98 protein-coding genes, 1 pseudogene and 1 riboswitch (2 of these 100 only partly in view) are annotated in these 112,452 nt (G+C 73.4%); of the genes and pseudogenes, 52 read left to right on the top strand and 47 right to left on the bottom strand.

Annotated features, from left to right (window positions below; genetic code table 11):
- Positions 1-692 carry the 5' portion of a hypothetical protein gene (locus tag ACFYXU_RS22200; protein WP_389459393.1) on the bottom strand. It extends 286 nt beyond the left edge of the window, so 692 of the gene's 978 nt are visible here — the first part of the coding sequence; the start codon lies at positions 690-692; its stop codon lies beyond the left edge, outside the window.
- 228 nt (positions 693-920) lie between these two features.
- Here ACFYXU_RS22200 and ACFYXU_RS22195 point away from each other — a divergent pair, with 228 nt between their 5' ends.
- The 9 genes from ACFYXU_RS22195 to ACFYXU_RS22155 all read left to right on the top strand — a co-directional run bounded on the left by ACFYXU_RS22195 (position 921) and on the right by ACFYXU_RS22155 (position 18,974).
- Positions 921-1,565, top strand: a complete 645-nt coding sequence (locus ACFYXU_RS22195) for a GAP family protein (RefSeq protein WP_389459390.1) — start codon at positions 921-923, stop codon at positions 1,563-1,565.
- A 468-nt stretch (positions 1,566-2,033) separates the two neighbouring features.
- Positions 2,034-2,939, top strand: a complete 906-nt coding sequence (locus tag ACFYXU_RS22190) for a sterol desaturase family protein (RefSeq protein WP_389459388.1) — start codon at positions 2,034-2,036, stop codon at positions 2,937-2,939.
- Positions 2,940-3,042: 103 nt separating this feature from the next.
- Positions 3,043-12,417 (top strand): amino acid adenylation domain-containing protein, encoded by a 9,375-nt coding sequence (locus ACFYXU_RS22185; RefSeq protein ID WP_389459385.1) that lies wholly within the window; start codon positions 3,043-3,045, stop codon positions 12,415-12,417.
- A complete protein-coding gene (locus ACFYXU_RS22180) occupies positions 12,404-14,089 on the top strand; it encodes a phytoene desaturase family protein (RefSeq protein WP_389406900.1) in 1,686 nt (561 codons plus the stop codon). The genes ACFYXU_RS22185 and ACFYXU_RS22180 overlap by 14 nt, the downstream gene beginning before the upstream one ends.
- Before the next feature lie 11 nt (positions 14,090-14,100).
- Positions 14,101-15,744, top strand: coding sequence for a phytoene desaturase family protein (locus tag ACFYXU_RS22175; protein WP_389459672.1), 1,644 nt, complete (start codon positions 14,101-14,103; stop codon positions 15,742-15,744).
- Entirely contained in the window at positions 15,741-16,796 is a 1,056-nt protein-coding gene (locus tag ACFYXU_RS22170) for an MDR family NADP-dependent oxidoreductase (protein ID WP_389459382.1), read from the top strand. Before ACFYXU_RS22175 ends, ACFYXU_RS22170 begins: the two co-directional genes overlap by 4 nt.
- A complete protein-coding gene (locus tag ACFYXU_RS22165; RefSeq protein WP_389459378.1) occupies positions 16,793-17,875 on the top strand; it encodes a Rieske 2Fe-2S domain-containing protein in 1,083 nt (360 codons plus the stop codon). The genes ACFYXU_RS22170 and ACFYXU_RS22165 overlap by 4 nt, the downstream gene beginning before the upstream one ends.
- Before the next feature lie 83 nt (positions 17,876-17,958).
- On the top strand, positions 17,959-18,405 hold the full coding sequence (locus ACFYXU_RS22160; RefSeq protein ID WP_376513402.1) for a TIGR03618 family F420-dependent PPOX class oxidoreductase: 447 nt from the start codon (positions 17,959-17,961) through the stop codon (positions 18,403-18,405).
- A gap of 92 nt (positions 18,406-18,497) precedes the next feature.
- Positions 18,498-18,974 carry a hypothetical protein gene (locus ACFYXU_RS22155; protein ID WP_389459375.1) on the top strand — a complete coding sequence of 159 codons (477 nt, stop codon included), beginning with the start codon at positions 18,498-18,500 and terminating at the stop codon, positions 18,972-18,974.
- Positions 18,975-19,037: 63 nt separating this feature from the next.
- Here the strand turns inward: ACFYXU_RS22155 and ACFYXU_RS22150 are convergent, their stop codons facing one another.
- Positions 19,038-19,649: a TetR/AcrR family transcriptional regulator gene (locus ACFYXU_RS22150; protein WP_389459373.1), complete on the bottom strand. Its 612-nt coding sequence runs from the start codon at positions 19,647-19,649 to the stop codon at positions 19,038-19,040.
- Between the two features lie 68 nt (positions 19,650-19,717).
- Here ACFYXU_RS22150 and ACFYXU_RS22145 point away from each other — a divergent pair, with 68 nt between their 5' ends.
- Positions 19,718-20,239, top strand: a complete 522-nt coding sequence (locus ACFYXU_RS22145; protein ID WP_384567227.1) for a GNAT family N-acetyltransferase — start codon at positions 19,718-19,720, stop codon at positions 20,237-20,239.
- Between the two features lie 36 nt (positions 20,240-20,275).
- Here the strand turns inward: ACFYXU_RS22145 and ACFYXU_RS22140 are convergent, their stop codons facing one another.
- The 4 genes from ACFYXU_RS22140 to ACFYXU_RS22125 all read right to left on the bottom strand — a co-directional run bounded on the left by ACFYXU_RS22140 (position 20,276) and on the right by ACFYXU_RS22125 (position 25,887).
- Complete coding sequence (locus ACFYXU_RS22140; RefSeq protein WP_389459370.1) at positions 20,276-21,454, bottom strand: GDSL-type esterase/lipase family protein; 1,179 nt, start codon at positions 21,452-21,454, stop codon at positions 20,276-20,278.
- Between the two features lie 86 nt (positions 21,455-21,540).
- A complete protein-coding gene (locus ACFYXU_RS22135) occupies positions 21,541-22,110 on the bottom strand; it encodes a TetR/AcrR family transcriptional regulator (protein WP_389459670.1) in 570 nt (189 codons plus the stop codon).
- Positions 22,111-22,244: 134 nt separating this feature from the next.
- Entirely contained in the window at positions 22,245-24,143 is a 1,899-nt protein-coding gene (locus tag ACFYXU_RS22130; RefSeq protein ID WP_389459368.1) for an N-acetylmuramoyl-L-alanine amidase, read from the bottom strand.
- Positions 24,144-24,453: 310 nt separating this feature from the next.
- Complete coding sequence (locus ACFYXU_RS22125) at positions 24,454-25,887, bottom strand: lamin tail domain-containing protein (protein ID WP_389459366.1); 1,434 nt, start codon at positions 25,885-25,887, stop codon at positions 24,454-24,456.
- 328 nt (positions 25,888-26,215) lie between these two features.
- Between ACFYXU_RS22125 and ACFYXU_RS22120 the strand changes: the two genes are divergently transcribed.
- From ACFYXU_RS22120 to ACFYXU_RS22110, 3 genes are all read left to right on the top strand, one after another.
- A complete protein-coding gene (locus tag ACFYXU_RS22120; RefSeq protein ID WP_389459364.1) occupies positions 26,216-26,878 on the top strand; it encodes a hypothetical protein in 663 nt (220 codons plus the stop codon).
- Positions 26,879-26,988: 110 nt separating this feature from the next.
- Positions 26,989-27,414, top strand: coding sequence for a hypothetical protein (locus tag ACFYXU_RS22115; protein ID WP_389459361.1), 426 nt, complete (start codon positions 26,989-26,991; stop codon positions 27,412-27,414).
- A gap of 169 nt (positions 27,415-27,583) precedes the next feature.
- Positions 27,584-28,807, top strand: coding sequence for a metallophosphoesterase (locus ACFYXU_RS22110; RefSeq protein ID WP_389459359.1), 1,224 nt, complete (start codon positions 27,584-27,586; stop codon positions 28,805-28,807).
- 190 nt (positions 28,808-28,997) lie between these two features.
- Here ACFYXU_RS22110 and ACFYXU_RS22105 read toward each other — a convergent pair whose 3' ends face one another.
- On the bottom strand, positions 28,998-31,073 hold the full coding sequence (locus ACFYXU_RS22105; protein WP_389459356.1) for an MMPL family transporter: 2,076 nt from the start codon (positions 31,071-31,073) through the stop codon (positions 28,998-29,000).
- Between the two features lie 331 nt (positions 31,074-31,404).
- Between ACFYXU_RS22105 and ACFYXU_RS22100 the strand changes: the two genes are divergently transcribed.
- Positions 31,405-32,916, top strand: a complete 1,512-nt coding sequence (locus ACFYXU_RS22100) for a cryptochrome/photolyase family protein (protein WP_389459354.1) — start codon at positions 31,405-31,407, stop codon at positions 32,914-32,916.
- Between the two features lie 88 nt (positions 32,917-33,004).
- On the opposite strand, the gene ACFYXU_RS22095 is transcribed toward ACFYXU_RS22100, so the two are convergent.
- Entirely contained in the window at positions 33,005-33,493 is a 489-nt protein-coding gene (locus ACFYXU_RS22095; RefSeq protein WP_389459352.1) for a MarR family winged helix-turn-helix transcriptional regulator, read from the bottom strand.
- 220 nt (positions 33,494-33,713) lie between these two features.
- Here ACFYXU_RS22095 and ACFYXU_RS22090 point away from each other — a divergent pair, with 220 nt between their 5' ends.
- Positions 33,714-34,376: an SDR family NAD(P)-dependent oxidoreductase gene (locus ACFYXU_RS22090; RefSeq protein ID WP_389459350.1), complete on the top strand. Its 663-nt coding sequence runs from the start codon at positions 33,714-33,716 to the stop codon at positions 34,374-34,376.
- Positions 34,377-34,429: 53 nt separating this feature from the next.
- On the opposite strand, the gene ACFYXU_RS22085 is transcribed toward ACFYXU_RS22090, so the two are convergent.
- From ACFYXU_RS22085 to ACFYXU_RS22060, 6 genes are all read right to left on the bottom strand, one after another.
- On the bottom strand, positions 34,430-35,335 hold the full coding sequence (locus ACFYXU_RS22085) for an arginase family protein (RefSeq protein ID WP_389459348.1): 906 nt from the start codon (positions 35,333-35,335) through the stop codon (positions 34,430-34,432).
- A 172-nt stretch (positions 35,336-35,507) separates the two neighbouring features.
- On the bottom strand, positions 35,508-35,780 hold the full coding sequence (locus ACFYXU_RS22080; protein WP_389459346.1) for a hypothetical protein: 273 nt from the start codon (positions 35,778-35,780) through the stop codon (positions 35,508-35,510).
- 208 nt (positions 35,781-35,988) lie between these two features.
- Entirely contained in the window at positions 35,989-37,230 is a 1,242-nt protein-coding gene (locus tag ACFYXU_RS22075) for an ABC transporter permease (protein ID WP_389459344.1), read from the bottom strand.
- Positions 37,230-38,054: an ABC transporter ATP-binding protein gene (locus ACFYXU_RS22070; RefSeq protein WP_389459342.1), complete on the bottom strand. Its 825-nt coding sequence runs from the start codon at positions 38,052-38,054 to the stop codon at positions 37,230-37,232. Before ACFYXU_RS22070 ends, ACFYXU_RS22075 begins: the two co-directional genes overlap by 1 nt.
- The gene (locus tag ACFYXU_RS22065; RefSeq protein ID WP_389459668.1) at positions 38,054-39,148 is read right to left on the bottom strand and encodes a peptidoglycan-binding protein; all 1,095 of its coding nucleotides are present in this window, start codon (positions 39,146-39,148) and stop codon (positions 38,054-38,056) included. Before ACFYXU_RS22065 ends, ACFYXU_RS22070 begins: the two co-directional genes overlap by 1 nt.
- A 41-nt stretch (positions 39,149-39,189) precedes the next feature.
- On the bottom strand, positions 39,190-39,687 hold the full coding sequence (locus ACFYXU_RS22060) for a hypothetical protein (protein ID WP_389459340.1): 498 nt from the start codon (positions 39,685-39,687) through the stop codon (positions 39,190-39,192).
- 89 nt (positions 39,688-39,776) lie between these two features.
- Here ACFYXU_RS22060 and ACFYXU_RS22055 point away from each other — a divergent pair, with 89 nt between their 5' ends.
- The gene (locus tag ACFYXU_RS22055) at positions 39,777-40,436 is read left to right on the top strand and encodes a response regulator transcription factor (RefSeq protein WP_361403978.1); all 660 of its coding nucleotides are present in this window, start codon (positions 39,777-39,779) and stop codon (positions 40,434-40,436) included.
- 155 nt (positions 40,437-40,591) lie between these two features.
- A complete protein-coding gene (locus ACFYXU_RS22050) occupies positions 40,592-41,755 on the top strand; it encodes an ATP-binding protein (protein WP_376513949.1) in 1,164 nt (387 codons plus the stop codon).
- Between the two features lie 99 nt (positions 41,756-41,854).
- On the opposite strand, the gene ACFYXU_RS22045 is transcribed toward ACFYXU_RS22050, so the two are convergent.
- Positions 41,855-42,772: a LysR family transcriptional regulator ArgP gene (locus ACFYXU_RS22045; RefSeq protein ID WP_389459337.1), complete on the bottom strand. Its 918-nt coding sequence runs from the start codon at positions 42,770-42,772 to the stop codon at positions 41,855-41,857.
- A 69-nt stretch (positions 42,773-42,841) separates the two neighbouring features.
- Here ACFYXU_RS22045 and ACFYXU_RS22040 point away from each other — a divergent pair, with 69 nt between their 5' ends.
- Positions 42,842-43,462 (top strand): LysE/ArgO family amino acid transporter, encoded by a 621-nt coding sequence (locus ACFYXU_RS22040; RefSeq protein WP_389459335.1) that lies wholly within the window; start codon positions 42,842-42,844, stop codon positions 43,460-43,462.
- 28 nt (positions 43,463-43,490) lie between these two features.
- Here ACFYXU_RS22040 and ACFYXU_RS22035 read toward each other — a convergent pair whose 3' ends face one another.
- The 10 genes from ACFYXU_RS22035 to ACFYXU_RS21990 all read right to left on the bottom strand — a co-directional run bounded on the left by ACFYXU_RS22035 (position 43,491) and on the right by ACFYXU_RS21990 (position 51,739).
- A complete protein-coding gene (locus ACFYXU_RS22035; RefSeq protein WP_389459333.1) occupies positions 43,491-44,810 on the bottom strand; it encodes a geranylgeranyl reductase family protein in 1,320 nt (439 codons plus the stop codon).
- Between the two features lie 69 nt (positions 44,811-44,879).
- Positions 44,880-45,167 carry a WhiB family transcriptional regulator gene (locus tag ACFYXU_RS22030; protein ID WP_376513955.1) on the bottom strand — a complete coding sequence of 96 codons (288 nt, stop codon included), beginning with the start codon at positions 45,165-45,167 and terminating at the stop codon, positions 44,880-44,882.
- Between the two features lie 161 nt (positions 45,168-45,328).
- On the bottom strand, positions 45,329-45,697 hold the full coding sequence (locus ACFYXU_RS22025; protein WP_329858167.1) for a PRC-barrel domain-containing protein: 369 nt from the start codon (positions 45,695-45,697) through the stop codon (positions 45,329-45,331).
- Positions 45,698-45,785: 88 nt separating this feature from the next.
- The gene (locus ACFYXU_RS22020) at positions 45,786-45,947 is read right to left on the bottom strand and encodes a DUF5670 family protein (protein WP_376513959.1); all 162 of its coding nucleotides are present in this window, start codon (positions 45,945-45,947) and stop codon (positions 45,786-45,788) included.
- Positions 45,948-46,139: 192 nt separating this feature from the next.
- A complete protein-coding gene (locus tag ACFYXU_RS22015; RefSeq protein ID WP_389459331.1) occupies positions 46,140-46,445 on the bottom strand; it encodes a hypothetical protein in 306 nt (101 codons plus the stop codon).
- 60 nt (positions 46,446-46,505) lie between these two features.
- Entirely contained in the window at positions 46,506-47,201 is a 696-nt protein-coding gene (locus tag ACFYXU_RS22010) for a GvpL/GvpF family gas vesicle protein (protein ID WP_376513963.1), read from the bottom strand.
- A gap of 274 nt (positions 47,202-47,475) precedes the next feature.
- Positions 47,476-48,981, bottom strand: coding sequence for a SulP family inorganic anion transporter (locus ACFYXU_RS22005; RefSeq protein WP_376513965.1), 1,506 nt, complete (start codon positions 48,979-48,981; stop codon positions 47,476-47,478).
- A 14-nt stretch (positions 48,982-48,995) separates the two neighbouring features.
- On the bottom strand, positions 48,996-49,577 hold the full coding sequence (locus ACFYXU_RS22000; RefSeq protein ID WP_329858175.1) for a carbonic anhydrase: 582 nt from the start codon (positions 49,575-49,577) through the stop codon (positions 48,996-48,998).
- Between the two features lie 69 nt (positions 49,578-49,646).
- The gene (locus tag ACFYXU_RS21995; protein ID WP_389459328.1) at positions 49,647-50,042 is read right to left on the bottom strand and encodes a hypothetical protein; all 396 of its coding nucleotides are present in this window, start codon (positions 50,040-50,042) and stop codon (positions 49,647-49,649) included.
- 278 nt (positions 50,043-50,320) lie between these two features.
- A complete protein-coding gene (locus ACFYXU_RS21990) occupies positions 50,321-51,739 on the bottom strand; it encodes a DUF5685 family protein (protein ID WP_389459326.1) in 1,419 nt (472 codons plus the stop codon).
- A 167-nt stretch (positions 51,740-51,906) separates the two neighbouring features.
- On the opposite strand from ACFYXU_RS21990, the gene ACFYXU_RS21985 reads away from it, so the two are divergent.
- The 7 genes from ACFYXU_RS21985 (at position 51,907) to ACFYXU_RS21955 (ending at position 58,697) form a co-directional block, all read left to right on the top strand.
- On the top strand, positions 51,907-53,121 hold the full coding sequence (locus tag ACFYXU_RS21985; RefSeq protein ID WP_389459324.1) for a low temperature requirement protein A: 1,215 nt from the start codon (positions 51,907-51,909) through the stop codon (positions 53,119-53,121).
- A gap of 99 nt (positions 53,122-53,220) precedes the next feature.
- Positions 53,221-53,760 (top strand): ArsR/SmtB family transcription factor, encoded by a 540-nt coding sequence (locus ACFYXU_RS21980; protein ID WP_376513972.1) that lies wholly within the window; start codon positions 53,221-53,223, stop codon positions 53,758-53,760.
- 8 nt (positions 53,761-53,768) lie between these two features.
- Positions 53,769-55,103, top strand: coding sequence for an MFS transporter (locus ACFYXU_RS21975; protein ID WP_389459322.1), 1,335 nt, complete (start codon positions 53,769-53,771; stop codon positions 55,101-55,103).
- Positions 55,104-55,293: 190 nt separating this feature from the next.
- Positions 55,294-56,067 (top strand): glycosyltransferase family 2 protein, encoded by a 774-nt coding sequence (locus ACFYXU_RS21970; protein ID WP_376513976.1) that lies wholly within the window; start codon positions 55,294-55,296, stop codon positions 56,065-56,067.
- A gap of 223 nt (positions 56,068-56,290) precedes the next feature.
- Entirely contained in the window at positions 56,291-56,827 is a 537-nt protein-coding gene (locus ACFYXU_RS21965) for a hypothetical protein (RefSeq protein ID WP_376513978.1), read from the top strand.
- A gap of 20 nt (positions 56,828-56,847) precedes the next feature.
- Positions 56,848-58,032 (top strand): sensor histidine kinase, encoded by a 1,185-nt coding sequence (locus ACFYXU_RS21960; RefSeq protein ID WP_389459319.1) that lies wholly within the window; start codon positions 56,848-56,850, stop codon positions 58,030-58,032.
- Complete coding sequence (locus ACFYXU_RS21955; protein ID WP_389406873.1) at positions 58,029-58,697, top strand: DNA-binding response regulator; 669 nt, start codon at positions 58,029-58,031, stop codon at positions 58,695-58,697. The genes ACFYXU_RS21960 and ACFYXU_RS21955 overlap by 4 nt, the downstream gene beginning before the upstream one ends.
- Before the next feature lie 101 nt (positions 58,698-58,798).
- Here the strand turns inward: ACFYXU_RS21955 and ACFYXU_RS21950 are convergent.
- Both ACFYXU_RS21950 and ACFYXU_RS21945 read right to left on the bottom strand, forming a co-directional pair.
- A pseudogene (locus ACFYXU_RS21950) lies at positions 58,799-59,097 on the bottom strand (cytochrome P450); the annotation flags it as partial.
- A gap of 91 nt (positions 59,098-59,188) precedes the next feature.
- A complete protein-coding gene (locus ACFYXU_RS21945) occupies positions 59,189-59,845 on the bottom strand; it encodes a hypothetical protein (protein ID WP_389459317.1) in 657 nt (218 codons plus the stop codon).
- Between the two features lie 304 nt (positions 59,846-60,149).
- Positions 60,150-60,290, top strand: a riboswitch (SAM riboswitch).
- A gap of 186 nt (positions 60,291-60,476) precedes the next feature.
- Between ACFYXU_RS21945 and ACFYXU_RS21940 the strand changes: the two genes are divergently transcribed.
- Positions 60,477-61,199: an IclR family transcriptional regulator gene (locus tag ACFYXU_RS21940; RefSeq protein ID WP_329858190.1), complete on the top strand. Its 723-nt coding sequence runs from the start codon at positions 60,477-60,479 to the stop codon at positions 61,197-61,199.
- A gap of 104 nt (positions 61,200-61,303) precedes the next feature.
- Positions 61,304-62,044 (top strand): class I SAM-dependent DNA methyltransferase, encoded by a 741-nt coding sequence (locus ACFYXU_RS21935; protein WP_389459315.1) that lies wholly within the window; start codon positions 61,304-61,306, stop codon positions 62,042-62,044.
- A 17-nt stretch (positions 62,045-62,061) separates the two neighbouring features.
- Here the strand turns inward: ACFYXU_RS21935 and ACFYXU_RS21930 are convergent, their stop codons facing one another.
- A complete protein-coding gene (locus tag ACFYXU_RS21930; RefSeq protein ID WP_389406870.1) occupies positions 62,062-62,928 on the bottom strand; it encodes an oxygenase MpaB family protein in 867 nt (288 codons plus the stop codon).
- Positions 62,929-63,234: 306 nt separating this feature from the next.
- Here ACFYXU_RS21930 and ACFYXU_RS21925 point away from each other — a divergent pair, with 306 nt between their 5' ends.
- On the top strand, positions 63,235-63,603 hold the full coding sequence (locus ACFYXU_RS21925) for a hypothetical protein (protein WP_376513988.1): 369 nt from the start codon (positions 63,235-63,237) through the stop codon (positions 63,601-63,603).
- Positions 63,604-63,794: 191 nt separating this feature from the next.
- Positions 63,795-65,732, top strand: coding sequence for an ATP-binding protein (locus ACFYXU_RS21920; RefSeq protein ID WP_389459312.1), 1,938 nt, complete (start codon positions 63,795-63,797; stop codon positions 65,730-65,732).
- A gap of 96 nt (positions 65,733-65,828) precedes the next feature.
- Here the strand turns inward: ACFYXU_RS21920 and ACFYXU_RS21915 are convergent, their stop codons facing one another.
- Entirely contained in the window at positions 65,829-67,232 is a 1,404-nt protein-coding gene (locus tag ACFYXU_RS21915) for a hypothetical protein (RefSeq protein WP_376513992.1), read from the bottom strand.
- Between the two features lie 490 nt (positions 67,233-67,722).
- Between ACFYXU_RS21915 and ACFYXU_RS21910 the strand changes: the two genes are divergently transcribed.
- The 4 genes from ACFYXU_RS21910 to ACFYXU_RS21895 all read left to right on the top strand — a co-directional run bounded on the left by ACFYXU_RS21910 (position 67,723) and on the right by ACFYXU_RS21895 (position 72,558).
- A complete protein-coding gene (locus ACFYXU_RS21910) occupies positions 67,723-68,484 on the top strand; it encodes a class I SAM-dependent methyltransferase (protein WP_389459666.1) in 762 nt (253 codons plus the stop codon).
- 93 nt (positions 68,485-68,577) lie between these two features.
- Positions 68,578-69,171 (top strand): TetR/AcrR family transcriptional regulator, encoded by a 594-nt coding sequence (locus ACFYXU_RS21905; protein ID WP_376513994.1) that lies wholly within the window; start codon positions 68,578-68,580, stop codon positions 69,169-69,171.
- Entirely contained in the window at positions 69,168-70,946 is a 1,779-nt protein-coding gene (locus ACFYXU_RS21900) for an alpha/beta fold hydrolase (protein ID WP_389459309.1), read from the top strand. Before ACFYXU_RS21905 ends, ACFYXU_RS21900 begins: the two co-directional genes overlap by 4 nt.
- A 133-nt stretch (positions 70,947-71,079) precedes the next feature.
- Positions 71,080-72,558, top strand: coding sequence for a glutamate--cysteine ligase (locus ACFYXU_RS21895; RefSeq protein WP_389459307.1), 1,479 nt, complete (start codon positions 71,080-71,082; stop codon positions 72,556-72,558).
- 39 nt (positions 72,559-72,597) lie between these two features.
- Here ACFYXU_RS21895 and ACFYXU_RS21890 read toward each other — a convergent pair whose 3' ends face one another.
- Complete coding sequence (locus ACFYXU_RS21890; protein WP_389459305.1) at positions 72,598-73,941, bottom strand: ROK family protein; 1,344 nt, start codon at positions 73,939-73,941, stop codon at positions 72,598-72,600.
- Between the two features lie 134 nt (positions 73,942-74,075).
- On the opposite strand from ACFYXU_RS21890, the gene ACFYXU_RS21885 reads away from it, so the two are divergent.
- Genes ACFYXU_RS21885 through ACFYXU_RS21870 form a run of 4 tightly spaced genes read left to right on the top strand, consistent with a single transcriptional unit; the run spans position 74,076 to position 78,685 of the window.
- A complete protein-coding gene (locus tag ACFYXU_RS21885; RefSeq protein WP_376514001.1) occupies positions 74,076-75,380 on the top strand; it encodes an ABC transporter substrate-binding protein in 1,305 nt (434 codons plus the stop codon).
- A gap of 11 nt (positions 75,381-75,391) precedes the next feature.
- The gene (locus ACFYXU_RS21880; protein WP_329858210.1) at positions 75,392-76,384 is read left to right on the top strand and encodes a sugar ABC transporter permease; all 993 of its coding nucleotides are present in this window, start codon (positions 75,392-75,394) and stop codon (positions 76,382-76,384) included.
- Between the two features lie 34 nt (positions 76,385-76,418).
- Positions 76,419-77,258 (top strand): carbohydrate ABC transporter permease, encoded by an 840-nt coding sequence (locus ACFYXU_RS21875; RefSeq protein ID WP_329858683.1) that lies wholly within the window; start codon positions 76,419-76,421, stop codon positions 77,256-77,258.
- A gap of 35 nt (positions 77,259-77,293) precedes the next feature.
- A complete protein-coding gene (locus tag ACFYXU_RS21870) occupies positions 77,294-78,685 on the top strand; it encodes a GH1 family beta-glucosidase (RefSeq protein ID WP_384574825.1) in 1,392 nt (463 codons plus the stop codon).
- Positions 78,686-78,960: 275 nt separating this feature from the next.
- On the opposite strand, the gene ACFYXU_RS21865 is transcribed toward ACFYXU_RS21870, so the two are convergent.
- Positions 78,961-79,980: a LacI family DNA-binding transcriptional regulator gene (locus ACFYXU_RS21865; protein WP_389459302.1), complete on the bottom strand. Its 1,020-nt coding sequence runs from the start codon at positions 79,978-79,980 to the stop codon at positions 78,961-78,963.
- Positions 79,981-80,172: 192 nt separating this feature from the next.
- Here ACFYXU_RS21865 and ACFYXU_RS21860 point away from each other — a divergent pair, with 192 nt between their 5' ends.
- The 4 genes from ACFYXU_RS21860 (at position 80,173) to ACFYXU_RS21845 (ending at position 87,343) form a co-directional block, all read left to right on the top strand.
- Entirely contained in the window at positions 80,173-82,362 is a 2,190-nt protein-coding gene (locus tag ACFYXU_RS21860) for a discoidin domain-containing protein (RefSeq protein WP_389459300.1), read from the top strand.
- 132 nt (positions 82,363-82,494) lie between these two features.
- Positions 82,495-84,675, top strand: a complete 2,181-nt coding sequence (locus tag ACFYXU_RS21855) for a discoidin domain-containing protein (protein WP_389406862.1) — start codon at positions 82,495-82,497, stop codon at positions 84,673-84,675.
- Positions 84,676-84,706: 31 nt separating this feature from the next.
- Positions 84,707-85,816, top strand: coding sequence for a DUF1996 domain-containing protein (locus ACFYXU_RS21850; protein ID WP_389406861.1), 1,110 nt, complete (start codon positions 84,707-84,709; stop codon positions 85,814-85,816).
- A gap of 90 nt (positions 85,817-85,906) precedes the next feature.
- Positions 85,907-87,343 (top strand): GH1 family beta-glucosidase, encoded by a 1,437-nt coding sequence (locus ACFYXU_RS21845; RefSeq protein ID WP_389406860.1) that lies wholly within the window; start codon positions 85,907-85,909, stop codon positions 87,341-87,343.
- 15 nt (positions 87,344-87,358) lie between these two features.
- On the opposite strand, the gene ACFYXU_RS21840 is transcribed toward ACFYXU_RS21845, so the two are convergent.
- From ACFYXU_RS21840 to ACFYXU_RS21830, 3 genes are all read right to left on the bottom strand, one after another.
- The gene (locus ACFYXU_RS21840) at positions 87,359-88,006 is read right to left on the bottom strand and encodes an alpha-ketoglutarate-dependent dioxygenase AlkB (RefSeq protein ID WP_329858222.1); all 648 of its coding nucleotides are present in this window, start codon (positions 88,004-88,006) and stop codon (positions 87,359-87,361) included.
- 79 nt (positions 88,007-88,085) lie between these two features.
- Positions 88,086-89,246, bottom strand: coding sequence for a YihY/virulence factor BrkB family protein (locus ACFYXU_RS21835; protein ID WP_389406859.1), 1,161 nt, complete (start codon positions 89,244-89,246; stop codon positions 88,086-88,088).
- Positions 89,247-89,275: 29 nt separating this feature from the next.
- Entirely contained in the window at positions 89,276-89,818 is a 543-nt protein-coding gene (locus ACFYXU_RS21830; protein ID WP_389406858.1) for a VanZ family protein, read from the bottom strand.
- Between the two features lie 334 nt (positions 89,819-90,152).
- Between ACFYXU_RS21830 and ACFYXU_RS21825 the strand changes: the two genes are divergently transcribed.
- The gene (locus ACFYXU_RS21825) at positions 90,153-90,833 is read left to right on the top strand and encodes a DUF4230 domain-containing protein (protein WP_329858226.1); all 681 of its coding nucleotides are present in this window, start codon (positions 90,153-90,155) and stop codon (positions 90,831-90,833) included.
- 101 nt (positions 90,834-90,934) lie between these two features.
- Here the strand turns inward: ACFYXU_RS21825 and ACFYXU_RS21820 are convergent, their stop codons facing one another.
- The gene (locus ACFYXU_RS21820) at positions 90,935-91,771 is read right to left on the bottom strand and encodes an RNA polymerase sigma factor SigF (RefSeq protein WP_376517624.1); all 837 of its coding nucleotides are present in this window, start codon (positions 91,769-91,771) and stop codon (positions 90,935-90,937) included.
- 277 nt (positions 91,772-92,048) lie between these two features.
- On the opposite strand from ACFYXU_RS21820, the gene ACFYXU_RS21815 reads away from it, so the two are divergent.
- Complete coding sequence (locus ACFYXU_RS21815; protein ID WP_384574690.1) at positions 92,049-92,474, top strand: ATP-binding protein; 426 nt, start codon at positions 92,049-92,051, stop codon at positions 92,472-92,474.
- A gap of 55 nt (positions 92,475-92,529) precedes the next feature.
- Here the strand turns inward: ACFYXU_RS21815 and ACFYXU_RS21810 are convergent, their stop codons facing one another.
- The 4 genes from ACFYXU_RS21810 to ACFYXU_RS21795 all read right to left on the bottom strand — a co-directional run bounded on the left by ACFYXU_RS21810 (position 92,530) and on the right by ACFYXU_RS21795 (position 96,634).
- On the bottom strand, positions 92,530-92,931 hold the full coding sequence (locus ACFYXU_RS21810) for an STAS domain-containing protein (RefSeq protein WP_329858231.1): 402 nt from the start codon (positions 92,929-92,931) through the stop codon (positions 92,530-92,532).
- Positions 92,928-94,049 carry a B12-binding domain-containing protein gene (locus tag ACFYXU_RS21805; protein ID WP_389406856.1) on the bottom strand — a complete coding sequence of 374 codons (1,122 nt, stop codon included), beginning with the start codon at positions 94,047-94,049 and terminating at the stop codon, positions 92,928-92,930. Before ACFYXU_RS21805 ends, ACFYXU_RS21810 begins: the two co-directional genes overlap by 4 nt.
- Positions 94,046-95,761: a PP2C family protein-serine/threonine phosphatase gene (locus ACFYXU_RS21800; RefSeq protein ID WP_389406855.1), complete on the bottom strand. Its 1,716-nt coding sequence runs from the start codon at positions 95,759-95,761 to the stop codon at positions 94,046-94,048. Before ACFYXU_RS21800 ends, ACFYXU_RS21805 begins: the two co-directional genes overlap by 4 nt.
- Positions 95,762-96,163: 402 nt before the next feature.
- A complete protein-coding gene (locus tag ACFYXU_RS21795; protein ID WP_389406854.1) occupies positions 96,164-96,634 on the bottom strand; it encodes an ATP-binding protein in 471 nt (156 codons plus the stop codon).
- A 205-nt stretch (positions 96,635-96,839) separates the two neighbouring features.
- On the opposite strand from ACFYXU_RS21795, the gene ACFYXU_RS21790 reads away from it, so the two are divergent.
- Positions 96,840-97,073, top strand: a complete 234-nt coding sequence (locus ACFYXU_RS21790) for a DUF5133 domain-containing protein (RefSeq protein ID WP_376517622.1) — start codon at positions 96,840-96,842, stop codon at positions 97,071-97,073.
- 217 nt (positions 97,074-97,290) lie between these two features.
- Entirely contained in the window at positions 97,291-97,575 is a 285-nt protein-coding gene (locus ACFYXU_RS21785; protein ID WP_376639065.1) for a cupin domain-containing protein, read from the top strand.
- A gap of 192 nt (positions 97,576-97,767) precedes the next feature.
- On the opposite strand, the gene ACFYXU_RS21780 is transcribed toward ACFYXU_RS21785, so the two are convergent.
- The 4 genes from ACFYXU_RS21780 to ACFYXU_RS21765 all read right to left on the bottom strand — a co-directional run bounded on the left by ACFYXU_RS21780 (position 97,768) and on the right by ACFYXU_RS21765 (position 99,881).
- Entirely contained in the window at positions 97,768-98,142 is a 375-nt protein-coding gene (locus ACFYXU_RS21780; protein WP_329858240.1) for a PRC-barrel domain containing protein, read from the bottom strand.
- Between the two features lie 70 nt (positions 98,143-98,212).
- Positions 98,213-98,437 carry a DUF6458 family protein gene (locus ACFYXU_RS21775; protein ID WP_376510298.1) on the bottom strand — a complete coding sequence of 75 codons (225 nt, stop codon included), beginning with the start codon at positions 98,435-98,437 and terminating at the stop codon, positions 98,213-98,215.
- A 99-nt stretch (positions 98,438-98,536) separates the two neighbouring features.
- Positions 98,537-99,313 (bottom strand): hypothetical protein, encoded by a 777-nt coding sequence (locus ACFYXU_RS21770; protein WP_389406853.1) that lies wholly within the window; start codon positions 99,311-99,313, stop codon positions 98,537-98,539.
- A 16-nt stretch (positions 99,314-99,329) separates the two neighbouring features.
- Positions 99,330-99,881, bottom strand: coding sequence for a hypothetical protein (locus tag ACFYXU_RS21765; protein ID WP_389406852.1), 552 nt, complete (start codon positions 99,879-99,881; stop codon positions 99,330-99,332).
- Between the two features lie 272 nt (positions 99,882-100,153).
- Here ACFYXU_RS21765 and ACFYXU_RS21760 point away from each other — a divergent pair, with 272 nt between their 5' ends.
- Complete coding sequence (locus tag ACFYXU_RS21760) at positions 100,154-101,416, top strand: PP2C family protein-serine/threonine phosphatase (RefSeq protein WP_376510304.1); 1,263 nt, start codon at positions 100,154-100,156, stop codon at positions 101,414-101,416.
- 125 nt (positions 101,417-101,541) lie between these two features.
- Positions 101,542-102,591 carry a mechanosensitive ion channel family protein gene (locus ACFYXU_RS21755; RefSeq protein ID WP_389406851.1) on the top strand — a complete coding sequence of 350 codons (1,050 nt, stop codon included), beginning with the start codon at positions 101,542-101,544 and terminating at the stop codon, positions 102,589-102,591.
- Between the two features lie 9 nt (positions 102,592-102,600).
- Here the strand turns inward: ACFYXU_RS21755 and ACFYXU_RS21750 are convergent, their stop codons facing one another.
- Together ACFYXU_RS21750 and ACFYXU_RS21745 are read right to left on the bottom strand one after the other, a co-directional pair.
- Positions 102,601-103,272, bottom strand: a complete 672-nt coding sequence (locus ACFYXU_RS21750) for a DUF2238 domain-containing protein (protein WP_389406850.1) — start codon at positions 103,270-103,272, stop codon at positions 102,601-102,603.
- A 194-nt stretch (positions 103,273-103,466) separates the two neighbouring features.
- Positions 103,467-103,901 (bottom strand): MarR family winged helix-turn-helix transcriptional regulator, encoded by a 435-nt coding sequence (locus ACFYXU_RS21745; protein ID WP_389406849.1) that lies wholly within the window; start codon positions 103,899-103,901, stop codon positions 103,467-103,469.
- Between the two features lie 118 nt (positions 103,902-104,019).
- Between ACFYXU_RS21745 and ACFYXU_RS21740 the strand changes: the two genes are divergently transcribed.
- The 3 genes from ACFYXU_RS21740 to ACFYXU_RS21730 all read left to right on the top strand — a co-directional run bounded on the left by ACFYXU_RS21740 (position 104,020) and on the right by ACFYXU_RS21730 (position 105,951).
- A complete protein-coding gene (locus ACFYXU_RS21740; protein WP_384574358.1) occupies positions 104,020-105,147 on the top strand; it encodes an NADH:flavin oxidoreductase in 1,128 nt (375 codons plus the stop codon).
- Between the two features lie 271 nt (positions 105,148-105,418).
- Positions 105,419-105,784 carry an STAS domain-containing protein gene (locus tag ACFYXU_RS21735; RefSeq protein ID WP_376510314.1) on the top strand — a complete coding sequence of 122 codons (366 nt, stop codon included), beginning with the start codon at positions 105,419-105,421 and terminating at the stop codon, positions 105,782-105,784.
- On the top strand, positions 105,781-105,951 hold the full coding sequence (locus ACFYXU_RS21730) for a hypothetical protein (RefSeq protein WP_389406848.1): 171 nt from the start codon (positions 105,781-105,783) through the stop codon (positions 105,949-105,951). The genes ACFYXU_RS21735 and ACFYXU_RS21730 overlap by 4 nt, the downstream gene beginning before the upstream one ends.
- A 162-nt stretch (positions 105,952-106,113) precedes the next feature.
- On the opposite strand, the gene ACFYXU_RS21725 is transcribed toward ACFYXU_RS21730, so the two are convergent.
- Positions 106,114-107,334, bottom strand: coding sequence for an alpha/beta hydrolase family protein (locus tag ACFYXU_RS21725; protein ID WP_389406847.1), 1,221 nt, complete (start codon positions 107,332-107,334; stop codon positions 106,114-106,116).
- A gap of 216 nt (positions 107,335-107,550) precedes the next feature.
- Positions 107,551-108,030: an HIT family protein gene (locus ACFYXU_RS21720; protein ID WP_389406846.1), complete on the bottom strand. Its 480-nt coding sequence runs from the start codon at positions 108,028-108,030 to the stop codon at positions 107,551-107,553.
- A gap of 147 nt (positions 108,031-108,177) precedes the next feature.
- Between ACFYXU_RS21720 and ACFYXU_RS21715 the strand changes: the two genes are divergently transcribed.
- Together ACFYXU_RS21715 and ACFYXU_RS21710 are read left to right on the top strand one after the other, a co-directional pair.
- A complete protein-coding gene (locus tag ACFYXU_RS21715) occupies positions 108,178-109,062 on the top strand; it encodes a DUF4132 domain-containing protein (RefSeq protein ID WP_376510322.1) in 885 nt (294 codons plus the stop codon).
- Positions 109,059-112,452, top strand: the 5' portion of a protein-coding gene (locus tag ACFYXU_RS21710; protein WP_389406845.1) for a DNA-binding protein. Its footprint extends 1,523 nt past the window's final position; only the first 3,394 of its 4,917 coding nucleotides appear in the window; the start codon lies at positions 109,059-109,061; its stop codon lies off the right edge, out of view. Before ACFYXU_RS21715 ends, ACFYXU_RS21710 begins: the two co-directional genes overlap by 4 nt.

The following is a 112,452-nucleotide window of genomic DNA, read 5'->3' as shown; positions in this document are numbered from 1 at the left end:
TGGCCGAAGGCTTCGACGGGAAGGGTGACGAGCACCTCTCCGTCGGGGTGGCGGTGGAAGGCGACGTCGCCCTGGCCGTGATCGACGGTCATGAACTGCTCCCCGTCCGGCGCGAGGCCGATCAGGCAGCGGTCCCACCACGGGTACGTCACGAACTCGGCCCCGCCCCCGGCCATGGCCGCGCCCCGGAGGACGACCGCACCGTCCTGGCCCTCCCCGATGTCGAGGTAGACGCTGCCGTCGGCCGGGTGTACATGGTGGCCGGCACCGTGCCCCGCCGTGCCCAACTCCCGGCGGGCGACGACCGCCCCGCTCCCGGCGTCGTGCACGATCCACGCGTCGGCATCCCCGCGCCCCGCCATCGCGTCCGGCCGGTAGACCCAGACGGTGCGACCGTCCAGCGACACCGCACAGGAGGGCCGGTGACCGTACTGCCGGTCCGAAGGCGGCCCGAAATCCGATGTCCACACCGGGACACCGTCACGCCCGAGACACACGACACCGTTCAGCGTCGTGTACACGACGCGTCCCAGGTCGGGCCAGACCGCCGCGTCCACGACCTCGTCGCCGGGACGCGGCCGGAACACCGCGGCGGGCTCCAGCTCACCGAACACCTCGCGATCCACCACATAGGCATGGATCTGCCCGTCGCGCCGGCGCGTGATCAGCTTCGGAGGCCCCTCTGGAGTCATCCGCCGAGGCTAGCGCCCGATCACGGCCGGTCGGCAGCCGGGACCGCCGACCCCGCACCCGGATGCGGAGGTACCCCCGCGCACTGTGCGTGGCCTGCTTGACCGGCCGCGCCCTCGCCTGCAAAGTCTGATTTGCGGCGTTTTCGCCGTCTATCCCTTCTCGCCACGACCGGGTGGTTCGCCGGACGGGCGGCGAAGAGTCCCGAGCCTCAGGAGGTCACGGAACCGGTGGTCCTCGACCTGGTAGTGATCGGTTTGGCCATCACGTTCGGGCCCCTGCACAACAGCGCCTTCATCCTGCTGCTCTCCTCGGCGCGCGGTGTCCGTCTGGGCATGGCGTTCCTGTTGTCCTGGCTGGCCAATCTCGTCGTGGTGATCACGCTCGTGATGCTCCTGACGAACGGTCAGCCCCCGGCGCGCCACAGCGCCCCCTCGACCGCGGCGATCGCCGTGAAACTCGCGATCGGTGTCGCCCTCGTGCTGTACGGCGCCCACCGTCACCGCCGACCGCCCCGCCCCCATGGGCCACCCCGCTGGACCGCCCGGATCGACAACGCCTCCGCCGTCACCGCGGCCGGTCTCGCCTGGGTGCTCCAGCCGTGGGGGCTGGTCGCGGCCGGTGCCGCCGCCGCCCTCGACGCGGACCTCTCCACCGTCTCCGACTGGCTCGCCCTGACCGGCTACTGCCTGCTGGCCACGCTGAGCCTCATCGCCATGGAGATGTACGTGGTCTGGGCCCCCACGAGCGCGAACGCCCGCCTCGACGCGCTGCGCACCTGGCTGAGCCGACACCAGGAGCAGCTGATCGTCACGCTCTCCCTGCTGGTCGGCCTGTGGCTCATGGCGCACAGCATCTACGACCTGGTGTCCTAGGGGGGCCTCGTCGGTCAGGTTGGGCGCGCGACGCCTCACCGACGACTCCCCCACTGCCCCGGTCGACCGCTGCCGCCCCTCCCCACTCCGCCCGACCAGGGCAGTGATTTCGGGCATATCCCTTTTCTGGACACCTGCCCTGATCCTCGTTCAGGTGAAGGGCGCATGGAGGCGACGGGCGTGCGCTCCCCCGTCCGGCGTGCGCGGGTCGGGGTGCCGCGGCGGTGGCGGGCGCGGGGTGACGGCCGCTTCAGCAGGCCGCCGAATCGTTGCTGCCGGGTGCCGGGGGGTGGGCGCACTCGACTCCCGCTTTCCGGCAACGAAGAGCTTAAAGCACTTCTTCACATCAATTACCTCGCGGCAGTTCCGGGTTCCTGCTGGCCAAAAAGCGTCGCCGGGCCATTCTCTGACCCTCGCGGCCGCTGCTAGTCTTCGGGTCCTCATTCGGATTCGATGGAGATTCTCCGCATGGAAAATCGACCCGGGATGGGGCCGCTGTCGGCGAAATCATGGGCCATCGGCGATTTATCGCGCGAGGTCCTCCGATACGCCGCATACCCGATTCTGGCCTTGTCCGCAGTCTGGCTCTTCGCCTCGACCCTGCACTACGGCTGGGACCGGGGACAGTCCGTCCAGTTCTTCCTCGTCGGTGTCATCCTCTATCTCGCGGCCCTGGAGCGGGTGATCCCCCATCGGGACGACTGGCATCCGACCGGCCGGGAACTCTGCTGGTACGCGGCCTACTTCGTGTTCACCATGGTGGGGGCCGTGCTCGCCCAGGCAGTGGTGGGAGCGGTGGTCGCCGCGGTGCACGGGCCGGGGCTGGGGCTCGCGCTCCGGACCCAGATCCCCGTGGCCCTGCTGACCTCGTCACTGGCCGGATATCTGGCACACCGTCTCGCGCACTCCCATCGCTGGCTCTGGAGGGTGCACGGAATCCACCATGTGCCGGCGAAGGTCAATGTCGCCAACAACGGCGTCAATCACGTGCTGGACGTCGGATTCAAGCAGGGTGCCGTGCAATTGAGTCTCGGACTGGCCGGATTCTCTCCCGACTGCCTTTTCGCGGTGGCTCTCTTCACCCTTGTCCAGGGCTATTTCGTGCACGCGAACATCGATGTCCGCCTCGGGCTTTTCCAGCATGTCCTGGCCAGCCCCGAGCAGCACCGGCTGCACCACAGCGCCGACGTGGCCGAGGCCGGGCACTACGGCGTCGACCTCGCGATCTGGGACCGCCTCTTCGGCAGCTTCACCTGGCGGCCGGGCCGCGAACCCGACGTGGTCGGCGTCCACGACCCGGCCGCGTTCCCGGAGACCGGTTCCGTCCTGGCCAGCCTGCTCCACCCCTGGCGCCGCTCGGCGCGCACCGCCTAGCGCACAGACCCGTACCGCTCAGCCCCGTGCCGTACGGGCGACGCGTCCGCATCATGCCCACCGCCCGGCCCGTACCGAGGCGCCGTCACCTCCGGATTGGACCATGACCGACTCTCCCCACGCCGCCCTCCGGGACAAGGTCGCCCTCATCGGCATCGGCTGCCGCCTCCCCGGACACGCGGGCGACCACCGGGCCTTCTGGCGGAACCTGATCGAGGGGCGGGACTGCCTCGTGCCCACCCCGGCGGACCGGTACGACACCACCACGCTCGGCAGTCGCGACCGGGCCAAGCCGGGCCGGCTGATCGGTGGCCGGGGCGGGTACATCGACGGCTTCGACGAGTTCGACCCCCACTTCTTCGGCATCAGCCCGCGCGAGGCGGAACACATGGACCCGCAGCAGCGCAAGCTTCTGGAGGTGTCCTGGGAGGCCCTGGAGGACGGCGGGCAGAAGCCGGGGGAGCTGGCCGGACGGGACGTCGGGGTCTTCATCGGCGCCTTCACCCTGGACTACAAGATCCTCCAGTTCGCCGACCTCGGCTTCGAGACGCTCGCCGCGCACACCGCCACCGGCACGATGATGACGATGGTGTCGAACCGCATCTCGCACTGTCTCGACCTCCGCGGCCCCAGCGTCTCCATCGACACGGCGTGCAGTTCCTCCCTGGTCTCCGTCCACCTGGCCTGTCAGAGCCTGCTGCGCGGGGAGAGCGAACTGGCCCTGGCGGGCGGGACCCTGCTGCACCTCGCGCCGCAGTACACGATCGCCGAGACCAAGGGCGGCTTCCTCTCCCCCGACGGACGCTCGCGGGCCTTCGACGCCTCCGCCGACGGATACGTGCGGGCCGAGGGCGTCGGCGTGGTCGTCCTCAAGCGCCTGTCGGACGCGCTGCGGGACGGCGACCCGGTCCACGCCGTGGTGATCGGCAGCGGCGTCAACCAGGACGGGCGGACCAGCGGCATCACGGTGCCCAGCGCGGACGCCCAGGCCGCGCTGATCGAGCGGGTGTGCGCCGAGGCCGGGGTGGTGCCGGGCAGCCTCCAGTACGTCGAGGCGCACGGCACCTCCACCCCCGTCGGCGATCCGATCGAGGCCGAGGCGCTCGGCCGGGTGCTGGCGCTCGGCCGAGCGCCGGGGGCGCGGTGCTACGTCGGCTCGGTCAAGACCAACATCGGGCACACGGAGTCCGCGGCCGGAGTGGCCGGGCTCATCAAGACGGCGCTCGCCCTGCGGCACCGCCGCATCCCGCCGCACCTCCACCTGGAACGCCCCAACCCCGCCATCGACTTCGACGCGCTGCCCTTCGAGATCCCGACCACCGCGGTCGACTGGCCGGAGCACGAGGGCCCGGCCCGGGCGGGCGTCAACTCCTTCGGCTTCGGCGGCACCAACGCCCACGTCCTCCTGGAAGAGGCACCGCCGCGGCTCGAACGGAGCCGGAGCCGCGCGGAGCACGAGCCGCCCTGGTCCGTCCTTCCGCTGAGCGCGCGCCATGCCGCGGGCCTCGCCGAAAGGGCGGGCGGCATCCGGCGGGAGCTCGCCGCGGGCGTGCCCCTCGCGGACATCGGGCACACGCTCGCCCACCGCCGCCAGGCGTTCGAGGAGCGGCTGGCCGTCGTCCACTCCTCCCGCGCCTCCCTGGACGAGGCACTGGCCGCCTGCGAGCGCGGCGAGCCGCATCCGCGAGCGGTGCGCGGGCGCGGCCGGGAGGCGGGGCAGCGGCGGCTGGTCTGGGTGTTCACCGGCATGGGGCCGCAGTGGTGGGGCATGGGGCGTCAACTGCTCGACGCCGAACCGGTCTACCGGGAGGCCGTGGAGCGCTGCGACCGGGAGATCCGCCGGCAGGCCGGCTGGTCGCTCCTCGACGAACTGGCGAGGCCCGAGGCGGAGTCCCGGATGGCCGAGACCTGGCTCGCGCAGCCCGCCAACTTCGCGGTCCAGACGGGCCTGGCGGCGCTCTGGGAGCACTACGGGGTGCGGCCCGACGCGGTGGTCGGCCACAGCACCGGCGAGATCGCGGCGTTCCACCGGGCCGGGGTGTACGGCCTGGAGGACGCGGTCCGGGTGGTGCTGGCCCGCAGTGTGCTCCAGCACCGGCTCGCCGGGACGGGCGGGATGCTGGCGGCGAACCTGTCCGAGGAGGAGGCCGAGCGGCTCGTCCGCCCCTATCAGGACCTGGTGTCGGTGGCCGCCGTGAACGGTCCGGCCTCGGTGACGCTCTCCGGGGCCGCGGACACGCTGCGCGCGCTCGCCGACCGCTTGGGCCGGGAGCAGGTGTTCACCCGGCTCCTCGACGTCGAGGTGCCGTACCACAGCGTGCGGATGGACCCGATCCGGGACGAGCTGCACGAGGCGCTGGCCGGGATCGAGCCGGGTGCGGCGCGGCTCCCGCTGTACCTGACGGCCCGGGACGGGCGGGCGCGCGGGCCCGAACTCGACGCCGACTACTGGTGGGAGAACGTCCGGCGGCCGGTCCGGTTCCGTGCGGCGGTCGACCGGCTCGTCGACGACGGACACAGCGTGTTCCTGGAGGTCGGCCCGCACCCCGTGCTCGGGCACGCGATCCGGGAGTGTCTGGAGAGCCGAGGCGCGGACGGGGTGGCGCTGCCCACGATCCGCCGCCGGGAGGACGAGCCCGAGCGGTTCGCCCTCTCGTTGGCCTCACTCCACACGCTGGGCGTCGAGGTGGACTGGAGCGTGATCCAGCCCGAGGGCAGGCCGGTGCCGCTGCCCGGCTACCCGTGGCAGCGGGACCGGTACTGGGTCGAGCCGCGCCCGGTGGAGCAGATCCGCCTCGGGCGGCTCGACCACCCCCTGCTCGGCCGCCGCACGTCCTCGCTCCAGCCCACCTGGGAGAGCAGGCTGGACACCGAGCGGCTGGCGTACCTGTCCGACCACCGGATCGAGGGGAGCGCGGTCTTCCCCGCCGCCGGATACCTGGAGATGGCCGCGCAGGCCGTGCGGGCGATGACCGGGGGCGGTCTCGCCGCCCTGGCCGACGTGGAGTTCTCCCGCGCCCTGTTCCTGCCCGAGGGGGCTTCCGCCACCGTCCAGCTCGCCTTCGCGCCGGAGGAGGCCGGATTCACCATCGCCTCCCTCGCCGCCGGGGCCGGTGACGGCGTCCCGGAGCGCACGGTCCACGCGCGCGGCGTCGTACGGTCGGGCCAGCCGTGCCGGGTGACGGGCCCGCTGGACGCCGTGTCCGTCCGGGCCCGCAGTGAGCGCCGTATCGACCGGGCCGCGTGCTACGAGGAGCTGGCGGCGCTCGGGTACCAGTACGGCCCCGCCTTCCAGGCCATCGACGAGGTGTGGTGCGGCCCCGGCGAGGCGCTGGCCCTGATCCGTCCCACCCCGGCGATCGGCGCGGACGCGGCGGACTGTCACGCGCATCCGGTGCTGCTGGACGCCTGCTTCCAGACCATGCTGACCGCCCTGTCGCCCGGTGGCGGCCGGTCCGGTGGGATCCGCCTGCCCGTCGGGATCGAGGAGCTTCGGCTGGATCCGGTCGGGGACCGGGCGCTGTGGGCGCACGCCACCGTCTCCGAGCAGAACGACGAGGAGCTGGTCGGCGATCTCGCCCTCTACGCCGAGGACGGGACGCCGCTGGGCCGGGTCACCGGCTTCCGTGCGGCGGCGGTGGACCGTGTGGCCTCCTCGGTCGGGCTGAGCACCGTCGACGGCTGGCTGGCCGAGGTCGCCTGGGAGGAAGCCGTACGGGAGGAGCCCGCGCCGGACCGGTCCGAGGCTGAGCCGTCCGCCGCGGCCTCGGACGCCGGGGCCCCCGACGCGGAGGCGGGCAGCGGGGGTGGCGACCTGCTGATCTTCGCCGACGCCGGCGGACTGGCCGACCGGCTGGCCGATCTGGTCCGGGACCGCGGCGGTCGGTGCCGGCTGGTGCGTCCCGGACTCCGCTACCGGCGGGGCGCGCGGTGCACGACGGTCCGGCCCGACTCGGCCGACGACCTGCGACGCCTCTTCGCGGACCTCGACGCGTCCGTGCGGACCGTGGTCCATCTGTGGAACCTCGACCTGCCCGCGATGGACGCCGCCGCCCCCGAGGACCTCGGCGATATCGGCACCATCGGCGCCTTCTCCCTGGTCCCCCTCGCGCAGGTGCTGCCCGGGGCCCGGCCGGACGGACGGCTGCACATCGTCACCCGGGGCGTCCACGCCGTCCGGCCGGGCGATCCGGTGGAACCGTTCGGCGCCCCCGCGTGGGGCATCGGACGGGTCCTGCGGCAGCAGGAGCTCACCGCCCAGGCCGGAAAGCTGATCGACCTCGATCCGGCCGGGCGGCCGGGCGTGACCGACCCGGCCGGGACGGCGGCGGAGGCCGAGGCCCTGCTGCGCGAGCTGGAGGCCGACGACGGCGAGGACGAGATCGCCCTGCGGGACGGCGGTCTCCTCGTCAGCCGCCTGCGCCCGCCCGCCGGTCTCACCCGCCCGCTGCCGCTGCGGCTGCGCCCGGACGGCTGCTACCTGGTCACCGGCGGGTTCGGGGCGCTCGGGCGGCTGCTCTGCCGCACCCTCGTACGGCGGGGGGCCCGGCGCCTGGTGCTGCTCGGCCGGACCGCACTGCCCCCGCGCGAAGCGTGGCACGGGCTCGATCCGCAGGGCCCCGCCGGGCAGCGGGTCGGCTTCCTGCGCGAGCTCGAAGCCCTGGGTGCCGAGGTGCTCGTCGCGGCGGTCGACGTGACCGACGGGGACGCCATGGAACGCTGGCTGACCGAGCGGCGGGAGAGCGGGCTGCCTCCGGTGCGGGGGGTGTTCCACCTCGCCGGGCAGGTACGGGACGTCCTGCTGCCGTCGCTGGACCGGGCCGCGTTCGACGCCGGATACGGGCCGAAGGTGTACGGCGGGTACCTCCTGCACCGGCTGCTGCGCGAGGAGCCGGTGGAGCACTTCGTCCTGTTCGCCTCGGTCGCCTCGCTGCTGACCACGGCCGGGCAGGTCAACTACGCGGCGGGCAACGCCTTCCTGGACGCGCTCGCCCACCGCCGGCGCGCGCAGGGCCTGCCCGCGCTCAGCCTCGACTGGGGGCCCTGGGCCACCGGCATGATCGAGGAGCTCGGTCTGGTGGCCCACTACCGGGACGCCCGGGGGATGAGCTCGCTCGCCCCCGAGACGGGAATGGCGGTCCTGGAGCGGGTGATCGGGCAGGACCTGCCCCAGCTGCTCGTCGCCACGGTGGTGGACTGGCCGGTGTTCCTCTCCTGGTACTCCCGGCCGCCCCGGCTGGTCTCCGCCCTGGCGGCCGCCGCCGCCCGGACCGCTCCGGCAGGACAGGGGGACGGGTTCCTCGACGCCTACCGCCGTGCCGACGCCGTGGAGCGCGCGCGGCTGGTGTCCGGGCACTTCTCCGCGCTGGCCGCGGGGGTGCTCCGGGTGGAGCCGGGTCTCGTCGACGCGGACAGCCGGCTCGGCTCGCTCGGGCTCGACTCGCTGCTCGCGATGGAGCTGCGGGCCCGGGTGCACACCGAACTCGGCGTCTCGCTGCCGGTGGTGGCCCTCCTCAGCAACGGCCCGGTCCATGAGCTGACCGACCGGCTGCACGAGGGGCTGGGCGATCTGGTGTCGGCCGACGCCCCGGCCGAGGAGACCGAGGTCGAGCTGTTCACCGACGCGCACTGCCACCCCCTGACCCACAACCAGCAGGCCCTGTGGTTCCTCCGGCAGCTCAACCCGGACGGCTTCGCGTACAACATCGGGGGCGCGGTGGAGGTCCGGGCCGCGCTGGACCCGGAGCTGCTGTTCGAGGCGTTCCGCACCCTCGTCGGGCGGCACCCCAGCCTCCGCGCCGGCATCACCACCGAGGCCGGCCGGCCCGTGCAGCGCATCCGGAGCGACGTCCGCGCCGACACCGCGCTGTTCGACGTCGAGGGCCGGTCCTGGGAGGAGATCCGCGCGCTGCTCGTCGGGGAGTACCGCAGGCCGTACGACCTGGAGCGCGATCCCCTGGTGCGGCTGCGGCTGTTCCGGCGGGCGCCGGACCGCTGGGTCGTCATGAAGGCCGTGCACCACATCGTCTCGGACGCGATCTCCACCTTCACCTTCATCGAGGAGCTGTTCGAGGTCTATCACGGTCTGCGCACCGGCCGGCCGGTGGAGCTCGCCCCCGTGGCGGCCCGCTACCTCGACTTCCTCAACCGGCAGAACCGCTTCCTGGCCGGGCCCGACGCGCGGCGCATGCTGGAGTACTGGCGCGGTCATCTGCCGGACGAGGTCCCGGCGCTCGACCTGCCCACCGACCGGCCGCGCCCGCCGGTGCAGACCGACAACGGCGCCTCCGAGTTCTTCCCGCTGGACGAGGAGCTCAGTGCCCGGGTGCACGCCCTGTCCCGGGAGCACAACGTGACGGTGTACACGGTGCTGCTGACCGCGTACTACCTGCTGCTGCACCGGTGGTCGGGCCAGGACGAGATCGTGGTCGGCAGTCCCGTCACCGGCCGCACCGAGGAGGAGTTCGCCTCCGTCTACGGCTACTTCGTCAATCCGCTGCCGCTGTACGTGGACCTGGGCGGCGAGCCGACCGTGTCCGAGCTGCTGGGGCGGGTCCGGGACACCGTCCTCGGCGGTCTCGACCACCAGGAGTACCCGTTCGTGCTGCTGGTCGAGCAGTTGGGCCTCCCGCACGACCCGAGCCGCTCGGCGGTGTTCCAGGCGATGTTCATCCTGCTCACCCACAAGGTGGCCACGGAGCGGATCGGATACGAGCTGGAGTACATCGAGCTCCCCGAGGAGGAGGGGCAGTTCGACGTCACGCTCTCCGCGTACGAGGACCGTTCCGACGGGCGTTTCCACTGCGTGCTCAAGTACAACACCGACCTGTTCGACGCGGAGACGGTCCGGCGGATGGCCGGGCACTACCGCACCCTCCTGGACGGGCTCACCCGCGCACCCGCGGGGCATCCCGCCGACCGGCTGCCGATGCTGGACGCCGGGGAGCGGGAGCGGATCCTCACCGAGTTCTCCGGCGAGACCCGGAGGATCGACCACGACGTCCCGGTGCACGAGCTGATCGGGAAGATCGCCGCGCAGTACCCGGAGGCGGTGGCCGTCTCGGTGCCCGGCGGGCCGCGGCTCGGCTACCGGGAGCTGGAGCACCACTCCCGGCGCGTGGCGGCCTCGCTGCGCGCACTCGGCGTCGGCGACGGCACCGTGGTCGCGCTGTGCATGGACAAGTCCCCCGAGCTGGTGATCGCCCTGCTCGCGGTCCTGCGGGCCGGTGGCGCGTATCTGCCGCTGGACCCGGGCCATCCGGCCGAGCGGCTGGCGGGTCTGATGACCGATGCCGGTGCCGGGCTCGTCCTCACCGACGGGCACCGGGACGACGTGTCCCGGCTGCCCGGCAGGCCGTTGACGCTCGACGAGCTGGACCGGCCGGGGCCCGACGCCCGGCCGGAGCCCGCCGTGGGCCTCGACCAGGCCGCGTACGTGATCCACACGTCCGGCTCCACCGGCCGTCCCAAGGCGGTCCGGGTCAGCCACCGCAACCTCGCCTCGGTGTTCGTGGCCTGGCAGGCGGAGTACCGGCTGGACCACGAGGTCCGGGTCCACCTGCAGATGGCGGGCGTCTCCTTCGACGTCTTCACCGGGGACGTGGTCCGGGCCCTGTGCTCCGGCGGCACCCTGGTCATGGTCGGCCGGGACCTGCTCCTCGACACCGCGCGGCTCTACCGGACGATGCGGTCCGAGGGCGTGGACTGCGGCGAGTTCGTCCCGTCCGTGGCGCGCGGCCTGCTGGCGTACTGCGAGCGGGAGGGCCTGGGCCTGGACTTCATGCGGCTGGTGATCGTCGGCTCGGACGCGTGGAAGGCCGGCGAGCACCAGCGGCTGGTGGCCCTGTGCGGACCGGCCACCCGGGTGGTGAACTCGTACGGCCTCACCGAGGCCACCATCGACAGCGCCTGCTTCGAGGGCCCGACCGGGCATCTGGAGCCCGGCCGGATGGTGCCGATCGGCCGGCCGCTGCCGAACAGCGCGCTGTACGTCCTCGACCGGCACGGCGAGCCCGTGCCCCCGGGTGTCGCGGGCGAGCTGTGGATCGGCGGTGCGGGCGTCGCCACCGGTTACCTGGGGGACCCGGAGCGGACGGCCGAGCGGTTCGTCACCCTGACGCCGGGCCGCGCACCCGTCCGGCTGTACCGCACGGGCGACCTCGGCCACTGGGACGCGGACGGCGTGCTGCACCTCCTCGGCCGGGCCGACGGCCAGGTCAAGGTGCGCGGCCACCGGATCGAGACCGGGGAGATCGAGGCCCGGCTCGCCGCCCGGCCCGAGCTCGCCGAGGTGTGCGTCACGGTCCGGCGGGACGACGCCGGGGAGAACCAGCTGTGCGCCTACTGCGTGCCCGCCGAGGGCGCCGGGCTCGACGCCCGGGAGCTGCGCCGGCACCTCGCCGAGCAGCTGCCCACCTATCTGATCCCCGCGCACTTCACCGCGCTGGACGCCCTGCCGCTCACCACGAACGGCAAGGTCGACGTCGCCGCCCTGCCGGAACCCCGCGCCGAGGCCGGGCCCGGCCCGTACGAGCCTCCGGTGACGCTGTACGAGCAGCGGATGGCCGCGCACTGGCAGGCCCTGCTCGGTCTCGACCGGCCCGGGCTCCGGGACGACTTCTTCGAGGCGGGCGGCAGTTCGATCAAGCTGATCGAACTGATCCACCACCTGCGGACCGAGTTCAACGCCGCCGTCCCGGTCGGCCGACTGTTCCGGACGAGCACCCTGCACGGCATGGCCCGCAGCCTGGAGGACGTCGTCACCGGACGGCTCCCCGGCGCCGAGCCGTACCTGTGGTTCAACCCCGGCGCGGACCCGGGCAGCACCGTCCTCTGCCTGCCACCGGCCGGCGGCCACGGCCTGGTCTACCGGCAGCTCGCGGCCCGGCTGCCCGAGTACCGCTTCGCCGCGTTCAACTACCTCTCCGGTACGGACAAGGCGGCGCGCTACGCGGATCTCGCCGAGGAGCTGCACCCGGACGGGCCGTACACACTGTTCGGCTACTCGCTCGGCGGGAACCTGGCCTTCGAGATCGCCGAGGAGCTGGAGCGGCGGGGCCGTGCGGTGAGCACGGTGGTCATCATGGACTCGTACCGGATCACGGAGGCGGTCACCCTCGGCGAGGAGCAGCTGGCCGGGTTCGAGGAGGAGCTGGCCGGACACCTGCGCCGGCACACCGGATCCGAGATCGTGGCCCGGGAGACCGTCGAGCAGGCCCGGGAGTACCTCGCGCACTGCGGCGCCCATCCGGCCGTGGGCGTGCTGCGCGCCCCGATCGTGGTGGTCTCGGACCAGGACAAGCTCCGCCGGTTCGCCGCCGGCGAGCCCGGCAGCTGGCACGGCGCGTCCTCGGGAGGCTGCACGCTGCACCAGGGGCACGGGCCGCACGCGGAGATGCTCGACGGCGTGTTCCTGGACCGCAACGCCGAGCTGGCCCGCACCCTGCTGGCGGGAGGTGCCCCGCATGGCGGCGCGTGACACCGGTCCCCTGTGGGGCCCCCGGCCCGCCGGGGGACGGCCCCGGGTCATCGTCATCGGGGCGGGCATGTCGGGTCTGGCCGCGGGCTGCTACGCGCAGATGAGCGGTCTGGAGAGCCGTGTCTTCGAGAAGCACGTGCTGCCCGGCGGCTGCTGCACCGCCTGGGCCCGGCAGGGCTACCTCTTCGACTACTGCATCGACTGGCTCATCGGCACCGCCGCCGGCACCGGGGCGAACGACGTCTGGCGCGAGCTCGGCGCGCTGGACGGCAAACGGATCACCGTCTTCGACCAGTTCAACCGGGTGGTGGACGAGCAGGGCCGGTCGGTGACCTTCTACAACGACCCCGAACGTCTCCAGCGCCACCTGCTGGAGATCTCGCCCGGCGACGCCCGGCTGATCCGGGCCTTCTGCCGCGACCTCCGCCGCTACGCCGCCCTCGACCCGCGCTGGGAACTGAAGCCGCCGCCCCTGAAGTCCGCGGCGGAGAAGGCCGGGACGCTCCTCGGCATCCTGCCCGCGTTCCTGCTGTACTGGCGGACCGCGGCCACCCCGATGCGCCGCTTCGCGGACCGCTTCCAGGACCCGCTGCTGCGCGCGGCCTTCCCGAACATGTTCCTCCAGGAGCTGACCGGCTTCCCGCTGCTCCCCTACCTGTTCACCATGGCCTGCGCGTCCAACGGCAACGCCGGCTTCCCGGAGGGAGGTTCGCTCGGGCTGGCCCGCTCGGTCGAGGAACGGTATCGGGGCCTCGGCGGGCACGTCGGCTACCGCTCCCGGGTGGAACGCGTCCTCGTCGAGGACGGGCGGGCCGTCGGCGTGCGGCTCCGCGACGGACAGGAGCACTTCGCCGACCATGTGATCGCCGCATGCGACGGGCCGACGGTCCTGGACAAGCTGCTGGACGGACGGTGGACCAGCCCGCGCACCGACCGGCTGTACAAGGAGCTGCTGGACACCCCGGACAACCTCTACCCGGCGGTGGTCTCCGCGTTCGTCGGCCTGGACGGACCGCTGCCCGCCGGAGAGCCGCACAGCACCACGTACCTCCTCGGCGCGGAGCGGGGCGCCGCGCTGCCGGGCTGTCTCCAGCACAGCCTGGTCGTCCAGCAGCGCTCGGGCTACACGACCGGCTTCGCGCCGGAGGGGAAGTCGGTGCTGCACTGCACCTACTTCACCGACCACCGGTCCTGGCAGGAGCTGCGCGCCGCCGACCGGCGGGCGTACCGGGCCAGGAAACGGCAGGTCGCCGACTTCGTGCGCCGTTTCCTCGCCGAGCGGCACCCGGGCATCGACGAGCGGATCGAGCTCGTCGACGTGGCCACCCCGGCCACCACCGAGCGGTACACCGGCAACACCTACGGGAGCATCCTGGCCTGGAAGGCGTTCTCCGAGGCCGACGACGTGTCGACGGCGCTGGTCAACCGGGACCGGATGCGGCTGCCGGGCCTGGACGGCTTCTCCATGGCCGGGCAGTGGACCGGCATGGGCGGCCTGATCCGGGCCGCGACCAGCGGCCGGTACGCCGTCCAGTACCTGTGCGCGGAGCTCGGCCTGGAGTTCCGGGCCTGGCCGAGCGAGGGAACCGAACCCTGGCACCCCGGGAAGCTCGGACGGCTGCCGCAACTCGAACCGCGACGTACCGCCCGGAAGGCGACGGTGGCCGAATGACGAGAAGGACCATGCTGATCGTGGGCGGGGGTCTCGGCGGCCTGTCCACCGGCTGCTACGCCCAGATGAACGGCTATCGCAGCCGGGTGCTGGAGATGCACGAGATCCCCGGTGGTTCGTGCACTGCGTGGGACCGGGGCGACTTCACCCTGGACTGCTGCGTCAGCTGGCTGCTCGGCAGCGGCCCCGGCAACGAGATGCACCAGATCTGGCTGGAGCTCGGCGCCCTCCAGGGCAAGCGGATGCGGAACTTCGACGTCTTCAACACGGTGCGCGGCCGGGACGGACGGGCCGTCCACTTCTACTCCGACCCCGACCGTCTGGAAGCCCATCTGCTCGGCCTCTCGCCGGGGGACGCCCGGCCGATCCGGGACTTCTGCGCGGGACTGCGCACCTTCCGCCGGGCCCTGGCCCGCTATCCCTTCCTCACCCCGGTCGGACTGATGGGCCGGAGGGAGCGCTGGAGGATGCTGGCGTCCTTCATTCCCTACGTCAACGTGATCCGGCGCTCCCTCACCGTGCTGATGCGGGACTACTCCCAGCGGTTCCAGGACCCGCTGCTGCGCGAGGCGTTCAACTTCATCCTGTACGAGAAGCACCCCAACTTCCCGGTGCTGCCGTTCTACTTCCAGCTCGCCGCGCATGCCGGCCTGTCGGCGGGTGTGCCCGAGGGCGGCTCGCTCGGTCTGGCGCGCTCGGTCGAGCAGCGCTACCTCGGGCTCGGCGGGGAGGTGTCGTACAACGCCAAGGTGGTGGAGATCCTGGTCGAGGAGGACCGGGCGGCGGGGGTCCGGCTCAGCGACGGGACGGAGCTCAGGGCCGACATCGTGGTCTCCGCCTGCGACGGCCGCACCACGCTGCTGGAGCTGCTGAAGGGCCGCTACCTCACCGACGCCTACCGGGAGCTCTACACCCGGACCATCGCCGAGCCGGGCATGGTCTTCCCGGGCTACTTCACCGTCTTCCTCGGCCTGCGCCGTCCCTTCCCGGACGGCGAGCCCTGCACGACGCACCTGCTGGACGAGGACCTCGCGGCCCGGCTCATCGGGATCCGGCACCCGAGCGTCAACGTCCAGTTCCGCAGCCGCCACTACCCGGAGCTGTCGCCGCCGGGCACCTCGGTCGTGTACGCCACGTACTTCTGCGACATCGCGCCCTGGCGGGAGCTGAGCACCGGCCCCGAGCAGACCACGCGGCTGCGGCGCGGCGAGGAGCTGCACACGCTGCCGGTCGGCCGGGGGCGCGAGTACCAGCGGGCCAAGCGGCAGGTGCGGGACGCGATCACCGACTTCCTCGACCGGCGGCACCCGGGACTGCGGGACGCGATCGCGGTCCGGGACGTCTCGACGCCGCTCACCCAGGTCCGTTACACGGGCAACTACGACGGCACGGTGCTCGGCTGGCAGCCGTTCGTGGCGAGCGGCGAGACCGTCGAGGAGGAGGTCAAGCGGCACGGGCCGGGCCTGCCCGGGCTCGCCGACTTCTACCTCTCCGGAGTCTGGGCCACCACCGGCGGCCTCATCAGGGCCGCCGCGTCCGGACGGCACGTCATGCACTTCGTCTGCCGTGACGACGGCCGGCCCTTCACGGCCTCCGTCGACCACAGCGCCCCCCTCCCCGTCCAGATCATCGACCCGGCAGGAGCAACCCCTTGAAGACCGAGAAGTGGATCGTCAGCGAGCACGGCGACGGCGTCCCGGACGTGGACCGGATGTACGTGAAGGTGGTGGAGGAACTCGACACCGCTCTGGCGGAGGACGAGATGCTCCTGCGCACCCGGTACGTGTCCGTCGACCCGTACCTCCAGGGCATCGCCCTGGACACTCCGGTCGGCGACCACATGGGCGCCGACTCGATCATGGAGGTGCTGGCCGCCGGGCCGCGTGCCAGGTTCGGGGTCGGCGACCTCGTCCAGGGCTTCGGGGGCTGGCGCACGCACCTGGTCAGCACCGGTGCGCCCGCCCTGTGGCAGACGGGCACCTTCCCGATGGTCTTCCCGGCCTACCGCCGTCTGGACCCGGCCCACTACGACGACGCGCTGCCGCTGTCCACCGCGCTCGGCATCCTGGGCGGTGCCGGCATGACCGCCTGGGGCACCCTCAACCGATTCCTGACCCTCCGGCCCGGCGACACGCTGCTGATCAGCGGCGCGTCCGGCGCGATCGGGACGCTCGTCGGCCAGTTGGCCAAGCGGGCGGGGGCGCGGGTGGTCGGCACCACCGGTTCGCCGGAGAAGGCGGCACGGCTGACCGCGCTGGGCTTCGACGCGGTGGTCCCCTTCCAGCACGGCGGGGACTGCGCCCAGCTGCGCGAGGACCTGGCCAAGGCGGCCCCGAGCGGGATCGACAAGTACTTCGACAACCTCGGCGGCGCCCTCACCGACACCGCGTTCTCCATGCTCAACGTGGACAGCCAGGTCGCGGTCTGCTGGCAGTGGGCGAGCCAGGTCGGCGGCGAGTGGTCAGGACCTCGGCTGCTGCCGTACATCATGTTCCCCCGCACCACGATCCGCGGGATCTTCGCGCTGGAGTGGTTCACCGACGAGAACTGGGCCGCCCTGCACGCGGACCTCGGCCCGCTGGTCCGGAGCGGGGAGGTGCGGTACCAGCAGACCGTGCACCAGGGCTTCGACAGCGTCCCGGCCGCCTACCGCAGCCTGTACACCGACCGGGCCGGGTCCTTCGGCAAGGTGCTGGTCGAGCTGTGAACCGCGCGCACACCCGGCCCCTCACCGAGGGCCCGAGCCCGGCCGACGCGCACGAACCGGTCCTGCCGTACCCCGACGGGTGGTTCGCGGTGGCGTTCTCCTCGGAACTCGTGCCGGGCAGGGTGCTGACCCGGCCGCTCCAGGGCGAGGACGTGGTGCTCTACCGGCTCCGCGACGGCGCGGTCCGGGCGGTCCGGCCGTACTGCCCGCACCTCGGGGCCCATCTCGGGCTCGGCTCGGTGGAGGGCGACGATCTGATCTGCCCCTTCCACCGCTTCGCGTTCGGCCCCGACGGCGCCTGCGTGCGGACGGGGTACGGGACGCCGCCGCCTCCTTCCTCCGGCCTGACCCCGCTGCCGGTGCGCGAGATCGACGACGCCGTCTTCGTGTGGCGGCACCACGACGGGCGGGCACCGGACTGGGAGCTCCCGGCCTGGCACACCCTGGGCACGCGGCCACCGCGCCTCGCCGCCTGGGAGATGGCCGGCCACAGCCAGGACGTCGTCGAGAACGCGGTGGATCTCGGCCATTTCACCCCCCTGCACGGCTGGGGCGATTCCGAGGTCGCGGAACCCGCCGTGTTCGAGGGGCGGAGCTTCCGGGTGTCGGTCCGCTCCCGGGAACGCGTGCCCCTGCTGGGCGAGAGCCCGCTGGAGGTGACGCTGGAGGGCTGCGGCATCAGCCGCGTCCACGTGTGCACCGCACTTCCGAGGTTCGGGGTGCGCACCTGCGCGATGTACGCGGCCACGATGATCCGGCCCAGCGTCTTCCAGCTCCGCCAGGCGAGTCGGCTCGACATCGCCGAGCCGGGCGCGCTGCCGGCGCCCGCGGCCCGCTGGGTGAGCCGCTCGGCGGCGCGTCTGCTGGGCGGGCTGATGTTCCGCGGGAACTGCGAGTTCGTCGCCCAGGACTTCCCGGTGTGGGCGACCAAGCGCTACCAGTCGCCGCCCCGGCTGGCACGGGGTGACGGTCCGATCGGCCCGTTCCGGCACTGGGCCCGCCAGTTCTATCCGGCGGAGCGCCTGCGGGCGCAGGTGCCGTCGTCGGTCCGGGCGACGGAGGAGAGCGGGGTGGTCTGAACGGAGGGGCGCGGGCGGCCGGAGTCGCTGACGGGGCGACGTCCGCAGGAGGGACCGGCCGTCGTGGTGGGTAGTCTCGCGCCATGAGCGCACCTTGGGACGCGGCCGTCCGCGCACGACTCCTCGCCCCCCTCATCTGGTACGTCGGCACCGTGTCCGCCGACGGCGCACCGCAGGTCAGTCCGATGTGGGTGGACCTGGAGGGGGACGGGGAGCTGATGTTCAACACGTCGGTGGGCCGGGTGAAGGAGGAGAACCTCCGCAACGATCCCCGTGTCTACCTCTCCCACGCGGACGCCGCCGACCCCTTCGACCGGGTGCAGATCAGCGGTGTGGTGGCCCGGTTCGTCGAGGGGCAGGAGGCGCGCGACCGGATGGACCTCCTGGCGCGCAAGTACCTGGGCTCCGAACGGTACGAGTGGATGATGCCGGGGGAACAGCGGGTCGCCGTGATCGTGCGCCCGGTCAAGGTGCGGCACATCGTCGGGGTCGAGAGGTTCCGTCCGGGGGGACCCGTACCGGCGTCCTGACGCGGTGCCGCCGACGGGGCTCTCCGCTCCCGCGGTGCCCCGTGCCGTCGTCACCGCCTCCCGGTCCCGCGCCGGGGGGCAGAATGGGTCACATGATCGATGAGGCGGGCGCGGGAATCGCACTGCCGCGGGGTGCGACGGGTTTCCTCCGCGACGGGGACGGCCCGCTCCCTGTCAGCGACCCGCGGCCCTTCCGTACCGCCCTGTACGCCGCCGCCCGGGCCGTCGAGGGCCGGGTGGGCGAGATCGAGGACCAGGAGTACCCCCGGACCTTCCACACGGCGTCGGTGGTCGGCCGCACGGGCGAGAGCGTGGTGCTGTATCACGCGCATCTCCCCTGGATCGCCTTCGCCGAGGAACGCCGGAACTGGTACGCGCGGGAGTTCCTCCCCCCTCCCCCGTGGGCGTCCGCGTTCGCCTCTGCGGGTCTCACGGTGCTGACCCGTGAGCGGCTCGACACACCTCTGTCGGCGGTCGACACGTCGACGCTCTCGAAGTCCGAGTGGCGTCACATCCGTGACTACGGCATCACGACGGTCGGCGGAGTCCTCTTCAACGCGTGGGACTGAACGCCCCTGACCCGTGTGCCCGTAGCCGGCCGGTCACCCGTGGGGTTCGTTGCGTCCGGCCGGTCACGCCGGGCCCGGCGGTGAGCCCTGCGCGTCGTCGGTGCTGAGCAGGGTGAGGTGGTGCTCGACGGCCGCCGTGAGCCGTTCCTCGTCGTCCGTGGCGAGGAGGTCGAGCAGGGCTCCCCGGAGTACGGCGAGGGCGAGGGTGCGGCGGGTGAGGCCGGACGCGCCGGCGCGTTCGGCCGGCGGCTGGGAGGCGGCCAGCAGGCCGAGCCAGTCCTCGACCGTCGCACGGGCGAACCCGGCCCAGGGGCCGTCGGGCTGGGTGAGGGAGCGCGTGTACGCCTCGGCCCAGAGCCGCAGCAGCGGCCGGTGCTCCTCGGCGGCGAGCCACGTCCAGACCTGGGCGACGGCCGCCGCGAGTCCGGCGGGACGGTCGGGGTCCCCGGTCCGCCCCAGGAGCGCCAGTTCGTCGGCGCGGGCGCGCGCCAGCAGGGCCCGCAGCAGGCCGTCCTTGCTCTCGAAGAGGAAGAGGAGCACCCGTGGGCTGGAGCCGATGGCCTCGGCCAGGGGGCGCAGCGACAGGTCGGCGAGACCGTGGGCGAGCGCGTACCGGTAGGCCGCTTCGAGCAGCTCGTTCCGCCGGGCGGAGGGGGTTGGCGCTTCCGGAGACATGCGGCTAGCTTAACTGAAACGACTGTTTCAGTGCAGGGTGCACGATCACGGGTCCAGGAGAGCAGCTCATGTCACAGCACGATCGGAAGCGAGCCGTCCTGCGCCGTGCGGACCGGCCCGGGGACCTGGGGTGGGTGGTGATGGCCCACGGAGAGACGTACGACCGGCAGTTCGGCTGGAACACGGACTTCGAGGCCTTGGTCGCCAGGATCGTCGCCGACTACGGTTCCGGGCACGATCCCGCCCGTGAGGCGGGCTGGATCGCCGAGGTCGACGGCCGCCGGGTGGGCTGCGTCTTCCTCGTCGCGGGCGATCGGCCGCGGGTGGCGAAGCTGCGGATCCTGCTCGTCACCCCGGAGGGCAGGGGCCTGCGCCTCGGGTCCCGGCTGGTCGAGGAGTGTCTGGCCTTCGCCCGCGCGGCGGGCTACGAGGAGGTGACGCTGTGGACCAACGACGTGCTGACGGCGGCGCGCGGGATCTACCAGGGTTTCGGCTTCCGCCTCACCGACGAGGAACGGCACCACAGCTTCGGCCACGATCTCGTCGGCCAGAACTGGACGCTCGACCTGCGTGCCGAGGCCCCCGCTTAGGCCCCGGAGTGACCGGGGCGGGCGCGGGAGGTCCGGTCAGCCCGCCGTCGCCGCGAAGGGGGCGGTGGGCGCGAAGACCCGTTCGGCGAAGTTCTCCGCGATGCGCCGGTGGCCCTCGGGGCTGGGGTGGATCGCGTCCGGCAGGGGGAACCGGTCGTGGTCGCGCTCGCCGAACAGGTCCCGTCCGTCGAGGTGGTGGAGGTGGGGATCCTCCGCGGACCGCTGCGCGACGATACCGGCCATGACGTCGCGAATGATCGTGAGGGTCAGCCGCCCCTCAGCCGTCTCGGCCGGATCCCCGGTGGCCTTGAACTTCAGGGCTCCGTCGCTGAGGTCCGGCATGAGCGGTCCGGGCGTGTTCTCGTGGGTCGGACACAGGATCGGGGAGATCAGGAGCAGGGGCGTCGTGGGGTGGCCCTCGCGGATGGTGTCCAGGAAGCCGTGGACCGCGGGGGCGAAGGCCCGCAGGCGCATGGCGTCGGTGTTGACGATGTTGATGCCGAGCTTGACGCTGATGAGGTCCGCGGGGGTGTCACGCATCGCGCGGGCGGTGAACGGGTCGGCCAGCGCGCTGCCGCCGAAGCCGAGGTTGATCAGTTCCACGCCGCCCGCGGACGCGGCGAGCGCGGGCCAGGTGGTGCTGGGCGAGACCGCGTTGGACCCGTGGCTGATGGAACTGCCGTGGTGCAGCCACACCCGGCGCCCGGTCGGGGGCGGCGGGGTCACGGGGGCGTCCGTGCGCAGGGCGATGACCTCGGTGATCTCCGCGTGCGGGAGCCAGATCTCGATGTCCTTCTCGCCGGGCGGGAGTTCGGGGAAGCGGGCGGTGCCGGCGGGGCCCGGAGTGAACTCCGATTCCTGGGTCCGCAGGTCGGTGACGGTGCGCAGGTTGCCGCCGGTCACGGTGGCCTGGGCGGCGAGCCGGCCGTCGACCAGGAGGTCGTAGACGCCGTCCGGCGGGGGCGGGAAGCCCGCGTGGACGCGCTTGGTCGGCAGGGCGTCCAGGTGGACGGTGGTGGCGCCGGTGCGGAAGGCCAGCCGGACGCCGGAGGGCTGGGCCTCCGCGACGGCCAGCCGGTCGTCGGGTATCTGGCGGCGCGCCCGCGCGGGCAGCCGGTGCGGAAGAAGCCCGTGGGCCGTCTCCTCCACGTCGAGGTGTCCGCGCAGGAAGTCCGCGGTGACGGGGGTGGTGATCAACTGCCGGCCTGTACTCATGAGGGGGCCTTTTGCTGGTGTGCGGACTGCCGGTGCCGGTGTGCCGACCGCCGGGCGGTGCGCGGGCGGCGGGTGTCGCGGCCCGGTCAGGGGGCGGGTCGGGCGCGGAGGGCGGCGTCGAGACGGTCCAGGGTCCAGGCCCAGGACTGCTGCGTGCCGATGTCCGTGTGGTCGAAGGCGCCGGCCGCCTCCAGGGAGGCGTAGCCGTGGAAGACGCTGCCCAGCATGCGGACCGCGTGCGTCTCGTCCGGCTCCGGCAGGTCGTAGCCTCGCAGGATCGCCCGGGTCATCCGGGTGTGCCGGACACCGGCGCCGGCCAGGGCCGTCTGCGGGTCGAGCCGGTACCGGGTCGCGTCGTACCGGCCGGGGTGGGCCCGGGCGTAGTCCCGGTACGCGTTCGCGAAGGCCGTCAGGGCGTCCTTGCCCGCGCGCCCGGCGACCGCTTCCGAGACCCGGTCGGCGAGTTCCTCCAGCGCGAACAGCGCGATCCGGGTCTTGAGCTCGTGGGAGCTCTTCACATGCGCGTACAGGCTCGCCGGTTTCACGTCGAAGCGCCGGGCGAGCGCGGACAGGGTCACCTGCTCGAACCCGGCCTCGTCCGCGAGGTCCGCACCGGCGAGCGTCAGACGCTCCGGGGTCAGTCCCGCGCGCACCATCGCCTTCACCCACTTCCACTGTTCCTACGACAACCATAGACCTGCCTACGACCTATAGGCAAATGTGGAAGTGGATCAGGTTCTGTGCGCCGCCCCCGCTCCTTCCGCCGGCCCAGGAGGGCCGGCGGAAGCGACTAGCGGGCCGTCTCCGCGGTGTTCACCGTCGCCAGGCGCCGGTTGTACTGGATCACCTCGTACTTCTGGTCACCGGTGACCGTGGTCTCCCGGCGCGTGGGCGTGGCGGGGAAGAAGTCGTCGGCCGCCACCGGTGTGCGGGCGGCCACGTACGCCTGTCCCTGCGGGAACGCGTACATGCTGAATCGCGTCTGGTCCGAAGCGGGCAGTCCCTGCGGGTACTCGTCGGCGCGAGGGTAGGCCGTGGTGTAGACGGAGACCGCCTTCGTGCCGCTCGCGGGACGGACGATCCGCGCGTCCGGGACGGGGCGGGTGTTCACGCCGGCCGGATTGTGGATCCAGCCCTTCTTCCCGCCGAACCACAGGGCCGTCCAGTCCCCGCTGACGTCCGCGACCACGAACTCCTGCCCCCACACCACGCTGGATCCCCAGTCGTCGATCTGGTCGGTTCCCGCCGAACCGTCCGGGCGGAGGGCGAGGTCGGAGACGAGCGGGGCGTCACCGCGCGGCGCCGAGCGGACGTAGAGGAGGTTCGACGGCTGGGTCCGGGTCCGGCACGTCGAGCCGCACACCGTCACCGGCTGCGGGTTCTTGGCGTACGTCGGGGCGATCATGACGGCCTGTCCGACCTTCACGCTCCCGCCCGTCCGCCCTTCCTCTCCCGTCCGCTCCTGGGACTTCACGGGTCCGAGGAGGCCCATGAACTTCTCCCAGTCCCAGTAGGGGCCCGGATCCCAGTGGGCGTCCGGAGCCCGCGACGGCCTCGGCGGAAGGATGTTGTCGTGCCCGATGATGTGCTTGCGGTCCAGCGGGACGTCGAAGCGCCGGGCCAGGTAGCGCACCAGCGCGGCGGTCGCCTTGTACTGGGCCGGGGTGAACCAGGTGGGCCCCTCGGCGGCGTATCCCTCCATCTCGATGCCGATGCCGTGCAGGTTCATCCAGTAGTTCCCGCCGTGGAAGGCGATGTCCTTGGTGGCGACCATCTGCGTCGCCTCACTGCCGTCGGCCTTCAGCACGTAGTGCGCCGAGACCCCGCTGGCGGGGTCCTTGAACCAGCTGACTCCCCCGTCGTAGGACCCTTCGAGGTCGTGGATGACGATGAAGTCGACCGCCATGCCGTTCGAGTTCCGCGAGGACACCTGGTAGTTCGAGGCGGCGGCGGGGGCGAACCGGCAGCGCAGCTCGGCGGGGCACTCCGGCACCGCCGCCCCGGCCGACGCCCGCAGCCCCAGCGACGCGAGCTGCGAGCGCGCCGGACGGACCGACGGCGCGCCCGGCAACGACACGCTCTGGCCGTCCTTGCGCACCCGCTGCCGGCCGGCGCGGATCGCATCGAACACGCCGTCGGCGAAGCGTCCGGCCGTGGCGGTGTCGGCGGCCTGGCTGTAGTGCGCCACGGCCCCGTACCAGCCGCCCGGGTCGATCGGCGCCGCGCGGGTGATCTGCCGCTGGTACGAGGCGAGCAGTGCCGCGCCGCCCCGGAGGTTCTGCGCCTCGTCCCGCTGGAGGACGCGGGGCGCGACGCCGATCAGCGCGGCGGCCGCCTGGAGGGTGTGCTCGGACGGATCGTCGGTGCCGGTGGCGTCCACGGGTCCTTCGCCCGGGCGGTGGGCGTACCTTCCCCCGGACGTCGTGTCCGTCAGGTGCATCGGTCCGTAGCCGCCCTTGGTGCTCGGGCGGCCGTCGTTGGCCTCCCACCAGGACGACTCGTAGCTGACGCCGAGAAGCACGTCCTTCGGTACGCCGAACTCCTCCGCCGCGCGCTCCGCCGCCCGTTCGAAGGCGTCGGGTGCCGCGTCGGAGGGCAGCGCGTACCCGGCGGTGGCGCATCCCCAGATGAGGGCCACCGCCGCTCCCGCGGCACCGATGCCCCGGTGCCGCCTGTGTCTGCTGGTCACAGCACGTCCCTTTCGCTAGGACGGTCGTCGTCCGGCCGTGACCGGTGCCGCGGCCGCGACCATCCTTCGCGCGGGAACCCCGGGGCCCGGCCGACGCGCCCGACACGCCCGTGCCGCGTCACCGCACCAGCGCATCCGCGGAGGGCGCGTACGGGTCGGGGGTGCGGTACGGGCGTCCGGTCGGGGCCCACGGTGCGGGGATGTGTGTGGTCCGGGCCCTCTCCCCGGTCCGACGTGTTCGAGGGGCGCGCGACCTCGGCCTGTGCCGGGTCGGGCGCCCCTCGGTCCCGTGATGTCGCCGTCGGCGGTGTCAGCAGGTGACGGTGCCCCTGCGGATCGCGTGGCCGCCGGTGTTGCTGTCGTCCGCCCAGTACACGGGCTTGGTGCCGCCGGAGCACTCGTCGGCGGCGGCGAGCGTGAAGCCCTCGTTGTTCAGGTTGGCCATGCCCGTCGGACGGTTGTAGAGGGCGGCCGGGGCGAAGGTGCCGTCGGTGCCGATCTTCATCGTGCGGTGCCGGCCGGAGCAGGTGTCGTCGCAGACCGCCCAGAGGCGCCCGGCCTGCGGCTCCCACTGGAGCTCCATGACACCGGACATGCCGCTGCTGATCGTGGCGACCCGGGTGGCGGCACCGCCGTCCTCCAGTACGTAGCCGTGGACCGATCCGGTGCCCTCCACGCCGACGAAGAAGACGCCGCCGGTGTGCGCGCCGAAGCGGCCGGGGGCGTAGGCCGCGCCGGTCGACTCGTCCTTGAATCCCGCGGCGGTGAGCGTGGCGTCCGGGATCCAGGTGATGGCCTCGAAGCCGGCGTTGGAGCCGACCGCCGGCAGGCCGGCGGTCAGGTTCCACTCCTTCGTGGCGGTCAGGGTGGTGCCGGTGCCCGTGGTGACGTCGTAGCGGAGGACGGACAGGCGGCTGGTGCCGGAGGCGTCGCCGTTGCGCTCGCTCGCCACGTAGGCACCGCCCGCCGCGCCCGCTGACGTCAGGGTCACGGCCTCGCTGTCGGGGCTCCCGGTGCCGCCGGGGAAGCGGAGGGTCTTGCCGGAGGTCCATCCGTTCGCGGTGTCCGGCCGCCAGCCGCCGGAGCCGTCGCGCACCAACCGCCAGAGCTTGCCGGAGTTCTGGGCGCCCCACATCGCCGAGCCCTCCTGGTACAGGCCGCTGAGGTCCGAGCCGAAGACGTCGGAACCGTCGGCCGTGGCCACGGAGCCGCCGCCGGGCCAGGCCTCCGGTGCCGTGCCGCCGCCGCAGGAGTTGGGCGCGCCCAGCGTCAGGGCCGCCGGGCCGAAGGAGCCGGTGCCGTCGGGGCACCGGGACCAGGACGGGGCGGAGTGGCTGGTCCAGGTGAAGCTGTCGACCAGCGTGCTGCCGCCGGGCAGGTAGAGGCGGGCCTTGTCCCCGGAGCCGAGACCGAACGACGCGGAGACGTCGAAGGCCCGGGCGGCACCGGCGCCGAGCGTCGTCCCGGACGGCACGGTGAACTTCGAGCTGTTGTTGTCGTCCTTGAGAACCCAGCCGGAGATGTCGACGGCGGCCGCGCCCTTGTTGAACAGCTCGATCGAGTCGCCGACGCTGCCCGTCGTCACCACTTCGTTGATGCGGACGTCGTCCGCCGGGGCCGCCTGGGCCGCGGGCCCGAGCACCAGGGCGGCGGCCGTCGTGGAACCGGCCGCGACCAGGCGGAGCGTGGCGCGGCGGAGGAGGGCGAGGCGACGACGCCCTTGGCGAGCGCGTACTTCGAGCACGGTGTCCGTCCCGGGGGGAGAGGAGGAGTGGGGTGGAGCGAGACGAGCGTCCTGGCCGATGCCGAACGGCGGTCGGCATCGGCCCGGTCGCCGGGTGAACGCACGTCGAACGGGCAGTCACCGGGCCGCCGGACGCCCGGTTCGGAGGGGGTGGGGAGGGGCGGCCGCGTCGTGTCGGGCTCTCGGGCGCCGGGACATCCGTGACGAGTCCGGGGCGTCGGGACAGCGGAGACGGGTGGGCGCCGGGGCCCCCGTACGGGGACGGGGTGGGCGCCGGGGCGGGCCCCCTCGTACGGGGAAGGGTGGCCGCGCCCGTACTGTGATCGCCATGACGATCAACCGTCCGGGACTCCCGCAGGACCTTCCGCCCGCCGAGCGGCTCTGGGGCCGCTGGGCCCTGATCGCCGCCGCCGGGGCCACCACCGCGGCCGAACGCCGGGCCTCCGCGCACCGCACGGGCCGCTGGATCGACGAGGACGGGCTCCACTGGGACGACGGCGGCTGCACCTGGTGGGTGATGTCCCGCAGGGGCGACGGCCGTTACGTGCTGTACGGCGAGGACGAGTCGAGCGCGGTCAAGTGGCACAAGCCGCCCGTCGACATGCTCGCGGGCGGCCCGGCGTGGCTGCCGTGGGACGAGCTGCGCGACCGGTTGTCCGGGTACGAGCTCGGCTGCGTCTACTGGTACGAGAACGGGGCCTGGGCCCGCGCTCCCTACCCGGACACCCTCGACGACGACGGCCTGGACTGCGGGATGAGCGCCCTGGCCGTCCGCGCGGAGGCGGTGGAGCTGCTGGCGGAGCGCGTCGCGGCGGTGGCCGACGGGCCGGACGCCGACGCGTTCCTCGCCCAGGCGGAGACCGGCCGGCTCGACGACGTGGACGCGTTCCTCGCGCGCGTGCGGGACCCGGACGGCGACGAGCCGGACGCGCCCGCCGTGGCCCGCGCCCTCGCCCTGGGCGGCCTGGCGGGCGAACACGCCACCCGCTGACCGGCGGGCCCGCCTTCTCCCCTCGTACGGCCGCGCCCGAAACTATCGCCATCCCGCGCCCCGCCGCCTTCTCGGCCAGCAGCTCCATCGTCGACGTCCGCCGACCGGGCATGACCAGCACCGAACCCTCCTTCACGCGCTCCGAAGCCGTCACGCCAGCCCCGCCCCCACCGCCGTCACACCCGAAGTTCGGCCGGTTCGACCCCCGACCGCTCGACCCGCACGGCGCGGTCGCCGGGGAGATCGCCGCGTTCGTCGACCGCCTGGTCGCCGAGGCCGGTCCCGCGCTGCCGAGCGCCGTCGTCGTGGACGTCGGCCGGCTGCTGGACCCGTACCGGCCGGGTCACCGGTGGGCCGTGGTCGAGGCGAACATGGCGTGGTTCTCCCACGCGTACGCCGCCGACCCGGCGCGCGTGCCGGACGTGGTGCTGCGATCGGCGGGCCCGCGCGACCGGGTACGGGCCGAGGACCTGCCGTTCGTACGGGACAGCGGCGGGGCCTGCTGGACGAGCCGTCCGCTCGACGGCGGACAATGAGAGTGCCACGACAGTCTGGCGCGAGAGGTCCGAGGTGAAGCGGGGCGTGGGCGGTGATCATGGAGGGGGATCGCCGGTGGACGGCCGGTGCCGCGACCGTGTCGCCGGCGCCGAACCGTTCCGCTCCGCTCGGCGCACGATCCGCCGGACCCGATCCCAGGAGGGACGCATGACCGAGACCAGCAACACCCGATCCGCCGCCGAGGAGGACCCAGGGGCGTCGTCGGGGAGCCTGCTGCACCGCCTGATGCGCTACATCCCCCTGATCGCGCCCCTCCTGCTGTGGTCCGTGCCGTGCTGGGTCCTCCTGCACACCGGCCAGCACTGGCCGCTCCCCGTCGCGGTGACCGGGACCGTGCTGTTCGTCCTCGGCCTGGTCGGGATGCCGCTCGCGATGGTGCGGGGGCACGGCCGTCGGCAGCAGGACGGGGCCGCGATCGTCGGTGACACGCTTCTGGGCTCCATCTGGGTCCTGTTCACCTGGTCGGTCCTGCTCGGCGTGCTGCTGCGACTCGCCCTGGCCCTGGCCGGTGTGGGTGACGGACAGGAGCGGGCCCGCATCGTCACCTGGGCGGTGCTCGGCGTGAGCGCCGTGCTTCTCGGCTGGGGGTACGTCGAGGCCCGGCGCGTGCCGCGGGTGCGCAGGCTCGACGTGGAGCTCCCGCGCCTGGGGGCGGGTCTGGACGGCACCCGGGTCGCCCTGATCACCGACACGCACTACGGTCCGCTCGACCGTGCCCGCTGGTCGGCCCGGGTCTGCGACACGGTCAACACGCTGGAGGCCGATCTGGTCTGCCACACCGGCGACATCGCCGACGGCACGGCCGAGCGCCGTCGGGCCCAGGCCGCGCCGCTGGGGACCGTGAAGGCGACGCGTGCGCGTGTGTACGTCACCGGGAACCACGAGTACTACAGCGAGGCCCAGGGCTGGGTCGACCTGATGGACGAGCTGGGCTGGGAGCCGCTGCGCAACCGCCACCTGCTGCTCGAACGCGGCGGCGACAACCTGGTGGTCGCGGGGGTCGACGACGTCACCGCCGAGTCCTCCGGACTGGCCGGGCACCGCGCCCACCTCGACGGAGCCCTCCAAGGCGCCGACCCGGACCTGCCCGTCCTGCTCCTCGCGCACCAGCCCACTTTCATCGACCGGGCCGCGGCCCACGGAGTCGACCTCCAGCTCTCCGGCCACACCCACGGCGGCCAGATCTGGCCCTTCCACTACCTGGTCCGCCTCGACCAGCCCTCCGTCGCCGGGCTGAGCCGCCACGGCGCGCGCACCCTCCTCTACACCAGCCGGGGCACCGGCTTCTGGGGCCCGCCCTTCCGCGTGTTCGCGCCCAGCGAGATCACCCTGCTCGTGCTCCGCTCCCCGCACCGGCCGGCCTCGTCCTAGCGGTCCGTGGTCCTCGCCCGGGACGCCGGGCTCGTGGCGGCCGCGATCGCGGAGGTCGCGGAGCGGTCGGTTCGGGGGCGGGGGCTCTGAGGGGGGGTGGAACGACGGACCGTCACCGGGCGCGTCCCGGCGGCGCGGGTCCGTGTGTGGAACGCCCCGCGGTGGCCCGGGGCCACCGCGGGGGGCGGGGTCAGGGTCGGTGGCGGAGTGCGCCCGGCCACCAGACCGTGGGGCCGATGTCCCTGACCAGGGCCGGGACCAGGAGGGTCCGTACGACGAGGGTGTCGAGCAGGACTCCGAAGGCCACGATGAAGGCGATCTGGACGAGGAACGCCAGCGGGATCACGCCCAGCGCGGCGAAGGTCGCCGCGAGGACGACGCCGGCCGAGGTGATCACCCCGCCCGTGGCGACCAGGCCGCGACGCAGGCCTTCCCGGGTGCCGTGCAGCATCGTCTCCTCGCGCACCCGCGACATCAGGAAGATGTTGTAGTCGACGCCGAGCGCGACCAGGAAGACGAAGCCGTAGAGCGGCACGGCCGAGTCGGTGCCGGTGAACCCGAAGACGTGCTTGAAGACGAGGGCCGAGACGCCCAGCGTCGCGAGGAAGTTGAGGGCGACCGTCGCGACCAGGAGCACGGGCAGCAGCAGGGAGCGGAGGAGTCCGACCAGGATCACGAGGATGATCGCCAGGACGACGGGGACGATGACCTTCCTGTCGCGTTCGGCGGTGACCTGGGTGTCGTACTGCTGTGCCGTCGTGCCGCCGACGAGGGCGTCGGCCCCGGGCACCGCGTGCAGGGTGTCGCGCAGCGCGGCGACGGTCCGCTTCGCGGCGTCGGAGTCCGCGGCGTCCGCGAGGGTCACGTCCACCCGGACGCGGCCTCCGGCGACGAGCGGCGCCCGGCTGCCGGGGGCGGCGAAGAGAGTCGCCGAATCCACTCCGTCGACGCCCTCGGCGGCCTTGCGCACCTGCTCGGCGGCGTCCGCGTCGGCGATGACGACGGCGGGGTTGCCCGCGCCGCCCGGGAAGTGGTCGCTGAGGCGCTGCTGCGCGGCGACGGAGGGCGCGTCGTTGACGAAGATCTCGTCGAGGGGCACGCCCTTGGAGTCGAGCGTGAAGGAGAACGCGGCGCAGGCGAGGAGGGCCGCGAGCGAGGCGGCCCAGACCTTGCGGGGCGCGCGGTCGACGAGCGCCGCGATCCTGCGCCACGCGGGGTGCGCGGCCTCGCCGTCGACGGGGGCCTTGGGACGGGCCGGCCAGTACGCGGCGCGGCCCAGCAGGACGAGGGCGGCGGGCAGGAAGGTGACCGCGCTCAGGACGGCGCAGACGATGCCGATGGCGCCGACGGGGCCGAGGGCGCGGTTGTTGGTGAGGTCGCTGAAGAGGAGGGCCAGCAGGCCGAGCGCCACCGTGGCGGCGCTGGCCGCGATCGGGCCGAGGGACTGCCGGAGGGCGGCCCGCATCGCGGGGACGCGCTCGCCGTCGCGTGCGGCGAGCTCCTCGCGGTAGCGGGCCGCGAGGAGGAGGGCGTAGTCGGTGGCGGCGCCGATGACGAGGATGGACAGGATGCCCTGGACCTGGCCGTCGACCCGGACGACGCCGTGGTCGGCCAGGACGTAGACGACCGCGCAGGCCAGCCCGAGCGCGAACACGGCGCCGACGATGATCAGCAACGGCAGCAGGACGCTCCGGTAGACCAGGAGCAGGATCACCAGGACGGTGACGAGCGCGACGATCAGCAGGATGCCGTCGATGCCCGCGAACGCGTCGCCGAGGTCGGCCTGGGTCGCCGCGGGGCCGGCCAGCCACGCCTCGGTGCCGGGAACCCCGGAGGCCTTCGCGTCCACCTGCTCCAGCACGGTGGACAGGTCGTCGCCGAGGTCGGGGCGGAGCTGCACGACGCCGCGCAGCGCCTCCCCGTCCTTGGAGGGGAAGGCGGGCGAGGGTGCTCCGACGACTCCGTCGGTGCCCTTGAGGGTGGCCAGGGCCCGGGTGGCGTCGGCCGTCGCGGACGGAGGGATCGCGCCGCCGCCCCGGGTGGTCCAGACGACCAGGACGGGGAGGGTCTCCTCCTGCCGGAACGCCTCCTGGGCCCGGAGGACCTGGGTCGACTCGGCGCCCCGGGGCAGGAAGGCGGCCTGGTCGTTGGTGGACACCTCGCCGAGCTTGCCCGCGTAGGGGCCGAGGCCTCCGCCCACGGCGAGCCAGACGACGAGCACCAGCAGGGGCAGCAGTCTGCCCATCCAGCGCGCGGATGTGGACATGGATCTCCCCGGCAATCTCTCGATGGTTAAGTATCTCGATTGTCGAGACATACTGCCACGACATCCGGGGCGCGCCGACACCGCCCTCCCCCGGCCCTCCCTCCGAGCCTCACCCGTGGTGCCGGACATCCCCTTCCGTACTCCAGCACGGCACGGATGCACTCGGCCCCAAGGAGCAGCCCGGGCGCGCCGCGGTGCGGCCCGGACCGAGAGGGGGTTGCGGCGGCACTCCCTCCGCTTGCCCCCGGAAGGCCGCATCCATCAGCGCCTCTCGGGGCGAAGGATCACCGGTGATGCGCAGGGGCATCGCGCGGGCACGGACGGATGGGGCATGACCAGGACGCATTGGCTCTTCGGAGATCAACTCGGACCCGCCTTCCTCGCGGCGGGAGAAGGGGGACCCGCGCGGGACGCGCCGGTCGTCATGATCGAATCGCGGGCCGTCTTCCGACGGCGCCGCTTCCACCGGGCCAAGGCCCACCTGGTCCTCTCCGCGATGCGTCACCGTGCGGCGGAGCTCGGCGACCGGGTCACGTACATCCGTGCGGAGACGTACGGGGAAGGCCTCCGCCGGACCGTCGGAGACGGCCCGGTCACCGTGCACCACCCGACGTCACGGGCCGCCCTGCGCCTCGTACGGTCGCTCCCCGGCGTCACGGTGCTACCGCCACGCGGCTTCCTGGTCGCGCCGGAGGAGTTCGCGGCCTGGGTGGACGGGCAGCGCGGGCTGCGCATGGAGAACTTCTACCGGCAGGTCCGCCGCGACCACGACCTCCTGATGGAGGCCGGGGAACCGGCGGGCGGCACCTGGAACCTCGACCACGAGAACCGCCGTCCGCCGCCGCACGGGGCCCGCACGCTCGGCGCGCCCGCGCCCTACCGCCCCCGGGAGGACGACATCGACGAGGAGGTCCGGCGCGACCTCGACCGCTGGGAGCGGGACGGCGACGTCTCCTTCGTCGGCCGCGACGGCCCGCGGTCCTTCCCGGCCGACCGGCGCGAGGCCCTGGCCGCGCTGCGGCGCTTCGTGAGTCATCGGCTGCCGGACTTCGGCGCGTACGAGGACGCGATGCTCGCCGACGACGGGACGATGAGCCACAGCCTGCTGTCCTCCTCCCTGAACCTCGGACTCCTCGACCCCGCCGAGTGCGTGGAGGCGGCGGAGGCCGCGTGGCGCGCGGGCGAGGCGCCGCTCAACTCGGTCGAGGGGTTCGTCCGGCAGATCGCCGGCTGGCGCGAGTACGTCTGGCACCTCTACTGGCACTTCGGTGAGGAGTACCGGACGTCGAACACCCTCGGCCACCACGGCAGCCTGCCCGACTGGTGGAACGAGCTCGACGCCGACGCCGTCTCGGCCCGCTGCGTGGCCACGGCCCTGCGCCAGGTCAGGGACACCGGGTGGACCCACCACATCCCGCGCCTGATGGTCCTGGGCAGTCACGCCCTCCAGCGCGGCTGGGACCCCGCCGCCGTGACGGACTGGTTCCACCGCTGCTTCGTCGACGGATACGACTGGGTGATGCTGCCCAACGTGGTCGGGATGTCGCAGTACGCGGACGGCGGCCGGATGACCACGAAGCCGTACACCTCCGGCGGGGCCTACATCGACCGCATGAGCGACCTGTGCGGGGGATGTCCCCACCGCCCCGACCGGCGCGTGGGCGAGGACGCGTGCCCGTTCACGGCCGGGTACTGGGCCTTCCTCGACCGGCACCGCGACACCCTGGGCCACAACCCCCGCATGGCCCGCGCCGTGCGGGGCCTCGACCGGCTGAAGGACCTGCCCGCGCTGCTTGAGCAGGAACGGGCCCGCGAACGGCTGCACGGGGACGAACCGCCGTGACGGCGCCGGGCCCGGGCCCGGCGCGGACGGTGGGCGGGCGGAGCCGGGCACCGTCCGGGAGCAGCGTCGGTGTCACGGTGCGGACGGCTCAGCGGCGCGGGGCGCGCGACGCGCCGAGTTCCTCGTTGAGCACGTCCAGGTAGCGCAGGACGATGTCGAGCTCGTCCGCGCTGAACCGGTCGCGCGCACGGCCCACCGCTTCCGCGAGCGGCAGGAAGTGGGCCCGGGCCAGGGCCCGCGCTCCCGGGGCGTAGTGGATGCGGACCACCCTGCGGTCGTCCTCGGCGCGACTGCGGCGGATGTGCCCGGCCTTCTCCAGGCGGTCGAGACAGGCGGTGACCGCTCCCGAGCTGAGCCCCAGGTACTCCCGCAGGAGGCCGGGAGTGGCGGTGTCCGGGTGGTCGAGCACGAGCCCCAGCGCGGCGATGTCGGTCGGGTGCAGGCCCTCGTCGGACGCGAAGTCGTGGACCAGGCGGTTCATCTCCCCGATCGTCCTTCGCAGGGCGATCGCGAACCTCTGAAGGTCGGCCCTGTCCCTGTCGTCCGTCACCGTCGTCTCCGTCTGCGCGTCACCCACCCGACAAGCCTATGCGGACACCCGCGCACCCGACGGCACCCCTCTCCTCAGGGCCGGGATGCCCGTCTCCCGTCTCCCGTCTCCCGTCTCCCGTCTCCCGTCTCCCGTCTCCCGTCTCCCGTCTCCCGTCTCCCGACAGAGGTCACGCGGCGGGCGCATCCGCGCGGGCACGCCGGGCGGAATCCCTCGCAACAGTCCTGTCCGGCTTCCGGAGGCAGTCATGACTGACGTCAGGAGCGTGCTCGTCGTCGGAGCGACCGGAGTGGTCGGAGGTCTCGCGGCGCAGTTGCTCGCCGGCCGAGGGGCCTCCCTGGCGCTGGCGGGGCGCGACCCGGCCCGCCTCGCGGACCGGGCCCGTCGGCTGAACGGTTGCCCGACCGCCAGCTTCGAGGCGTACGACCTCGATCGCTGCAGCGCGCTGGCATCCTGGGCCGCCGAAGAGCTGGGCGGGCTCGACGCGGTCGTCGTGACGGTGGGCGTGGCGGGCTTCGGCACCGCCGAGGACGTCACCAACGCGGCCGCCGAACACCTCGTGACCGTCAACGCGCTCGCCCCCATGGCGGTGGTACGGGGAGCCCTGCCGGTCCTGCGGGCCGCCGGGACCGTCGCGGTCGTCACCGGCGCGATCGTCGACCGGCCGATGCGTGGCACGGCCGACTACGCGGCGGCGAAGACGGCCCTCGCCACCTGGCTGCGGGTGGTGCGGCGCGAGCAACTCGGCTACGGGGTCTCGGTCATGGACGTCCGGCTCCCCCACCTCGACACGGGCTTCACGGACCGGGCGGTCATCGGGAGCCCCCCGGTCCTGCCTCCCGGCGCGAACCCGGCCACGGAGGTCGAGCGCCTCCTCATCGGTCCGGTGATGGGCCTCGTGGCGGCCTGAACGGGAAGCCGGGGGCACCGGGGCGATCGCCTCGGACCCTCGCGGGCGGGTCCTCAGCCGTCGGTCAGCGCCGTCACGACCAGGTCGGTGAGCAGCGCGCCGGCGGTGCCCTCGGGGTCGAGGTCGGGGTCGTAGATGGTGACGTTGAGACCCACGCAGCGCGGCGAGCGGACGAGCGGGCGCAGGAGAGCGGTCAGTTCGGCCGGGAACAGCCCGTCCGCGTCGGGGCTGTCGACGGCCGGCATCACGGCCGGGTCGAGCACGTCGGCGTCCAGGTGCACCCAGAAGCCGTCCAGGGCCGAGGTCTCCAGGCTGACGGCGGTCGCGGAGCCGATGTCCTCCGGTCCCCAGGCCCGCAGTTCGGAGACGGTCGTGACGGGGATCTTGAGCTCCCGCAGCTGCACGATCTCGGGGTCGTCCGCGTAGGCGTCGCGGGTGCCGAGGACGCGGACGTCCTCGTCCCGGAGATAGGGGCGCAGGCCCCCCAGGTCGGTCAGGTCGCTCTGGCCGCGACCGGTCGCCAGGGCCAGCTCCTCTCCCCCGGCCGCGCCGATCCGGTCCGAGTTGGCGGGATTGCGGAAGTCCGGGGAGGCGTCGACGGAGGCGAGGCCGTAGCGCCCGAGGCGGCGCAGGGCGAGCGCGGCACCGAGCTGGATGGAGCAGTCGCCGCCGAGGACCAGCGTGAAGTCCCCCGCCGCGACGTGGTGCTGGATCCGGTCGGCGAGCCGGACGGTGTACGTGGCGAGGGCCGCCGCGTTGAACACGCCGTCGCCCTCCTGCCAGTCGCCGCGGTCGTATCTGGGCGGCACGACGACGCCGCCCTCGAACGCCTTGAGGCGTCGCACGATGCCGTTCTCGCGGAGCGCTCCGGCGAGTTTGTAGCAGCCGGGCACGGTGCCGGGGGCGGGTGGGCGCAGGCCGAGATTGGACGGGGCGTCGATGATCACGGTGTTCCGCATGGGGCCATCCTCAAGGCGCCCGCGCCTTGAGGCAACGGCGCCGGGCGCGACCGGTCCGACGGTCAGCGGGAGCAGCACTCCTGACGGTCCGTGGGACAACGCTCTCCTCACCGCCCCGCCGGGGTGTGCTCCTGGCAGTCCGATCGCCAAAGCTCCCGCATGGCCTCGGCTCTCAGGCCCCGCCGGTGACGCGGTTCTCGTCGTCCAGGTGGGCCATGGCATAGGCGTGTTCGTCGGGATGGCGGTGCAGCCGGGCCAGCGTCCACGCGGTCCTCGCGTCCATGCCCGTGCCGAAGTCGGCCGCCAGGCACCGTGCCCGCCACGTCGTGCGCGGTGCCAGCATCCAGCGTGCGAGCGGGAATCGGACCCTCTCGGTGCCGGGGACCGTCGGGCCCGGCTCGGCAGGGAGGTCGGCGCGCGGATCGGGGCGGCGGGGATCGGGCATGGTCGCGAGTCTGACGGCCGTCCCGTCCCCGGCGGCGCGCGGCGGATCTGGATCACCGGAAGGAGTGGCACCCCAGGAGATCGGTTGACCGCCACGACGGAATCGGCGAGGCCCGGACCCCGGGGTCCGGGCGCTCCCCCGCCGGCCGCCGTGCGGGGCGGCCTCGCGGTCGCCCTCTGTTTCGAGGACGACCGCGAGGCCGGAACCGTCACGCCGCTGCCAGCGCCAGGGTCGGTGGCTGACGGGCGGCCCGGATCGCCGGATACAGGCCCGCCACGGAGCCGATCGCGAGGGTCGCGACGAAGCCCGCGCCGGCCGCCCAGGGCGGGACGACCCAGGGCAGGCCGCCCGTGGACGCGTACACGGCGGTCGCCGCCGCGCCGAGGGCCACGCCCGCGACGCCCCCGAGGCCCGAGAGGATCAGGGACTCCGTCACGAACTGGATCCGGATCTGGCCCCGCGTGGCACCGAGGGAACGGCGCAGCCCGATCTCGTGCCGTCGCTCCAGGACCGAGATGATCATGGTGTTGGCGACGCCGACACCGCCCACGAGCAAGGCGATGCCGCCCAGCCCGAGGAGCAGCGTGGAGAAGGCCCCCTCGGTGGCCGCCTTCGCCTTGAGCACCTCGGAGGGGTCGCTCACCGCCACGTTCTGCGGGTTCTGGGGATCGATCGTCGGCGCGAGCAGCCGCTGGACCTGCCGCACCGAGGCGTCCGTGGACCGCTCGTACACCGAGGTCGGATGGCCGTCGAAGCCGAGGATCCGCTGGGCGCTGTCCCAGCCGACCAGTGCCGAGCGCTCGATCTCGGGCGCGAGCGGCAGGGGGTCGAGGATGCCGACCACGGTGAAGTACCGGTCGTCGATCCAGACCTGCCGGCCGGGCCTGTCGATGCCCAGCCGTTCCGCGGCGACGTGCCCGAGGACCACGGAGGGGTAGCGTCCGTTGGCCGCGTTCAGCCAGGTGCCGGACCCCGTCGTGCCGCGGAGCACGTCAAGCAGTCCCGGGGTCGCCGCCTTCACGGCGATGCCGCCGGTCTCCTCCTCCGGGATCATCTGCGAGCGGCGCACGGTGTGCCGGAGTTCTCCGGTCGCTCCGGCGTCCTCCACGCCCTCGATGCGCCCGACCATGCCGACGGCGTCCTTGGGGAGTTTCACCTGCTGTCCGCTGAACATCCCCTCTCCCGGCTTCGCGACCAGCATGTTCGTCCCGAGGGCGTCGAGCCGCTGGAGCAACTGGGCCTGGCTGGACGCCGAGATGCCCACCACCGCGATCATCGTCGCGATGCCGATGGCGATGCCGAGGGCCGACAGCACCACCCGTACGGGCCGGCTCCGCAGCCCCGCCGAGCCGACGTGCAGGACGTCGCGCGGGCCGAGGCGGCGGGCGGTGAACGCGACGGCCTGCCGTTCGGCCGTCCCGGACGTCGTGCGTCCGCGCGTGCCGGGCATCAGACCACCACCTTTCCCCGGGCCGAGTCCGCGACGACCTTGCCGTCGCGGATCCTCACCGTTCGCGGCAGGCGCTGCGCGATCTCGGTGTCGTGGGTGATGACCGCGATGGTGGCGCCTTCCTGGTTGAGGTCGTGCAGCAGTTCCATCACCGCCTCGCCCGACGCCGTGTCCAGGGCGCCCGTCGGTTCGTCGGCGAGCAGCAGGTCCGGCTGCCCCACGACCGCGCGGGCGATGGCGACGCGCTGTTTCTGCCCGCCGGACAGCTCGTGCGGCCGGTGCCGGGCGCGGTCGGCGAGGCCGACGCGGGCCAGTGCCTCGGCCGCCAGGCCTCGGCGGCGGGCCCGGGGCAGGCCTGAGTAGAGCAGCCCCTCGGCGACGTTGTCCACGGCGCTGACGCCGGGGGCCAGGTGGAAGGCCTGGAAGACGAAGCCGATGTGGCGGGCGCGCAGGGCGGAGAGCCGACGGTCGGTGAGGGAGGCGACGTGGTGGCCCGCGATCGCGACCGTGCCGGCGGTCGGCCGGTCGAGCGTGCCGACGATGTGGAGGAGCGTCGACTTGCCGGAGCCCGACGGACCGACGATGCCGACGAGTTCCCCCGCGCCGATGGTGAGGTCGACGCCGTCGAGGGCGCGGACCCCTCCGGCGTACTCCTTGACCACGCCCCGGAGCTCGACGACGCCCGGGGCCCGGGCGGGAGACTCCGCGCGGACCGGTCCTTCGGTCTCGGTCGGAGTCGGGCCGGGTGTCGCGGAGGGGATCAGGGAGGGGATCGGGCCCTGCCTCGGGCCGCCGTCCTCGGCGGGGCGCACGTGGTCGGCCATCAGGACGGCACCCCCACCTTCATGCCCGCGCGCAGTCCGCCGCCGCTGACCTCGACCCGCCCCTGGGCGAACATCCCGAGCTCGACCCTGACGTCCCTGGCCGCGCCGTCCTCGACGACCTGGACCCCGAAGCCTCCGTCGGGCAGGGCGAGCAGGGCGTTGACGGGTACGGAGAGGACGTCCCGGCGCGTGGTGCCCGTGAGGTCCACCGTGACCGGGGCCTGGTCGACGCCCTCGGCCTTGGCCGGTTCGTCGAAGGAGACCGTGATGTCGATCTTCGGGGTCCTGTCCTGCGGGTCCTCCCCCGCCGTCGCGGTCCTGCCGACGGCGGACACCCGCCCCGGCAGCCGGGTCCCGTCCGGCAGCGTGACCTGGACCCGGGTGCCCGTCTTCGCCGAGCCGGCCTGCGCGGCCGGCACCTTGAAGCTCACGACCTTCTCGGAACCGGTCACGGTGAGCACCGGGGATCCGGGGGTGGCGCGGTCGCCGGCGGCGACACGGTCGCCGCCTCCCGAGCCGGAGCCGGAGCCCGTCTCCTTCACCCGTACCGCGCTGCCCGCGAAGGCGATCCGGTCGGGACCGAGGGTGCCGGTCTGCTTGAGGTCATGGGACTTCTGCCAGCGCTTGACCGCAGCGGCGGTCTTCGCCGTGTACTCCTCGTCGACGTCGAAGCCGGTGTACCCGAGGGCCGCGAGGTTCTCCTCCAGCTGCCGCACGTCCTTGCCCTTGTCGCCGGTCCTGAGGGTGCGGTACATGGGCTCGTCCCCGTACATCAGCCGTACGGCCTCGCCGTCGACCTCGTAGAGCCGTTCGTCGCGCCGCACGACCGAGCCGGGCGGGGCGAGCCAGGTGAGGGTGCCTCCCGGGCCGCCCGCGTTGATCTTGTGTTCGCCGAGGTGGCCGAGCGTGCCGTCCTGTTGCGTGCTGTCGGCGAGGTCCCCCCGGGTGACGGGAGCCGTGGCGGGCGGCAGCCCCTTGCCGTCGGCCCGGTCGGGCGCGGGTGTGCGCGGGCCGGTCAGGGCGGTGACGGCGACGCCGCCGCCCGCGATGGCGACGACCGTGAGGAGGGCGAGGCCGAGGCGGCGGCGCCCCATCGGCCGGCGCGCCTCCGCGTGGGGGCCGGTCGCTCCGCCGCTCATCGGGCCGCGCCTTCGCACGCCTTCGCGGCCTTGTCGAACTTCTCCTTCTGCGCCCCCTGCGGTATCGGCATGGCCTGCTGTGCTCCGCCGTCGAACTTCGGGTCGGGCATGTTGAAGCCGTTCTCGCGCATGCACCGGGCGTAGGCGAGGGCCTTGTCCTTGTCCGCCTGCGTGGGCTCCTTGCCGAAGCCCGCGCCGCCGGCCTTGCTCGCGCAGGCCTTGAAGGCCTTCTCCATCTTCTCCTTCGACATGCCGTCGCCACCGATGGTGAGGCCGACGCCGCTCTCGCCCGGCTTGGGCTCCGGCACGTCGAGGCCCTGCTCGCGCAGGCACTTGCGGTGTTCGAAGGCCTGGTCGGCCTTCTTGCCCTCCTCGTTCGCGCTCCCGTCGCCCGTTCCGCCGGGGGCGGTCCCCGAGCAGGCGGTGGCGAACAGGGCGAGGGCGGCGGCCAGAGAGGGAGCGGCGGCCGTCCGGATGATCCGTCGAATCGTCATGCCGCCGAGCGTGCCCGCCGAGGAGGTTTCGCTTCTCTCAACGGTTCCGTTTACATCGGCGAAAGGTCCCTTTCGGATAGACAGGGGCCATGCGCGTACTGGTGGTGGAGGACGAGGCGTTCCTCGCGGAGATGATCGCCGAGGGGCTGCGCCGGGCGGCGCTCGCCGTGGACCTCGCGGCCGACGGCCTGGAGGCGCTGCGGAAGCTGCGGCTCGGGGAGTACGACGTGCTCGTGCTGGACCGTGACCTGCCGGGCATGCACGGCGACGACGTCTGCCGCCGCGTGGTCGAGCAGCGGCTCATGACCCGGGTCCTCATGCTCACGGCGGCCGGCACCGTACGGGACCGGGTGGCGGGTCTCGGTCTGGGCGCCGACGACTACCTGACCAAGCCCTTCGCGTACGACGAACTGCTCGCCCGGGTGCTGGCGCTCGGCCGACGCGCCAGGCCCGCGCTGCCGCCCGTCCTCCGGCAGCGCGGCATCGTCCTGGACACGGCGCGCCGCCAGGCCAGCCGGGACGGGCGGCACCTGCACCTGTCGCCGAAGGAGTTCGGCGTGCTGGAGGCGCTGCTGCGCGCCGAGGGAGCCGTGGTGAGCGGCGAGGACCTGATCGAGCAGGTCTGGGAGGAGCACACGAGCTACCGCACGAACGCGGTCCGGGTGACGCTCAGCAAGCTGCGGGCGAAGCTGGGCGAGCCGCCGGTGGTGGAGACGGTGCCGGGCGCGGGCTACCGGATCGCGTCGTGACGCGCGCGGGAAGGCCGCGTGCGGCGCAGCGCCCGGACCGTCGGGGGGCGCGGACGCCGGATCGTCACCCCGGGTCCGGTCGTGCGGCGCGGTTCCGCTTTCTGCCGTTCCGCAGCGAACGGGCTCGCCTGACGGCCCTCTACACGGGTCTGCTCGTGCTCGCCGGGGCCCTGCTCACCGGGGTCGTGTACGTGCTCGTGGAGGAGGGCCTGTACTCCTCGATCAGCATGGCCGTCACCACGGCCGTGCCGGCACAAAGGCTGGAGCGGCTGCCGTCGTCCTGGCAGACCGCCTTCCCCAACGGGGTGCCGAGCGCCGCGCCCGCCAGCCCCGCCCCGTACACGGGCACGATCGTCCCCGGGGAGGCTCTGGCGATCACCCGGACGGTGAGCGACGCGGCCGGGTCCGCGGCGCTCGACCGGCTCCTCACGGTCTCGGTGATCGTCTTCGTCTGTTACGCGGTCCTGTCGCTGGCGCTCGCGTGGTGGACGGCGGGCCGGGTGCTGCGGCCGATCGCCGTCATCACCGAGACCGCCCGCCGTCTCTCCGGTGAGAACCTCCACGAGAGGATCGCGCTCGACGCGCCGCCCGGGGAGCTCAAGGGGCTCGCCGACACCTTCGACGGGATGCTCGGCCGCATGGAACGGCTGGTCTCCGCCCAGCAGCGTTTCGCCGCGAACGCGGCGCACGAGCTGCGCACGCCGCTGGCCGTGCAGCGGGCGGCGGCCGAGATCGGGCTCGGCGGAGACCCCTCGCCGGAGCGGGTGGCGCGCATGCGGGCGAAGCTGATCGAGGTCGCGGACACCAGCGAGGGGATCATCGAGGGGCTCCTGCTCCTCGCGGCCTCCGAGCAGGGGCTGCGGGAGCGCCGCCGGGTCGCCGTCGAGGAGCTCGCCCGTGAGGTGGTGGCGGCGCTCGACGACGAGGCCGTGGAGCGGGACGTGCGCGTGGACGTCCGGACGGGGCCGCTGTCCGTCGACGGGGATCCGGTGCTCCTGGAGCGGCTCCTGCACAATCTGGTGGCGAACGCGGTCCGGCACAACGTCCCCGGCGGACGGGTCGACGTGCGGACCGGCCAGGACGTCGGCATCGAGGTGGCCAACACCGGGCCGGTCGTGCCGGCCGCCACGGTCCCCCTGCTCTTCGAGCCGTTCCGCCGGCTCAACGAACGCACCCACGCGCCCGGGGAGGGCGCGGGCCTCGGTCTGTCGATCGTCGACGCCGTGGCCCGGGCGCACGGGGCCGAGGCGACGGCCTCGGCCAATCAGGAGGGCGGCGGGCTGACGGTGCGGGTGGTGTTCCCGGCGACCGCGCCCTGACCCGCGGGGCGGGCCGCGTCACGCGGCCCGGGCGGGAACGGCGTCGTGACGCCCGCGCGGGCCGCCCGCCTCCCCGCACCCTCCGCGCCCTGCGCGGCCTCAGGGCCCTCCGGGCGTGCGACCGGGCAGCAGCGCCTCGGCGGCGACCTCCGCGACCGCCTCGGCGACCGAGGACAGGGCGGGCGAGTCCAGCTTCCACTGCTGCCAGTACAGCGGGACGTCCATGGGCCGCCCTTTGGCGAGCTCCACCAGTCGGCCGGACCGCAGCAGCGGAACGGCCTGGGGTTCGGGCACCAGGCCCCACCCGAGGCCGGCCGCCACGGCGTCCCGGAACCCGTCCGAGGCCGGCACCATGTGCCGGACCGCCCCCGCCCCGGACCGGCCCCGGGTCAGGGCCCGGACGAAGGCGTCCTGGAGGTCGTCCCGCCGGTCGAAGACCACGGTCGGGGCCTCGCACAGGTCCTGGGCCAGGGATCCCGTCAGGTGCCGGGCGGCGAACTCCGGTGTGGCCACGGCCAGATAGCGGGCCAGTCCGAGCAGCCGTACGGTGCATCCGGCCACCGGGTCGGGCGAGGAGGTGACCGCCGCCATCACCTGTCCCTCCCGCAGCAGGGCGGTGGTGTGGGCCTCGTCCTCGCGGTAGAGCTCGAAGCAGACGGGAGGGTCCCGGGGCACACGGCTGAGCGCGGGCAGGAACCAGGTGGCGAGGGAGTCCGCGTTCACCGCCACCGGAATCCGTGCCGGTCCGTGGTCGGCCGCCAGCCCCAGCTCGGCGCGGGCGTCCCGCTCCAGCCGGGCCAGCTGTCGCGCGAACCTGACCACGACCTCGCCGGACTCGGTGGCCCGGACCGGTTTGGTGCGCAGCAGCAGGACCCGTCCGGTGCGCTGCTCCAGGGCCTTGACGCGCTGGCTGACGGCGGAGGGGGTCACGTGCAGGGCGGCGGCCGCGGCGTCGAAGGTGCCTTCGTCGACCACGGCCAGCAGGGTTCTGACCTGGTCCAGGGGGAGCTCGTCCATAAGTGCGGCTAAGGGTACTGAAGAATCCTTAGCTGTACTCATCCATACTCGGTTCGTACGGTCGACGTCATGACCAGCACCATGACTGCCGTACTCGCCGGATTCGGTACGGGCCTCTCCCTCATCGTGGCCATCGGGGCCCAGAACGCCTTCGTCCTGCGCCAGGGCGTCCGCCGGCACGCCGTCCTCGCGGTCGTGGCCATCTGCGCCGTCTCCGACGCGGCGCTCATCACCCTCGGAGTCGCCGGGGTGGGCGCCGTGGTCACCGCCTGGCCGGCGCTGCTCACGGCGGTCGGCCTGGCGGGTGGGGCGTTCCTGATCTGCTACGGGTTCCTGGCGGCGCGGAGGGTGCTGCGCCCGGATCCGGAGGCCGCGCTCTCGGCGGGCGGCCCCGGTGCGGGCTCCGCCCGGCGGGCGGTCCTGACCTGCCTGGCCATGACGTGGCTGAATCCTCATGTCTACCTGGACACCGTGCTCCTGGTGGGCTCGCTCGCCTCCGACCGGGGCGACCTGCGGTGGGCCTTCGGCGTCGGCGCGGCCCTGGCCAGCCTGGGCTGGTTCTTCGCCCTCGGCTTCGGAGCCCGGCTGCTCTCGGGGGTGCTCTCCCGTCCCAAGGCGTGGCGCGTGCTGGACGGCCTGGTCGCGGTGACCATGCTGGCGATGGGCACGATGCTGGTCGCGGGGGCGTGACCTTCATACCCGTCGTGGATCGGCCGGGTCACCGGCGCGGGGCCGGGACCAGGCGCAGGACGGTGTGGAGGACGGCATCGATGGTGTCCTGCGCGGGCTCGTCGCTCACATGGGTCAGCAGACGGGCCAGCACCCTCAGCAGGTGGGGCGAGGCCATCACCTTGGGGTGCAGCAGGGGCCGGTAGCCGAAGCGGGAGAAGAGCAGGTCTCCGGCGACGTTGCCCAGCCGGTAGTAGCGCGCCCACCGGCGGCGGATCTCGGCCGGATAGTGGTGCAGCGCCTGCTCCCGGCGCGGCCCGGCCGGTCGGGCGAGGGCCAGGGCGATGATCTCCGCCGCCACTTCGGCGGCCTCCATCGACTGGGCGATGCCCTCGCCGCTCCACGGGCTGACCATGCCGGCGCTGTCGCCCACGAGGAGCAGGCCTCGGCGGTACTGCGGATGCCGGTTCAGTCCCATCGGCAGCGGCGCGCTGCGCAGCGGGGAGTCGGCGGTCCCCTCGTGCACGTCCCACTCCTCGGGGAGGCGGGGAATCCAGTGCTCCAGCGCCGCGCGCAGGTCGACGGGGCGGCGGCGGCGCTGCTGCGGCAGGGCGCCGAGGCCCACGTTGACGCGGCCGTCCCCGAGGGGGAACACCCACCCGTACCCGGGCAGGTCGAGTCCCGTGCGGGGGCAGCGCAGGTCGGCCCAGAGCTCCAGGTAGGGGTCGCTGGTGCGGGCGGCGCTGCGGTAGTAACGGCGGGCGGCCGCCGCGACGGGGCGCTTCGCGTCGCGTTCGAGTCCGACGCCGAGTGCCGTGCGCGCCGAGGCGCCGTCGGCCGCGACCACCAAGGGGGCCCGGTAGCGCACCGGTTCCACCCCGGGCCCGTGGGAGGCGGTCACGCCGACGACCCGCCCCGACCCGTCGGTCAGCGGGCCCGTCACCTTGACGTGGGTGCGCAGGCGGGCCCCGGTCGCGCTCGCGTGCGTGGCGAGCAGGTCGTCGAAGTCGTGGCGGCTGCGGGTGAGTCCGAAGTCGGGGAACGCGCCCAGTCGCGGCCAGTCCAGCTCCGCCTGGTGTCCTCCGCAGACCCAGCGCATGCCCTTGTTCCGCATCCAGCCCGGCGCGTCGATGTCGATGCCCAGCCGCACCAGTTGGTGCACGGCGCGCGGGGTCAGCCCGTCGCCGCAGACCTTCTCCCGGGGGAAGCCGCTCTTCTCCAGGAGGAGGACGTCGACACCGGCCCGGGCCAGGTGCGTCGCGGCGGCGGAGCCCGCCGGCCCCGCCCCGACCACGATGACCTGGGCCTCCTCGTCACCGGCGCCGCCGGATCCGCCCCTGTCGCCACCCTCGTCACTTTTGGTGATCACGCCCCTACTATGCCCCTCGACGGGCACCCGCACTCCGTGCGGCACGATCGGGCACGCGCGCCCGTCCGGCTACGCCGCGGCGGCGTCCGTTCCGCCGCGCGGCTGGCGCTCGCTCTCCGTGCGACCGCCCCAGACGCCGTACGGCTCGGCCACGCTGACGGCGTGCTGGAGACACTGGGCCCGTACGGGGCACCCGTCGCACACCGCTTTGGCGGCCCGCTCCCTCTTCGCCCTGCTCTCGCCGCGCTCGCCCTCGGGGTGGAAGAACACGTCGGTACCGAGGCCGCGGCAGGCCGCCGCACTCTGCCAGGCCCACTGGTGCTCCGCCCGTCCGGGCAGATGCGACACCTTCGCCATGCCGACCCTCTCCTTCGCTCCGGTCGCCGACCGACTCCTGTCCACCGTCTGGCCGCGAAGTCCGGTACGAAACGTGCCGGGGAAGCGCGGTGCGGACCGGTCCCCGGCACACGGAGGAGGCCCCGGACTCGTCCTGTCCGGGGCCTCCTGCACGGGCTGTCTCAGAACGGCGGACCGCCGAACGGCCCGCCCAGGCCGTAGTACCTGACCAGTTCGTCGCGGTAGGCCCGCTCGCCGAGGTGCGTCTCGCGGTGGAACTCGGGAGCGTCCTTGATCTGCTCCTTGGTCCGGTCCACGAAGATCTTCCGTTCGTCCAGGTCGATCCGCACCACGGTGCTCGCCGGGAGGAGGACCTCCTTGCCGAAGATCCAGACTCCGGTGTCCACGACCAGGTAGGCGTCGTCCACCTCGTCGGAGTGCTTGTCCACCTTCCCGATGCCGCCGTCGGTCGCCTCGACCTTGTAGCCCTTGAGGTCGGTGCCGGCGAGATGGCCCGAGGTCGACTTGTAACCCCACGCGTGCTCGGTCATGAAAGCCCAACTCCCTCTGTGCGCGGGGACGGCCGTGCCGCCGTCCCCGATTCCGTCCGTGGTGGGTGGTGTGCCGCCGAGGCGGCCTCTACCAGCGGTACCAGCGGCCCGAGCCGCTCTTCGGGCGGGCGACGAAGCCCAGCAGCCACACCACGAGCAGGATCACGGCGATCCACCAGAGGGCGTTCAGCGCGAATCCGGCGCCGAAGAGAACCAGGACGAGCAGCAGAACGAGCAGAAGGGGAACCATTTCCAGATACCTCCGGAGTCTTCGATGAGCCCGTGCCCACTCCCCTACACGCATGGATCGGATCGCGTGTGATACCGAATGCGCGAAGGAAGGGACAGGGAATTCTTGTCTATGTCTTTGAAAAGACTTGGCTACGTCTCTGAAAAGAACGGCGAGAGCACGCCGGGAACTCGTAAGCCTTTCCGGCGCCGCTCAGAAGCGGCCGGCGGTGAGGCGGGAGAGGGGACCGCGGGAACGCTGTCCGCTCCGACGCCACTGGACGTACGCGCCTCCGAGAGCAGCCGCGGCGAGGACCGCACCGGCGCTGACCAGCACCTTGTGGTCACGGATCCCCCGGCCCTCGGACGGCTCCTCGGTCGGAAGCCACTCGTCGACCGCGTCTCCGAATTCCTCCGGCCGGGGCAGGTGGGGACCCACCGCGCCGATACCGCCCCTAGGGGCCGCCATCGAATGGCCGGGGCCCGACGCCTTCTCGTCGTTCTTTTCCGATGCGCTCATGCACGCCGTATGGCCGCGTTCGGTCCGAGCAAACCTGTTCGACGAATGCGAAGGGTTCGGTCAGTCCGTGTCGGCGAAACTGTACGGCGGCAGCGGCCCCGTCGCCTGGGTCCGCAGGTGCGCGTGCTCCTGGAGCAGTCCGCGGAGGGACTCCTCGAACTCCCGGCGCCGCTCGCGCTCCACGAGGAACCACAGGTCGGCCAGGAGGTCGGCGGCCTGCGGTCCCCGGGCCACCGCGGCGGCATGGGCCCCGAGCACGCGCTCGACGAGTGCCGCGTCGGACCTCCCCCGCACGGCGACGGCGCGGGCGACGAGTTCACCGAAGGGGGTGTTGTCCTCACCACCCGCGTGCCGGCTCATCAACTGGGGTTCGTCGGCGAGCACCACCTGCCGGACGGCGTCCCCGTCGTGGTGCACCTTGACGTTGAACTCGTCCTTGCCGGCGACCTCCTCCATCCTGTGCAGGTAGTGGTCGTGGCGCTCGTCCAGGATGGCGGCGACGTTCTCGTCGTCGGGCGAGACCTCCCCGAACCGCAGCGGGAGGACCGTGCCGTCCCGGCCCGCCTCGATCACGACGTGCTGATGCGCCAGCAAGTCGCTGTGCTTCGGGACCAGTTCGGTGGGGGCGTCGCTGCACAGCGCCACCAGGTCACCGCTGCGCACGGCGCGCACGGGCCGGGGCGGGTCGCCCACGCCCTCGATGCCGTCGGGGATCCTCTGGTCGGCGGGGGCTATGCCGTAGACGTACGTGGTCATCGCTGGTCCTCCCGTGCGGTGCGCGACTCGTCCGCTCCCTCGCCACGGGACCTCGCGGAAGGACTCGGGGTGCACCGGGGACCCGCTCGGGCGCCTCGGGACGGGGAGCGGGCACCGGACCGGGTGAAGCCGTGGGGACGGTCCGGCGCCATGGCACCCTTCCGTGTTACCGGCCGTCCCCGGCTCAAACCGGCCATGCTCCCCCGGCGCCGCCGGAGACGCCGCGAGCGGAGGGGGCGACGCGGGGTGCGCCGCCCCCTCCGGGGTCCCGGTGTCAGTTCGGGGCGTTCGTCGCGGCCGTGGTCCGCTCCTCCCGTCGGGTCGGGGGCGTGGCCGCGCGGACGGCCTCCGGGTCGGCGCCGCCGTGGCGTTCCGCCCAGGTCTCCAGGGCGGCCCGGCAGGCGTGGTCGATGTGGTGGACGCCCGAGAGGTCGAGGACCACCCGCCGGTCGCCGGGCAGGGCCTCCAGGCTGTCCAGTATCTGAGGCAGCCGCAGGAAGGTGACGGTGCCCTGGATCCGTACGCGGATCGCGTCGTTCTCGTCCTCGGACCGTTCGATCCGCAGGTGCGACGCCTCCCACGCGGCCTTCCCGATCGACAGGGCGAGGCCGATCAGGACGCCCTCGAACATGCCGACCGCGACGATCGCCCCCGCCGTCGCCACCAGGACGACGGCCTCGCCCCGGTGGCGCTGCCACAGGGTCAGGACGCCCTTGAAGGGAATGAGCTTCCACCCGGCGTGCACGAGGATCCCGGCCAGCGCGGCCAGCGGGATGTACGCGAGGACGGCGGGCAGCAGGGCGACGAAGAGCAGCAGCCAGAAGCCGTGCAGGACGCGGGACGCCTTCGTCCGCGCACCGGCCTCCACGTTGGCCGAGCTGCGCACGATCACCGCGGTGAGCGGCAGCGCGCCGAGCAGGCCGCACAACGTGTTGCCCGCGCCCTGGGCGACGAGCTCCTTGTCGTAGTGCGTGCGCGGTCCCGCGTGGAGCCGGTCGACCGCCGCCGCGCTGAACAGCGATTCGGCGGAGGCGATCAGGGCGAAGGCGAGGACCGTGCCGAGGACCGCCGGCTCGGCGAGCGAGGAGAGGGCCTCCGTGCCCGGCAGGTGTACGGCCTCCAGTACGCCGCCGACCCGCACGGTCGGCACCGGGAGGCCGAACACGGCGGTCGCGAGGGCCGCGAGGAGCACCGCCACCAGGGCGCCGGGGACCGCCCGGGCCCGGCGCGGTGCCCGGCGCCAGCCGACGATGACGAGGACCGTGCCGGCGCCGACGGCGAGCGACACCAGGGCCGTACGGTTGCCGAGGGCCTCGACCAGGGCGCCCGGGAGTCCGGCGAGCTTGCCGAGTCCGGAGTCCGGGGCGGTGACGCCCGCCGCCGCGTACAGCTGCCCGGCGATGATCACCAGGCCGATGCCCGCGAGCATGCCCTCGACGACGGAGAGGGAGATCGCGCGGAACCAGCGGCCCCAGCGGAGCAGGCCCATGGCGATCTGCAGCAGACCGGCCGCCAGGACGATGACTCCGAGCGTGGCGAGGCCGAAGGCGCGCACCGCTTCGAGGACGAGGACGGTGAGGCCGGCGGCCGGGCCGGAGACCTGGAGGCTGCTGCCCCGCATGAGTCCGGTGACGATGCCGCCGACGATGCCGGTGATGAGGCCCAGTTCGGCGGGGACGCCCGACGCGACGGCGACGCCGATGCAGAGCGGGAGGGCGACGAGGAAGACGACGAGCGAGGCGGCGAAGTCCTGCCGCGGGAAGGGGAGGGAGCGGATCATCCGGAGGTCCTTCCTCACAGCGCCTCGAAGGAGTCGGTCCCGGAGCGGTACTCCAGGACGGCACCGGTGTGCACCTCGTAGTACCAGCCGCGGAGACGGAGCCGGCCGTCGGCCAGTCGCCGTTCCACGCACGGGTAGGAGCGCAGGCGGAGCAGTTGGGCCAGGACGTGGCCGTGGACGGCGTCGGTGACGGCCGGGTCGTCGGCGCGCCCGGGGGCTCCGTCCGGGGCGGCGTGGGCGAGCCAGTCCCGTACGGCGGGGACCGTGCTCAGGTCGTCGCCTCGGACGAGGGAGCCCACCGCCCCGCAGTGGGAGTGGCCGCAGACGACGACGTCCTCGACGCCGAGGACCTCGACGGCGTACTCGATGGTGGCGGCCTCCCCGGTGGGGGTGCCCGTGCCGTACGGGGGGACGATGTTGCCCGCCGTGCGCAGTTCGAAGAGCTGGCCGGGCCGGGCACCGGTGATCAGGGCGGGCACGACCCGGGAGTCGGAGCAGGTGACGAAGAGGACGGCCGGGGACTGGCCTGCGGCATGCGCGGCGAACTCCTCCGGGTGCCGTCCGAAGCGGCGGGCGTGGTCGATGAGCGGCTGCATGAATGTTTCCTCCTGGCGCGCCGTGGGGGCGCGTCGGGCTGACAGGTCGGCGCAGGTGGGCACGGCCTGTCAGCAGCGGAACACCTGAAGGGCGGACGCGTCGTGGAGGGCCTGCGGTCTCGGCCGGGCGTCGGCGACACCGGGGCGGCCGGACGGCGGATCCGCGAGCGCGGCCGTGCGCGTGACCGGGGGTGGGCCCGCGAGGGCGACGGTCGTGGTGACGGGGCGCCGCCGGTCCCGATGGAGGACCGAGCCTCCGGCGGTGTCGGCGCCGTCGTCGGCCGCGCGCGGGGAGTCGAGCGCCGCGGTCGACGCGCTGTGCTGGGCACAGGGCCGCTGCGGGAGTGCCGGGGAGCTCTCGGAGGTGAGGGGGAGGTCGGCGCAGAGGAGCGCGAGGACGAGGAGGAGAGAGGCGCGCAGCAGCGTGGACGCGCGCGGGGCCGAGGACGCGTGGAAGGACGTCATGCGGTGTTCCTTCCTCTGGTTGAACCGTCATCCAAGCTTCGCCAAAGCAAGCCCAAGATCGGGTCAAGGAAGAGTAAGGCACCCAGGTGAACGCCGTCCCTCAAAGTCCTTGCTGTACGAAGGTTTTCGAATGGAATCGGCCTGATGTTGACGCGAACGGCGGCATGGACAGGGGCGTGCGGCCCGTAATCCGTCAGGTCCGCGGCCGCGCCTCGGCACCCCGGGAACGGCGGCGGCCCACCAGGAATCCTGGTGGGCCGCTCCGGTCTTCTTCTCGCTCAGTCGCAGCAGTCGCAGCAGCACTTGCAGGGGTTGCAGCAACCCCCGCCGCAGCCGTCACCCGAGCCGCCCCCGGAACCACCGGAGCCGCTGGGCCAGTTGCCGCCACCGGAGCCACCCGAGCCGCCGGAGCCACCCGAACCTCCGGAGAAGCCGCCCGAGTTGCCGCCGCCGTGGCCGCCGAACCAGCCCTCGCCCCCGGAACCGTCCCGGCCGGAGGAGTCGCGGTTCGAGCCACCGCCGCCGCTGCCGCCGCTGCCGCCGCCGTCGCCGAACGGCCAGTCGCCGTCCCCGGAGTCCGTGTCGTCGTCGCAGCGGCAGCAGTCGTAGCAGAGCCCGCAGTCGGGGCACAGCCGTCGCTGCGCGCGGCACCGGCGGCACTCCCCCTCCGGCGGCCGGCCCGACGCCGTCGGCGCACCGGCAGGTGCCGCGGACGTGAGCGCGCCGACTCCGCACGACGCGCCCGCGCCGGGCTCCGCGGGCTCCCGCGCGGCCGTGCGGCGGCCCAGCCACGGCACGATGCGCGGGCCACGCGCCGGGCGGCCGTGCCGATGGTGGCGGTGCCGGGGGCCGAAGGCCCGGTCCACGGCACGCTCCAGCTCGCCGCCGAGGAGCGCCCGGACCAGCCGGTCGTCGACGAACACGGCGTCGGACAGGGACAACCGGATGCCGTGGACGGCATCGTCGCAGAGCCTGCGCACCTCGGCGCGGTCCGCTCCGGTCACCGCGATCGGGTTCCACGCACCCGACTCCGCGTCCGCGTCCAGGTCCTCCACCGCGTCCAGCAGATGCGCCAGCCGGCCGAAGAGACGGCCGGCCTCCGCGAGCGGCTCCGCGTTCTCCGGGCGGTCCGTGAGGACGGCGGTGTAGGAGAAGGCGGCGGCCGTGGCCGTCTCCGTGGGCTCCGTGACCGTCAGCAGGGAGTCGCCGCGGCCCGTCGACCGCTCGATCCGCGGCTGGCGCTCGACCGCCTCGATGAGCACCGCCGTGTCGAAGCCGAGCCGTTCGCCGCCCTCGGCACCGGCACGGTCCCAGCCACGGGCGATCCGCCGGGCCGCCGACGCCACCGGGCGGCGCGCCAACAGGCCGTCGCCGTCGGCCACATGGTCCCGTATCTTCGCGGCGGCGAGCACCAGTGACACCGTCGCCGCCAGGCGGGCGCCCTCGCCCTGCGCCACGTCCGCCGACCGCATCCCGCGCAGGGGGCACGGACCGGCCCCCCGCCGCCAGTCGCCGCTCCGCTCCGACTGCGCCTCGGTCAGTACGGAGACGATGAGGCCGTCGTAGTTGGTGGCGGTCCTGGCGAACTGCCCGTACTCCCCGCGCAACGCCAGGCACAGCCCGCACAGATGCGCCATCCACTCGGTGCGCAAGCCCTCGCCCAGCCGGTGACGGCACGGTCTGATGATTCCGAACACCGCAGATTCCCCCCGTGGTACAGCTGCCTGTGCGCAGCGGTCGTCATCCTAGGGGGCCGCCCGCCGGGGGGGGGTGGGCGGCGCCTCCGACCTGCTGGTATCGGGCGGGACCACCGTCCGCGTCCTGCGGGCTGAAGTGCGGCGGCGGTCCGGCCGATCAGTCAGATATGACTTCCGAGAACGCCTCCCCCGGCACCCCGCCGGCCCACCCCCTCCCCGCCGAGTCCGAGCGGCACGCCTCCTGGCTGGAGCTGTTCTTCGACCTGATCGCCGTCGCGGGCGTCGCCCAGCTGGCCCATCTGCTGCACGGCACTCCGGGCGCCGCCGACCTCGGCCTCTACTGCCTTCTGTACCTGGCGTTCTGGACGGCGTGGATGTGCTTCACGACCTACGGAAACGTCGCCGCGGACAAGGTGCACACCCGCGCCGTCCTGATCGGCATGTTCGGGCTCGCCGTGATGGCGGCCGCCGTGCCGGGCGTCCGCACGGAGCACGCGCGGGCCTTCGCCCTCGCGTACGTGCTCGTCCGCGTCCTGGCGTCGAGGGTCTGGCAGAGCCGGGGCGAGGTCGTCGCGGACTGGCCGCTCGCGCAGCTGTCCGTGGGGGTCGTGCCCTGGATCGTCTCACTGTGGGCCGAGGCGCCGACCCGCTACTGGCTGTGGGCGGCGGGGCTCGCCGTCGACCTGGGGTTCACCTTCGCCCTGTCCCGCACGCGCGTCCTGGCCCGGGCCCAGGAGGAGTGGCGGAAGCACGCCGCCGACGGCCGGGGGCGGGCACACCCCCGGCCGGCCGCCGCCCGCTTCGACGCACGGCACCTCGACGAGCGGCTCGGGCTCTTCACGCTGATCGTGATCGGCGAGAGCGTCGCGCTGACTGTGGAGGCCTCCTCGGATGCCGACTGGACGTCGCGGCTCGGTTCTCTGGCGGTGGGGCCCTTCGTGCTGCTGCTCGCGCTGTGGGCGCTCGCGGTGCGCCGCACGTGCGGGGTGCCGCTGCTCGGTTTCGGCGTGCTCGCCCCTCGTTTCGCGCTGCCGCTCCACTGCCTGACGACGGGGGCGCTGGGCGCCCTCGCCGCCTCCCTCGGCGGGGCGGTGGAGCACGTCGGGGGGCACCTGCCGGTGGGGATGCGCTGGCTCATGTGCGGCAGTGTCGCCGTGTTCCTGGCCGTCGGCGTGGTGGCGGGAGTGGCGTCCGGACGTGGCCGCCGGTGGGCGCTGGGGGCGGGCGCGCCCATGGTGGTCGCACCGGTCCTGCTGGGCGCCTTCGCGGGCCGCGGGGCTCCGGCGGCGCTGGTGTGGGCGCTCGTGGTGGTGGCCCGATGGCCCTGGGTGTACGACCGGCTGTCCGCGCGCCGCGCAGGGCGGTCCGTGGCTGCGGAGTGAGCGCGGGAGCGGCGGCGTGCGGAACCCGCGAGGTGCACGCGACAAGAAGCCCGAGCAAACCCCTTGCGCAATGGTCAAGAAACGTTGACCATTGGGGACATGACAAGCGATGAACTTCCCGAGACGTTCCGCGTCACCACGGACGAGCAGCTCCGCGCCGTCTCCAACCTCACGCGCCACCGGATCATGGCCGTGCTCCGCTTCGAGCCCGCGACGATCACGCAGATCGCCGAGCGAGTGGGTCTCGCGAAGGGGAGCTCCAGCTACCACGTGCGGCTCCTGGAGCGGGCCGGGCTGGTCAAGGTCGTGCGGACGCGGAAGGTGCGGGGCGTCACCGAGCGGTACTACGCCATGGCCGCCCGGGCGATCGAGCTGCCGGATCCGGGCGAGGGCGGGCCGGACGTGCTGATGCGGCACGCCGTGGCGGACCTGGAGGCCGCGCCGAAGGACGGCGAGCGGCACGTGGGGATGATGCACCTGCGGCTCACCGACGAGCAGTTCGCGGAGCTGGGCGCGCGGCTGACGGCGCTGGCGCAGGAGTACCGGAAGCTGTCCGACCCGTCGCTGCCGGACACCTCGCTCGTCTTCGCACTGTTCCACCCCTCGTCGCGCGGCCAGGCCGGAGGAGATGCCAAGTGAGCTCTGAAATGACGAAGTTGCCCGCCGGGTTCGGGCGCCTGTGGACCGCACAGACCGTGTCCTCGCTCGGCGACGGAGTGATGCACGCCGCGCTGCCGCTGCTCGCGCTGACCTTGACGCGCGATCCGATGGCCCTCGCCGTCGTCACGGCCGCCGGTACGCTGCCGTGGCTGCTCTTCGGGATCCTCGGCGGCGCGCTGGTGGACCGCTGGGACCGCCGCCGCACGATGTGGGTCGCGGACGCGGCCCGTGCGCTGCTCCTCGCGATACCGGCGGCGGCCGCCGCCCTCGACATCCTGAGCGTTCCGCTCCTCGCGGTCGTCGCCTTCCTCCTGGGCCTCGGCGGGCTCTTCTTCGACACGGCGGCCACGGCCTATCTGCCGGACCTGCTCGGCCGGTCCCCCGCGCTCCTGGAGCGCGCCAACTCCCGGCTGCGGAGCACCCAGACCGCCGCGTCCGGCTTCGCCGGCCCGCCCGCGGGCAGCGCCCTGCTCGCGCTCGGACGGGCGGTTCCGCTGCTCGCCGACGCGGTGTCGTTCGCGGTCTCCGCGCTGCTCGTCCGGTCGCTGCCCGCCGCGCCCCGGCCCGTACCCCGGGCCCGTGAGTCGCTCCTGCGGCAGGCGCGGGCCGGTGCCTCGTACGTGTTCCGCGATCGGCTGCTGCTCGGGCTGGCCCTGCGTCCCGCCGTCGGGAACGTCGCCTTCGTCGCCGTGGAGACCGTTCTGGCCCTCTTCGCGCACGCCCGGCTCGGCGTCGACGCCCTCGGCTTCGGCCTGCTCCTCACGGCGGAGGCCGCCGGCGGTCTGCTCGGCGCGGGCATCGCCTCCTTCCTGAGCCGGCGGCTCGGCACCGGCGCCGCGCTGACCGCCACGGCCGCGGTCGAGGGCCTCGCCGTCCTGGGCCTTGCCGCCGCCCCGAACCCGTACGTCGCCGGCCTCGCGCTCGCCGTCTGCGGAGCGGGGGTGGGCGCCACGATGGTGCTCGCGCCGTCCCTCCGGCAGTCGATCGTCCCCGCCCACCTGATGGGCCGCGTCACCTCCACCTCGCGCATGCTCTCCATGTGCGCGGCTCCGTTCGGCGCCTTCCTCGCCGGCTGGCTGGCCACCGCGTACGACGAGCGCACCCCGCTCTACACGGCCGCGGGCCTCCTCCTGGCCATGACCGCCGTCACCTCGACCATGACCACGAACCGCCGGGTCGAGGCGGCGCTGCGCGCAGCCGCTGAGTACGTCGAGGGCTCCGAGGGCTCCGAGGGCTCCGAGGGCTCCGAGGGCTCCCAGGGCTCCGAGGGCAAGCGTCCCGAGGTCCCGGCGCGGGCGACCGCCCCGGCCGCCGGCCGCTGAGGCCCGCCACCCGGGCTTCCCCCACCCCCACACATCCGGGCCCGGTCGAGGCGTCTCCCACCGTGTCGACCCCGGGGCCCCGGGTTGGGCTCGCGGCGGTCCGGTGCGGGAGCGTGACCGGGGCGTCGGCACCTGCCCTGCCGCGATGTTTGAATAGACCTTCGTTCATGGTCCTGCAAGGAGATGCGCTGTGCCCCTGGTGTCTGTCGTGATGCCCGTATTCAATTCGGCAGCCACCCTCGGCGCGGCCGTCCGCTCAGTTCTCACACAGACCCACAGCGACCTGGAGCTGCTCGTCACCGACGACCGGTCCACCGACACCTCGCTCGACCTGCTCCACGAGTTCGCCGAGCGCGACGAGCGCGTCCTGGTGGCGTCGGCGCCCGAGCAGGGCGGTGCCGGGCGGGCCCGCAACCTCGCCATCGAGCGGGCCCGAGGGGACTACGTCGCGTTCCTCGACAGTGACGACATGTGGCTCCCCGAGAAGACCGAGAAGCAGCTCGCCTTCGCCGCCGAGGGGACCGCGCCCCTGACGTTCACCTCGTACTTCAAGATGGACGCCGACCACGAGGGCGACAGCACGGACTGGGTCCCGAACGGACGGGTGGTCCAGGCACGCGAGCACGTCGACTACCGCGCGATGCTGGTCCGGGACCACATCGGCGCCCTCACCGCCATGTACGACCGCAACGTCCTGGGCACGCGGCTGATGCCGGAGATGCGCAAGCGACAGGACTACGCCCTGTGGCTGTCGATCATGCGGGACGGCGCCGACGCGCGCGGGCTCACGGAGCCGCTCGCGGTGTACCGGGCCCACCAGGCCGGGTCCCTCTCCTCCAACAAGATGTCCCTCGTGCAGTACAACTGGGCCCTCTACCGCGAGCACGAGCACCTCTCGGTCCCGAGGTCGACGCGGGCACTGGCCGGCGCGGTCTGGCAGTCGCTGCGCAACTCCCGCATCTGACGCAGCTGCCTCGGCCCGGCCCCGTCCTGGTGCTCCCGGACGAGGGCGAGCACGAGGTCGCGGTGTGGCGGCTCGCGCGGGCGGGTGCCGGCGGTCCCGAGCGCGACGACATCCGCGTGTGGCCGTGCCCCGCCGGGGGTGGACGGGGTGGAGCGGGTATCTCCACCCGTACCTCCACCCATGGGTCCAGGTGCGGAGAGGGCAATCTCCCGATGCTTGAGCCATGACACTCACCGACTGGCTCGTCGACATCGCGCTCATCCTCATCGTCTTCCGGCAGCTGCGGGAAGGCCCGCTGGGACCGCGCTCCTACCTGCTCCCCCTCGGCATCGTGGCGTTCTTCGCCTCCCAGTACCTGGACGGTCTGCCCACGGACGGCAACGACCTCGTGCTCATCGGCACGACCGTGGGAGTGGGGACGGCCCTCGGCATCGCCGGAGGCGTCTTCACCCGGATCCGCTCGGTCGACGGCGCACTCCTGATCAAGGCCGGGGCGGTCTCGGCCGTCCTGTGGGTGCTCGGCATGGGATCCCGGCTGGCCTTCCAGCTGTGGGTCGACCACGGTGGCGCCGACGACGTCGGCAGGTTCAGCGTCGAGCACCACATCACCAGCCAGCAGGCCTGGGTCACCGCCTTCCTGCTGATGGCGGTCGCCGAGGTCGTCACCCGTCTGGCCACGATCTTCGTCCGCAGCCGGATGGTCGCCCGCACCACACGGCCCGTGCCCGCGAGCGTGCCGCTCACCGGCCACGTGAGGTGATCATGCCGTATCGTCACAGCATGCCACTGAGGAACCGGGGGACCACCGCCCCGGCCGGGGGAACCCGTCCCGGGCCCACGGAACGCATCCGGCTCACACACTGGGTGTGGGCGGCCGTCCTCCTCGTCGTCGAGGTCTTCACCCTCCGGCCCCTGGGCCTCAGTGGCCGCGGTCTCGCTGTGACACTGCTCTTCGCGGTCAACTTCGCCTTCTTCGCCCTGCGACTCGTCCCCGCCCGGCTCGTCCCCGAACGGCTCCTCCTGCCCCTGATGGCGGTCGGCGTCGTGGCGGCGGCCGCGTTGATGGCGGTCGCAGAGACAGGGACGGCGTCGCTCTTCGCCTTCTTCCTCGCCGCCTTCATCGGCTACCGGCTGGACACCAGAGCGGCCACGGTCCTCGCCGTGGCGCTGAGCCTGCTGTGCGGCGTCGCCCTGGCGGCGCAGGCCGAGCCCGGTCAGCAGGGGCTGCTCCTCATGGCCGGGCTCTCCACCGGGGCGCTGGTCCTGGCGGGCATGTCGGGGCGGAGCCGTAACCAGGCCGTCGAGGCAGCGATCTCGGCCGCCGAGTCGGCCGAGCGGGCCGCCCGTGCCGAGGCCCGGACGCTGGTGCTGACCGAACGGGGCCGGGTGGCGCGGGACGTGCACGACGTCCTCGCGCACTCCCTGGCCGGCATCAACATGCAGCTCGAACTGGCCGACGCCCTGATCGAGGTCGGGGAGACGGAGAAGGCCCGGGAGGCGACCGCACGGGCGCAGAGCCTGGTCCGGGAGAGCCTGAAGCAGGTGCAGTGGACGGTCCGCGCGCTGCGCGAGGAGGCCTTGCCCCTGCTGGAGAGCCTCACCGCGCTGCTCGAGTCGTCCGGCCACCACGAGGCGCTGACCGTGACCGGGACGGTGCGTGAGCTGCCGACCCGGACGACGCACGACCTCCTGCGGATCGCGCAGGAGGCCCTGACCAACGCCACGCGTCACGCTCCCGGTGGGAGCGTGCGGGTGGCGGTGGCGTACGACGAGGGGACGACCACCTTGAGCATCCTCAGCGAGCCGGGGACGATGCCGGCGTCCGCCGCCGGTACGGGGAGCGGGATGGGGCTGATCGGGATCCGCGAGCGCGTCGCCCTCATGGACGGAACGGTGACGACGGGTCTCGTGCCGTCCGGCCCCGGGCGGGGCTGCTGGAAGGTCGAGGTCGTGATCCCCGTATGAACGAGTCGGCAGCGGGCTCCCCCCTGATCAACGTGGTCGTCGCCGACGACCAGGCCGCCGTCCGCGAACCCCTGGCGATGGTCCTCGCGCTCACCGCGGACATCAGCGTCGTCGCGACCGCCGCCAACGGCCACGAGGTGCTCGACGCCGTCGCCGAGACGCCGGTCGACGTCGTCCTCATGGACCTGCGGATGCCCGGGATGGACGGGACCGAGGCGACGCGCCGGCTGAACGAGTCCCACCCGGACGTGGCCGTGGTGGTGCTCACGACGTTCGCCGACGACGACTCGGTCATGGCCGCGCTGGCGGCGGGGGCCCGTGGGTACCTGACGAAGAACGCGGGCCGTGAGGACATCGCCCGCGCGATCCGCGCCGCCGCGGCGGGCCAGTCCGTCCTCGACCAGGAGGTGCGCGACCGGTTGCTGGCCGCTGTGACGGGGGCGCAGCGGTCCGCCCCGGGCGAACCCCTGCCGGGGGACCTGACTCCCCGGGAGCGCGAGGTGCTGGCGCTGATCGGGCAGGGGCTTCCGAACCGGGCGATCGCCGAGCGGCTCTTCGTCAGCGAGGCCACGGTCAAGACGCACATCAACAACCTCTTCGCCAAGGCCGGCATCCGGGACCGGGCCGAAGCCGTGCGCCGGGCGATCGCCGCCGGTCTGGCGTGAGGCCGGCGCCTCGCGCGCGGTCCAGTGCGGGGACGGTGCGTCCGTCCCGGTCCGGCGTGCGGACGGTGCCCCGCGCGGTCCGGCGTGATGACGAGACACCCCTAAGGTCGGATCCCGTCGCAGGCGATGCGCAGATGCCGCGGCCCGCGCGGTACCGCGTTCTGGCGGTACGGGGGCGTGTCTTCGAGCAGGCGGGGGTTCTCCAGCCTCCGTGCCGGCTCCGACAGGGCCGGCTGGGCCTCCAGACCGGCCGGCGGTGCGCCGAAGCAGCTGCGGATGCCGCTGCCGAGCCCGAGGTGCTGGATGTCCGGGCGGTCCGGGCACCGAAGCGGTCCGGGTGCTCGAAGCACCGGGGGTCGCGGTTGCCGGACGCCAGGACCAGCCGGAGCGTCGAACCTCTGGCGGACCGATCGAGTGAGCCGTCCGGCCGGGCCGGTTCGAGGCGGCCGGGCGGGCCGGTCGACGACGGCCCGCCGCTGCTCGGGCCTGCGTCAGCCGGTCACGGTGATCTGCCGGGTCGGGTCGGTGGTGTCGGTGAGCTGGTACGTCGCGCTGAAGGTCGCGGACTGGTTGCCGGTCGGGCAGAGGAAGCCGCCCGTGGCGGTCGCGGGGACGGGGGCGTTGGCGATCGCCAGCGCCGAGGGGGCTCCGTTGGTCCAGCCGCCGTCGACGGTGGTGGGTCCGGTCGGCGAGGCGGTGATGGTGCAGCTGGCGAGGCCGCCGGTCTTGAGGACGACGCCGCCCTTGGGGATGGTGAAGCCGCCGGCGGCGGGGGCGCCGTTCTGGAGGGTGAGCTTCCAGGGGCCGTTGGTGGCGTTGCTGGTGATGGTGACGCTCACGCCGAAGACGCTGGTGGTGCAGCCGCTGAAGCCGGGCGGGTTGATGGGGACGGAGACGGGGCCCGCGTCGTTGTGGTTGCCGGGGGCGGCGGGGACGGCGTTGTTCGCTCCGCCCGTCGGTACGGAGGCGGAGACGGTGCAGGTCATCGTGGTCGAACCGGCGACGAAGGTGGCCTTGCCGGTGAGCTTGGCGGCGAAGGCGTGACCGGCCGGCAGGACGGTGGTCGGGGCGGCCTGGGTGCCGCCGGCGCCGAGGGCGAGCGCCCCGGCGGTGGCGAGGCCGGTGAGGGAGACGAGCAGCTTGGACATGGGTTTCTCCTCGGTGAGGGACGGGGGGTGCGAGGAGGTGCGGGTCGTCGCGCCGTGCGGGGTGCGTGGGGGAACCGCGCAAAGTGACTTGAGAGTAGAACCGGCCGGTAGGGGTGCCCAAGGGACAATCACGCCACTCCTGACGATCCGTCAGTAAGGTTGACGCGGCGGGGCGCTTGACATCGCGACGGCCGGAGCGGGGAGGGGGCGCGAGCCCCGCCCGACCCGATGGGCGCGGCAGACCGCCACTCCTTCCGGGGAGGCCGTTGGCTGGCCGCCCGGCGCGTCTTGTATGGTTCTCCGCGAATCATCCAGAGGGGTGGAGGGACCGGCCCTACGAAGCCCCGGCAACTCCCCGGTCGACTCGGCGCTCTCCTTCGCGCCGCGCCGTCGGGTCCAGTGCCAACTCCGGCCCGCGCCAACGTGGCGCGGGAAAAGATGAGGAGACACGGTGCTCTCTGTGCTGACCTTCGCCCTCCCCCTGCCTGCCCCGGGCCTCCCGTGTACCCGTCTCGCGTTCGCCGCGGCATAACGGCCGAGCTCTTCGGCCCTCCCCGCTGAGCATCCCCACCCTCCCTGCGTGAGATCGCCGCGAACCTTCGCGCGCGGACCGAGACTGGAGCACCCCCTCATGGACATTTCGGATATTTCTAGTGGTGTCGGCGTCCTCGACAAGGCCGCGGTGATCCTCGGCGCGCTGGCGTCCGGCCCGGCCACCCTGGCGGGGCTCGTGTCCGCCACGGGCCTGTCGCGGCCCACGGCGCATCGGCTGGCCCTCGCGCTCGAACGCCACCGTCTGGTCGCCAGGGACATCGAGGGCCGCTTCGTCCTCGGCCCCCGACTCGGCGAACTGTCGGCCGCCGCGGACGAGGACTGCCTGCTGACCGCGGCCGGTCCCGTCCTCATCTCCCTCCGGGACGCGACCGGCGAGAGCGCGCAGCTCTACCGCCGCCAGGGCGAGGTGCGCGTCTGCGTCGCCGCCGCCGAGCGGACCTCCGGACTGCGCGACATCGTGCCGGTCGGGGCGACGCTCCCCATGAAGGTCGGCTCCGCCGCCCAGGTGCTGCTGGCCTGGGAGGAACCGGAGCGGTTCTACCAGGGGTTGCAGGGCGCGCGCTTCACGGCCACGGCTCTGAGCGGCGTACGGCGCCGGGGCTGGGCCCAGTCGATCGGTGAGCGCGAGCCCGGGATGGCCTCGGTCTCGGCCCCGGTCCGCGGTCCCTCCGACCGCGTCGTGGCCGCCGTCACGGTCACCGGGCCCATCCAGCGCCTGACCCGGCAGCCCGGCGCCCGTCTCGCGAAGGCCGCCGTCGCCGCGGCCGACCGGCTCACCGCGGTCGTCTCCCACGCGTGACCCCGGCGGCACCCCCGGCTCCGGGCGCCCGGCCCTCCCCCGGCCCCGCGTCCGGAGCGTAAATCGGTCGACGCCGCCGCTCCGTGCGGGCAAAGTGGCGCCCCGTGACGAGCAGTGAGCTGTGGACCCGCGATTCCGCCGACCGTTACGACGCCGAGGAGAGCGAGAGGTCCTCGGCCGCCTTCCTCGGACCGACCCTCGCCTTCCTCGCCGATCTCGCCGGAGACGGCCGGGCACTGGAGTTCGCCATCGGAACGGGACGCGTGGGCGTCCCGCTGCGGGAGCGCGGCGTGCCGGTGGCGGGCATCGAGCTCTCCGAGCCCATGGCGGCCGTCCTGCGGAGCAAGATCGACGCCGACACCCTCCCGGTGACCATCGGAGACATGGCCACCACCGTCGTCCCCGGGGAGTTCTCCCTGGTCTACCTCGTCTACAACACCATCACGAACCTGCTCACCCAGGACGAGCAGGTCGAGTGCTTCCGCAACGCCGCGCGCCACCTGGCGCCCGGCGGCCGGTTCGTCATCGAACTGGGCGTACCGCCCCTGCGGTTCCTTCCGCCGGGCCAGGTCGCGGTGCCGTTCGACGTCTCCGAGCGGCACCTCGGCTTCGACACCTTCGACCTGGTCGAGCAGGTCCTCGTCTCGCACCACCTCACGCGCGACGGCGCGGACGGCCGCTACCGCCGGGGCAGCTCGCGGCACCGGTACGCCTGGCCCGCGGAGCTGGACCTGATGGCGCGGATCGCCGGCCTGGAGCTGGAGCGCCGCGTCGCCGACTGGGACGGGACCCCGTTCGCACAGGACTCCGCCCAGCACGTCTCCGTGTGGCGCAAGCCGCTCTGAGGGCCCGGCGGCACCGGTCAGCGGCCGGCTCCGGCGGGCAGCGGGGGCGTCACCCAGCGGACCGCCGTCGTGACCGCCCGTCCGCCGGGCCGTGCGAAGCGGAGCAGGATCCGGATCCGACGGGGCACCGGAATCAGGTCCCGGGCCCACGACGGCAGGAGCTCCACCGCCGCGGCCGCCAGCAGGAGGTAGGGCAGGCGCGCGGGCCACGGCAGCGGCGGTGACGCCAGCAGGTACCGGGCCGTCGCCGACGACTCCTCCGTCGCCTCCAGCTCCCCGCGCCGGCCGTCGAGCGCCGCGACGAGTCCGGCACGGCTCCGCGGCGGGTCCGGGACGCCCAGCCGCTCGGCGACCGACGCCATGTCCTGGACGTACGCGTCCTGTTGCCCGCCGGTCAGCGGACGCAGGCCGTAGCGCCGATGGGACTCCAGGAAGCAGTACGTCTCGGCCATGTGGACCCAGGACAGCAGCGGCGGGTCCGACGCCCGGTAGGCCACTCCGCCCGTCGTGGTCCCGGTGACGCGGGCGTGCACCGCGCGCACCCGCTCCACCGCCCGCTCGGCATCCCGCTCCGTGCCGAACGTGGTCACCGCCAGGAAGGTGCTGGTCCGCTGGAGGCGGCCCCAGGGGTCGCCGCGGAATCCCGAATGCGCCCAGACGGCCGCCATGGCCACCGGGTGCAGGGACTGGAGCAGGAGTGCGGCGAGGCCTCCGACGTACATCGAGGCGTCGGCGTGCACGGTCCGTACGGGGCGGTCCGGGGCGAACCAGCGGGGTCCCGGGGTGCCGTGGATCCTGGCGCGCTTCCGATGCGCCTCCGGTCCGGCCACGCGCCGCAGGAGCGCGTCGCCCGCCTTCGTACGCAGCCTTCCGAGCAGGGGCACCGCTACCGCACTCCTCTCCTGGGCCCGTGGGACACCGCACCACGACCTCGTCCCGTCGCCGTGCGGCACGGGCCCGCGAGCCGGGCCGGTCCCACGCGAACATGCCACACTAGGACAAAGGTGTCACACGCGGCCGTCCTCGGAAGCCGCGCACCGCTCCCCCGGTGCCCCGCGCCCCGGACCCGTACGAAGTGCACAGCGAGACTCACGGTTTCCGGCCGTCGCCGCGCGAGTCGGAACGGCGCTTCACACGCGGGCTGTCGCCGCGCTCCTCCCGTTCCGGCTCGCTCGAAGGAGGTGTCTTCCATGACCAGGACCATGCGCGTCCGCCGACTGGTGGCGGGTGCCGCCGCGTCCGGCCTGCTGGCAGGTGGTGCCGCGCTCGGCATGGCCGGCTCGGCAGCGGCGGCTCCCGCCCCGTCGTCGGTCGCCACGACCGTCGTGACCGACCACCACGGCGACCACCACGACCGGCACGACCGGTGCGAGTGGAAGAAGGGCCACTGGGAGAAGAAGTGGGTCCCGGGCCACTGGGAGAAGAAGCGGGCCGACCACGACTCCTGGCGCCAGGGCCATCATGACGACGGCAAGGACCACCACAAGAAGTGGGTCTACGTCCCCGGCCACTGGGAGAAGGTCTGGGTGAAGGCGCACTGGGACTGCCACCAGCGGTGACGCACGGCAGGTGACGCCGTGGGAGGGGCGACCACCCTCCCACGGACCGCCCGCGCGGAGGCGGGCCTTTCCCGAGCGGGTGACACGGAGGGGCCCTGGGCGCGCACAATACGGGGGTGCAGAGTTGGATGCCGCCGGAGCGCGGACCTTTCGTCGGGCGGGAACGTGAACTGAGTGCGCTGGGAGCCCGGTTGGACCGGCACAGACTGGTGACGCTGGCCGGGTCCGGCGGGATCGGGAAGTCGAGACTCGCGGCGCGCGCCGCGAGTCTCCTCCCCTCCGACGCCTTCGAGAGCGTCCACTGGGTGCCGCTGTGGTCGCTGGGGAGCGGCAGCCTCCTGATCCCGCTCGTGGCCGACGCGTGCGGTCTGTCCGACCACTCCGCGCGCGACCCCCTCGACGCGCTGGCCGCCTGGCTCGGCACGCGCCGCGTCCTGATCGTCCTCGACTCCTGCGAGCACCTGGTCGACGCGTGCGCGGAGCTGGTGGAGACGCTGCTCGCCCGCTGCCCCTCGCTCGTGGTGCTGGCGACGAGCCGGGAGTCGCTGGGCGTGGCCGGTGAGACCCTGCTCCCGCTGGGCCCCCTGTCGCTGGACTCGGAGGCCATGGACCTGTTCGCCGCCCACGCCGCGACGCTCGGCGTCACGTGGGAGAGCCCCGAGGACCGGCTGGCCGCGAGCGAGGTCTGCCACTGGCTGGAGGGCATTCCCCTGGCCCTGGAGCTGGCCGCGGCACAGCTCGCGGACCGGCCCGTACGCGTCATGGCCGGGGTGCTGCGCGACCGGCTCTCGCTCGCGGAACCCTCGGACAGCACGGTGCAGCCGGCCCGTCACCGGGCGCTGCGGACCACCATCGGGTGGAGCCACGAGCTGTGCGAGCCCCAGGAGCGGCTGCTGTGGGCGAGGCTGTCGGTGTTCCGCGCCGACGCCACCGCGGAGGACGTCGCGCGCGTGTGCGGCGGTGGGCCGCTCGCCGGTGGCGCGCTGGAGAAGGCTCTCGCCGGGTTACGGCGCAAGAGCATCGTCACGGAGCTGCCCGACGGCCGGCTGCGGATGCTCGACACCGTCCGCGAGTACGGCGCCATGTGGCTGGCGGAGCTCGCCGAGACGCGGACCGCCGCCGACCGCCACGCGTGGCACTTCCACGCCGTCACCGCGTCCGCCGAGCGTGACTGGTGGGGGCCGCGGCAGGCCGCCGCGTACGCCCGGCTGGTCGACTGCTCCGGCGACCTGTGCGCCGCGCTCGACCATCTGCTCGCCACCGATCCTCCGCAGGCGGCGGCGATGGCCGGGAGGCTCGGCTTCTTCTGGGCCTGCTGCGGTCAACTCCACGAGGCCGGGCACTACTTGGAGGAGTGCCTGCGACTGGTCACGGAGCCCGCCGGCGTCCTGGCCAGGGTCTGCTGGGCGCTCGGGGTGGTGCGGTGCCTCCGGGGCGAGTACGAGTCGGCCGCCCGGCTCGGCGCGCGGGCGCGGGAGCAGGCGCTGCTCGCCGCCGACCCGGAGCTGCTCGCGGACGCCACGTACCTCCAGGGTCTGGTGCTGCTGCTCCGGGGCGAGCCCCTCCAGGTCGTCGACGCCGCGGACCGGGCGCTGTCGATCCTCCCGGGGAGCACCCCGGCGGCGGCCCGGTGCCGTCTGGTCCGCGTGTTCGCGCTGACGGCGTCGGGTTCGCTCCGACGGGCGCGGGCCGAGGCGGAGGCGCTGCGCGCGGACTCCGTGTCGGCGGGGGAACACTGGACCCGGTCCTACGCCGAGTACCAGCTGGCGGTGATAGCGCTCGGCGAGGACCGCTCGGCCGATGCCGCCTCGCACGCCCGGTCGATGCTGCGGGACAAGCGGACGATCGGCGACGCCTTCGGGCTGGCCCTCGGCCTGGACCTGCTGGCGGCGGCCCTGGCGGCGCTGGAGCGGGCGGAGGAGTCCGCGACGGCGTACGGGGCGGGGCAGGCCCTCTGGGAGATGGTGGGGCACCCGCAGCGGGGCACCCCGGAACTGGGTCCGCTGCGGGAGCAGTCGGAGGGGGCGGCCCGTCGGCAGATCGGGAGCGACGCGTACGACCGTGCCTATGTCCTGGCGACGCTCACGGACCCGTTCGACACCCTGAGCGACATGCTCCGGAACCCCTGACGCCCGGGGGACGTCGCGGAGGCCCGCGCCGGACGGCGTCCGGCCTCCGCGAGGCCACGGGATCAGGCCGTCCCGTGCGGGTCCGGTCGGATCAGGTCAGGCACGGGGGACGCACGGGGTGCAGCAGGCCGGTGCCGGTTCGACGCAGACGGTGACGGAGTCGGTGTTGTCGGACGGGTCGGGGTCCTTCTCCGCGGCGGTGACGGTGGCCGTGTTGGTGAGGCGGGCCGGCCGGGTGGCCTTGGCCCGCAGGACGAGCGTGGCCCGGGCGCCGACGGCGAGTCCGCCCACGGACCACTGCCCGGTCTCCGGGTCGTAGGCACCGGCACCGGCGTCGGCGGAGAGGAAGGTGAGGCCGCCGGGGAGACGGTCGGCGACCGTCACCCCGGTCGCCGGGCTGGGGCCGGAGTTGTGGACGGTGAGCCGGTAGGTCACGGTCTGTCCGACGGTCACGGTGGTCGCGTCGGCCGCCTTCGTGACGTCCAGGTCGGCGGCCGGCCTGACCTCGGTGACGGCCTCGTCGGACGTGGCCGTCAGCGGCTCGGGGGTGGGGCCGAGCCGGTTCTCGTACGTGGCGGCGGCGGTGTTGGTCACCCGGGTGCCCGCCGTCTCCCGACCGAGGACGACCCGGTACTCGACGGTGGTGCCCTCCGGCAGCGTGGCGGTGTTGGCGAGGCTGCCGCCCTGGGAGGGGGAGGCGCCGGTGCCGAGCCGGAAGACCACCGTGTCGCTCGCGGGGTCGTACGCGGCCTGGTCGTCGCCCGCCCGGTCGGTCTTCACTCCCGCGTTCGGTCCGTCGATGATCCGCAGCGAGCCGGGCACGTACGTCGTCCCCGGCGGCAGGACGTCGGTGAGGGTGAGCCGCTCGGCCGCGCCGCCCCCCTCGTTCGTGGCGGTGACGCGGTAGGTGACGACGTCGCCGATGTCCAGCGGGCCCACTGGAACGGCGGTCTTCGTGAGCACCACGTGGGGTGCGGTGCCGAAGAAGACTCCGTCGAGGAAGTTGCCGATGCCCCGGTTGCCGCCGGCCGCCGAGACGGACCGGAAGGCGAAGCGGGTGGTGGTCTGTCCGGCCGGGACGGTGTAGGTGCCGGTGTAGTAGCCCCACGCGGTGTTGCCGTCGGTGAGGGTGCGCTGCTCGACCACGCTGCCCGGGGCGCCGATGTCCAGGGCCATGGTGTCCTGGCCCTGGCGCCCGCGGTGGTACAGCCGCCAGTACAGCTTGGTTCCGGGGGTGGTCGGGAGGTCCTGGTAGAGGGTGGAGACCTGGTTGGCGTTCAGCTCGGCGAACTGCTCGCCCTCGGCGGAGGGCACGCCGTTGAAGCCCGAGTGCCAGATCTCGATCATGTGGTCGGTGGCGGTGGTGAGCCAGCCGGGGACGTGCCGGGGTGCCTGCGTCTGGGAGGCGTCCGGCAGGAAGGCCAGGTCGGTGACGGACGGCTGCTCGAAGCTTCCGTTGACGAGGGCGACGCGGAGCGGGACGGAGGGAGGTGTGCTCATGGTGACATCTCCGATCGGTCGACGGTGCGCGAGGGCCCCGGGGCGTCCCGGCCGCCGTGTGCGCGGCCGGGACGCGGGAGGGAGCCCGGAACGCTCCGTAGCTCACCGCCCGGGGAGCGCCGCGTACAGGCGGGGTGGGCGACGTCCCGGCCAGCCCGGACCGTCGGGTTTACCCGCGCCGAGGTCGCGCAGCATGGCGCTGCCGCCCTCGCGGGACCGCTCACCGGAGTCCCGCCGCTCCTTCCTGGATCAGCGCCCTCGTGCGTCTCTCTGATGCTGACCGGATGGCATGACTCTCTGGCATCGACCCGCCACCCGAAAGGGTGGATCTCAACGCTCTCGATTGACGTGAGGAGGCACCCACCGGGAGGCGGAGAGGTGGGCCCGGGGTGCCGGCCGCGCGGCGCGTCGCGGCCGGAGGTCCGCTCGTGGAGGAGCTAGCGTCGTGCGGGTGACGGGAGTCGATGCCGAGCGCCGGTGGTCCGAGTCCATGCCGGAGGTGTACGAGCGGCACCTCGTACCGGTGCTGTTCCGGCCCTTCGCCGAGGATCTGGTCGCCCGCGCGGCGGTGCTCGGCCCACGCCGCGTCCTGGAACTCGCCGCCGGGACCGGGGTCCTGACCTCGGGCCTGCTCTCCGCGGTGCCGGCCGCCGAGGTGACGGCCACCGATCTGAACGACGCCATGGTCGCCTTCGGTGCGGCCCGGGCACCCGGCGCGGTGTGGCGGCAGGCCGACGCGCAGCGACTGCCCTTCCCCGACGGCGTCTTCGACCTGGTGGTCTGCCAGTTCGGCGTGATGTTCTTCCCTGACCGGATCGCGGCCTACTCCGAGGTCCGGCGGGTGCTCGCCCCGGGCGGCCGGTTCCTGTTCAACACGTGGGGCCCCCTCGCCACGCACGCCTTCGCGGCCGCGCTACAGGCCGGTCTTGAGCGGGCCCTCCCCGTCGACACCCCGGGGTTCCTGCGCGCGGTCCCGCACGGGTACGCCGATCCCGCCGTCGTCGCCGCCGACCTGGCCGCCGCCGGGTTCGCCGTCGAGCAGGAGCGCGAGGTCACCCTGACGGGCCGGGCTCCGTCGGCCGCCGACGTCGCCCTCGGGTTCCTCGCCGGGACGCCGGTGCGCGCGGAGGTGGAGCGGCGCGGAGACGCCTCGGCCGTCCGCGAAGCCGTCACCGGGACGATGACCGACCGGCTCGGCCCGGGGCCGGTCGGCGGCGCGATGACGGCGTACGTCTTCCTCGGCTCCGCCTGAGCTCCGGAACCGCCCTCCGGCACTCCCCTGGTGCCGAACGGGGCTGGGAATCTTGAGCCTTGAAAAATATGTAGACCGGTCTATTCTCTGCTCATGACGGAAACCAAAGGGGCCAGGACCAGCCTCCGGCTGGCGGAATCGATGCTGGAGCTGATCCAGCGTCATGGATACAGCGGCACGGGGCTGAACACGGTGGTGGAGCACGCGGGCGCGCCCAAGGGCTCCCTGTACTTCCACTTCCCCCAGGGCAAGGAGGCCCTCGGGGAGAAGGCCGTCGAGCTCGCCGCCGCGCGGTTCGGCGCCCTCGTGGCCGACTCGGCGCGGGAGTCGGCCACGCCGGCCGACGTGCTGCGCCGGGTGGTCGACGAGCTGGCCGGGATGCTCGACGACAGCGGCTTCGAGCTGGGGTGCCCGGTCTCGGTGGTGACGCTGGAGATGGGCGCCCGGAGCGACCGGCTCCGGGACGCCTGCGCCCAGGCCTTCGAGTCGTGGATCTCGCCCGTGAGCGATCTGCTCGTGGCCCACGGCCACCCGCGCCAAGCCGCGCGCGGCCTCGCGACCGCCCTGGTCAGCCTGGTGGAGGGCGCGGTGATCGTGTCGCGTGCCCAGCGGTCCACCGAGCCGCTGCGCTGCGCCGCCCGGACGATCACGACCCTCCTGGAGCCGGGTGCGGAGCCCTCGTCGTGAGCCGGGACGACCGGCACGCGCTGGTGCTGGGCGCGAGCGGCCTCATCGGCCGCCACGTGGTGCTCGCCCTCGGCCGCGCCGGGGTGCGGGTCAGCGCGGCCTCCCGGAGTCCTGAGTCCGCGCTGCGGCTGGCCCGGTGGCTCGCGGCGCGCGGGCACGAACCGGTCCCGGCCGACCTGAGGGCCGACTTCGCCGCGACGCCCCTCGTCGAGGGCGCGCCCGACGACGTCACCGAGATCTACAACTGCGCCGGGGCCTACCGGTTCGGGATGACGGTGGACGAGGCGCGCCACGCCAACGTGGACAGCGTCCGGGCGGTCGTCGCCTTCGCCGCGGGGATGCCGCGCCTGCGCCGCCTGGTCCAGGTCTCTGGATACCGCGTGGGTGGTCAGGACCCCGCGCCGTGGAGCGAGGAGCGCCGGCGCGCGACGTACCGGGCGCTCGGTCCGTACGAGGCGTCCAGGGTCGAGGCGGATGCCGTCTTCCAGGAGCTCACGGCACGGCTGGACGTGCCCTGGTCGATCGTCAACCCGGCGAGCGTCGTCGGGGACAGCGTCACCGGAGAGTCCGACCAGTACCTGGGGCTCGCCTCCAGCCTGAAGGACCTCTGGCACGGCTCGCTCGCGGCGCTGCCGGGCGACGGGCGGACCTTCGTGCCCGTGGTCGCCGCCGACCACCTCGCACGGTTCATGACGCTGCTGCCGACGGACGAGGCCACGCGGGGCGCCGCCTACTGGGTGCTCGACGACGACACCCCCGCGCTGCCCGACCTGCTGACGCTCACGGCCGAGCACTACGGGATCCGGGCACCCCGGGCGCGGGTGCCGGTGCCGCTGCTCAAGCGGCTTCCCCGCCGGCTCACGAAGGCCGATCCGGAGACGCTGACCTTCCTGTCGGCGGACCGCTATCCGACCGGCTCCGCCCGTGACCTCGCCGCCCGGCACCGGCTGCCGACGCCGGACACCGTCACGACGATCCTCCGCTGGGCCGACCACCTCGCCGCCCACCGCTTCGGAGACGCCCCCGCGGGCGACCGGCGGTTCACCTCGCCGGGCGGCGTCCGGACCTTCGAACTGGGCCGGGCGGACGCGGACACGGTCGTGCTGCCCGGACTGCCGGTCAACGCCGACACCTGGGCCCCGGTCGTCGGGGCGCTCGGGAGCGCCCGCGCCGTCGACCTGCCCGGTCTGGGGATGAGCGGCGGGAGCCGGGACGACTGGTCCTCCTGGCTGACGGCGCTGGTGACCGGGACCGGCGCCCGGCACCTGGTGGGCCACTCCGTCGGTGCCGCCGCGGCCGTCGAGGCGGCCGCCGCCCATCCGGACCGGGTCGAGGAGCTCACGCTCGTGGCGCCGTACTTCCTCCAGGCCTTCCCGCCCCGCTCCGCCGGGTGGACTCCGCTGACCTGCGGGCTCCTGCGCCGTACGACCCCCTCGGCGCTCTCCGTCCGGCTGACCGGCACCGCGGAGCACGCGCCCGCGCTCCGGCCGGCCGTCTCGGACCTGCGGCGCGGCGCCGTCGCGGCCGTCACCGCCCGGCTCCTGGCGTCCACCGGGAGCGCGCGGGGGCGGGCGGACCTCCGGGCCGCGCTGCGGCGGTACCCGGGGCGCGTCCACGTCGTCACGGGCTCCGAGGATCCACTGACCGCCGAGGGGCGCTCCCTGGTGGACGGCCTCCCGCGCGCCACCGTGACCGTGATCCCCGGCGCGGGGCACCACCCCCAGCTGACGCACCCCGAGGAGGTCGCCCGGGCCATCGGTGCGCAGGCTCCGTGAGCCGCGTCGCGCCCTTCGCGCGGCCCGCTGTCCGCGTGCGCGGTGGGCCCTGCGGTCCGTTCGGTGGTCGGGTCGTGGCCGAAGTGGGACGCTGAAGGGGAAGGTCCGTGCCGACGAGTCTCGGGAGGGCCGAATGGGACGCGACGTCCCGGCGCTGGAGTTCACCCGTGACGACCGTCGCCGGTTCCGGAACAAGCTGCACACCTGTCTCGACGTGTTCGCGCAGATGCTGCGGGAGTCACGGTTCGACTTCGAGCGGCCTCAGGTCGGTCTGGAGATCGAGCTGAACCTCGTGGACGAGGCCGCGGAGCCCGCCATGCGCAGCGTGGACGTCCTCGAGGCGATCGCGGACCCCGCCTGGTCGACCGAGCTCGGGCGGTTCAATCTGGAGATCAACATCGATCCCCGGCAGCTCACCGAGGGCGGTCCCGGCGCCTGGGAGCGGGAGATCCGGGACGCGCTCAACCACGCCGAGGAGAAGGCGGCGGCGATCGGGGCGCACCTGGTCATGATCGGGATCCTGCCGACGCTGGAGCTGAAGGACGTGGGTCCGGCGTCGCTGTCCGAGAATCCGCGGTACCACCTGCTGAACGAGCAGATCTTCGCCGCGCGGGGCGAGGACCTGCTGATCTCCGTGGACGGGGTGGAGCGGCTGCGCACCTACGCCGACACGATCACTCCGGAGGCGGCGTGCACGAGCACGCAGTTCCACCTCCAGGTCGCGCCGGACGAGTTCGCGGACTACTGGAACGCGGCGCAGGCCGTCGCCGGGGTCCAGGTGGCCCTGGCGGCGAACTCCCCGTTCCTGTTCGCCAAGGAGCTGTGGCGCGAGACGCGCATTCCGCTGTTCGAGCAGACCACCGACACCCGGCCGGAGGAGATCAAGGTGCAGGGGGTCCGTCCCCGGGTGTGGTTCGGCGAGAGGTGGATCACCAGCGTCTTCGACCTCTTCGAGGAGAACGCCCAGTTCTTCCCGGCGCTGCTGCCGCTCTGCGACGACGAGGACCCCCAGGAGACGCTGGACCACGGAGGGATCCCCGGCCTCTCCGAACTGACCCTGCACAACGGAACGGTCTACCGGTGGAACCGACCGGTGTACGCCGTCGTCGACGGGGTGCCGCACCTGCGGATCGAGAACCGTGTGCTGCCCGCGGGGCCCACGGTGGCGGACGTGCTGTCGAACGGCGCCTTCTACTACGGGCTGGTCCGCGCCCTGGTCGAGGAGGACCGCCCCGTCTGGTCGCGGATGTCGTTCTCGGCGGCCGAGGACAATCTCGACGCGGCGGCCCGGCACGGGATCGACGCCCAGCTGTACTGGCCGGGGATGGGCGAAGTGCCCGTGACCGAGCTGGTGCTGCGCCGCCTGCTGCCGCTCGCGGACCGCGGTCTGGAGCGGACGGGCATGGACGCGGCCTGGCGGGAGCCGCTGCTCGGGATCGTCGAGCAGCGGTGCGTCAGCGGCCGGAACGGCGCGGTGTGGCAGTCGGAGACCTTCCACCACATCCATGACATCGGGCATGTGGACCGGCATCAGGCGCTGCGGCGGATGACGCGGCAGTACCTCGACTTCATGCACATGAACGCTCCGGCGCACACCTGGCCGGTCGACTGAGAGCCCCGCTGCCCCGGGGCTCCCGCCCCTTCGCGGCGCTCAGGGGGAGACGCGGTCCTGGAGCGCCGACTGCCAGGCCGGCGCGGGAGTGGCGGGCTCGGTCTCGGGACGGCGGCCGCCCTGGGCGAAGAAGTCGACCAGCGGCAGCAGGGCGGCGCCGACGGTGACCGCCTCGGGTCCCAGGGTGCCGAGACCGATGGCGGTGCGGCTGGCCGGGTGGCGGAGCGCGTACTCCCGCGCGTAGGCGGAGACCGTCCCCAGGAAGCGGGCGCCGAGCTGGAGGCCGGCCCAGCCGCCGACCAGGATCCGCTCGGGCTGGAAGAGGTTGATCAGGTCGGCGAAGCCGGCGCCCAGGTACTCGGCGGTCTCCTCCAGGACCGCGAGCGCCGTGACGTCGGGGCTCCCGTCCGGGTCGGCCGGATAGGCCGCGGCCAGCATCGCCGTGAGGGCCGTCTCCTCGTCCGCGCCCACGGGCGGCTCCCCGCCCGCCTCGCGCCAGCGGTCGAGCAGCGCCTCGGCTCCCGCGTACGCCTCCAGGCAGCCCTGCGCGCCGCAGCGGCAGCGGCGCCCTCGGACCCGGACCGTCAGATGACCCCATTCGACGGCCCGGCCGGGCCCCATCGGGTCCGTGACCACGCAGGCGCCGACACCGGAGCCGAAGAGCACGACGACCGCGCTGCGCGCGCCCCGGCCGGCGCCGAACCACATCTCCGCCTGGCCCAGGGTCTTGGCGCCGTTGTCGATCCAGTAGGGGACGTCCTCGGGCAGGTCGACGGCGGCGCGGAGGAGGCGCTCGAAGGGGACGGCGTCCCAGCCGACGGTCTGACCGTGCACCACCGCGCCCTCCTCTGCGGTGCGGGCGACGATGCCGGGCACGCCGACGCCGACCCCGATGAGCCGCTCGGCGGGGACGGCCGCGGTGCGCAGGACCTCGGCGATGCCCTCGCGGAGGTGGGCGACGACGAGGTCCACGTCGTACCGGGCCGTGCGGGGTCCGGAGCTGGCCAACGCCCGCTCGGTGCGGGCGAGTTCGGTGAGGGTGAGGTCGAAGAGCTCGATGCGGACCCGGGTCTCGCCGATGTCGACGCCGATCATGAAGCCGCTGGCGGGGCTGATCCGCACGAGGGTGCGGGGGCGCCCGCCGGCGGAGTCGACGCTGCCGGCCTCCTCCACGAGGCCCTCCGCGACGAGTTCGGCGACCACGTTGCTGACGGATCCGGAGCTGAGACCGGTCGCGGGGCCGAGCATGAGCCGGCTCATCGGTCCGTCGAAGTACAGCCTGCGCAGAACCGCGGTGCGGTTCTCGCGCCGCAGGTCACGCACCGTACGGCCAGTTCTCGCGTGCACGTTGGTCCCCGTCTCTGGAGTCGTTCCTTGCAACATACCCGCAGTACAAGCCTTGACGCGACCTTCTCATGGGGTTTAACTCACATCCTAAATTAAGCCGATGTTACGGCGAGGCCTCCAGACCCTCACCGCATCGGCGACCCCCTCGTCCCCGAAAGGGCCCAGGAGCCATGCGCAGAATCAGAGCCGCTGTCACCGGTGCCGTCACGCTCTCCCTCGCCTTCACCGCCACCGCCTGCGGGGGCGGTGAAGGGAGCGGGTCGTCGCCGAAGACCCTCACCTACTGGGCCTCCAACCAGGGCTCCAGCATCGAGGTCGACAAGAAGGTCCTGCAGCCCGAGCTCGACCAGTTCGAGAAGGAGACCGGGATCAAGGTGAAGCTGGAGGTGGTCCCCTGGTCCGACCTGCTCAACCGGATCCTCACCGCGACCACGTCCGGCCAGGGCCCCGACATCCTCAACATCGGGAACACCTGGAGCGCCTCGCTCCAGTCCACCGGCGCCCTGCTGCCCTGGGACGCGAAGAACTTCGAGGCCATCGGCGGCAAGGACCGCTTCGTCGACTCCGCGCTCGGCTCCACCGGCGTCACCGGCAAGGAACCGGCCGCCGTCCCGCTGTACTCCATGGCCTACGCGCTCTACTACAACAAGCAGATGTTCAAGGACGCCGGCATAGCGAAGCCGCCGACCACCTGGGACGAGGTGGCCGCGGCCGGCAAGAAGCTCAGCAAGAACGGCAAGTCGGGCATCGGCGTCGAGGGCTCCAACCTGTCCAACAACATCCACCAGGTGTTCGTCCTCGGCAAGCAGCACGGCGCCGACTTCTTCACCGCCGACGGGAAGCCGGACTTCACCTCCGACGGGGCCGTCGCCGCCGTCAAGCAGTACGTCGACCTGATGGCGGCACAGAAGATCGTCGCCCCCGGGAACGCCGAGTACGCCCAGAACCAGTCGCTCAGCGACTTCGCCAAGGGCAAGACCGGCATGGTCCTGTGGCAGACCCCGCAGCAGACCTTCGCCTCCCAGGGCATGGCACCGGACGACTGGGGTGTCGCTCCCGCCCCGGTCCCCTCGGGCACCCCCGGCCAGGGCGCGCAGACCAACTCGATGGTCGCCGGCATCAACATGGCCGTCTTCAAGAACACCAAGAACCTCGACGGTGCGCTGAAGTTCGTGAAGTTCATGACCAGCGACGAGGAGCAGATCCTCCTCAACAAGGCCTACGGCTCGGTCCCGCCGGTGAAGAGCGCCCAGAAGGACCCCGTCTTCGCCGACCCGTCGCTCACCGTCATCCGGGAGACCCTCGCCTCCAGCGCCGCGGCCCTGCCGCAGGTCCCCGAGGAGTCCCAGTTCGAGACCGTCGTCGGCACCGCGGTCAAGGAGCTGTTCGCCGACGCCGCCGCGGGCCGCCCGGTCACCACGGAGTCCGTGAAGGCCAAGCTCGAAAAGGCCCAGCAGCAGATGCCCAAGAAGTAGGCCGCCCCACCATGACCGAGACCGCCGTCACTCCCCCGAGTGAGCGGGCGGTGCGCAAGGCCACACCCGGAGAGGCGCGCGCACCACGCCGCTCCGGGCGTCGCCGCATCGCACTGCCGTACCTCCTGCTCCTGCCCGCCCTGCTCCTCGAACTGCTCGTCCACCTCGTCCCGATGCTCATGGGCATCACCATGAGCTTCCGGGAGCTCACCCAGTTCTACATCCGGAACTGGTCGGAGGCGCCCTGGTCCGGCCTGGACAACTTCCGCGTCGCGATCGACTTCGACGCCCCCGTCGGCCAGGCCCTCCTCAAGTCCTTCGTGACGACGTGCGTCTTCACCCTCGCGTCCGTCGGGCTGTGCTGGCTCCTGGGGACCGCGGCCGCGATCTTCCTCCAGGAGAACTTCCGGGGCCGCGGCTTCCTCCGGACGCTGTTCCTCGTCCCGTACGCCCTGCCCGTCTACGCCGCCGTCATCACCTGGTCCTTCATGTTCCAGCGCGACAACGGCCTCATCAACCACGTCCTCCACGACCAGCTCGGCATCGGCGACAGCCCCGCCTTCTGGCTCATCGGGGACAACAGCTTCTGGGCCCTGCTCGTCGTCTCCGTGTGGAAGGGCTGGCCCTTCGCCTTCCTCACCGTCATGGCCGGACTGCAGAACATCCCCCGGGACATGTACGAGGCGGCCGCCCTCGACGGGGCCGGCGTGTGGAAGCAGATCCGGCACATCACCCTGCCGTCGCTGCGGTCCGTCAACCAGGTCCTCGTGCTCGTCCTCTTCCTCTGGACGTTCAACGACTTCAACACGCCGTTCGTGCTCTTCGGCAAGGCGGCGCCCGAAGCGGCCGACCTGATCTCGCTCCACATCTACCAGTCGTCCTTCCAGACCTGGAACTTCGGCACCGGGTCGGCCATGTCCGTCCTGCTGCTGCTCTTCCTCCTCGTCGTCACGGGCGTCTACCTCCTGGTCACCAGCCGCGGAAGGAAGACCTCCGATGTCTGAGCACGCATCCCGGCGCACGGCACCGCGCTCCCCCATGGCGGCGCCCCGCTCCTTCCTCTGGACGCGGCGGATCTTCCTCACCCTGCTCACCGCCTTCGTGGTGCTGCCGGTGTACGTCATGGTCTCCAGCTCCCTCAAACCGCTCGAGGACGTGTCGGGGAAGTTCGAGTGGATCCCCTCCGGGCTCACGCTCCGCCCGTACTTCGACATCTGGGAGACCGTCCCCCTCGCCGACTACTTCGTGAACTCGATCGTCGTCGCGGGGTCGGCCACGGTCTTCTCCGTGGCCGTCGCGATCTTCGCCGCGTACGCCGTCAGCCGCTACACCTTCCGCGGCAAGCGGGTCTTCACCGTGACGGTGCTGTCCACGCAGATGTTCCCCGGCATCCTCTTCCTGCTGCCGCTCTTCCTCATCTACGTCAACATCGGCAACGCCACCGGCATCGCCCTCTTCGGCTCGCGCGAAGGCCTGATCCTCACCTATCTGACCTTCTCGCTGCCCTTCTCCATCTGGATGCTGACCGGCTACTTCGACTCGATCCCGCGCGAACTCGACGAAGCGGCCAAGGTCGACGGCTGCGGTCCGATCAGCGCGCTGCTGCGCGTCATCGTGCCGGCCGCGTCCCCCGGCATCATCGCCGTCGCCGTCTACGCCTTCATGACCGCCTGGGGCGAGGTCCTCTTCGCCTCGGTCATGACCAACGACACCACCCGCACCCTCGCCGTCGGTCTCCAGGGGTACGCCACCCAGAACGACGTGTACTGGAACCAGGTGATGGCCGCCTCCCTCGTGGTCAGCGTCCCCGTCGTCGTCGGCTTCCTGCTCCTCCAGCGCTACCTCGTCGCCGGCCTCACCGCAGGTGCGGTCAAGTGACGTCCCTCTCCACACCCATCACGAAGAGGTTCCCCGTGTCCGAATCCCCCGACTCCCGCACCACGCCCGACCTGGAGGCCTTCCCGGCGGACTTCGCCTGGGGCACGGCGACCTCCGCCTACCAGATCGAGGGCGCCGTGGCCGAGGACGGCCGCGCCCCCTCCATCTGGGACACCTTCTCCCGCGTCCCGGGCGCGATCGACAACGGCGACCACGGCGACACCGCCTGCGACCACTACCACCGGTGGCCCGAGGACATCGCCCTCATGAAGGAGCTCGGCACCGACGCCTACCGGCTCTCCGTCGCCTGGCCGCGCGTCGTCCCCGGCGGCGACGGCCCGGTCAACGCCGCCGGGCTCGACTTCTACGACCGGCTCGTCGACGGCCTCCTCGACGCCGGCATCACCCCGTCCGTCACGCTCTACCACTGGGACCTGCCGCAGGCCCTCCAGGACCGGGTGCGCGACAGCCACGGCGGCTGGACCGAGCGCGCCACCGCGGAGCACCTCGCCGCGTACGCCTCCGTGGTCGCGGAGCGCCTCGGCGACCGCGTCACCCAGTGGGCGACGCTCAACGAACCGCTCTGCTCGGGCTGGATCGGCCACCTGGAAGGGCGGATGGCCCCGGGCCTGACCGACCTCACGGCCGCCGTCCGCGCCTCCTACCACCTGCTTCTCGGGCACGGCCTCGCCACCCGGGCGATCCGCGCCGCCGCCCCCGGCGCCCAGGTCGGTCTGGTCACCAACCACTCCACCGTCACACCCGCCTCCAGCCGGCCCGAGGACGTCGCCGCCGCGGCCCGCGCCGACGGCCACACCAACCGCTGGTGGCTGGACCCGGTGTACGGCCGGGGCTTCCCCGCCGACATGCGCGAGCTGTACGGCGTCGAACTGCCCGAGCGGGCGGGCGACCTGGAGCTCATCGCCGCCCCGCTCGACTGGCACGGCCTCAACTACTACTTCCCGGTGACCGTCGCCGACGACCCCGAGGGCCCGGTCCCGTACGCCCGCGAGGTCCGCCTCCCCGACGTGCCCCGCACCGGCATGGACTGGCAGATCGACGCCGGCGGCCTGGAGGCCTTCCTGCTGCGGCTCACCGACGACTACGGCATCCGGAAGCTGTACGTCACGGAGAACGGCTCGGCCTTCCCCGACAGCACCGGCCCCGACGGCGAGGTCCACGACCCGGAGCGCACCCGCTACCTGGAGGAGCACCTCGCCGCCTGCGCCCGGGCCGTGCGCAAGGGCGCCCCGCTCGCCGGGTACTACGCCTGGTCGTTGCTCGACAACTTCGAATGGGCCTACGGCTACGACAAGCGGTTCGGCCTCGTCCACGTCGACTACGCCACCCAGCGCAGGACCGTGAAGACGAGCGGACGCCGTTACGCGGACCTCGTGCGCGCCCACCGGGAGGCGACCGCCGGCTGACCCGGGCCCGTCGCGATCCTCCGGAAGGTGACCGCCGCCGACGCGGGCCCGTCATGATCCTCCGGAAGGCCGCCCCGACACCACCGGGGCGGCCTTCCGGGGTTCCCCCTTCCCTCGTGTTCGTACGGCAGGAGCGTCCATGTCCGCCGACGCCGACCTGCCGGCCGGGGACCGCTCCGCCGGCCCCGTCCTGCCCCTCGGTCCCGGCGCGCGCGTCAGGGCGCATCCCGCGCTGCTCGACGCCCCGGAGCCGTGAGGGGCGGGCGCCCCTGCGGTCAGGTGGACTCCCGTACGACGAGCACCGGCTCGAACACCTTCGAGCCGGGCCCGGACCGGGTTCCGTCGAGCTGCTCGACCAGGAGTCCGGCCATCGCGGCCGCCATCCGCTCCACGGGCTGGCGCACGGTGGTCAGCTGCGGCCGCGCCGAGCGCGCGGCCACCGAATCGTCGAAGCCGACGACGGCGACCCGGCCGGGGACGGTCACGCCCTGCTCGCGCAGGTACGCGCAGGCGCCCTGGGCCATGAGGTCGTTGGCCGCGAAGACGGCGTCGGTTTCGGGGTGCTCCTTCAGGAGCCTGGCCATGGCGCGTCTGCCGCTGTCCACCGTGAACCGGCCGCGGACGACGGGGACCGACGTGATCCCGTGGGCCGCGAGGGCGTCCCGGAAGCCGTCGAGGCGCTCGTCCGCCGTGGGGGCGGTGACCGGCGCGGCGATGGTGGCCGGAGCCCGCCGGCCGGTCGCCCACAGGTGCTCGGCGGCCAGCCGGGCCCCGGCGGCGTTGTCCAGGTCGACGTAACCGCAGCCCTCGCCGTCGCGGGGGCGTCCGAAGAGGACCGTGGGCAGGCCCGCCGTCATCAGCATCGCGGGGAGCGGGTCCTTCTCGTCCAGGGGTACGACCAGGGCTCCGTCCGCGCCGCCCTGTCCGAGGTACTCGACGAGCTGGGTCCTGGCCTGTGCGGACTCCGCGACCAGCAGCACCGGCTGGATCGCGCGCCGGCGCAGCACGGGCAGGACGCCGTCCACCACCCGCCCGAAGAACGGGTCGGAGAACACCCGGGCGGTGAAGGACCTGCCCGTGGCGGAGAGCACCAGGGCGACGGTTCCGGTGCGGCGGGTCACCAGGGAGCGGGCGGCCTGGTTGGGTGTGTAGCCGATGCGGGCGATGGCCTCGCGCACGTTCCGCTGGATGTCGGGGGCCACGTTGCGCACGCCGTTGACGACGCGGGACACCGTCGCGCGCGACACCCCGGCCTCTCGTGCGACGTCTTCCAGAGTCGGTGCTCGATTCCCCACCCACGCACCTTAACGGTGCTGTCTGTCCGGTGGGAGGACGGTCCGCGGCCGGCTTGGACCGGTCAAGGTCGACACTTAATGAAAGCCAAAAGAAAAGCCATGTCGTACGCCTTGACCGTCAACTCGCCCTGCGGGCAAGGTTTCGGGAGAGCGCTCTCCCATGTTTCCCCCCTGTATCCAGAGGAGACCCCCATGTCTTCCGTCGGGTCCCCGCCGGTCCTCCGGCGCCCCGCTTCGGCCGTCCGACGGGCCGCCGTCGGCGCCCTCGTCTCGTCGCTGGCCGGCAGCCTGCTCGCCCTGGCCCCCGCCACGACGGCACACGCCGCCCCCACCCTGCTCTCGCAGGGCAGGCCGGCCACCGCCTCCTCCACGGAAGGGGCCGCCTTCTCCGCCGGCGCCGCCGTGGACGGCAACCTCACCGGAACCCGCTGGGCCAGCTCCTGGCAGGACGCCCAGTGGATCCAGGTCGACCTCGGCAGCAGCGCCACGCTCAGCCACGCCGTCCTCACCTGGGAGGCGGCCTACGGCAAGAGCTACGAGATCCAGGCCTCCGAGAACGGCACCGACTGGCGGACCGTCACCTCCGTCACCGGCGGCGACGGAGGCACCGACGACGTCGCGCTCTCCGGCACCGGCCGCTACGTCCGGATGAAGGGCCTCACCCGGGCCACCGGATACGGCTTCTCCCTCTGGGAGTTCCAGGTGTACGGAACCACCGGCGGCACCGGTCCGACCCTGCCCGGCGGCGGCGACCTCGGCCCCAACGTGCACGTCCTCGACCCGTCCACCCCCGGCATCCAGGCCAAGCTGGACGAGGTGTTCAAGCAGCAGGAGTCGGCCCAGTTCGGCAGCGGCCGGCACGCCTTCCTCCTCAAGCCCGGCACGTACAACGGACTCAACGCCCAGATCGGCTTCTACACCCAGATCGCCGGCCTCGGGCTGCGCCCGGACGACACCACCATCAACGGTGACGTGACCGTCGACGCGGGCTGGTTCAACGGCAACGCCACCCAGAACTTCTGGCGCGGCGCCGAGAACCTGGCCGTGGCCCCGGTCAACGGCACCGACCGGTGGGCCGTCTCGCAGGCCTCCTCCTTCCGCCGCATGCACGTCAAGGGCGGACTCAACCTCGCGCCCGACGGCTACGGCTGGGCCAGCGGCGGCTACATCGCCGACTCGAAGATCGACGGTCAGATCGGCAACTACTCGCAGCAGCAGTGGTACACCCGGGACAGCTCCATCGGCGGCTGGTCCAACAGCGTCTGGAACCAGGTCTTCTCGGGTGTCGAGGGCGCTCCGGCCACCTCCTTCCCCGAGCCCCGCTACACGACCCTGGACACCACGCCGGTCTCCCGCGAGAAGCCCTTCCTCTACCTGGACGGCACCGAGTACAAGGTGTTCGCGCCCGCCAAGCGGACGAACGCCCGCGGCACCAGCTGGGCCAACGGCACCCCGCAGGGCGAGTCCGTCCCCCTGAGCCAGTTCTACGTGGTCAAGCCGGGCGCCACCGCCGCCACGATCAACCAGGCGCTCGCCCAGGGCCTGCACCTGCTCTTCACCCCGGGCGTCTACCACGTCGACCAGACCATCAACGTGAACCGCGCGAACACCATCGTGCTCGGCCTCGGCCTCGCGACGATCATCCCCGACAACGGCGTCACCGCGATGAAGGTCGCCGACGTCGACGGGGTCCGGCTCGCCGGCTTCCTGATCGACGCGGGTCCGGTCAACTCCCCCACCCTGCTGGAGCTCGGGCCGCAGAACTCCTCGGCGGACCACGCCGCCAACCCCACCACCGTGCAGGACGTGTACGTCCGCATCGGCGGCGCCGGGGCCGGCAAGGCGACCACCAGCATCGTCGTGAACAGCGACGACGCGATCATCGACCACACCTGGGTCTGGCGCGCCGACCACGGCGAGGGCGTCGGCTGGGAGACCAACCGCGCCGACTACGGCGTCCGCGTCAACGGCGACGACGTGCTCGCCACCGGCCTGTTCGTCGAGCACTTCAACAAGTACGACGTCGAGTGGTACGGCGAGCGCGGCCGCACCATCTTCTTCCAGAACGAGAAGGCCTACGACGCCCCCAACCAGGCCGCCGTGCAGAACGGCTCGACGAAGGGGTACGCCGCCTACCGGGTCGACGACTCGGTGAACACCCACGAGGGCTGGGGCCTCGGCAGCTACTGCTACTACAACGTGGACCCGACGATCCGCCAGGACCACGGCTTCAAGGCCCCCGTCAAGCCCGGCGTCAAGTTCCACAGCCTGCTCACCGTCTCACTCGGCGGCAACGGCCAGTTCAACCACGTCATCAACGACACCGGGGCGCCCACCGAAGGCACCGCCACGGTGCCCTCGACCGTCGTCAACTTCCCCTGACGGTCCGCCGGGACGCGCCCCCGCACCGGCGCGTCCCGGCCCTCCCACCCCTTCCGGGCGGCGCTCCCGTCCCCGCCGCGCCGCCCGGAAGGCGATCCCCTCCCCCTCCCGCAGTCCCCGCCAGGAGCCGCCATGACCGCGACCACCGCCCCACCCACCGCACGAAGGCGCGCCCGCGCCCGCACGACGGGCTCGCTCGTCTCCCTCGGCGCCCTGCTCGCCGCCTCCACCGCGGTGCTCGGCGCGACGCCCGCCACCGCCGCCGAGACCCTCCTCTCCCAGGGGAAGCCCGCCACCGCCTCCTCCACCGAAGGAGCCGCCTGGTCCGCGTCCGCGGCCGTCGACGGCGACCTCACCGGCACCCGCTGGGCCAGCCAGTGGAGCGACGCCCAGTGGATCCAGGTCGACCTCGGCAGCAGCGCGGACATCAGCCGCGTCGTGCTGAACTGGGAGGGCGCCTACGGCAAGGCGTACGACATCCAGCTGTCCGACAACGGCAGCGACTGGCGCACCGTCAAGTCCGTGACCGCGGGCGACGGGGGCACCGACGAGCTCGCCGTGAGCGGCACCGGCCGCTACGTCCGCCTCCAGGGCGTCACCCGGGGCACCGGCTACGGATACTCCCTGTGGGAGTTCCGGGTCTACGGCGGCGGATCCACCCAGCCCGAGCCCGGCGGCGCCGTCCGCGTCGGCGGCACGCAGGGCAACTGGCGGCTGACCGTGGGCGGACAGCCGTACACCGTCAAGGGCGTCACCTGGGGCCCCGCGATGGCCGACGCCGCCCGCTACATGCCGGACGTGCGGTCCATGGGCGTCAACACCGTCCGCACCTGGGGAACGGACGCCGGCACCAAGCCCCTGCTCGACGCCGCGGCCGCCAACGGCGTCAAGGTCATCAACGGCTTCTGGCTCCAGCCGGGCGGCGGCCCGGGCTCCGGCGGCTGCGTCGACTACGTGACGGACACCGCGTACAAGACCAACGCGCTGACCGAGTTCGCGAAGTGGGTCGACACCTACAAGTCCCACCCGGCCACCCTCATGTGGAACGTCGGCAACGAGTCCGTCCTCGGCCTGCAGAACTGCTACAGCGGCACGGCGCTGGAGGCCCAGCGCAACGCGTACACGACCTTCGTCAACGACGTCGCGAAGCGGATCCACACGATCGACCCGGACCACCCCGTCACGTCCACGGACGCCTGGACGGGTGCCTGGCCGTACTACAAGCGCAACGCGCCGGACCTCGACCTCTACTCGATGAACGCGTACGGGGACATCTGCGGGGTCCGCGAGGACTGGGTGGAGGGCGGCTACACCAAGCCGTACATCATCACCGAGACCGGCCCCGCCGGCGAGTGGGAGACCCCCAAGGACGCCAACGGCGTCCCCGACGAGCCCACCGACGTCCAGAAGGCCGACGGTTACACCAAGGCCTGGAACTGCGTCACCGGCCACCAGGGCGTCGCCCTCGGCGCGACCGTCTTCCACTACGGCGTCGAGCACGACTTCGGCGGCGTCTGGTTCAACCTCCTCCCCGACGGCCTGAAGCGCCTGTCGTACTACGCCCTCAAGAAGGCGTACACCGGCTCCGTCGCGGGCGACAACACCCCGCCGGTCATCAGCGGCATGACCGTCACGCCCGCCGGATCCGCCCCGGCCGGCGGCGAGTTCACCGTCCACGCCGACGTCCGCGACCCTGACGGCGACCCCGTCACCACCAAGATCTACCTGAGCGGCAACTACGCGAACGGCGACAAGCGCCTCGTCGACGCCCCGTTCCGCTCCCTGGGCAACGGCACCTTCGCCGTCACCGCACCCGAGAAGCTCGGCGTGTGGAAGGTGTACGTGCAGGCCGAGGACGGCCGCGGCAACGCCGGCATCGAGACGAAGTCCGTCAAGGTCGTCGCGCCCCCGGTGGACGGCACGAACATCGCCCTGGGCAGGCCCACCACCGCCTCCTCCTTCCAGGCCTCCTACGGCGACTGCCCCTGCCCCGCCTCCCTCGCCACCGACGGCAACGGCACCACGCGCTGGGCCAGCGACTGGAGCGACCCGCAGTGGATCCGGGTCGACCTCGGCTCGGTCCGCTCGTTCCGCCGGCTCCAGCTGGTCTGGGACCCGGCCTACGCCCGCGCCTACGAGGTCCAGGTCTCCGACGACGGCAACACGTGGCGCACCGTCCACTCCACCACCACCGGCAACGGGGACGTCGACACCATCGAGACCGGTGCCACCGCACGGTACGTCCGGCTCCAGCTCACCGCGCGCGGCACCGGCTGGGGCTACTCGCTCCACGAGTTCGGCATCTACAGCTGACCCCCTCCCCGAGGAGAACGAGGAGATCACGATGAGAATCCGCGGCAGGACCCTGTCCGCCTTACTGCTCGCCGCCGCCCTGGGCACGTCCGCCCTGACCGTCGGCACCTACAGCGCCGCAGCCGACGGCAAGGCCCCGACTCGGGCCACGAGCGCCTCCACCGGGGCCCACGTCATGGGCGGCTCCACCGGGGCGCACGTCATGGGCGCCTCCGCCCTCCCGTCGGCCGACGACGCAGACGGGGACGGATACATCCCGGCCGTCCCCCAGGTCACCGGCGTGACGCCGTCCGACCGGACGCCGGCCCCCGCGTACCACCGCGAGTTCCAGGCCAACTGCTCCGTCACGCACACCGCCCCGGACGACCCGATCGTCTACCCGGGCCAGCCCGGCGCGTCGCACGACCACACGTTCATGGGCAACAGGTCCACGAACGCGCACTCCACCACCGGCTCCCTCGCCGGCGGGGCCACCACCTGCAACGCGCCGGCCGACTCCTCGGCGTACTGGATGCCCTCGCTGCTCAAGGGCGACCAGAAGATCCTGCCCACCGGGCCCCAGGTCATCTACTACAAGTCCGGTGTCACCGACTACACGAGCGTCCGTCCCTTCCCCAAGGGACTGCGGTTCGTCGTCGGCAGCCCGACGCAGAGCGCCCAGGAGTTCCGCGCCCACAAGGGCTTCGTCGAGGGCTGGGAGTGCGGTGACAGCTTCTTCAACGTCGACTTCCCGGCGAGCTGTCCCAGCCGGCCCGACGTCCAGCTGAACATCCGCTTCCAGGCGCCCAGCTGCTGGAACGGCCTGTACCTCGACACCCCCGACCACAAGAGCCACATGGCCTACCCGGTGGTCAAGCCCGGCACCAACGACAACATGTGCCCGGCCTCCCACCCGGTGGCCCTGCCGATGATCGAGTTCAAGATGGCCTTCCCGGTCAACGGCGACATGTCCCAGGTCCGGCTCTCCAGCGGCCGCGGCTACTCCTTCCACTACGACTTCTTCAACGCCTGGGAGGAGCCCACCCTCAAGGCCCTGGTGGACCACTGCATCAACGGTGGCCTCCAGTGCGACACGCGCGGCTACGACCAGAACCACCCCGAGCGGGGCGCGGTCCTGAACGCGGACCACCGCCTGCCCTGACCCTCCCCGCCCCACGGCGCGGCCCGGACGCCCACGGGGGCGCCCGGGCCGCGCCCGTGCCACCCTTCCCGTCAGCGACCAGGAGCACCCATGACCGCCCGCCACGACGCGCTCATCGACCGCCTCCCCCCGCACTTCCGTTTCGGCGCCGCCACCTCCGCCTTCCAGATCGAGGGGGCCCACGACGAGGACGGCCGCACCCCGTCCATCTGGGACACCTTCTGCCGGGTCCCGGGCGCCGTCGACAACGGCGACACCGGAGACATCGCGTGCGACCACTACCACCGCATGCCCGAGGACGTGGCGCTGCTCGCCGCCCTCGGCCTCGACACCTACCGGTTCTCCGTCGCGTGGCCCCGCGTCCAGCCGCGCGGGCGGGGCCCGGTGAATCCGGCGGGGATCGGCTTCTACGACCGGCTGGTCGACGAACTGCTCGCGCGGGGCGTCACGCCCTGGCTCACCCTCTACCACTGGGACCTGCCCCAGGAGTTGCAGGACGCCGGCGGGTGGCCCGCCCGGGACACCGCCCACCGCTTCGCCGACTACGCGGAACTCGTCCACGAGCGCCTCGGCGACCGCGTCACCCACTGGACCACCCTCAACGAACCCTTCTGCTCGGCCGTGCTCGGTCACGTCGAGGGCGTCCACGCGCCCGGGGGCCGCTCCTTCGCCGACGGCGTGCGGGCCGTGCACCACCTGCACCTCGCCCACGGCCTCGCGGTGCGGCGCCTGCGGTCGGCCGCCCGGCGCCCCTTGGACCTCGCCGTCACCCATCTGCTCGGCACCAGCGGGCCCGCGACGGACACGGACGCCGACCGCGAGGCGGCCCGCCGCGCCGACGCCCTCGGGTTCCGCTTCTACCTGGACCCGGTCCTGCGCGGACGGTACCCGGACGACCTCGTCGAGGACCTGGCCGTCCGGGGCGTCGAGATCCCGGTCCTGGACGGCGACCTGGAGATCATCTCCAGCCCCGTCGACACCCTGGGCGTCAACTACTACCGGTCGATGCGCACCTCGGGCGTGGACGAGGGCGGCGCCGCCACCGACGCGCGCGGCCTCCCCGTCACCCGGAACCTGCCCCACGGAGGGCTCCCGGTGACCGGTCTCGGCTGGGAGGTGATGCCGCACGACCTCACGGCTCTGCTGCTGCGCGTCGCGCGCGACTACCCGGGGACGCCGATGGTGGTCACCGAGAGCGGAGCGGCGTACGAGGACGTTCCCGACGCGCACGGCTTCGTCGACGACGCCGACCGCACGGCCTACCTGGCGGCCCACCTCGCCGCCGTGGCCGAGGCGCGGGAGGCAGGCGCCGACGTCCGCGGCTACTTCGCCTGGTCGCTCCTGGACAACTTCGAGTGGGCGTACGGCTACGACAAGCGCTTCGGTCTCGTCCGCGTGGACTACGCCACCCAGACCCGCACGCCCAAGCGCAGCGCCCGGTGGCTCGGCGACACGGCCCGCCGCGTCCGTGCCGGTGCCGCGGGCCGCCGGGAGGCGGCGGAGGCGGCCGGATCCGCCGCCGGCTGAGCCCCGGCGCAGGGCTCAGCGCACTCCGCGCGGGCGGAACTGGACGCTGATGCGGGGGCCGACCGCGCGGCTCGTCTTGGGGATCGCGTGCTCCCACGTGCGCTGGCAGGAGCCGCCCATCACCACCAGATCGCCGTGGCCGAGGGGCAGACGGAGGGCGGTCGGGCCGCCGGAGCGGGGGCGGAGGGCGAGGTCGCGGGGGTCGCCCAGGGAGAGGATCGCGACCATGGTGTCCTGGGTGGCGGAGCGGCCGGTCCGGTCGCCGTGCCAGGCGACGCTGTCATGGCCGTCGCGGTAGAGGCAGAGGCCGGCCGTGGCGAAGGGTTCGCCGAGCTCGGCGGCGTAGTGGACGCCCAGGGCGTCCCGGGCCTCGGCCAGCGCCGGATGCGGGAGGGGGACCCCCTCGCCGTAGTGGGCCAGGAGCCGGGGCACCGCGACCACGCTGTCGTACATCGGCCGCTCCTCGGCCCGCCAGGGCACCCGCCCGGCCAGCTCCTCGAACAGCGCGTCGGCGCCCCGCAGCCAGCCCGGCAGGTGGTCGATCCAGGCTCCGCCGTCGAGCCGCGTCCGCCGGAGCCCGTCCAGCGGCCCGCACCGGATGTCGTCACCCTGGTCGAACAGGGAGGCCTGGAGACCGGGCAGGGCGGGTCGTGCTGCGGTCATGGCTCCAGCGTAGACCATGACCCGAACAGATGAGCGAATAGCGGACGCACCCCGCCGCCGAGCGCCCGGACCCCGGCCGCTACCGGGCCTCGCCCGGAAGACCCGCCTCGCGCCGCTCCTCCTCCGTCCACGCGCGCGTGTCGCGCGGCTCGACGTACGGCTCGCGGTCCGGCGGCATGCCGCCCGCCACCGCACGGCAGCGCAGCAGCTCGGCGTCGAACTCCAGACCCAGCAGGACGGCGAGGTTGCTGATCCACAGCCACACGAGGAAGACGACGACGCCGGCCATGGTGCCGTAGACCCGGTTGTACGACGCGAACTGCGCGACGTACACGGCGAAGCCCGCGGAGGCCGCCGCCCAGACCAGCAGGGCGAGCGCGCTGCCCGGGGTGACCCATCGCCACCCCCGGCCCTTCGCGTTCGGACTCGCCCAGTACAGCAGGGCGATCATCGCCACCGCGAGCAGGAGGAGCACGGGCCACTTGGCCACCGACCAGACGGTCAGGGCCGTGTCGCCGACGTCCAGCAGCTCACCGACCCGGCGCGCCACGTCCCCGCTGAGCACGAGCACCAGACCGCTCGCCGCTGCCATCACCATCAGCGCCGCTGTCATGCCGAGACGCAGCGGAAGGAGCTTCCAGACGGGACGGCCCTCGGGGACGTCATGGATGTGGTTGGCGGCGCGCATGAAGGCGCCGACGTAGCCGGAGGACGACCACAGTGCGGCCAGCAGGCCGGCCACCGCCATCACGGCGCCCGTGCCCGCGCTGTCCCGCAGGGCCGCCACCGCCTGCTCCAGCACGTCGCGCGCCGGCCCGGGCGCCAGTTCGCGCAGGCTCTCCATCACCCTGTCGGTCGTCCGGCGGCCGCCGATCCCGAGCAGCGAGACGAGCACCAGCAGCCCGGGGAAGAGGGACAGCACGCCGTAGTACGTCAGCCCGGCCGCCCGGTCCATGAGCTCGTCCTCCGCGAACTCGCGCACCGACCCCTTGAGGACGGTCACCAGCGAGGCCGGGGGCAGGTCGGTCGGCGAGTCGGGGGCGCGCGCCTCGACGGCGGGGCCGGGACCGGCGACCTCGGGGTCGTCGGTCCCGGCCCCGCCGGTTCCGGGGTCGGGCGTCTTGGGGGCTGTCGTCCTGGGGGCGGGCACCCCGGGGGCCAGGGCCTCGGGGGCGGAGGTCTCGGGGAGGAGGGTCCTTCGCTCCGGCGTCCGCCGTTCGGGAGTGTTCCGTTCGAGCATGACCGCGCGTGTACCCCCCTCGGACGGTCCTACGCGGCGCCGCTCGTCCCGGCCGGGCTGCTGCGGCGCTGCCACCAGCGCGGCCGGGTGCGCGGGTGGACGGCACGGCCCAGCCGCCGCCCGATCAGGAGGTACCCGATCAGGGCCCCCGTCGTGTTGAGGAGGACATCGTCGATGTCGAACGCGCGTCCCGTGATGAGCGCCCCCTGCACCAGCTCCACGAGCAGCATGGTGGCCGCCGTGATGAGGGCGACCCGGACGAAGCCGCGCGCCTTGAGGGACAGCAGCGGCAGCAGGATCCCGAAGGGGACGCCGAGGGCGATGTTCCCGCCGAGCTGCTTGACGGTCTCCAGGAACTGGGGCTGGTCCAGATAGCTCTCGATCGACCGGCCCGGCGTGAGGTTGCTGTGGGTGAGGGGGACGGACGCGGGCGAGGCCTCCAGGGTGAGTTTGGCCAGGACCACGGCGAAGGCCACCATGCCCACGAGCGCCACGAGGGCGACCAGCACCCGCACGAACGGCCCCGGGCCGCGCCGGGGTCGGGACTCCGCCTCCGGCTCCGGCTTCGTCATCGGCACCGGCTCCGTCATCGGCTCCGCCGCCGGGCCGGTCGCGCTCGTCGCCGGCTCCTTCCCCGTCCGCCCGGTCCCGGGCCCGGCGGGTGCCACCGCCGTTCCGCCACCCGCCGCTCCGGCTTTCCTCCTCGTCAGTCTCCGAACGATCATGTGCCTCTGCCTCCTCAGGACGACCGGGTCCGAACGGATCCCGCATACCCCTGAGCGGTTGTCGCATGCCGCCCGGATCCTCGGAGCCATCACGCCCGGCACACCGCCCTCACTCGACTCAACCCACCTCACCACCAAGGGGGTTGGGAGTGGGAAGCGCCGACGGGGGCACCAGGCCATCATGGGAGAAGACACCGAGAACACTCCGTCACCGCTCCGCGCGACAGCGACGCGATCCAGGGGAAGATGGCGCCCCCTCGTCGTCGTCCTGCTCGTGGTCGCCCTGGCACTCATCGTGATCGGTCAGTTCCTCAGGCTCCCCGGCCTGGACATCTTCGGGACGCAGGTGAAGGACCGCTCCGGTCCGGCCGTCCTGAAGTCCGTCCAGGACCTGAGCCGTTACGAGGGCGCGGCGGGGACCTACCAGGTCGTGGTCGACCTGGAGAACGACGCGCGGTTCCTTCCGGACGCGATCCGCGGCACCCGCACGCTCTACGTGGCGAACGGCAGCGTCGGCGCCTACGTGGAGCTGGGCGGCCTCGGGGACGGTGCCGTGACCGTCGACGCGGACCGGACCGAGGCGACGCTCCGCCTGCCGCACGCGAAGCTGGCCGCGCCCGCGCTCGACCCCGAGCGCTCGTACGCCGTGTCCAAGCAGCGGGGTCTGCTCGACCGGCTCGGCGACCTCTTCTCGGACAATCCGGCGAGCGAGCAGGCCGTCAACGTCCTGGCCGCCCGGCGGATCAGCGACGCCGCCCGCGAGTCCGGCCTCACGGCCCGGGCGGAGCGGAACACGACCGAGATGCTGCAGAAGCTCCTGCGCGGTCTCGGCTTCGAGCGGGTGACGGTGACCTACGTCTGACCCGGCGGAGGCACGGACGAGGGCGCCCGGACCAGGTTCTCACCTGGTCCGGGCGCCCTCGGGACGTACCGGTCACCGCCCGCGCGGACGGCCCGCCGGGATCAGCCGGTCTCGAGCAGCCCCGCGCGCAGGCGCTTCATCGTGCGCGAGAGCAGGCGCGAGACGTGCATCTGGGAGCAGCCGAGGCGCTCTCCTATCTGGGCCTGCGTGAGCTCCTCGACGAACCGCATGTGGATGATCCGGCGGTCGCGCTCGTCGAGCTCGGCGATGAGCGGCGCCAGGGTGTGGAAGTTCTCCACGAGCTCCATGGCGGGGTCCTCGCTGCCGAGGAGGTCGGCCAGGGAGGCGTCGCCGTCCTCGCCGTCGCCGCTCAGCGCGGCGTCGAGCGACGAGGAGTTGTAGCCGTTGGAGGCCAGTCGCGCCTCGGTGACCTCCTCCTCCGTCAGGCTCATCAGCTCGGCGAGCTCCTTGACCGTCGGGGTCCGGCCGAGGCGCGAGCTCAGCTCCTCGGTCGCCTTGGCGAGTTCGACCCGGGCCTCCTGCAGGCGGCGGGGCACGTGCACCGCCCAGGACGTGTCCCGGAAGAACCGCTTGATCTCCCCGACGATGTAGGGGACGGCGAACGTGGTGAACTCGACCTCACGCGAGAGCTCGAAGCGGTCGATCGCCTTGATCAGCCCGATCATGCCGACCTGGACGATGTCCTCCATCTCGTCGGCACGATGGCGGAACCGCCCGGCCGCGTACCGGACCAGGCTGACGTTCATCTCGATGAGGGTGTTGCGCGCGTACTGGTACTCGTGCGTCCCCTCCTCCAGGACGGTGAGCTCCTGGAAGAAGATCTTCGACAGAGCCCGGGCGTCCTTCGGCGCGACCGCCAACGCGTCCGGGACCAGCGGCAGTGTTCCCGTACCGACCTCGATCGCCCTGGCCGTCATCGTGGTGACCGTCACACCATTCCCCTTTCACCTGTTTCCCCGAGCGGGATACGACCCCGTTGGCTGCTCGCCTACCCGGAACCCCGAAGTCCACACAAAAAAATTTCCGAGGGGTGATTTGAGGTGTTACCTCCACTTCTGAGGGGCACTCAAGAGGGCCCCTCACGGCTCGGGTCGAGGCGCTTCGGCCTCGCCCGGTTCTTCCGACCGTGGCAGGGCAGACGGAACGTGCACGCGGCCGAAGGATGCGGTCGTCCGAAGGAGAGAAGGAAGTGACATGGCCCGGGATCCCTCCCTGAGAGCCGTCGGTTGGGCGCGCTCGCTGCCCCTGGGGAGCAACGTGAAGACGGCACGCGACTGGACGCGCGAGCACCTGGCGACGCTCGGCTGGGACCGGACGGCACCGGACCTGCTGGACTCGGTGGTGCTGGCCGTCTCCGAGCTGGTCACCAACGCCCACGTCCACGCCCGCAGCGACGCCCAGCTCATTCTCGCGTGGGACGAGACGTGCCTCCACGTGACCGTGCACGACGCCTCGCCCCGTCTCCCCGAGCAACGCCACCCCGACGACGACGCCTTGGGCGGACGCGGCCTCCTCCTCATCGACGTCCTCGCGGACGACGTCCGGACGCAGCCCTGTCCGCGGGGCAAGGACGTCACGGCCTGCTTCATGGCACCCTCGGCCGGGCCGAGCGCCGAGTGACGGCCCCTGGGCGAGCCGGCGGGGTCCGGGGCGGACCGGAGCCGGCGCCCGGACCTCAGCGCCCGGGCCGCTGAGGTCCGTCCGCGAAGCCGCTCGGGGTGTCGCCGTCGGGCCCCGCGGTCTCCGACCGGCCCGTCAGATGTTCGTACGTGCCGGTGAGGACGAGCATGCGGTCGAGGAAGGGCGGTCTGCGGTCGAGGTGCAGACGTGCCCCCACGGCCGTGGCGCACCGGTGGAGGGCCAGCAGGGTGGAGAGGCCCATCGAGTCGCACAGGGTCAGCCCCGCGCAGTCGAGCCGCAGCTCCGAGGGGGCGGGGGCGGAGTCGAGACGGGCGCGGAGCATGTCCAGGAGCTCGTCGGCGCTGTCCCAGGCGAGCTCGCCGGTGAGCTCCGCGCGCAGGACGCCGCCGCTCTCCTGTGCGTCCCCGAGATCGAAGGCGGTGTCGGGGGTGCTCATGGGCGGCGTCCGGGGTCCGTCGGGGCGGGGTCGCGCACGAGGGCGCTGCGTCCGGCGAGGAGGTGCGCCCGCGTGCGGGGAAAGTCGTACTGCGCGGCGGCGAGCAGGTCGAGGGCCGCGACGAGGGCGTGGTCGGGGACACCGCGGGCGCGCAGGATTCCGGCGGTCCAGGTGACGAAGCGGGTGAACAACTCGGCGTCGTCGGCGTAGAGGGACGCGGCGAGGAAGTCGACGATGTGGGCGATGTCCTCGGCGGTCCGTTCCCTTTGGCGTTCGGTGTACGAGGCCATGGCCGGCACGGTGTCCTCCAGCGCCGTGAGGACGCGGCGGATGAGCTCGGTCCGGCCCCGCGTGATCAGGGTGTACTCCTGGTCGGAGAGGTGCGGCAGTTCACGGTCGGGGTCCGGCGGGAAGCCCTCGGGTCGCCGCAGGCCGCCGGCGAGGAGGGAGGCGGCGGCACGGGCGTCGGGCGCCCACCCGTCCGCGCCGAGCAGGAGCGCGTACCGGCCGTCGGGGCCGAAGGCCGCTCCCCCGACGAGGACGGGAAGTCCGATGGCCTGCACGGCGGTGACGGCGGCGTGGGCCGTCGGGAGGCGCACCGGCAGGGAGGCCGAGAGGGCCACGGCGTCGGCGCCGTTCTGGTGCAGGTGCGCGATCAGGTGCGGGGTGGGCACGTGGGCCCCCAGGTAGTCCACCAGGAAGCCCCGGCCGCGCAGGACCTCCGCGAGGAGCCGGGCGGGCAGGGCGTGCCATTCGCCGTCGACGCAGGCGACGGTGACGCGTCGCGGTGCGGCTCCGCTCCCCGGCCGTACGCCCGGCGCGGCGGCAGGTCGGCGGTGCGGGTCCCGGTGGGCGAGGGCCGCGATGACGCGGTCCTGGATGGCCGTCGCGGCGTGCTCCTGGGCGACGCCGATCCGCCCGGCGGCCCACTCTCCGCCGACCCTGGCCTGCACGGGTCCGATGACGTCGAGCAGGAGCTCCTCCGCCGTGGCTCCCGCGTCATGGGCGTCGAAGACCGCCGAGGCCGCCGCCGTCTCGTCGCGGGCTTCGAGCGCCGCCCACAGCAGCTCGCGGGCGTGGGTGAGCCCGGAGGGCGCGGTCGTGGTGTGCGTGGTCATGCGGTGTACCTGCCCCGGGTGTGGCCGTTCACCGCGCTCAGGTGGTTGGTGTGCGGTGCGGTGATCGCGACGACCGCCATGTCGTCGTGCGGACCCCGGCCCACCCAGTCGCCGGCGAGCATCTGAAGGCGCTCGACGACCGCCTCGGCGGGGAGTCCGACGCATTCGGCCAGCGCGCTCCGGAGGCGCTCTTCGCCGAACATGGACGAGCCGAGCGGACCGCCCCGGGCCTCCGTGATCCCGTCCGTGTAGAGCAGGCACGTCTCTCCGGGCGACAGCTGCACGGTCGTGGACCGGGAGGTGACCTCGGGCAGGGCTCCCACGAGGGTGCCGGAGGTGTCCGCCTCCTCGACCGCTCCCGTGGTGCGCAGGATCAGCGGCGGCGGGTGGCCGGCGCTGGTCAGCCTCAGGCGCACCAGGCCGCCCGAGCGCCGCACGGAGGCCAGGACCAGGGTGGCGAAGCGGGTGTGGCGGGCGGTCAGGAGGGCGCCGTTGAGCAGCTTCAGGACGTTCTGGTGGTCGTCGGCGAGCGGGAGCAGCGCGTGGACGGTGCTGCGGATCCTGCCGGTGAGCACGGCGGCGTCCAGGCCCTTGCCGCACACGTCGCCCAGGACGGCGAGCGTCTCCTGCCCTTCGTCGGTCCCGGCGTGCACGTCGTAGAAGTCACCGCCGATCCGCTCCGTGTCCTGGGAGGTCCGGTAGCCGCCGGCGAAGTCGACCCCGCGCACGTGGTGGAGTTGCGGCGGGAGGAGTTCGGTGATCAGCGCGCGGGTGACGCGCGCCTGTTCCGCGTACAGCCGCGCGGCCGAGAGGGCGGCGCCGGCGCGGGCGGCGAAGAGCCGGGCGAAGCGCTCCTCGGACGCCTCGAAGGCCTTCCGCCCGCCGCGCCGCAGCAGGATCAGCGCGCCCGCGGGCACACCGTGGCCGGGCAGCGGGGTGATGGCGACGGCCCCGGGGGCTCCTTCGAAGCCTTCGGGCAGGGCCCAGTCCGGCAGCTCCGCCGGGTCGATCCAGCGGGCGGGCACCGGCGGGAAGCCCTGGAGTGCCTCGGCCAGGCCGGGCACTGTCGTCGGGTCCATCTTCACCTGGGCGCGGGCGCATCTCCCGCCGACCGCGGTGACCACGCCGTAACGGTTCCGCACGGGCGGGGAGATCACGAGCGCCGCGTCGCCGAGGTGGGCCGCGGCGAGCAGGACGACCTTCTCCAGGCACCGGTCGGGATTCAGCGAGGCCAGGAGCTGGGTGGAGGCCTCGGCGAGGATCGCCGTGCGCTCCTGCTCGATCCGCAGGGCTTCCTCCGCGGCGGTCAGGTCGGTGTCGTCGACCAGCCACCAGGCCACGTCGCCGTGACCGGACTCGGTGGGGTGGGCCCGCAGGAGACGGCCGGCGTGCCTGCCCCTGAGCGGCGGGCGGGCCCTGCGGCTGGCGGGTGCCGGGATCGTGGTCGGGGCCGGGTGGGCCAGCCGCCGGTGGGCGTCGGCCAGCCAGCCGGGGGCGACGTCGTCCAGCCAGGAGCCGACGCCCATCCCGGGGAAGAGGTCGGCGGCCGCGCCGTTGAACTCCACGACTCCGCCTTCGCGATCGGCCACCACCGTGGGGTGGGGCGAACGGAGCCACGAGACGTCCCCGGATGTGGACGTCCGGCTCCTGGGGCTTCCTCCTGGTGCGGAGGTGGCCTCCGGGCGGCCGAACTCGTCTTCGAAAACAGTCATATGCGTGGCCCGCGTGTCCTGGCCCGCCGCCTTCCCTATCGACGACAGCTCGTCCGTCCACCCTTGCTCAGGGCGCGCCGCACATCAAGTGAACTCCACTCCTTCCGGTACGCACCCGGCACTCTCCCGCCATATCCCCACCGTCCCGGCACTTCTGCTTCACCTCAGGATCACATTTCCACCACGGACGGCCACGTTTCGCCGTCCCGTTCGCGGTCACCCGGATTCCCGGGCCTCGTCCTCGTACCGAAGGGATTCCGTCGTGGCGGTCGTGCTGTGCCTGGTGCTCGGTGTCGGGGTGGCGATGTCGTGGTGGAGCGTCACGCCCGTCCGGGGCGGCGTGCGGAGGGGGTCCCGGTGAGGAGACGCAGGTCCGTGCCCTCTGCCGTACGCGCGCCGTCCTCAGGGGCGGTCGGGGGGACCGGCGTTCCCCGGCAGGAGGGGAAGCCGCGCGCGGACCCTCTTCCCTTCCGGGTCCGGCTCCACGCTCAGGCTCTCGCAGACGGTGAGGACGATCTCCAGGCCGTGGTGGCCGACGCGGCGGGGGTCGTGCCCCCGGGGTACGGGCGCGGCGGCAGCCCGGTCGAACACGGAGATCTCCAGGGCGTGGCCCCGCAGCTCCAGGAGCAGCCGGCAGGGTCCTGTCGCGTGCCGGACCGCGTTGGTCACCAGCTCGCTGACCACCAACTGGGCCAGCTCGACGCTCTCGTCGGCGACGGGTTCCGTGCGGACGGACGGGGTGCGGGCGAGGAAGGCCGCGGTGAAGGCGCGGGCGGCGGCGATCGAGCCGTCGTCGGAAGCGTGGTCGTAGACGGCGCTCGCGGACAGCAGGGGTTCCTGTGCCGCACACTCCGCGGTGATCGCGTCGGTCATGGCGCTGGCACTCCCCTCGTGTGTACTGGTGGGCGCGGTGCGCGCCTGGTACACGCTCTTCCCCGCTTCATGATTCCCACACCGCCCCCGCCGGGATCGCACCCGACGGATCCGTGGCCGGGCGGAAGAGGAGTGCGACGCCGGAGTCCGGGTACGCGAGCGTCGACCGGGGCGGTCGCCGCCCTGCAGACGACAGGAGCAGTACGTGTTGATGGCCCATCCCGCGGTCCTGCACAACCTCATCGAGCAGTACGAGACGCTCAGGGTGCTCCAGGCGGAGAGCGGCGGCGCCGAGGTACGGCGACGCATGGACGACCTGGCCTACACCCTGTGCGTCTCCACCGGCACCCGTGACGTGGAGACGGCCCTGATAGCGGCCCGCCACCGGCTGCCGGGAGCACGCCCCGAGGACGACTCGGCCCTGCCGGCGACGGCCTGAGCGGGTCGAAGAGCCCGGCACGCTCCGATCGGAGCGTGCCGGGCTCTTTCGCGCCCCGGGGCCACGGCTCCCCGGTGACGTACGGAGGCGCCCGCACCGTCCACGCCGTGCGGTGGGGCTCCCCCGCGCCGCGGTGGCCCAGCGGTTAACCTGCGGGTCGGAGCGGACTGCGCGGCCCGGCGCGGCGCCCGGAACCGACCACGGCGAGAAGAGCGACATGACCACCACCGCCCGCGCGACCGAGCAGCACGAGGACGACCGGGTCCGCGTCACCCGCTGGGACTTCGAACCCGGCCAGTCCACGGGCCGGCACGTCCACGCCCACGACTACGTCGTGGTCCCCGTCACCGACGGGCGGACCCGCGTGATCACGCCCGACGGCACGGTCACCGTCAACGAGCTGCGGGCGGGAGAGTCCTACGCGCGCCCGGCCGGCGGCGAGCACGAGGTCGTCAACGCGGGCGCGGCCCCGCTGGCCTTCGTGGAGATCGAGCTGAAGTAGCGGCGTCGCGGGCGGCCGTAGGGGGTCCGCGCCGCCCTGACCTGGTCCATGCCACCCGGCCGTACGCTCCCCGCGCGCGTCCCGCGCCGAAAAGCGGACCGCCCCGCACCGGAGGAAAGCCGGTGCGGGGCGGCCGCGAGGCCGTCGGCCTGGGTCGGGGGTCGTCGGCACCCCTTCTCAGGCCACGGCCCGTCAGAAGGCGCCCGATCCGCCCGGGAAGGGGCCGCCGGTGTGGTAGTACTGGCCGATCTCCTCGCGGTACTGGAGGTCGGCGAGGTGCTTCTCGGGGATGAACTCGGGCGAGTCCTTGACCTGCTCCTTGACCAGGCCGAGGTGGACGGTCTGCTCCACCAGGTCGATGCGGATGACCGCGCTCGCCGGGATCAGCACCTCCTTGCCGAAGATCCAGACGCCCGTGTCCACGACCAGGTACGCGTCGTCCACCTCGTCGGAGTGCCGGTCCACCTTCCCGATGTGCCCGTCGGCCGCCTCGACCCGCCATCCGGTCAGGTCGGTGCCCGCGAGGTGGCCGGAGTCGGCGTTGAAGGTCCAGACGTGGTCGTTCATTGCGGTGGCTCCCTTGTCGCTGTGCGTGGTGTACGTGGTGGCTGTCGCCGCACCGGGCGTGCGGGCCGCCTCAGAGCAGGTCACGCCGGTCGTCGTCGGTGACCGTCGGCGCCACGGGCGGCACGACCATCCGGCGCCGCCGGAGGACGCTCGTGTAGACGGCGGTCCCGAGGAATCCGACCGCCATCAGGATCAGACCGACGAGGTCGAGGTCGATGGCGTCGATCTGCCAGTCGGTGGCGAAGGTCAGGATGGCCCCGACGGCGATCATGATGATGAACACTCCCAGACCCATGTGAGGGCTCCCTCTCTGGCGGGCGGCACGGCGTCCGCGTACCCGGGTCCCTGCGGTTCATGTGCCCCTCCCCGGGAATCCGGGGCGGTGCGCGGACCGTCAGGCGGAAAGAAGTCGCTGGAAGAGGGCGCGGTACTGGCAGAGCGCGCGCCGCAGGCTCTCGGTGTCCGCCTCCAGGCCCTGGCTCCACTGGCCTTCCAGGGCACCGCGGTGCCGGCCGAAGGTGTCCGCCAGGGTCCGCATCACGTCCCCGACGAGTACGTCCGCCGCGTGGACGGCCTGGCGCGGGTCGTCGACGAACCGGCCCTGGACCTCGTGCCAGCGGGTGAGGAACGCCTCCTGCTCCGCGTCGTCGAGGAGGTCCGGGATCTCCTCGTCACCGGCTCCGCCGTCGGGACGGACGGGGCGGGCGTGCTCCCCGCGGTGGTCCGGGGCACCGGTCGCAGGCACGTCCCCCGGCGGGTCCTGCGGAAGGCCCTGCGGGGCGGGCTTGGCATGACGGGGATGACCCTCGTGGCCCTCGTGACCCTCATGACCGTCGTGGACCACGTGACTCTCGTGGCCCTCCTGGACCTCGTGGCCCGTCGGCCCCGCGGCGGGGTCGGCGAAGGGCCTGGGCGGGATCGGCGGCGCCGGCGGCGGCGCGGACTCGGCCTGGGGGGCCTGCGGCGACGTGAGCCGCTGCGCGGGCACATCGGACCGGAGCGGCGCCGACCCCGGCGAGGCGGGACCCGTTCGGTCGTCCAGGGGCTGGGCTCCCGCGGCGCCGGCGCCGGTCTCGCCCCAGGTGTCCGGCGTGCCGGGGTACGCGTCGGGGGCGTGCCGGGGGCTCGGTACCCGCGTCCTGTGCTCGGACGGGTCGTGGTGGTTTCGCATGTCTCCTGCCTCCGCGTCAGGACCGGCGGGCGCCGGTCGGCTCGCCGTCGGCGAGCAGGTCGTCGAAGAGGGTGCGGTAGTGCATCATCGCGCCCCTCATCTGTTCGGTGGTGGCGGACTTGGAGGTGCTCAGGGCGTGGACCTCCAGGGCCTGCCGGTAGTGCTGAAGCGTGCGCCCGTGCCGTACGGACAGATCGCGCATCCGCTGCTCGTGCCCCTCGTCGGGGTAGCCGAGGTCGCGGATCAGTTCCGCCACGAGGGCGTCGGCGTCCTGGACCGCGGCCTCCGGGAGGTCCACGAACTCCTCCTGGACGCGCATCCACCGTCGGCCGTACTCTTCCCGCCGCTCGGCGGGAACGGGCGTGATGCGCAGGTCGTTTAGGCGGCGCGCCCGGGACTCCAGCTCCCGTTCGGCGGCCCGTCTGCTGCCGGTCGCCTCGACGATCCGTTCGTACTCGGGTCCCGAGCGGTCACGGAGTGCCGTCCGCCGTCGGCGGCCCACCGCCAGGACGGCGACGCACCCCAAGACGACGACCGCTACGACGACCAGGACGATTCCGGTCTGCATCGGCTCTCATCCCTTCGCGTTCTCTCGCGGACTCGCACTTTCCGTCCCGGGCTTCCGGGGCCCGGGGAACTCATGGAGGTCCGCGTGCCCCGCGACCTCTCCCGCAAACCGGCCGTCGGCGCGATCGGCCGCGTGCCCCGACCGGTCCCGCCGGCTCCCCGGCCCGGGGCGGGCCGGTCGGGGGATCGTGGGAGCGACACCCCGGCAGCGCGCGGCGCCGCGCCGACCGGCCCGGTTCCGGCGCATGATGAGGTGGGTGCCGGGTTCGGCCGGTGCCCCTGACGAAGGGCGGGCGGGTGCCGGTGGCGGACGACGACCTGGGCCCGGTCCTGGCCGATGTGCTCGCCGCGTCCCACCGGCTCGCGCCGCGCGCGATCCCCGCTCTGGTGCGGGACGCGGGGCGGCGGCTCGGTCTGACCGACGCCGGCGCGTACGTGGCCGACCTCCAGCAGCGCAACCTGGTCGCGCTGCTCGGCCCGGAGCAGGCGCGGTGGCCCGGGGCCGAGGCCGGTACCGGGACCGGGGATCCGGACACCCTGCCCATCGACGGCTCACTCGCCGGACGGGCGTACGGCACCGAGACCGCGCAGCTGAGCCCGCCGGACGACGGGGGCACCGAGCGGACCGGCTGGATCCCGATCGTGGACGGCATCGGCCGCCTCGGGGTGCTGTGGGTGACCGCGCCGGAACTGGACGCGCCCCTGCTGCGCCGGTGCGAGGCCCTGGCAGATCTCCTCGCCCTGGTCCTCTCGACCAAGCAGCCGTACAGCGACCTCCTCGCGGAGACGATGCGGACCCGGCAGATGAGCCTCCAGGCCGAACTGCTGTGGGCGTTCCTGCCGCCGCGCACGATCGGGAGCGCGGCGGTCACGTCCAGCGCCATCCTGGAGCCGGCGTACGAGGTGGGAGGCGACGCGTACGACCACAGCCTGGCCGGAGACGTACTGCATCTGACGCTCCTGGACGCCATGGGGCACGACCTGGCGTCCGGCGGGTGCAGCGCCGCCGCGCTGGCCGCGTGCCGGTCCACCCGGCGCGCGGGCGGCGGTCTCGACGCCATCGCCCGGGAGATCGGCCGCACCCTGGACCGCTGGATCCCCGAGCGGCTGCTGACCTGCGTCATCGCCGACCTGGACACCGCCACCGGCCGCCTGGACTGGGTCAACTGCGGCCATCCCCCGCCGATGCTGATCCGCGACGGCCATGTCGTCGCCGACGCCCTCGCCCGGACCCCCCGGCCGCCGCTCGGGCTGGCCGGGTACGACCTGCCGGATCCGCTGGTCCACAGCGTCCAGTTGCATCCGGGCGACCGGGTGCTGCTCTTCACCGACGGCGTCACCGAGGCGCGTTCCGCCGGCGGCGAGCTCTTCGGCGAGGCCCGCCTGGCCGACGCCGTCGTCCGGGCCCTGACGGACGACCTGCCCGCGCCCGAGACCCTGCGCCGTCTGGTCCAGCAGATCCTCGTCCACCAGGGCCGGCGCCTGCACGACGACGCCACCGTCCTGCTCGTCGAATGGCACCCTCGGCCGCGCTGAGCCGCCGGTCCGGGGCGACCGCCCGCGGCCGGGCCCGGCCCGCTGGGTCCGGCCCGGCTGTGTTTGCCGGACGGCCCGGCGGTGAGGCGAGAGACGATCACGTTCCTTTCGTCGACTGGGGAGTCATGGAAAGCGTTGTTCGACTGACGATCGTCCTCGGCGGCTCGGTGCTGGTGGCTCTGGCCGCGGGCCGGGCGGCGGAGCTCTTCGCGCGGTACGCGGACGCACGTCACCCCGACACACCGCTCTGGGGGTTGCTGAGGCGGTGCCGTACGCCGCTGTACGCGGTCCTGTTGTGCGCCGTCTTCCGGTGGTCGTACCGCGCCACCCACTGGCCTCCGCTCATCGACCGCGCCCGGCTGCTGGACCACGTCCTCCTGCTGTGTCTGATCGGCGGCGGCGCCTGGCTCGCCGTCCGCGTCGTCTCGGCCGTCGTGGAGTCCGCGTACGCGCGCTACGCGGCCCGTACCCGGGACGCGGCCCGGCTGCGCCGCGTCCGCACGCAGGTCACGCTGCTCACCCGGGTGGTGTCCGTGGCGGTGGGCGTGATCGCCGCCGCCTTCGTGCTCGTCACGTTCCCCACCTTCCGGGGACTGGGGACCTCACTGCTCGCCTCCGCCGGGATCATCGGCATCGTGGCCGGCGTCGCGGCGCAGTCGACGCTGGGGAACCTCTTCGCGGGGTTCCAGATCGCCTTCGGCGACATGGTCCGGATCGGCGACACGGTGGTCGTCGACGGCGAGTGGGGCACCGTGGAGGAGGTGACCCTCACCTTCCTCACCGTCAGGACCTGGGACGAACGCCGCGTCACCCTGCCGGTGTCGTACTTCACCTCCCGCCCCTTCGAGAACTGGTCGCGGGGCGGCAGCGAGCTGACCGGCACCGTGTTCCTGCACTGCGACCACTCCGCGCCCGTGGACCTGATGCGCAAGCACCTGCGCGCGTTCCTCGACACCTGCTCCGGCTGGGACGGCCGGGGGTGGGACCTCGCCGTGACCGACACCTCGCCGACCGGCATCACCGTCCGCGCCCTGGTGACCGCCAAGGACCCCGACGACCTGTGGACGACCCGGGTCGCCGTGCGGGAGGAGCTCGTCGACTGGCTCGCGCGGGAGCACCCCGGCGCCCTCCCCCGCATCGTCACCGCCCAGGCGAGCGAAGCGGCGCCGAACTGACGCGCCCGCTCAGTCCCGTACCGGGAGCGCGAGGCGGCCGACGGACCGGTCGTGGACACGGCTCAGCAGGAGCACGGAGCACGTGGCACCGATCAGCGCGCAGAACATGTCCCACTGGGTGTCCCACACGTCGCCCTGGGTCGCGAGGAAGGCGTCGGCCGCCTGACCGCCGGTGACGGCCGCGAGCCACTCCAGCATCTCGAAGACGGCGCTGAACGCGAGGCAGGCGCAGACGGTCAGCGGGGCGAGCCAGCGGCTTCCGCGCAACGGGGAGGTGCGGACGAGGAGTTCGCGGACCAGGACGGCCGGTACGAAGCCCTGCATGAGGTGGCCGAAGCGGTCGTACGGGTTGCGGTCCAGGCCGAACCAGTCGCGGACCCAGTCGCCGGCCGGCACCTCCGCGTACGTGTAGTGCCCGCCCACGGCGAGGACCGTGGCGTGCACGGCGAGCAGGCCGCACAGCAGACCGCTCAGCGGGAACCGCTTGCGCAGCAGGACGACCAGCGGCAGGCCCAGGATGACCCAGACGGTCTCCAGCAGCCAGGTGGTCGGGTCCGTCGCGCCGAAGGCCGACACCACGAGCACCACGGCCACGGCGAGCGCGAGGACGGTCGGCAGCCTGCGGCCGGGGACCGGACGCGCGTCGTGCGACGGGCGGAAGATCGGGTGCGTGACGGACATCGCCGGCTCCTCGTGTCGGGGGTGTGCCGTCATCCTTCTCGCCCCCGGCGCGACCCGGCATGAGTGCGCGTACTCAGCCTTCCCGCTCCGGTACACAGCCTCGTACCGGAGCGGGACCGCGCGGTGCACCCGGTCCGAGCCGTCGCCTCGGCGCCTGCGCGGCGCGCCGAGACCTCGCCGGGCGCCGACGCGGGTCAGGCGGAGGGCGGCGGGACGAAGACCCGCTCCAGGAGGGTGTGGAGGGCCTTCCGGTCCTGCTCGTCGAGCCGCTCCAGGCCCTCCTGCGTGGCGCGCATCTTCGCGCGGATCGCGTCGGTGACGCGCTCGCCCTCGGCCGTGAGGACGACGTTCTTGACGCGCCGGTCGGAGGCGTCGGCCTCACGGCGCACCAGGCCGCGCTTCTCCAGCCGGTCGATGATCCCGGTGATGTTGGAGGCGTCGCAGGTCAGGGTCTCGGCCAGGGCGCGCATCGCGGCCGGCCCCCGGCGCAGCACGGTGAGTGCCTTGCCCTGGCTCGCCGTGAGGTTCTCACTCGCCGCGGCGACGGTGAAGTCGCCGTAGTAGACGCCGAGCGACACGGAGAGCAGCTCCATGAGCTGGTCCGTTCCGACGCGGGGGGCTTCTGTCATGGGTCCACTCTAGCCAGAGATACTTGACTACCTCAAGCATTGACCTCTACCGTCCTCGGTATTACATGAAGTTCTCAAGCATCAAGATTGTCAAGTAGTTGCCATGAGGAGCGTACCCGTGACCGCCACCGCGTCCCCCACCTCCCGCGCGGCCGAGATCCTTTCCCGGCCCGTCGCGCTGAACGGCCTGACCGTCCCGAACCGCATCGCGATGGCGCCGATGACGCGCATGTTCTCCCCCGGCGGCGTCCCCGGCGAGGACGTCCGGTCGTACTACGCCCGCCGCGCCGCCGCCGGTGTGGGCCTGATCGTCACCGAGGGCACCTACGTCGGCCACGCGTCGGCCGGGCAGAGCGACCGCGTGCCGCGCTTCCACGGCGAGGAGCAGCTGGCGGGCTGGGCGAAGGTCGCCGACGCCGTGCACGCGGCGGGCGGCACGATCGTGCCCCAGCTGTGGCACATCGGCATGGTGCGGCAGCAGGGCCAGGCCCCGTTCGCCGACGCCCCCGCGATGGGTCCGTCGGGCATCCGCACCGACGGCACCGAGGGCACGGGCCAGGCGATGACCCAGAGCGACCTGGACGACGTCATCGGCGCCTTCGCGGAGGCCGCCGCGGCCGCCGAGCGCATCGGTTTCGACGGCGTCGAGCTGCACGGCGCCCACGGATACCTCATCGACCAGTTCCTGTGGGCGGGCACGAACCGCCGCACCGACGCCTACGGTGGCGACGCCGTGGCCCGCACGAGGTTCGCGGCCGAGATCGTCTCCGCGGTCCGCGAGGCCGTGTCGCCCGAGTTCCCGGTGATCTTCCGCTACTCGCAGTGGAAGCAGGACGCCTACGACGCGCGGCTCGCCGGGACCCCGCAGGAGCTGGAGTCGATCCTCGCCCCGCTCGCCGCCGCCGGGGTCGACGCGTTCCACGCCTCGACCCGTCGCCACTGGATCCCCGAGTTCGAGGGATCGGACCTGAACCTGGCGGGCTGGACCAAGAAGCTGACCGGACGGCCCACCATCACCGTCGGTTCGGTCGGTCTCGACGGCGACTTCATCCACGCGTTCGCCGGCGCGGGCGCCCCGGTCCAGGGCATCGACGACCTCCTCGACCGCCTGGAGCGCGACGAGTTCGACATGGTCGCCGTCGGCCGCGCGCTGCTCCAGGACCCGGAGTGGGCGGCGAAGGTGCTCTCGGGGCGGACCGACGAGCTCAAGCCGTACGACGCGGCGGCCGTGCAGACCCTCAGCTAGCCGCGAGCGGCCGGACCGGTCCGCCGACGACATCGGCGGACCGGTCCGCGTCCGCACGGCGCCGACGCGTGGCCGGGCGCAGGGACGCTCGCTTCTGACTCGTACGGGTGGAAAGTTTCGCTCGTGCTGGGTATCGGTGCTGCTCACATGGGGTGAAAGGGCCGCGCGCCGCGTCACCCGGGACCGTGTGCGCGACGTTGATGGGTCTGTGAGAACCTCAAGCGAAGCTCCGATACTGCCCACCGTCCTCGCTGCCCCTGCCTTCCCCGTCGTGCACGACTCGGGCGCGGACAACGCGCCCGGCGTCATAGTCGTCGCCGCCTGCACCACCCTCGGCACCACCCTGGTCGTGCGCCTCGCCGGTGAGATCGACTGCCACAGCGTCGCCCCGCTGCGTGCGCTGCTGGCCTCGGCGGCCGACGGCGGCTGCACCGGTCTGGTCCTGGACACCGCACGGGTCGGCTTCTGCGACTCCAGCTTCCTCGCCGTCCTCGAGTGGTGGCCGCGGCGCGGCCGCCGCCTGACCGTCACGAACCGCTCCCGGGCCGTTCGACACCTCCTGACCGCGGCCGCGGTCGAGGTCCCGGGACGACCGGCGGCTCCGGCCGCCCCGCTGATGGCGGCGGCCACGTCATGACCTTCATACTCATGACGTGCGGTCCGATGCTGGCGGCGCTCCTCCTCGTCCACCGGGAACCCCGCGCCCCGCGCCATCGCCGCTCCGCCGGACCTCCCCGGCCCGCACCCCGCAGGACCCTGATCCACTGCCGCTTCGCCCTCTCCCTCGAGTGCTCCGCGGCCTAGAAGGAAGGGGCGTCGGGTGCCTGCGCTGTCACAGGCACCCGACGCCCACCGGGGCGGGCCCCCGCACACCGCGCGCTCAGCGGGGCACGCGTCCTCATAGCGCGGCGGGCAGGGCCAGGTCGCTCTCCTCGCCGTGCGGACCGGGACCGTCCTCCCCCGCGTCTACGGCAGGAACGTCACCGCCGGGAAGGCCGGGGACGGCCCGTCGAGCAGGCGGCTCCGCCGGTGGCGCAGGTGCTCGTCGAAGAACGCGAGCGGATAGGCCTGCTGGATCCGTACCGCCTGGTCGGGGCCGAGGGTGCCGATCACGTCCTGGAGCTGCTGCGGGCTCCATCCGTACCTCCGCGCCACCTGCGGGAACAGGGCCTCGTTGTCGCCGTAGGAGACGTGGGCCGCGCCCCTGGCCTCGATGTTCAGCCGCCCGCCCCGCAGGTGGGACCAGAACGCCTCGGCCGCGGGATCATTGGCCCTGGTGAACTCGGCGGTCATCATCAGGAAGGGGCGATCGAGGTCGCCGGTGAGGGGCGGGTTCATCCGCATCGGGCCGTCGAGGCTCACCCCGGCCCGGATGCGCCGGTCCGCGAGCATGGCGCAGGCGGTGGCGGTCCCGCCCTTCGACCAGCCGAACGCGCCCATGCGCCGGGGGTCGAGGGAACCGAGCAGCCCGGCCGGCAGCTTCCTGCGCTCGGCGTCGGGATTGTGCCCGGCGGCGAGCCGCTCGACGCAGTCGAGGACGAAGCGGAGGTCGGCGGCGAAGTCCCCGGGCAGCGTCGGGGCCCGCGGGTCGAGGAGCGGAACGGCGATCCGGCCGTCGGGGAACTCCGTGTACGTGTCGTACGGGTGGGCCACCGTGACCACCGCGTAGCCGTGCCCCGCGAGCTCCTGGACCACCACCGTGTGGTCGCCCTGGTGGCTGTGCGCCCCGTGCGAGAAGACGACGACGGGCAGCCTCCGGCCCGTTCGTCGCACGGGAGCGCCCACGTGACCGGCGGTGAGCGGCCCCAGGGAGGCCAGTTCGCCGAACCCGGCGTCGTCGACGAACGCCCGGAACGCGCCGTCCGGCATCCACGGCGCCACCGGGTACCGGTGGACGTCGCGCGCGGGGTACCAGACGGTGGCCATCAGCTCGCGGAAGTGCCCGGGACCCGCGAGGGCGTCGGGGCGCGAGCGGTCCACGAGGTGCAGCTGGACGGTGCCGACCGGGTACGGCCCGGTGGGCGTGGGCAGCGTGAACCGTTCCGCCGTGGGGGAATCCGCTCCGGATCCGGCCCACGCGGGCCCCGCCACGGAGGCGAGCGGCAGCGCGGCGCCGGCGGCCAGCGCGGCGCCCAGCAGACCGCGTCGCGTCAGGCCCGTCCGGCTGGTGGTCGGCTTGGTGGTCATGGGGCCTCCGTCGGTGGCAGGTCGTCACATGCGCTTTCACGGACGGTCCGTGAACAGGGAAAACGGTGTCACCCGCGCCTCCTCCGCACCATTGACCCACCGTCGGATTCCTTCGCCGGGCCATGGGACCGGGGAGGTAACCCCTGGGGGTGACGCGACGGCGCCATGGCAGGTGAACCGGCCGGGACCGGCGCCTTGGCGTCGGCGGCCCCCGCCTCAGCCGTCCGAGCCCAGCTCGTCCAGCGCGGTGCCGATCGCCTCGCGCAGCTCGGCGTGGTGCGGGCCGAGCCGGAAGCTGTCGTCGCTCCACCGTTCCCGGGGGTAGAGCCACACCGGAAGCCCCACCAGTTCGGGCGGCTCCCACGCGAACCGCGGCCACACGTGGGCGTGCAGGTAGGGGTCCGTGTTGCCCAGGATCTCCAGGTTGACCCGCCGGAAGGCCGGGTCCAGGCGCCCGCAGACGCGCTCGACCGCCTCACCCAGCCGCTCCATGTCGGACAGGAACGCCAGCCGCTTCGCCCTCGGAAGATCCGTCAGCCGCCGCACCGACGGGTCGTCCACGAGGAGGAGCGAGTATCCGGGGAGGAACTGGACGTCCCCGATCACCGCGAACCCCGAGGCCATCCGTCGCATGACGGTCGGGTTCTCGTCCCTGAGGGCGGCATCGACGCGGCGTGTCCGCCAGTCACCGGTCATGGCCGCAACCTACCCGTGAGTGTCGAGGCGGCCGACCCCGTTGTCAGTGGCCCTGGTTAGTCTCCCCACATATCGCAGCTCAGGGGCGTCATCGCCCCCTGTTCGGGCTGCGCCGACATCTGACGGACTGGCGGAGGGGCACGGCTCATGGCGTGGCTGGCAGCGGGTGAGGGGTACGAGATCACCCTCGAGGACGGGCGTGTGGTCGCACGGCGCGTCGGGGGGCGGCAGTTGAAGACGCTGCCGAAGGCTTTGCGTGACAGTCCCGAGGTCGACCGGCTGCGCCGGCTCACCGAGTGGCTGGACCGGCACGAGGCCTCCTGCGTGGCGCAGGTGGACGCCTGGATGGTGTCGTCGCTTCCGGTTCCGACCGAGCTGATCGCCCGGGTCTGGCCGGACGCGGCGTGGCAGACGGCGCTGCGGGACATGGCCGTCGTGGGCGACGACCCGGACGAGGTGGGCTTCCTGCGGGACGTCACCGCCGACGGCGAGCTGAAGGTGGTCGATCTCGACGGGGAGACCGTGCGGCTGTCGCCGCGCACGGTGACCCTGCCCCACCCCGTGCTCCTCCCGGACCTGGACGACGTACGGGACTTCGCCGCCGACCTCGGCATCACGCAGAAGGTGGAACAGATCCACCGGGCCACGTGGGCGCGGCCGGACGGCACGGAGGAGACCGGGGGGAAGGCCGGGGGGCGCGCGGCGACCGCCACGGAGGTGCGGGACTACGCCGGCGGGAAGTTCGCCTCGCGGTTCGGTCTCGCCGCCCGCGCCACGAGCCTCGGCTACCGGGTGTCCGGCGGCTACGCGACCTGCAAGGTGCGCGACGGGGGCCGGGGCACGGAGGCTTCGGTGTGGATCGGCGAGCCGTACTGGGACGGGGAGTCGGAGACCGGCGGGCTGAGCTGGCACGACGAGGACGGCCGCGCGGTGCGGCTGAGCGAGGTCGGGCCGGTGGCCTGGTCCGAGGGAATGCGCATGGCCGCGGCGCTGTACGCCGGCCGCACGATCGAAGAGGGTGGGGACGCGTGACCGGCACCGGCGAGAACGACAACAGGGAACTGCTCGCGGCGGGGGCGGTGCTCCCGGCCGGAGCGCGGGGCGCGGGGCCCTCGGCGGTCGAACTGACCGCGCGGTCCTACGGACACGCGGTGCTCGGCGAGGACCGCGTGGTCGTGCGGCTGGCCGCGGCCGAGCTCGGCCCGGCCGAGGACCTCGCGGCCGGTTTCCTGGGGCTTGAGCCGCAGGGCGAGCCGGTGGTGGTCGGTCTCGGCCGGCGGCAGGAGCTCGGGTTCCCCGAGTGGGTGCTGGTGCACCACCCGGAGGACGGACACCACGCCCTGGCCGTCGTGCCGGAGCTCGACCGGCTGGCCCGGCAGGCCAGGACGAAGCCGAAGGCCGCGCTGGACGCCTGCCAGGAGCTGGCCGGGCGGCTCGCCTCGGCCGTCCCGCACTTCCTGCCCGTCTTCTACGAGCAGGCCGCGCGGGTCTTCCTCGGCGTCGAGAACACCACGTACGCCGGCCAGTTGTTCGGCCGCGCCCGTACGAGCGAGGCGCAGCACGGGCTGACCGTCGACGAGGACCGGCTCGACGCCGTGTTCCTGGAGTTCGCGCTGGCCGGGGCCCTGCCGGTGAAGGTGCTGACCGCGTACGGGAAGGAGCTGTCGGCCCGGCTCGCCCCGGTCGAGGCGTACGAGCGGTTCCGCCGGCTGTGCGTGCGCCGGACCGCCGGGGGCCTCGCGCCGTCCGCCCAGGCCGCGACGGAGCTGAGGCGGCTCGCCCGCGCCGCCGCCCTGTCGGGGAGCGAGGCGGAGCAGGACTACCTGGCCGAGCTGCTGCCCCTGCCGGCCACCCTGCGGGCCGCCACCGGCTGGTGGAAGGCGCACCGCGGCGCGCTGGTCGCGCTGGCCCGGCGCGTGCCGTCCGCGCGCGGCACGCTGCTGTCGATGACGCCGCCCGGGGACGACGGCGACATGACCGAGCTGTGGCTCGGGCTCCTCGCGGAGTCGGGGGCCGACGCCGGTCTCACGGATGCGGACGTCCCGGAGGAGGAGCGGTGCTCCGACGGTGCCGCCGGCTGGCTGGAGCGGTTCCACGCGGCGCGGCACCGGGGCTGGGGCCCTCGCCCGACGCCGTCCGCCCTGCTCCCGCTGGTCGAGCGGGCCGCCGGGCGGCTGGCCGCCGACCTGGCGGTGCGGCCCGAGGGCGGGCGGTTCCTGCGGATCGGCGTCGAGGACCTGAATCTGCTGGACCTCCTGCTGGCGCGGGGCCTCGCGGTCGCCGACCCCGAGGAGGAGCGCGCCCCGCACCGGCGGGGTGACGCCCTGAACCTGTCGGACTGGGCGCGCGGCGAGGAGCGCCGGGATCTGGTGGCCCTGGCGGCCGACCTCCGCTTCCGGCCCGCGTTCCGGCGCGGGGCGGACGGCTACAACGGCGCGTCGGCCGGCGCGGACGTGATGCGGCGGCTCGCCGCCTCGCCCGGCGGCCGGCCGATGCTCGCGGAGTGGATGCGCGAGGTGGCGGAGGCCTCGGTGGCGGCCGGGCTCCCGGGACTGCCGCAGGCGATCGACCGGTTGTCGTGGCTCCCCGCCGAGGCCCTGGCCCTCGCGCCGCGGGAGGTCGCGGCGGCGGCCGGCGCCGATCTCGGCGCGAGCGTGGCGCGGACCCTGCGCGGCGGCCTGTGGGAGGAGCTTCGCTGGCCCGCGTGGGAGGAGGCGCTGGCGGAGCTGGCGCCCGCGCGGCAGGGCGGCGAGGCGCCGACGGTCGCCGAGGCGTGGCCGTACCTGATCGTGGCCAACGCGGCCCAGGTGCGCGTGATCGACTCCGAGTCGACCGTTCTCGTGCACGATCTGCGGGTGCCCGCCGCGTCGTCCGTGCGGCGCATGGGCTTCCACTACGTGGACGGCGCGCTGCTGGTGTTCTGGAGCTCGTACGGGCAGGGGGAGGCGCAGGGGTACTGGCACACGGCGCCGGACTCCGTCTTCGACATCGTCGGCGCCGACCACTGGACGCTGCGTTCGCCGCACCCCAGCCTCCCGCTTCCGGGGGGCGGCCGCACCACCGGCGGCGGCGTCCTGAACGTGGGGGACACGAAGCTGCCCGGGGAGCGCACGCTGGTGTCCGACGGCACGTCGTACTGGGTGTGGCGGAGCGGGGGCGAGGCGGAGGACACCGGCTGGGTCGAGTACGACCCCGTCGGGGGCGTCCACGGCCGGCGTTCGCAGCCCGGCTTCCTCGCGGACGCGCTGCGGCCGCACGGCCACGGGGCGGAGCTGGCGGCCGCCGTGTCCTGGGTGCGGCCCGGGCCCGCGGTGGACGGTTCGGCGCAGGGGACGTCCTCGGACGGGCTGCTCGGCTGGCGGGTGGTGCGTCTGCCCGACGGCGGCTACCAGGGCGAGGACACGACCGGACGGGTCGTCAGCCTCCCCGAGGGCGCGGACGTGCCCGTCGCCGCGCTGACGTTCCCCGGGGACGAGCGGCCCCGGGCGCTGACGCGGCAGTGGCGTGAGCTGTCGCTGAGCGATCCGGAGGGTGTGGTGACGGCCACGGCCTCGTGCGACCACCGCAACGAGCTGTACGGGACCGCGGCCCAGGCCCTGCCGCCGCTGCCGTACCTGCACATGCTGCGGGCGCGTGACCCGCTGGGGTCGGCGGCGCTGCGGGCGGCCGACGCCGAGGCGGCCGGTGTCCTGCTGAAGGCCGCCGCGCTCGCGGAGCGGGCGGCGGACCTGCCCGAGCTGGTGAGCGCCGCGCTGCCGCAGGTCACGGCGCCCGAGATGATCGCCGGTGTGGTGAAGGTGCTGCGCTTCGCGGTGCGGCAGCAGAAGGCGCTCGACGCCGTGGCCGCACGCCTCGACCCGTCCGCCCAGCCGGCCCAGGCCCGTGTCGAGGGTCCGAGCGACCAGCTGATCGGGAAGGCGCTGCACGGCATCGTCGGCTCCGGCTACTACCGGTACGGGGCGGACAGCGACGTGACCCACCAGTATCTGGAGGCGCTGGCCGCGGTGTCGGCGGACACCTCGGGCGCGGTGCTGCCCGGCCGGCTGCACTTCGACCTGCCGTCGCTGCCCTACAGCGGGCTGCCCTTCGTCTCCCTCCTCGACGACCCGGCCGCGATCGCCTACCGGGCGGTCGCGCCCGGCGGCACCCCGGCGCACCGGAAGGCCCTGTTCGGTGTCCTCGACCAGGTCGACGCACTGGGGCTGGGCTCCACGGCGGCGTCGGCCGGCCGGTGGCGCCGGGTGCTGGTCCATCTGACGACGCCTCATCTGCACACCCCGGACGGGCAGGAGCGCAGCTCCTCCCACCGCAGTGTGCTGCCCCTGGGCGGCGGGGCGGCACTCGGCTTCACCGAGCACAACGCGGGCGTGCACGACGGCCGGGAGTTCGGCGCGCTGCTCCACGACCCGAGCGGTCGCTTCG

This window comes from Streptomyces sp. NPDC002232 (assembly GCF_042890295.1).
Lineage (GTDB): Bacteria > Actinomycetota > Actinomycetes > Streptomycetales > Streptomycetaceae > Streptomyces.
The sequence above is the reverse complement of the archived record's forward strand: the minus strand, read 5'-3'. Positions and strand labels throughout refer to the sequence as shown.

Excerpts from the sequence above, each read along its gene's own strand:
- ACFYXU_RS22190 (WP_389459388.1), top strand. The coding sequence starts at position 2,034 with ATGGAAAATCGACCCGGGATGGGGCCGCTGTCGGCGAAATCATGGGCC.
- ACFYXU_RS22185 (WP_389459385.1), top strand. The coding sequence starts at position 3,043 with ATGACCGACTCTCCCCACGCCGCCCTCCGGGACAAGGTCGCCCTCATC.
- ACFYXU_RS22180 (WP_389406900.1), top strand. The coding sequence starts at position 12,404 with ATGGCGGCGCGTGACACCGGTCCCCTGTGGGGCCCCCGGCCCGCCGGG.
- ACFYXU_RS22175 (WP_389459672.1), top strand. The coding sequence starts at position 14,101 with ATGCTGATCGTGGGCGGGGGTCTCGGCGGCCTGTCCACCGGCTGCTAC.
- ACFYXU_RS22160 (WP_376513402.1), top strand. The coding sequence starts at position 17,959 with ATGAGCGCACCTTGGGACGCGGCCGTCCGCGCACGACTCCTCGCCCCC.
- ACFYXU_RS22155 (WP_389459375.1), top strand. The coding sequence starts at position 18,498 with ATGATCGATGAGGCGGGCGCGGGAATCGCACTGCCGCGGGGTGCGACG.
- ACFYXU_RS22150 (WP_389459373.1), bottom strand. The coding sequence starts at position 19,649 with ATGTCTCCGGAAGCGCCAACCCCCTCCGCCCGGCGGAACGAGCTGCTC.
- ACFYXU_RS22145 (WP_384567227.1), top strand. The coding sequence starts at position 19,718 with ATGTCACAGCACGATCGGAAGCGAGCCGTCCTGCGCCGTGCGGACCGG.
- ACFYXU_RS22140 (WP_389459370.1), bottom strand. The coding sequence starts at position 21,454 with ATGAGTACAGGCCGGCAGTTGATCACCACCCCCGTCACCGCGGACTTC.
- ACFYXU_RS22135 (WP_389459670.1), bottom strand. The coding sequence starts at position 22,110 with ATGGTGCGCGCGGGACTGACCCCGGAGCGTCTGACGCTCGCCGGTGCG.
- ACFYXU_RS22120 (WP_389459364.1), top strand. The coding sequence starts at position 26,216 with ATGACGATCAACCGTCCGGGACTCCCGCAGGACCTTCCGCCCGCCGAG.
- ACFYXU_RS22115 (WP_389459361.1), top strand. The coding sequence starts at position 26,989 with ATGACCAGCACCGAACCCTCCTTCACGCGCTCCGAAGCCGTCACGCCA.
- ACFYXU_RS22110 (WP_389459359.1), top strand. The coding sequence starts at position 27,584 with ATGACCGAGACCAGCAACACCCGATCCGCCGCCGAGGAGGACCCAGGG.
- ACFYXU_RS22105 (WP_389459356.1), bottom strand. The coding sequence starts at position 31,073 with ATGTCCACATCCGCGCGCTGGATGGGCAGACTGCTGCCCCTGCTGGTG.
- ACFYXU_RS22100 (WP_389459354.1), top strand. The coding sequence starts at position 31,405 with ATGACCAGGACGCATTGGCTCTTCGGAGATCAACTCGGACCCGCCTTC.
- ACFYXU_RS22090 (WP_389459350.1), top strand. The coding sequence starts at position 33,714 with ATGACTGACGTCAGGAGCGTGCTCGTCGTCGGAGCGACCGGAGTGGTC.
- ACFYXU_RS22085 (WP_389459348.1), bottom strand. The coding sequence starts at position 35,335 with ATGCGGAACACCGTGATCATCGACGCCCCGTCCAATCTCGGCCTGCGC.
- ACFYXU_RS22080 (WP_389459346.1), bottom strand. The coding sequence starts at position 35,780 with ATGCCCGATCCCCGCCGCCCCGATCCGCGCGCCGACCTCCCTGCCGAG.
- ACFYXU_RS22075 (WP_389459344.1), bottom strand. The coding sequence starts at position 37,230 with ATGCCCGGCACGCGCGGACGCACGACGTCCGGGACGGCCGAACGGCAG.
- ACFYXU_RS22070 (WP_389459342.1), bottom strand. The coding sequence starts at position 38,054 with ATGGCCGACCACGTGCGCCCCGCCGAGGACGGCGGCCCGAGGCAGGGC.
- ACFYXU_RS22065 (WP_389459668.1), bottom strand. The coding sequence starts at position 39,148 with ATGGGGCGCCGCCGCCTCGGCCTCGCCCTCCTCACGGTCGTCGCCATC.
- ACFYXU_RS22060 (WP_389459340.1), bottom strand. The coding sequence starts at position 39,687 with ATGACGATTCGACGGATCATCCGGACGGCCGCCGCTCCCTCTCTGGCC.
- ACFYXU_RS22055 (WP_361403978.1), top strand. The coding sequence starts at position 39,777 with ATGCGCGTACTGGTGGTGGAGGACGAGGCGTTCCTCGCGGAGATGATC.
- ACFYXU_RS22045 (WP_389459337.1), bottom strand. The coding sequence starts at position 42,772 with ATGGACGAGCTCCCCCTGGACCAGGTCAGAACCCTGCTGGCCGTGGTC.
- ACFYXU_RS22040 (WP_389459335.1), top strand. The coding sequence starts at position 42,842 with ATGACCAGCACCATGACTGCCGTACTCGCCGGATTCGGTACGGGCCTC.
- ACFYXU_RS22030 (WP_376513955.1), bottom strand. The coding sequence starts at position 45,167 with ATGGCGAAGGTGTCGCATCTGCCCGGACGGGCGGAGCACCAGTGGGCC.
- ACFYXU_RS22025 (WP_329858167.1), bottom strand. The coding sequence starts at position 45,697 with ATGACCGAGCACGCGTGGGGTTACAAGTCGACCTCGGGCCATCTCGCC.
- ACFYXU_RS22020 (WP_376513959.1), bottom strand. The coding sequence starts at position 45,947 with ATGGTTCCCCTTCTGCTCGTTCTGCTGCTCGTCCTGGTTCTCTTCGGC.
- ACFYXU_RS22015 (WP_389459331.1), bottom strand. The coding sequence starts at position 46,445 with ATGAGCGCATCGGAAAAGAACGACGAGAAGGCGTCGGGCCCCGGCCAT.
- ACFYXU_RS22010 (WP_376513963.1), bottom strand. The coding sequence starts at position 47,201 with ATGACCACGTACGTCTACGGCATAGCCCCCGCCGACCAGAGGATCCCC.
- ACFYXU_RS22005 (WP_376513965.1), bottom strand. The coding sequence starts at position 48,981 with ATGATCCGCTCCCTCCCCTTCCCGCGGCAGGACTTCGCCGCCTCGCTC.
- ACFYXU_RS22000 (WP_329858175.1), bottom strand. The coding sequence starts at position 49,577 with ATGCAGCCGCTCATCGACCACGCCCGCCGCTTCGGACGGCACCCGGAG.
- ACFYXU_RS21995 (WP_389459328.1), bottom strand. The coding sequence starts at position 50,042 with ATGACGTCCTTCCACGCGTCCTCGGCCCCGCGCGCGTCCACGCTGCTG.
- ACFYXU_RS21985 (WP_389459324.1), top strand. The coding sequence starts at position 51,907 with ATGACTTCCGAGAACGCCTCCCCCGGCACCCCGCCGGCCCACCCCCTC.
- ACFYXU_RS21980 (WP_376513972.1), top strand. The coding sequence starts at position 53,221 with ATGACAAGCGATGAACTTCCCGAGACGTTCCGCGTCACCACGGACGAG.
- ACFYXU_RS21975 (WP_389459322.1), top strand. The coding sequence starts at position 53,769 with ATGACGAAGTTGCCCGCCGGGTTCGGGCGCCTGTGGACCGCACAGACC.
- ACFYXU_RS21965 (WP_376513978.1), top strand. The coding sequence starts at position 56,291 with ATGACACTCACCGACTGGCTCGTCGACATCGCGCTCATCCTCATCGTC.
- ACFYXU_RS21960 (WP_389459319.1), top strand. The coding sequence starts at position 56,848 with ATGCCACTGAGGAACCGGGGGACCACCGCCCCGGCCGGGGGAACCCGT.
- ACFYXU_RS21955 (WP_389406873.1), top strand. The coding sequence starts at position 58,029 with ATGAACGAGTCGGCAGCGGGCTCCCCCCTGATCAACGTGGTCGTCGCC.
- ACFYXU_RS21945 (WP_389459317.1), bottom strand. The coding sequence starts at position 59,845 with ATGTCCAAGCTGCTCGTCTCCCTCACCGGCCTCGCCACCGCCGGGGCG.
- ACFYXU_RS21940 (WP_329858190.1), top strand. The coding sequence starts at position 60,477 with ATGGACATTTCGGATATTTCTAGTGGTGTCGGCGTCCTCGACAAGGCC.
- ACFYXU_RS21925 (WP_376513988.1), top strand. The coding sequence starts at position 63,235 with ATGACCAGGACCATGCGCGTCCGCCGACTGGTGGCGGGTGCCGCCGCG.
- ACFYXU_RS21915 (WP_376513992.1), bottom strand. The coding sequence starts at position 67,232 with ATGAGCACACCTCCCTCCGTCCCGCTCCGCGTCGCCCTCGTCAACGGA.
- ACFYXU_RS21910 (WP_389459666.1), top strand. The coding sequence starts at position 67,723 with ATGCCGGAGGTGTACGAGCGGCACCTCGTACCGGTGCTGTTCCGGCCC.
- ACFYXU_RS21905 (WP_376513994.1), top strand. The coding sequence starts at position 68,578 with ATGACGGAAACCAAAGGGGCCAGGACCAGCCTCCGGCTGGCGGAATCG.
- ACFYXU_RS21895 (WP_389459307.1), top strand. The coding sequence starts at position 71,080 with ATGGGACGCGACGTCCCGGCGCTGGAGTTCACCCGTGACGACCGTCGC.
- ACFYXU_RS21890 (WP_389459305.1), bottom strand. The coding sequence starts at position 73,941 with ATGTTGCAAGGAACGACTCCAGAGACGGGGACCAACGTGCACGCGAGA.
- ACFYXU_RS21885 (WP_376514001.1), top strand. The coding sequence starts at position 74,076 with ATGCGCAGAATCAGAGCCGCTGTCACCGGTGCCGTCACGCTCTCCCTC.
- ACFYXU_RS21880 (WP_329858210.1), top strand. The coding sequence starts at position 75,392 with ATGACCGAGACCGCCGTCACTCCCCCGAGTGAGCGGGCGGTGCGCAAG.
- ACFYXU_RS21875 (WP_329858683.1), top strand. The coding sequence starts at position 76,419 with ATGGCGGCGCCCCGCTCCTTCCTCTGGACGCGGCGGATCTTCCTCACC.
- ACFYXU_RS21860 (WP_389459300.1), top strand. The coding sequence starts at position 80,173 with ATGTCTTCCGTCGGGTCCCCGCCGGTCCTCCGGCGCCCCGCTTCGGCC.
- ACFYXU_RS21855 (WP_389406862.1), top strand. The coding sequence starts at position 82,495 with ATGACCGCGACCACCGCCCCACCCACCGCACGAAGGCGCGCCCGCGCC.
- ACFYXU_RS21850 (WP_389406861.1), top strand. The coding sequence starts at position 84,707 with ATGAGAATCCGCGGCAGGACCCTGTCCGCCTTACTGCTCGCCGCCGCC.
- ACFYXU_RS21845 (WP_389406860.1), top strand. The coding sequence starts at position 85,907 with ATGACCGCCCGCCACGACGCGCTCATCGACCGCCTCCCCCCGCACTTC.
- ACFYXU_RS21840 (WP_329858222.1), bottom strand. The coding sequence starts at position 88,006 with ATGACCGCAGCACGACCCGCCCTGCCCGGTCTCCAGGCCTCCCTGTTC.
- ACFYXU_RS21835 (WP_389406859.1), bottom strand. The coding sequence starts at position 89,246 with ATGCTCGAACGGAACACTCCCGAACGGCGGACGCCGGAGCGAAGGACC.
- ACFYXU_RS21830 (WP_389406858.1), bottom strand. The coding sequence starts at position 89,818 with ATGACGAAGCCGGAGCCGGAGGCGGAGTCCCGACCCCGGCGCGGCCCG.
- ACFYXU_RS21825 (WP_329858226.1), top strand. The coding sequence starts at position 90,153 with ATGGGAGAAGACACCGAGAACACTCCGTCACCGCTCCGCGCGACAGCG.
- ACFYXU_RS21820 (WP_376517624.1), bottom strand. The coding sequence starts at position 91,771 with ATGACGGCCAGGGCGATCGAGGTCGGTACGGGAACACTGCCGCTGGTC.
- ACFYXU_RS21815 (WP_384574690.1), top strand. The coding sequence starts at position 92,049 with ATGGCCCGGGATCCCTCCCTGAGAGCCGTCGGTTGGGCGCGCTCGCTG.
- ACFYXU_RS21810 (WP_329858231.1), bottom strand. The coding sequence starts at position 92,931 with ATGAGCACCCCCGACACCGCCTTCGATCTCGGGGACGCACAGGAGAGC.
- ACFYXU_RS21805 (WP_389406856.1), bottom strand. The coding sequence starts at position 94,049 with ATGACCACGCACACCACGACCGCGCCCTCCGGGCTCACCCACGCCCGC.
- ACFYXU_RS21800 (WP_389406855.1), bottom strand. The coding sequence starts at position 95,761 with ATGACTGTTTTCGAAGACGAGTTCGGCCGCCCGGAGGCCACCTCCGCA.
- ACFYXU_RS21795 (WP_389406854.1), bottom strand. The coding sequence starts at position 96,634 with ATGACCGACGCGATCACCGCGGAGTGTGCGGCACAGGAACCCCTGCTG.
- ACFYXU_RS21785 (WP_376639065.1), top strand. The coding sequence starts at position 97,291 with ATGACCACCACCGCCCGCGCGACCGAGCAGCACGAGGACGACCGGGTC.
- ACFYXU_RS21780 (WP_329858240.1), bottom strand. The coding sequence starts at position 98,142 with ATGAACGACCACGTCTGGACCTTCAACGCCGACTCCGGCCACCTCGCG.
- ACFYXU_RS21775 (WP_376510298.1), bottom strand. The coding sequence starts at position 98,437 with ATGGGTCTGGGAGTGTTCATCATCATGATCGCCGTCGGGGCCATCCTG.
- ACFYXU_RS21770 (WP_389406853.1), bottom strand. The coding sequence starts at position 99,313 with ATGCGAAACCACCACGACCCGTCCGAGCACAGGACGCGGGTACCGAGC.
- ACFYXU_RS21765 (WP_389406852.1), bottom strand. The coding sequence starts at position 99,881 with ATGCAGACCGGAATCGTCCTGGTCGTCGTAGCGGTCGTCGTCTTGGGG.
- ACFYXU_RS21755 (WP_389406851.1), top strand. The coding sequence starts at position 101,542 with ATGGAAAGCGTTGTTCGACTGACGATCGTCCTCGGCGGCTCGGTGCTG.
- ACFYXU_RS21750 (WP_389406850.1), bottom strand. The coding sequence starts at position 103,272 with ATGTCCGTCACGCACCCGATCTTCCGCCCGTCGCACGACGCGCGTCCG.
- ACFYXU_RS21745 (WP_389406849.1), bottom strand. The coding sequence starts at position 103,901 with ATGACAGAAGCCCCCCGCGTCGGAACGGACCAGCTCATGGAGCTGCTC.
- ACFYXU_RS21730 (WP_389406848.1), top strand. The coding sequence starts at position 105,781 with ATGACCTTCATACTCATGACGTGCGGTCCGATGCTGGCGGCGCTCCTC.
- ACFYXU_RS21725 (WP_389406847.1), bottom strand. The coding sequence starts at position 107,334 with ATGACCACCAAGCCGACCACCAGCCGGACGGGCCTGACGCGACGCGGT.
- ACFYXU_RS21720 (WP_389406846.1), bottom strand. The coding sequence starts at position 108,030 with ATGACCGGTGACTGGCGGACACGCCGCGTCGATGCCGCCCTCAGGGAC.
- ACFYXU_RS21715 (WP_376510322.1), top strand. The coding sequence starts at position 108,178 with ATGGCGTGGCTGGCAGCGGGTGAGGGGTACGAGATCACCCTCGAGGAC.